At 64.0% G+C, this 113,642-nt stretch carries 110 protein-coding genes and 1 riboswitch (2 of these 111 running past the window's edge); of the genes, 40 read left to right on the top strand and 70 right to left on the bottom strand.

Going from position 1 to position 113,642, the window contains the following annotated elements; all coding sequences use genetic code 11:
* The 4 genes from BFN03_RS15445 to ald all read right to left on the bottom strand — a co-directional run.
* Positions 1-1,481: the 5' portion of a thiamine pyrophosphate-dependent enzyme gene (locus BFN03_RS15445; protein ID WP_070379753.1), read on the bottom strand. Its footprint begins 220 nt before the window's first position; only the first 1,481 of its 1,701 coding nucleotides appear in the window; it begins with the start codon at positions 1,479-1,481; the stop codon falls past the left edge of the window.
* A gap of 220 nt (positions 1,482-1,701) precedes the next feature.
* Positions 1,702-3,351, bottom strand: coding sequence for a phosphomethylpyrimidine synthase ThiC (gene thiC / locus BFN03_RS15440; protein WP_070379752.1), 1,650 nt, complete (start codon positions 3,349-3,351; stop codon positions 1,702-1,704).
* A riboswitch (TPP riboswitch) is annotated at positions 3,344-3,451 on the bottom strand. (Overlaps the previous gene by 8 nt.)
* A gap of 320 nt (positions 3,452-3,771) precedes the next feature.
* On the bottom strand, positions 3,772-4,641 hold the full coding sequence (locus BFN03_RS15435; RefSeq protein ID WP_070380967.1) for a biotin-dependent carboxyltransferase family protein: 870 nt from the start codon (positions 4,639-4,641) through the stop codon (positions 3,772-3,774).
* An 88-nt stretch (positions 4,642-4,729) separates the two neighbouring features.
* Complete coding sequence (gene ald, locus BFN03_RS15430; RefSeq protein ID WP_070380966.1) at positions 4,730-5,830, bottom strand: alanine dehydrogenase; 1,101 nt, start codon at positions 5,828-5,830, stop codon at positions 4,730-4,732.
* Between the two features lie 138 nt (positions 5,831-5,968).
* On the opposite strand from ald, the gene BFN03_RS15425 reads away from it, so the two are divergent.
* Complete coding sequence (locus BFN03_RS15425) at positions 5,969-6,493, top strand: Lrp/AsnC family transcriptional regulator (RefSeq protein ID WP_070379751.1); 525 nt, start codon at positions 5,969-5,971, stop codon at positions 6,491-6,493.
* Positions 6,494-6,512: 19 nt separating this feature from the next.
* Here BFN03_RS15425 and BFN03_RS15420 read toward each other — a convergent pair whose 3' ends face one another.
* The 5 genes from BFN03_RS15420 to BFN03_RS15400 all read right to left on the bottom strand — a co-directional run bounded on the left by BFN03_RS15420 (position 6,513) and on the right by BFN03_RS15400 (position 10,787).
* Positions 6,513-7,136, bottom strand: a complete 624-nt coding sequence (locus tag BFN03_RS15420; RefSeq protein WP_070379750.1) for a 5-oxoprolinase subunit B family protein — start codon at positions 7,134-7,136, stop codon at positions 6,513-6,515.
* Positions 7,136-7,894 carry a LamB/YcsF family protein gene (locus BFN03_RS15415; RefSeq protein ID WP_070379749.1) on the bottom strand — a complete coding sequence of 253 codons (759 nt, stop codon included), beginning with the start codon at positions 7,892-7,894 and terminating at the stop codon, positions 7,136-7,138. Before BFN03_RS15415 ends, BFN03_RS15420 begins: the two co-directional genes overlap by 1 nt.
* A 66-nt stretch (positions 7,895-7,960) precedes the next feature.
* Positions 7,961-8,848 (bottom strand): metal ABC transporter permease, encoded by an 888-nt coding sequence (locus BFN03_RS15410; protein ID WP_070379748.1) that lies wholly within the window; start codon positions 8,846-8,848, stop codon positions 7,961-7,963.
* Positions 8,845-9,723 carry a metal ABC transporter ATP-binding protein gene (locus BFN03_RS15405; protein WP_070379747.1) on the bottom strand — a complete coding sequence of 293 codons (879 nt, stop codon included), beginning with the start codon at positions 9,721-9,723 and terminating at the stop codon, positions 8,845-8,847. The genes BFN03_RS15410 and BFN03_RS15405 overlap by 4 nt, the downstream gene beginning before the upstream one ends.
* Before the next feature lie 8 nt (positions 9,724-9,731).
* Positions 9,732-10,787, bottom strand: a complete 1,056-nt coding sequence (locus BFN03_RS15400; RefSeq protein ID WP_070379746.1) for a metal ABC transporter solute-binding protein, Zn/Mn family — start codon at positions 10,785-10,787, stop codon at positions 9,732-9,734.
* A 117-nt stretch (positions 10,788-10,904) separates the two neighbouring features.
* Here BFN03_RS15400 and BFN03_RS15395 point away from each other — a divergent pair, with 117 nt between their 5' ends.
* A complete protein-coding gene (locus BFN03_RS15395) occupies positions 10,905-12,017 on the top strand; it encodes a LacI family DNA-binding transcriptional regulator (RefSeq protein WP_070379745.1) in 1,113 nt (370 codons plus the stop codon).
* Here BFN03_RS15395 and otsB read toward each other — a convergent pair.
* Both otsB and kstR read right to left on the bottom strand, forming a co-directional pair.
* Complete coding sequence (gene otsB, locus BFN03_RS15390; RefSeq protein ID WP_070379744.1) at positions 12,006-14,546, bottom strand: trehalose-phosphatase; 2,541 nt, start codon at positions 14,544-14,546, stop codon at positions 12,006-12,008. The two genes, BFN03_RS15395 and otsB, sit on opposite strands and share 12 nt — an antisense overlap.
* 67 nt (positions 14,547-14,613) lie before the next feature.
* On the bottom strand, positions 14,614-15,252 hold the full coding sequence (gene kstR, locus BFN03_RS15385; RefSeq protein WP_070379743.1) for a cholesterol catabolism transcriptional regulator KstR: 639 nt from the start codon (positions 15,250-15,252) through the stop codon (positions 14,614-14,616).
* A 93-nt stretch (positions 15,253-15,345) separates the two neighbouring features.
* On the opposite strand from kstR, the gene BFN03_RS15380 reads away from it, so the two are divergent.
* From BFN03_RS15380 to BFN03_RS15355, 6 genes are all read left to right on the top strand, one after another.
* Positions 15,346-17,508 carry an acyl-CoA dehydrogenase gene (locus BFN03_RS15380; protein ID WP_070379742.1) on the top strand — a complete coding sequence of 721 codons (2,163 nt, stop codon included), beginning with the start codon at positions 15,346-15,348 and terminating at the stop codon, positions 17,506-17,508.
* An 83-nt stretch (positions 17,509-17,591) separates the two neighbouring features.
* The gene (locus BFN03_RS15375; protein WP_070379741.1) at positions 17,592-18,632 is read left to right on the top strand and encodes an acyl-CoA dehydrogenase family protein; all 1,041 of its coding nucleotides are present in this window, start codon (positions 17,592-17,594) and stop codon (positions 18,630-18,632) included.
* On the top strand, positions 18,617-19,768 hold the full coding sequence (locus BFN03_RS15370) for an acyl-CoA dehydrogenase family protein (protein ID WP_070379740.1): 1,152 nt from the start codon (positions 18,617-18,619) through the stop codon (positions 19,766-19,768). The genes BFN03_RS15375 and BFN03_RS15370 overlap by 16 nt, the downstream gene beginning before the upstream one ends.
* Before the next feature lie 14 nt (positions 19,769-19,782).
* A complete protein-coding gene (locus BFN03_RS15365; protein WP_070379739.1) occupies positions 19,783-20,829 on the top strand; it encodes a bifunctional MaoC family dehydratase N-terminal/OB-fold nucleic acid binding domain-containing protein in 1,047 nt (348 codons plus the stop codon).
* Positions 20,826-21,251: a MaoC family dehydratase gene (locus tag BFN03_RS15360; protein WP_070379738.1), complete on the top strand. Its 426-nt coding sequence runs from the start codon at positions 20,826-20,828 to the stop codon at positions 21,249-21,251. The genes BFN03_RS15365 and BFN03_RS15360 overlap by 4 nt, the downstream gene beginning before the upstream one ends.
* Positions 21,248-22,417 (top strand): lipid-transfer protein, encoded by a 1,170-nt coding sequence (locus tag BFN03_RS15355; RefSeq protein WP_070379737.1) that lies wholly within the window; start codon positions 21,248-21,250, stop codon positions 22,415-22,417. Before BFN03_RS15360 ends, BFN03_RS15355 begins: the two co-directional genes overlap by 4 nt.
* A gap of 32 nt (positions 22,418-22,449) precedes the next feature.
* Here BFN03_RS15355 and BFN03_RS15350 read toward each other — a convergent pair whose 3' ends face one another.
* From BFN03_RS15350 to BFN03_RS15305, 10 genes are all read right to left on the bottom strand, one after another.
* On the bottom strand, positions 22,450-22,890 hold the full coding sequence (locus tag BFN03_RS15350; protein WP_084385798.1) for a nitroreductase/quinone reductase family protein: 441 nt from the start codon (positions 22,888-22,890) through the stop codon (positions 22,450-22,452).
* A 173-nt stretch (positions 22,891-23,063) separates the two neighbouring features.
* Complete coding sequence (locus BFN03_RS15345; protein WP_070379736.1) at positions 23,064-24,545, bottom strand: aldehyde dehydrogenase (NADP(+)); 1,482 nt, start codon at positions 24,543-24,545, stop codon at positions 23,064-23,066.
* A gap of 10 nt (positions 24,546-24,555) precedes the next feature.
* Positions 24,556-25,509 (bottom strand): proline racemase family protein, encoded by a 954-nt coding sequence (locus BFN03_RS15340; RefSeq protein ID WP_232320288.1) that lies wholly within the window; start codon positions 25,507-25,509, stop codon positions 24,556-24,558.
* Positions 25,510-25,584: 75 nt separating this feature from the next.
* A complete protein-coding gene (locus BFN03_RS15335; protein WP_070379734.1) occupies positions 25,585-26,502 on the bottom strand; it encodes a dihydrodipicolinate synthase family protein in 918 nt (305 codons plus the stop codon).
* Between the two features lie 33 nt (positions 26,503-26,535).
* Complete coding sequence (locus BFN03_RS15330; protein WP_070379733.1) at positions 26,536-27,984, bottom strand: FAD-dependent oxidoreductase; 1,449 nt, start codon at positions 27,982-27,984, stop codon at positions 26,536-26,538.
* A complete protein-coding gene (locus BFN03_RS15325) occupies positions 27,981-28,319 on the bottom strand; it encodes a (2Fe-2S)-binding protein (protein WP_070379732.1) in 339 nt (112 codons plus the stop codon). Before BFN03_RS15325 ends, BFN03_RS15330 begins: the two co-directional genes overlap by 4 nt.
* Positions 28,316-29,497, bottom strand: coding sequence for an NAD(P)/FAD-dependent oxidoreductase (locus BFN03_RS15320; protein ID WP_070379731.1), 1,182 nt, complete (start codon positions 29,495-29,497; stop codon positions 28,316-28,318). Before BFN03_RS15320 ends, BFN03_RS15325 begins: the two co-directional genes overlap by 4 nt.
* 81 nt (positions 29,498-29,578) lie before the next feature.
* Positions 29,579-30,259, bottom strand: a complete 681-nt coding sequence (locus BFN03_RS15315; RefSeq protein WP_070379730.1) for a GntR family transcriptional regulator — start codon at positions 30,257-30,259, stop codon at positions 29,579-29,581.
* Positions 30,260-30,334: 75 nt separating this feature from the next.
* A complete protein-coding gene (locus BFN03_RS15310) occupies positions 30,335-31,822 on the bottom strand; it encodes an alanine/glycine:cation symporter family protein (protein WP_070379729.1) in 1,488 nt (495 codons plus the stop codon).
* A 172-nt stretch (positions 31,823-31,994) separates the two neighbouring features.
* Positions 31,995-32,609: a hypothetical protein gene (locus BFN03_RS15305; RefSeq protein ID WP_198163277.1), complete on the bottom strand. Its 615-nt coding sequence runs from the start codon at positions 32,607-32,609 to the stop codon at positions 31,995-31,997.
* Positions 32,610-33,199: 590 nt separating this feature from the next.
* On the opposite strand from BFN03_RS15305, the gene BFN03_RS15300 reads away from it, so the two are divergent.
* Entirely contained in the window at positions 33,200-34,156 is a 957-nt protein-coding gene (locus BFN03_RS15300) for an ATP-binding cassette domain-containing protein (RefSeq protein WP_070379728.1), read from the top strand.
* Positions 34,153-34,971 carry an ABC transporter permease gene (locus BFN03_RS15295; RefSeq protein WP_070379727.1) on the top strand — a complete coding sequence of 273 codons (819 nt, stop codon included), beginning with the start codon at positions 34,153-34,155 and terminating at the stop codon, positions 34,969-34,971. The genes BFN03_RS15300 and BFN03_RS15295 overlap by 4 nt, the downstream gene beginning before the upstream one ends.
* Here BFN03_RS15295 and BFN03_RS15290 read toward each other — a convergent pair.
* Positions 34,870-35,565 carry a nucleotidyltransferase family protein gene (locus tag BFN03_RS15290; protein WP_442971852.1) on the bottom strand — a complete coding sequence of 232 codons (696 nt, stop codon included), beginning with the start codon at positions 35,563-35,565 and terminating at the stop codon, positions 34,870-34,872. The genes BFN03_RS15295 and BFN03_RS15290 overlap by 102 nt on opposite strands.
* Positions 35,566-35,647: 82 nt before the next feature.
* On the opposite strand from BFN03_RS15290, the gene BFN03_RS15285 reads away from it, so the two are divergent.
* On the top strand, positions 35,648-36,628 hold the full coding sequence (locus tag BFN03_RS15285; protein WP_442971851.1) for an alpha/beta fold hydrolase: 981 nt from the start codon (positions 35,648-35,650) through the stop codon (positions 36,626-36,628).
* A gap of 43 nt (positions 36,629-36,671) precedes the next feature.
* On the opposite strand, the gene BFN03_RS15280 is transcribed toward BFN03_RS15285, so the two are convergent.
* Positions 36,672-37,616, bottom strand: a complete 945-nt coding sequence (locus tag BFN03_RS15280) for a LysR family transcriptional regulator (RefSeq protein WP_070379725.1) — start codon at positions 37,614-37,616, stop codon at positions 36,672-36,674.
* A gap of 167 nt (positions 37,617-37,783) precedes the next feature.
* Here BFN03_RS15280 and BFN03_RS15275 point away from each other — a divergent pair, with 167 nt between their 5' ends.
* Positions 37,784-39,088: an NAD(P)/FAD-dependent oxidoreductase gene (locus BFN03_RS15275; RefSeq protein ID WP_070379724.1), complete on the top strand. Its 1,305-nt coding sequence runs from the start codon at positions 37,784-37,786 to the stop codon at positions 39,086-39,088.
* Between the two features lie 8 nt (positions 39,089-39,096).
* On the top strand, positions 39,097-39,612 hold the full coding sequence (locus BFN03_RS15270; protein ID WP_070379723.1) for an NUDIX domain-containing protein: 516 nt from the start codon (positions 39,097-39,099) through the stop codon (positions 39,610-39,612).
* A 7-nt stretch (positions 39,613-39,619) separates the two neighbouring features.
* On the opposite strand, the gene BFN03_RS15265 is transcribed toward BFN03_RS15270, so the two are convergent.
* The 5 genes from BFN03_RS15265 to kstD form a co-directional block, all read right to left on the bottom strand.
* Entirely contained in the window at positions 39,620-42,334 is a 2,715-nt protein-coding gene (locus BFN03_RS15265; RefSeq protein ID WP_070379722.1) for a molybdopterin-dependent oxidoreductase, read from the bottom strand.
* Positions 42,331-43,140, bottom strand: coding sequence for an FAD binding domain-containing protein (locus BFN03_RS15260; RefSeq protein ID WP_070379721.1), 810 nt, complete (start codon positions 43,138-43,140; stop codon positions 42,331-42,333). Before BFN03_RS15260 ends, BFN03_RS15265 begins: the two co-directional genes overlap by 4 nt.
* 271 nt (positions 43,141-43,411) lie before the next feature.
* Positions 43,412-43,942 carry a C40 family peptidase gene (locus BFN03_RS15255; protein ID WP_070379720.1) on the bottom strand — a complete coding sequence of 177 codons (531 nt, stop codon included), beginning with the start codon at positions 43,940-43,942 and terminating at the stop codon, positions 43,412-43,414.
* A gap of 169 nt (positions 43,943-44,111) precedes the next feature.
* Positions 44,112-44,972 carry a MaoC/PaaZ C-terminal domain-containing protein gene (locus BFN03_RS15250; protein ID WP_070379719.1) on the bottom strand — a complete coding sequence of 287 codons (861 nt, stop codon included), beginning with the start codon at positions 44,970-44,972 and terminating at the stop codon, positions 44,112-44,114.
* Positions 44,962-46,680, bottom strand: a complete 1,719-nt coding sequence (gene kstD, locus BFN03_RS15245) for a 3-oxosteroid 1-dehydrogenase (RefSeq protein ID WP_084385796.1) — start codon at positions 46,678-46,680, stop codon at positions 44,962-44,964. Before kstD ends, BFN03_RS15250 begins: the two co-directional genes overlap by 11 nt.
* A gap of 136 nt (positions 46,681-46,816) precedes the next feature.
* Between kstD and BFN03_RS15240 the strand changes: the two genes are divergently transcribed.
* The 3 genes from BFN03_RS15240 to dmpG are packed head-to-tail and all read left to right on the top strand — an operon-like array spanning position 46,817 to position 49,558.
* The gene (locus BFN03_RS15240; protein WP_070379717.1) at positions 46,817-47,602 is read left to right on the top strand and encodes a 2-keto-4-pentenoate hydratase; all 786 of its coding nucleotides are present in this window, start codon (positions 46,817-46,819) and stop codon (positions 47,600-47,602) included.
* A 10-nt stretch (positions 47,603-47,612) separates the two neighbouring features.
* Positions 47,613-48,515, top strand: coding sequence for an acetaldehyde dehydrogenase (acetylating) (locus BFN03_RS15235; protein ID WP_070379716.1), 903 nt, complete (start codon positions 47,613-47,615; stop codon positions 48,513-48,515).
* Entirely contained in the window at positions 48,512-49,558 is a 1,047-nt protein-coding gene (gene dmpG / locus BFN03_RS15230; RefSeq protein WP_070379715.1) for a 4-hydroxy-2-oxovalerate aldolase, read from the top strand. The genes BFN03_RS15235 and dmpG overlap by 4 nt, the downstream gene beginning before the upstream one ends.
* A gap of 58 nt (positions 49,559-49,616) precedes the next feature.
* Here the strand turns inward: dmpG and BFN03_RS15225 are convergent, their stop codons facing one another.
* Positions 49,617-49,994 carry a VOC family protein gene (locus BFN03_RS15225; RefSeq protein ID WP_070379714.1) on the bottom strand — a complete coding sequence of 126 codons (378 nt, stop codon included), beginning with the start codon at positions 49,992-49,994 and terminating at the stop codon, positions 49,617-49,619.
* 191 nt (positions 49,995-50,185) lie between these two features.
* Between BFN03_RS15225 and BFN03_RS15220 the strand changes: the two genes are divergently transcribed.
* Positions 50,186-51,709 carry a hypothetical protein gene (locus BFN03_RS15220; protein WP_070379713.1) on the top strand — a complete coding sequence of 508 codons (1,524 nt, stop codon included), beginning with the start codon at positions 50,186-50,188 and terminating at the stop codon, positions 51,707-51,709.
* Between the two features lie 85 nt (positions 51,710-51,794).
* Here BFN03_RS15220 and BFN03_RS15215 read toward each other — a convergent pair whose 3' ends face one another.
* Together BFN03_RS15215 and BFN03_RS15210 are read right to left on the bottom strand one after the other, a co-directional pair.
* Positions 51,795-52,142 carry a hypothetical protein gene (locus BFN03_RS15215; RefSeq protein ID WP_070379712.1) on the bottom strand — a complete coding sequence of 116 codons (348 nt, stop codon included), beginning with the start codon at positions 52,140-52,142 and terminating at the stop codon, positions 51,795-51,797.
* A 2-nt stretch (positions 52,143-52,144) separates the two neighbouring features.
* Positions 52,145-53,317 carry a Rieske 2Fe-2S domain-containing protein gene (locus tag BFN03_RS15210; protein ID WP_070379711.1) on the bottom strand — a complete coding sequence of 391 codons (1,173 nt, stop codon included), beginning with the start codon at positions 53,315-53,317 and terminating at the stop codon, positions 52,145-52,147.
* A gap of 216 nt (positions 53,318-53,533) precedes the next feature.
* On the opposite strand from BFN03_RS15210, the gene hsaA reads away from it, so the two are divergent.
* The 4 genes from hsaA to hsaB are packed head-to-tail and all read left to right on the top strand — an operon-like array spanning position 53,534 to position 57,064.
* A complete protein-coding gene (hsaA, locus tag BFN03_RS15205; RefSeq protein WP_198163499.1) occupies positions 53,534-54,682 on the top strand; it encodes a 3-hydroxy-9,10-secoandrosta-1,3,5(10)-triene-9,17-dione monooxygenase oxygenase subunit in 1,149 nt (382 codons plus the stop codon).
* An 8-nt stretch (positions 54,683-54,690) separates the two neighbouring features.
* On the top strand, positions 54,691-55,578 hold the full coding sequence (gene hsaD / locus BFN03_RS15200; protein ID WP_070379709.1) for a 4,5:9,10-diseco-3-hydroxy-5,9,17-trioxoandrosta-1(10),2-diene-4-oate hydrolase: 888 nt from the start codon (positions 54,691-54,693) through the stop codon (positions 55,576-55,578).
* The gene (gene hsaC, locus BFN03_RS15195) at positions 55,578-56,480 is read left to right on the top strand and encodes an iron-dependent extradiol dioxygenase HsaC (protein ID WP_070379708.1); all 903 of its coding nucleotides are present in this window, start codon (positions 55,578-55,580) and stop codon (positions 56,478-56,480) included. The genes hsaD and hsaC overlap by 1 nt, the downstream gene beginning before the upstream one ends.
* Complete coding sequence (gene hsaB / locus BFN03_RS15190) at positions 56,477-57,064, top strand: 3-hydroxy-9,10-secoandrosta-1,3,5(10)-triene-9,17-dione monooxygenase reductase subunit (RefSeq protein ID WP_070379707.1); 588 nt, start codon at positions 56,477-56,479, stop codon at positions 57,062-57,064. Before hsaC ends, hsaB begins: the two co-directional genes overlap by 4 nt.
* A gap of 55 nt (positions 57,065-57,119) precedes the next feature.
* Here hsaB and BFN03_RS15185 read toward each other — a convergent pair whose 3' ends face one another.
* Entirely contained in the window at positions 57,120-58,568 is a 1,449-nt protein-coding gene (locus tag BFN03_RS15185; RefSeq protein WP_070379706.1) for an NAD-dependent succinate-semialdehyde dehydrogenase, read from the bottom strand.
* 115 nt (positions 58,569-58,683) lie between these two features.
* On the opposite strand from BFN03_RS15185, the gene BFN03_RS15180 reads away from it, so the two are divergent.
* The 3 genes from BFN03_RS15180 to BFN03_RS15170 all read left to right on the top strand — a co-directional run bounded on the left by BFN03_RS15180 (position 58,684) and on the right by BFN03_RS15170 (position 61,345).
* The gene (locus BFN03_RS15180; RefSeq protein WP_070379705.1) at positions 58,684-59,925 is read left to right on the top strand and encodes an aspartate aminotransferase family protein; all 1,242 of its coding nucleotides are present in this window, start codon (positions 58,684-58,686) and stop codon (positions 59,923-59,925) included.
* A 31-nt stretch (positions 59,926-59,956) separates the two neighbouring features.
* Positions 59,957-60,451, top strand: a complete 495-nt coding sequence (locus BFN03_RS15175) for a DUF3830 family protein (RefSeq protein WP_070379704.1) — start codon at positions 59,957-59,959, stop codon at positions 60,449-60,451.
* A 72-nt stretch (positions 60,452-60,523) separates the two neighbouring features.
* Entirely contained in the window at positions 60,524-61,345 is an 822-nt protein-coding gene (locus BFN03_RS15170; protein ID WP_070379703.1) for a PhzF family phenazine biosynthesis protein, read from the top strand.
* An 8-nt stretch (positions 61,346-61,353) separates the two neighbouring features.
* Here the strand turns inward: BFN03_RS15170 and BFN03_RS15165 are convergent, their stop codons facing one another.
* On the bottom strand, positions 61,354-62,724 hold the full coding sequence (locus BFN03_RS15165) for an amidase (RefSeq protein WP_070379702.1): 1,371 nt from the start codon (positions 62,722-62,724) through the stop codon (positions 61,354-61,356).
* A 29-nt stretch (positions 62,725-62,753) separates the two neighbouring features.
* On the bottom strand, positions 62,754-63,728 hold the full coding sequence (locus BFN03_RS15160; protein ID WP_070379701.1) for a D-2-hydroxyacid dehydrogenase: 975 nt from the start codon (positions 63,726-63,728) through the stop codon (positions 62,754-62,756).
* Between the two features lie 82 nt (positions 63,729-63,810).
* On the opposite strand from BFN03_RS15160, the gene BFN03_RS15155 reads away from it, so the two are divergent.
* From BFN03_RS15155 to BFN03_RS15145, 3 genes are read left to right on the top strand one after another with little or no spacing between them, the layout of a single operon-like run.
* A complete protein-coding gene (locus BFN03_RS15155; protein WP_070379700.1) occupies positions 63,811-64,566 on the top strand; it encodes a maleate cis-trans isomerase family protein in 756 nt (251 codons plus the stop codon).
* Positions 64,567-64,622: 56 nt separating this feature from the next.
* Positions 64,623-65,357, top strand: a complete 735-nt coding sequence (locus BFN03_RS15150) for a maleate cis-trans isomerase family protein (protein WP_070380962.1) — start codon at positions 64,623-64,625, stop codon at positions 65,355-65,357.
* Positions 65,344-66,030, top strand: a complete 687-nt coding sequence (locus BFN03_RS15145) for a GntR family transcriptional regulator (RefSeq protein ID WP_070379699.1) — start codon at positions 65,344-65,346, stop codon at positions 66,028-66,030. Before BFN03_RS15150 ends, BFN03_RS15145 begins: the two co-directional genes overlap by 14 nt.
* Before the next feature lie 56 nt (positions 66,031-66,086).
* Here BFN03_RS15145 and BFN03_RS15140 read toward each other — a convergent pair whose 3' ends face one another.
* A complete protein-coding gene (locus BFN03_RS15140) occupies positions 66,087-67,352 on the bottom strand; it encodes a M20 family metallo-hydrolase (protein WP_070379698.1) in 1,266 nt (421 codons plus the stop codon).
* 76 nt (positions 67,353-67,428) lie between these two features.
* Entirely contained in the window at positions 67,429-68,751 is a 1,323-nt protein-coding gene (locus tag BFN03_RS15135) for an MFS transporter (protein ID WP_070380961.1), read from the bottom strand.
* 246 nt (positions 68,752-68,997) lie between these two features.
* Between BFN03_RS15135 and BFN03_RS15130 the strand changes: the two genes are divergently transcribed.
* Positions 68,998-70,158, top strand: coding sequence for a PucR family transcriptional regulator (locus BFN03_RS15130; protein WP_070379697.1), 1,161 nt, complete (start codon positions 68,998-69,000; stop codon positions 70,156-70,158).
* 33 nt (positions 70,159-70,191) lie between these two features.
* On the opposite strand, the gene BFN03_RS15125 is transcribed toward BFN03_RS15130, so the two are convergent.
* The 4 genes from BFN03_RS15125 to BFN03_RS15110 all read right to left on the bottom strand — a co-directional run bounded on the left by BFN03_RS15125 (position 70,192) and on the right by BFN03_RS15110 (position 73,823).
* Positions 70,192-70,836, bottom strand: coding sequence for a LuxR C-terminal-related transcriptional regulator (locus BFN03_RS15125; protein WP_070379696.1), 645 nt, complete (start codon positions 70,834-70,836; stop codon positions 70,192-70,194).
* The gene (locus BFN03_RS15120) at positions 70,836-72,131 is read right to left on the bottom strand and encodes a sensor histidine kinase (RefSeq protein ID WP_070379695.1); all 1,296 of its coding nucleotides are present in this window, start codon (positions 72,129-72,131) and stop codon (positions 70,836-70,838) included. The genes BFN03_RS15125 and BFN03_RS15120 overlap by 1 nt, the downstream gene beginning before the upstream one ends.
* A 124-nt stretch (positions 72,132-72,255) precedes the next feature.
* The gene (locus BFN03_RS15115) at positions 72,256-72,984 is read right to left on the bottom strand and encodes an acetoacetate decarboxylase family protein (RefSeq protein ID WP_070379694.1); all 729 of its coding nucleotides are present in this window, start codon (positions 72,982-72,984) and stop codon (positions 72,256-72,258) included.
* On the bottom strand, positions 72,981-73,823 hold the full coding sequence (locus tag BFN03_RS15110) for an SDR family oxidoreductase (protein WP_084385795.1): 843 nt from the start codon (positions 73,821-73,823) through the stop codon (positions 72,981-72,983). The genes BFN03_RS15115 and BFN03_RS15110 overlap by 4 nt, the downstream gene beginning before the upstream one ends.
* Positions 73,824-73,954: 131 nt before the next feature.
* Between BFN03_RS15110 and BFN03_RS15105 the strand changes: the two genes are divergently transcribed.
* Complete coding sequence (locus BFN03_RS15105) at positions 73,955-75,142, top strand: cytochrome P450 (RefSeq protein WP_070379692.1); 1,188 nt, start codon at positions 73,955-73,957, stop codon at positions 75,140-75,142.
* 16 nt (positions 75,143-75,158) lie between these two features.
* On the opposite strand, the gene BFN03_RS15100 is transcribed toward BFN03_RS15105, so the two are convergent.
* The gene (locus BFN03_RS15100) at positions 75,159-76,037 is read right to left on the bottom strand and encodes an aldo/keto reductase (RefSeq protein ID WP_070379691.1); all 879 of its coding nucleotides are present in this window, start codon (positions 76,035-76,037) and stop codon (positions 75,159-75,161) included.
* Positions 76,038-76,103: 66 nt separating this feature from the next.
* Here BFN03_RS15100 and BFN03_RS15095 point away from each other — a divergent pair, with 66 nt between their 5' ends.
* Both BFN03_RS15095 and BFN03_RS15090 read left to right on the top strand, forming a co-directional pair.
* Positions 76,104-76,928: an HAD family hydrolase gene (locus BFN03_RS15095; RefSeq protein WP_070379690.1), complete on the top strand. Its 825-nt coding sequence runs from the start codon at positions 76,104-76,106 to the stop codon at positions 76,926-76,928.
* A 1,068-nt stretch (positions 76,929-77,996) separates the two neighbouring features.
* Entirely contained in the window at positions 77,997-78,686 is a 690-nt protein-coding gene (locus BFN03_RS15090; RefSeq protein WP_084385634.1) for an AMIN-like domain-containing (lipo)protein, read from the top strand.
* A 72-nt stretch (positions 78,687-78,758) separates the two neighbouring features.
* On the opposite strand, the gene BFN03_RS15085 is transcribed toward BFN03_RS15090, so the two are convergent.
* Genes BFN03_RS15085 through fadD3 form a run of 5 tightly spaced genes read right to left on the bottom strand, consistent with a single transcriptional unit; the run spans position 78,759 to position 84,368 of the window.
* Positions 78,759-79,808, bottom strand: a complete 1,050-nt coding sequence (locus BFN03_RS15085; RefSeq protein WP_070379689.1) for an acyl-CoA dehydrogenase family protein — start codon at positions 79,806-79,808, stop codon at positions 78,759-78,761.
* Positions 79,805-80,773 (bottom strand): acyl-CoA dehydrogenase, encoded by a 969-nt coding sequence (locus BFN03_RS15080; RefSeq protein ID WP_070379688.1) that lies wholly within the window; start codon positions 80,771-80,773, stop codon positions 79,805-79,807. Before BFN03_RS15080 ends, BFN03_RS15085 begins: the two co-directional genes overlap by 4 nt.
* Entirely contained in the window at positions 80,770-81,930 is a 1,161-nt protein-coding gene (locus BFN03_RS15075; protein ID WP_070379687.1) for an acyl-CoA dehydrogenase family protein, read from the bottom strand. The genes BFN03_RS15080 and BFN03_RS15075 overlap by 4 nt, the downstream gene beginning before the upstream one ends.
* A complete protein-coding gene (locus tag BFN03_RS15070) occupies positions 81,931-82,803 on the bottom strand; it encodes an enoyl-CoA hydratase (RefSeq protein ID WP_070379686.1) in 873 nt (290 codons plus the stop codon).
* Complete coding sequence (gene fadD3 / locus BFN03_RS15065) at positions 82,800-84,368, bottom strand: 3-[(3aS,4S,7aS)-7a-methyl-1,5-dioxo-octahydro-1H-inden-4-yl]propanoyl:CoA ligase (RefSeq protein ID WP_070379685.1); 1,569 nt, start codon at positions 84,366-84,368, stop codon at positions 82,800-82,802. The genes BFN03_RS15070 and fadD3 overlap by 4 nt, the downstream gene beginning before the upstream one ends.
* A 78-nt stretch (positions 84,369-84,446) precedes the next feature.
* Between fadD3 and BFN03_RS15060 the strand changes: the two genes are divergently transcribed.
* The 4 genes from BFN03_RS15060 to BFN03_RS15045 all read left to right on the top strand — a co-directional run bounded on the left by BFN03_RS15060 (position 84,447) and on the right by BFN03_RS15045 (position 88,358).
* Entirely contained in the window at positions 84,447-85,694 is a 1,248-nt protein-coding gene (locus BFN03_RS15060; protein WP_070379684.1) for an acyl-CoA dehydrogenase family protein, read from the top strand.
* On the top strand, positions 85,691-86,503 hold the full coding sequence (locus tag BFN03_RS15055; protein ID WP_070379683.1) for an SDR family oxidoreductase: 813 nt from the start codon (positions 85,691-85,693) through the stop codon (positions 86,501-86,503). The genes BFN03_RS15060 and BFN03_RS15055 overlap by 4 nt, the downstream gene beginning before the upstream one ends.
* A 78-nt stretch (positions 86,504-86,581) precedes the next feature.
* Positions 86,582-87,199: a TetR/AcrR family transcriptional regulator gene (locus BFN03_RS15050; RefSeq protein WP_070379682.1), complete on the top strand. Its 618-nt coding sequence runs from the start codon at positions 86,582-86,584 to the stop codon at positions 87,197-87,199.
* Between the two features lie 10 nt (positions 87,200-87,209).
* Entirely contained in the window at positions 87,210-88,358 is a 1,149-nt protein-coding gene (locus BFN03_RS15045) for an acetyl-CoA C-acetyltransferase (RefSeq protein ID WP_070379681.1), read from the top strand.
* 40 nt (positions 88,359-88,398) lie between these two features.
* On the opposite strand, the gene BFN03_RS15040 is transcribed toward BFN03_RS15045, so the two are convergent.
* The 6 genes from BFN03_RS15040 to BFN03_RS15015 form a co-directional block, all read right to left on the bottom strand.
* Entirely contained in the window at positions 88,399-89,247 is an 849-nt protein-coding gene (locus BFN03_RS15040) for an alpha/beta fold hydrolase (RefSeq protein WP_070379680.1), read from the bottom strand.
* Positions 89,248-89,257: 10 nt separating this feature from the next.
* Complete coding sequence (locus tag BFN03_RS15035) at positions 89,258-89,818, bottom strand: TetR/AcrR family transcriptional regulator (protein WP_070379679.1); 561 nt, start codon at positions 89,816-89,818, stop codon at positions 89,258-89,260.
* A 24-nt stretch (positions 89,819-89,842) separates the two neighbouring features.
* The gene (locus BFN03_RS15030) at positions 89,843-90,634 is read right to left on the bottom strand and encodes a nuclear transport factor 2 family protein (protein ID WP_070379678.1); all 792 of its coding nucleotides are present in this window, start codon (positions 90,632-90,634) and stop codon (positions 89,843-89,845) included.
* 172 nt (positions 90,635-90,806) lie between these two features.
* Complete coding sequence (locus tag BFN03_RS15025) at positions 90,807-91,205, bottom strand: RNHCP domain-containing protein (protein WP_232320548.1); 399 nt, start codon at positions 91,203-91,205, stop codon at positions 90,807-90,809.
* A 56-nt stretch (positions 91,206-91,261) separates the two neighbouring features.
* Positions 91,262-91,642 (bottom strand): RNHCP domain-containing protein, encoded by a 381-nt coding sequence (locus BFN03_RS15020; protein WP_070379676.1) that lies wholly within the window; start codon positions 91,640-91,642, stop codon positions 91,262-91,264.
* A 392-nt stretch (positions 91,643-92,034) separates the two neighbouring features.
* Entirely contained in the window at positions 92,035-92,556 is a 522-nt protein-coding gene (locus BFN03_RS15015; protein ID WP_070379675.1) for a hypothetical protein, read from the bottom strand.
* A gap of 170 nt (positions 92,557-92,726) precedes the next feature.
* On the opposite strand from BFN03_RS15015, the gene BFN03_RS15010 reads away from it, so the two are divergent.
* Entirely contained in the window at positions 92,727-93,101 is a 375-nt protein-coding gene (locus BFN03_RS15010) for a hypothetical protein (protein WP_157109630.1), read from the top strand.
* 185 nt (positions 93,102-93,286) lie between these two features.
* On the opposite strand, the gene BFN03_RS15005 is transcribed toward BFN03_RS15010, so the two are convergent.
* The 3 genes from BFN03_RS15005 to BFN03_RS14995 form a co-directional block, all read right to left on the bottom strand.
* Positions 93,287-93,637: a hypothetical protein gene (locus BFN03_RS15005; RefSeq protein ID WP_157109628.1), complete on the bottom strand. Its 351-nt coding sequence runs from the start codon at positions 93,635-93,637 to the stop codon at positions 93,287-93,289.
* Between the two features lie 29 nt (positions 93,638-93,666).
* Positions 93,667-94,659 (bottom strand): hypothetical protein, encoded by a 993-nt coding sequence (locus BFN03_RS15000; RefSeq protein WP_157109627.1) that lies wholly within the window; start codon positions 94,657-94,659, stop codon positions 93,667-93,669.
* Between the two features lie 283 nt (positions 94,660-94,942).
* Entirely contained in the window at positions 94,943-96,205 is a 1,263-nt protein-coding gene (locus BFN03_RS14995; RefSeq protein ID WP_070379671.1) for an ATP-binding protein, read from the bottom strand.
* 136 nt (positions 96,206-96,341) lie between these two features.
* Here BFN03_RS14995 and BFN03_RS14990 point away from each other — a divergent pair, with 136 nt between their 5' ends.
* Together BFN03_RS14990 and hypB are read left to right on the top strand one after the other, a co-directional pair.
* A complete protein-coding gene (locus tag BFN03_RS14990; RefSeq protein ID WP_070379670.1) occupies positions 96,342-96,671 on the top strand; it encodes a hydrogenase maturation nickel metallochaperone HypA/HybF in 330 nt (109 codons plus the stop codon).
* Positions 96,672-96,676: 5 nt separating this feature from the next.
* Positions 96,677-97,432: a hydrogenase nickel incorporation protein HypB gene (gene hypB / locus BFN03_RS14985; protein ID WP_070379669.1), complete on the top strand. Its 756-nt coding sequence runs from the start codon at positions 96,677-96,679 to the stop codon at positions 97,430-97,432.
* Between the two features lie 61 nt (positions 97,433-97,493).
* Here hypB and hypD read toward each other — a convergent pair whose 3' ends face one another.
* From hypD to hypF, 6 genes are read right to left on the bottom strand one after another with little or no spacing between them, the layout of a single operon-like run.
* Positions 97,494-98,621 (bottom strand): hydrogenase formation protein HypD, encoded by a 1,128-nt coding sequence (gene hypD, locus BFN03_RS14980; RefSeq protein WP_070379668.1) that lies wholly within the window; start codon positions 98,619-98,621, stop codon positions 97,494-97,496.
* A 24-nt stretch (positions 98,622-98,645) separates the two neighbouring features.
* The gene (locus BFN03_RS14975) at positions 98,646-98,918 is read right to left on the bottom strand and encodes a HypC/HybG/HupF family hydrogenase formation chaperone (protein WP_070379667.1); all 273 of its coding nucleotides are present in this window, start codon (positions 98,916-98,918) and stop codon (positions 98,646-98,648) included.
* Positions 98,919-98,931: 13 nt separating this feature from the next.
* Positions 98,932-100,032, bottom strand: a complete 1,101-nt coding sequence (gene hypE / locus BFN03_RS14970) for a hydrogenase expression/formation protein HypE (protein ID WP_070379666.1) — start codon at positions 100,030-100,032, stop codon at positions 98,932-98,934.
* The gene (locus tag BFN03_RS14965) at positions 100,029-100,730 is read right to left on the bottom strand and encodes a D-sedoheptulose-7-phosphate isomerase (protein WP_070379665.1); all 702 of its coding nucleotides are present in this window, start codon (positions 100,728-100,730) and stop codon (positions 100,029-100,031) included. The genes hypE and BFN03_RS14965 overlap by 4 nt, the downstream gene beginning before the upstream one ends.
* Before the next feature lie 8 nt (positions 100,731-100,738).
* Positions 100,739-101,473: a hydrogenase assembly protein HupF gene (locus BFN03_RS14960; protein WP_070379664.1), complete on the bottom strand. Its 735-nt coding sequence runs from the start codon at positions 101,471-101,473 to the stop codon at positions 100,739-100,741.
* Positions 101,474-103,825 carry a carbamoyltransferase HypF gene (gene hypF, locus BFN03_RS14955; RefSeq protein ID WP_070379663.1) on the bottom strand — a complete coding sequence of 784 codons (2,352 nt, stop codon included), beginning with the start codon at positions 103,823-103,825 and terminating at the stop codon, positions 101,474-101,476.
* A gap of 363 nt (positions 103,826-104,188) precedes the next feature.
* Between hypF and gntH the strand changes: the two genes are divergently transcribed.
* The gene (gntH, locus tag BFN03_RS14950) at positions 104,189-105,496 is read left to right on the top strand and encodes a guanitoxin biosynthesis MBL fold metallo-hydrolase GntH (RefSeq protein WP_198163276.1); all 1,308 of its coding nucleotides are present in this window, start codon (positions 104,189-104,191) and stop codon (positions 105,494-105,496) included.
* Positions 105,486-106,487, top strand: coding sequence for a CobW family GTP-binding protein (locus BFN03_RS14945; RefSeq protein WP_070379662.1), 1,002 nt, complete (start codon positions 105,486-105,488; stop codon positions 106,485-106,487). Before gntH ends, BFN03_RS14945 begins: the two co-directional genes overlap by 11 nt.
* A 54-nt stretch (positions 106,488-106,541) precedes the next feature.
* On the opposite strand, the gene BFN03_RS14940 is transcribed toward BFN03_RS14945, so the two are convergent.
* The 9 genes from BFN03_RS14940 to BFN03_RS14900 all read right to left on the bottom strand — a co-directional run.
* A complete protein-coding gene (locus BFN03_RS14940) occupies positions 106,542-107,279 on the bottom strand; it encodes an SDR family NAD(P)-dependent oxidoreductase (protein WP_070379661.1) in 738 nt (245 codons plus the stop codon).
* A gap of 10 nt (positions 107,280-107,289) precedes the next feature.
* Positions 107,290-108,072 carry an SDR family NAD(P)-dependent oxidoreductase gene (locus BFN03_RS14935; RefSeq protein ID WP_070379660.1) on the bottom strand — a complete coding sequence of 261 codons (783 nt, stop codon included), beginning with the start codon at positions 108,070-108,072 and terminating at the stop codon, positions 107,290-107,292.
* A gap of 10 nt (positions 108,073-108,082) precedes the next feature.
* Entirely contained in the window at positions 108,083-109,102 is a 1,020-nt protein-coding gene (locus BFN03_RS14930; RefSeq protein ID WP_070379659.1) for an asparaginase, read from the bottom strand.
* A gap of 125 nt (positions 109,103-109,227) precedes the next feature.
* The gene (locus BFN03_RS14925) at positions 109,228-109,914 is read right to left on the bottom strand and encodes a cation transporter (RefSeq protein ID WP_070380959.1); all 687 of its coding nucleotides are present in this window, start codon (positions 109,912-109,914) and stop codon (positions 109,228-109,230) included.
* The gene (locus tag BFN03_RS14920; protein WP_070379658.1) at positions 109,914-110,243 is read right to left on the bottom strand and encodes an ArsR/SmtB family transcription factor; all 330 of its coding nucleotides are present in this window, start codon (positions 110,241-110,243) and stop codon (positions 109,914-109,916) included. The genes BFN03_RS14925 and BFN03_RS14920 overlap by 1 nt, the downstream gene beginning before the upstream one ends.
* 36 nt (positions 110,244-110,279) lie before the next feature.
* On the bottom strand, positions 110,280-110,903 hold the full coding sequence (locus BFN03_RS14915; RefSeq protein ID WP_070379657.1) for a TetR/AcrR family transcriptional regulator: 624 nt from the start codon (positions 110,901-110,903) through the stop codon (positions 110,280-110,282).
* Positions 110,903-111,778: an ABC transporter ATP-binding protein gene (locus BFN03_RS14910; protein WP_070379656.1), complete on the bottom strand. Its 876-nt coding sequence runs from the start codon at positions 111,776-111,778 to the stop codon at positions 110,903-110,905. Before BFN03_RS14910 ends, BFN03_RS14915 begins: the two co-directional genes overlap by 1 nt.
* Complete coding sequence (locus BFN03_RS14905) at positions 111,771-112,568, bottom strand: ABC transporter ATP-binding protein (protein WP_070380957.1); 798 nt, start codon at positions 112,566-112,568, stop codon at positions 111,771-111,773. Before BFN03_RS14905 ends, BFN03_RS14910 begins: the two co-directional genes overlap by 8 nt.
* A 28-nt stretch (positions 112,569-112,596) precedes the next feature.
* A protein-coding gene (locus tag BFN03_RS14900) for an ABC transporter permease (RefSeq protein ID WP_232320287.1) crosses the window boundary here: on the bottom strand, positions 112,597-113,642 show its 3' portion. It continues 7 nt past the right edge of the window; only the last 1,046 of its 1,053 coding nucleotides appear in the window; the start codon falls outside the window, past its right edge; its stop codon occupies positions 112,597-112,599.

The following is a 113,642-nucleotide window of genomic DNA, read 5'->3' as shown; positions in this document are numbered from 1 at the left end:
CTCGCCGTTTGGGACGCGTACTGCCGATTGTTGCAGAGCACGATCAACAGCGGGACCGAATACTCCTGGGAGAACCCGAGCGCGGCAGGTACCGGGTTGTAGTGCCACGCCCCGTCGCCCAGGATCGAGACGACGATCTGGTGCGGTCGGGCGAGCGCAACACCCAATGCGGTACCCAGACTCGTACCGAGAGCTCCAGCTGCGCCGCGATACTGAAGGAACGGCTTGCGCTCGAAGAGGTGCTGCAGCATCTGTGGCATTTGCGCGATGATCTCGTTGACACAGATCGCGTCGTCGGGCAGCGCGTTGTGAAGTTCACGGAACAGATTGGCGGCGGGCACGAAATCAGTTGCCTGCGCGGATGCTTGCTGGGCATCCTCGAGGCCTTTGGCGCGAATGCTCTCGCTGTAGCGGGCCCAACGCCCGGCGGCCTCCGGCCGGCCTGTCGACCGTTTGCCCACACTGGCGGCGAGTGCTTCGAGATTCGGAGCGAGGCTTCCCGGGATGGTGTGGGTGGTCGGGTATCCCCAGTACGCGGCGCGTGGCCGCAAGGGATCTTCTTCGACGTGGATGACGGCACATCGGGGACGCAACGGGAGTTGCGGTGGATGCCACGGCGCGTTGCAGCCTGCCAGCAAAATGGCGTCGGCCTCGCCCAGAACCGGTTCGACCGGCCCGGCGACGTAGAGCGGGTGCGACCGCGGGAAGTTGTGATACCCCGGCGACATGGTCTCGAACACCGGTGCGGAGAGCGCTTCGGCGAGACGCACCAGGGTGTCGCGTTCGCGGGCGGTGCGCCCGCCGTGCTCGGTGATGATCAGCGGGTTTGCTGCGTCGGCGAGAACTTGGGCCACTCGCTCGATCTGTTCTTCCGTGGCGACGACGGGTGTCGGCGGAACCCAAGCCGGGATGTCGCTGTGCCCTTCACCGACCAGCAGGTCGAACGGGATCTCCAGAACCGTCGGGCCGAGCGGCACCGATTCGGCTATATAGCGGGCACGGTGGAGTTCGTGAACCAACTCCGATGGTGTCCGTGCGCGCTTGACCCATTTGGAGACCGCTTCAGCGTTGCGGGCCGGTCCGACGAGATCAACCAGCAGGGAGGGCCATTCCGGGCCGGGGTCGGTGTTCGGGTCTTCGCCGTAGGACAGGGTATCGGGGGAGAGCACGGTCATCGGTACGCGTTCCTGCAGTGCAGTGTGCAACCCCATGGATCCGTTCTGGACTCCGATCGACGTCGGCAGGAAGACTATCTGGCTTCTGCCCGTGGCTTTGTAGTACCCAGCGGCCAGGCCGATCGCCAAGAGTTCGTGACGGCAACGGAAGTAGCGCAGTCTCAGGTCGCTTCCGCGACGGGCAAGCACTTCCCAGATCGGCGCCATAACTGCGATCGGCGAGGCGAAAACGCAGTCGACCTCTTGGGAATCGAGTTGCTCCAGAAGAACCTCGGCGCCGTTCTTGGCGGAGTTCGTGTCGGGCATGAGCGGTACCACCTCGATGGAGAAGGTTTGGCTCGATCGTAGGCCGCACCCAGATGTCTCGCCATCCGTGTTTCGCTTTCGTCGCGGGGACGTTGATCAAGCGGCTGCCGTGAACGCTTGTACAGATGGCAGAGCGCAGGGAGATCGTGCGGCGTGATCTTGCGCGACCCCCCTGCGCCGGGTCAGCTTCCGAGGTGTCCTGAAGCTGCGGACGGCACTCTCACCTATCGCCCGCGCCAGGCAGGGAATCGATCGGGAGATACACCCGCGATCCGGACTCGGCGAACTCGACCGCCTTGTCTGCCATTCCTGCCTCGATTGCTTCCACGGAGTCGAGACCACGCTCGGTGGCGTACTTTCGCACATCGGCGGAGATTCGCATCGAGCAGAATTTCGGGCCACACATCGAGCAGAAATGAGCCGACTTGGCAGGTTCCGCGGGCAGAGTCTCGTCGTGGAATTCCCGCGCGGTATCAGGGTCGAGGGAAAGCGCGAACTGGTCGTGCCAGCGGAACTCGAACCGCGCCCGCGAGAGTGCATCGTCACGTTCCTGCGCACGTGGATGCCCCTTCGCGAGATCGGCGGCATGGGCGGCGATCTTGTAGGTAATGACACCTGTCTTGACGTCGTCGCGGTTCGGCAGGCCCAGGTGTTCCTTCGGGGTTACGTAGCAGAGCATCGCGGTCCCCGCCTGAGCGATCATCGCTGCACCGATCGCGGACGTGATGTGGTCGTACGCGGGGGCGATGTCGGTGGCGAGCGGGCCCAGGGTGTAGAACGGGGCCTCCTCGCACAGCTCTTCCTCGAGTCGCACGTTCTCGACGATCTTGTGCATGGGCACGTGCCCTGGGCCCTCGATCATGACCTGCACTCCATGCGATTTTGCGATCCGAGTGAGCTCGCCGAGGGTGCGCAGTTCGGCAAACTGGGCCTCGTCGTTCGCGTCCGCGATCGATCCCGGCCGCAGCCCGTCACCCAACGAGAACGTGACGTCGTAGCGATGGAGAATCTCGCACAGCTCCTCGAAGTGCGTGTAGAGGAACGACTCCTGATGGTGGGCAAGACACCAAGCGGCCATGATGGACCCGCCGCGCGAGACGATTCCCGTGACTCGATTCGCGGTCAGCGGAACGTAACGCAGCAGAACGCCGGCGTGCACGGTCATGTAGTCCACACCCTGCTCGCATTGTTCGATCACGGTGTCGCGATAGATCTCCCACGTCAATGCGGTCGGGTCGCCGTTGACCTTCTCTAGTGCCTGATAGATCGGCACCGTTCCGACCGGCACCGGGGAGTTGCGCAGAATCCACTCACGAGTTTCGTGGATGTTCTTGCCGGTGGACAGATCCATGATCGTGTCGGCGCCCCAACGGGTGGCCCACACCATCTTTTCGACTTCTTCAGCGATCGAGGAGGTGACGGCGCTGTTGCCGATATTCGCGTTGATTTTCACCGCGAACGCCTTGCCGATGATCATCGGCTCGAGCTCCGGGTGACGTCGGTTGGCCGGGATCACTGCCCTGCCAGCGGCGACCTCGTCGCGAACGAGCTCTGGTGAAACACCTTCGCGAACAGCGCAGTACCGCATCTCTGGGGTGATGATCCCGGCCCTGGCTGCGTCGAGTTGTGTACCGTCCCGGTCGGCCACCCACGGTGCGCGAATAGGCGGCAGACCGGACTCGAGGTCGATATCGGCACTCGGGTCCGTGTACGGCCCCGATGTGTCGTACAGGTCGAGATGCTCGCCGTTGGTGAGGTGGACGCGCCGCACCGGGACACCGATCCCGGCGCCGAGCTCGACATACGCTTTGGTGCTGCCCTCGATCGGGCCCACAGTGACAGATGCAGGATTGGATCCAGCTTTGCTCACGGAAAGTACTCCCTACGCCGGCATTACCCGGACAGGTTCGACGGTCGACGGCCCTAGCCGTCCTCTCAGCCCACTGGTGCGGGCCCCCGTGTGTGCATTCGGTCGGTGCCACAGGTTGCCCTGTGCACTGCGTGAGGCTACCCCGTGATCAAGCCGCAGCCACGCAAGGTTGGGGTACCGAAGGGGCTGTCCCGGGTTTCGTAGAAGTTGAGATGGCGGTCCCCCGCTCGAAACCCGCCGTGTGGTGGGTGTCGCGATCCCCTAGATCGCGAAAGCGCGCACAGGATCAGCAACGTGAAAGATCTTCTACCACCGAAACTCCGGACGGCGGATGAGTGCTTCGAGATCGGTGCCTCCACCGCGATCGGGGGGCGAGAATCAGATGCTTCGCCATCCGAGCCGGCACGCCACTGACGCCGACTATCGTTCCACTTTTCGGTGGAATCGCACGCGGTGACCGGGCCGCAACTGTGCGGCCGCGGGGAGATCGGCCTCGGCGACAACAGCGATCACCGGGTAGCCGCCCGTCACCGGATGGTCGGCGAGAAACAGGATCGGCCGGCCGTCGGGCGGAACCTGCAGCGCCCCCGCCACCATGGCTTCGCTCGGTAACTCGTCCGTGATGGAGTGGTGCAGTGGTCCCGGGCCGTGGAGTCTTGCTCCGACGCGGTTCGTGTCGGAGCTGACGGTCCACGTTTCGCGGAAGAGAGCAGCGACCGATGCGGGGGTGAACCAGTCGTCTCGTGGGCCTGGGCTGGCCTGCATCATCAGCGGATTCTCGGGAGTAGCCGGCGGTGGAACGAATTCGTCTGCCGGCCAGTCCCCCGCCTCGGTGCCGACCGGTAGCCGGTCACCCTCGGCGACGGGATCGGGTCCGATCCACGAGAGTGTGTCGGTGGAGCGGCTACCCATCACTGCCGGTACATCGAAGCCTCCCCGAACGGAGATATAGCTGCGAAGGCCCTCGGATGCGTACGCGAGTTCGAGTAAGTCCCCGGATTTGAGATGCAGCATGGTGTAGTCGGAACACGGTTCGGAATTCACCGTAACGGGAGTGCGAGCGCCGGTGACCGCGATCGAAACCGCTCCGGACGCGCGGACCGCGAGCCCGCCGAGCGTGACCTCGAGGGTGGCGGCATCGGAGTGGTTGCCCACCAACCGGTTCGCGCAGTCGTGGGCGAACCGGTCGGCGGCACCCGATTCGCCGACCCCGATGGACGCATACCCGGGCCGACCGCGATCCTGCACCGTGGTCAGTGGTCCGGTGCGTACGATCTCGAGCCATGCCATTGTTGGATTGTCTCGCATCGCCCACTCGTGGAAAAGGTCTCGGGAGCCGATGCGGGAGTCGGCACGGAACCCGCGTACGCGACCGGACTCAGAGCGCCTCGACCGAGTATCCGTGAGCGGCAGCAACCTCGGAGGAGAGCAGTTTTCCGTCGTGGGTACTGAGGCCCTCGGCAAATCCGGGAACGGTCGCGGTGGCCTGTTCCCAGCCCTTGTCGGCGAGCTCGACGACGTAGGGGAGTGTGGCGTTGGTGAGCGCGTAGGTCGAAGTCCGCGGGACCGCGCCGGGCATGTTCGCGACGCAGTAGAAGACGGAGTCGTGAACCATGTACGTGGGATCCGCGTGCGTCGTGGGGTGGGAATCCTCGAAGCAACCACCCTGGTCGATGGCGATGTCGACGAGCACCGAGCCCGGCTTCATTCGCTGCACCAGGCTGTTCGACACCAGCTTCGGGGCCTTCGCACCCGGGACGAGCACCGCACCGATGACGAGGTCGGCCTCGAGTACAGCCTCTTCGAGTTCGAGCCTGTTGGAAGTGATGGTCTTGACCTGGCCGTGGTAGCGGTCGTCGATCTCCCGCAGGCGGGCGACGGACAGGTCGAGAACGGTGACGTCGGCCTGCATGCCGTGTGCAACCGCGATGGCGTTCTTGCCGGCGACCCCTGCGCCGATGACCACGACCTTCGCCGGGCGCACACCGGGGACTCCTCCCATGAGCACACCGCGGCCGCCGCCCTGGCGCATGAGATGGTAGGCGCCGGCCTGAGTTGCCAGTCGCCCGGCGACCTCACTCATCGGGGCGAGCAGGGGCAGGGAACCGTCTCTTCCGACGACGGTTTCGTAGGCGATCGCGGTGGTTTTGGACTCGAGGAGGGCATCGGTGCACTCCTTGGACGCTGCGAGGTGAAGGTAGGTGAAGAGCACCTGGTCCTGGCGCAGTCGCGAGTATTCCTCGGCGATCGGTTCCTTGACCTTGAGGAGCAGGTCCGCGGTCTCCCACACCTGATCGGCCGTCGACAGCATGATTGCCCCAGCGGATTTGAAGTCGTCGTCCGAGAACGAGGAGCCGGCGCCTGCACCCGATTCGATGAACACCTCGTGCCCGTGCTCGAACAGTTCGTGGACCCCGGCAGGGGTGATGGCCACCCGGTATTCGTGGTTCTTGATCTCGCGGGGGATTCCGATTTTCATCAGTAGCTCCGTCACATGGTGTAAGAGTCGGCGTGGGGCACAAAGCCCGATGAGTTCGATCAGGCCTGCTACTATCAATGGTGAATAAAGTGCGCTTGAATGCCAATATCTATGAAGATAATTCTTTAGGTTCTAGCCATGCCTTCCAAATATTCATCCAAAGGTGCCTCGCAGTCACCCACGCCGAAGGATCTTCGGCCTGCGCCGCCCCTCGACGACATCGACCGCATCCTGCTCGATCACCTCGCGCGTGATGCCCGCATCCCGAACAATGCTCTTGCCGCCGCTGCCGGTATCGCGCCGTCAACCTGTCTTGGCCGGGTGCGATCCCTCGTCGAGCGCGGTGTGATTCGCGGTTTCCACGCGGACGTCGACCCCGCCGCGCTGGGCCGGGACCTGCAGGCGATGATTGCGGCTCGCGTCCAGGCAGGTGCGAGGAAGCACCTGGGGTCACTCTCGAAGCAACTCGTAGCCTTGGACGAGGTGCTCGATGTCTATTTCATAGCCGGTGCTGACGATTACTTGATTCACGTTGCCACGCGTAACAGCGAGGAACTGCGCAACTTCGTCCTCGAGCACCTGAGTGCACACCCGGCGGTCGCATCGACCGAGACCATCCTCATCTTCGAGCATGTGCGCCCTCGCTGGGGCACCGTGCTGTGAGCACTCCGGCGAGTGCGCTCTACTCCTGTACGAAGCGGACGACCACGCCCGGGCGTAGCAGAGCGGGGGGTGTACGTGCGGGTTCCCAGATCGGCTCGTCCGTGGTCCCGATGAGTTGCCATCCGCCCGGTGAACTGCGCGGGTAGATGCCGGTGAATCCGCCCGCGAGTCCCACCGCCCCCGCGGGTACACCGGTGCGGGGTGAGTCGCGGCGGGGCACTTGCAGTTCGGGAGGGCCGCCCGTCAGATATCCGAAACCGGGGACGAAGCCACAGAAGGCAACCGTCCAAGGAGTTCCAATGTGAGCGGCGATAACCTCGTCCACGTTCAGGCCGGTGTAACCGGCCACCTCCTCGAGGTCGGGGCCGTCGTAGCGAACCGCGATTCGGATCTCCTCGGTTCCAGTCCCGCGTTCGGAGGTGTGCGCCTGTCGCTGTGGCTGCGTCGTGCGCACCCACTTGACCACGCGATCTTTCCGGGTCTCATGGCAGTCGAATCGGACGGCAATGGTGCGGGCAGCTGGAATTACCTCCCGAATCCCAGGTGGGCGAGACTTGTCGAGCGCGCGGAAGTGTGCGAGCACGGTGTCGAGATCCGCGAACTCGGCGAGGATTGCCGACTCTCCTGCGTCGAGGATGCGCATCAGGCGAAAGGCCTCACTGTGATGCCCTCTGAATCAAGCAAAGACCGTATAGCAGTCGCCATTTCGACTGCCATGGGAGTATCGCCGTGCACGCAGACGGATTCGGCGGTAGTCGGCAGTACAGTGCCGTCGATTGCATCGAGAGTGTGATCGACGACGAGTCTGCGAACTCGGTGCGCCACCACCGTCGGATCGTGCAAGAGCGCCCCCTCGGTCCTTCGGGGAACCAGCGTTGCTTCGGGTGTGTAGGCGCGGTCGGCGAACGCCTCGGCGACGGTGCGAAGCCCGGCCGACTCGGCCTCCTCGAGGAACATCGAGCCCGGTAAACCCAGGACGGGGAGGGTCTCGTCGTAGGCTCGGATCGCCGCGACCACCGCGCGCGCCTGCCCCCGATGATGCACGATCGCGTTGTACAGAGCACCGTGTGGCTTCACGTACGACACCGAGGATCCGGAAACGCGCGCAAGGCCGTCGAGCGCGCCGATCTGATAGATGACATCGGCCGTGAGGTCGCGTGGCGTGATGTCGATGAACCTGCGCCCGAATCCGGCCAGGTCTCGGTAGCCCACCTGCGCTCCGATCCGAACCGAGAGGTCGGCCGCCGCAGTACATGTGGACAACAGCGTCGCGGGATCACCGGCATGGAAGCCGCAGGCCACGTTGGCGCTGGTGACCAGTTTCAGCATCGCCGTGTCGTCGCCGAGGGTCCAGGCGCCGAAACTCTCGCCGAGGTCGCTGTTCAGATCGATGGCCGACACATATTCGATATTAGGGCGCCAGAACTTCGTCAGTCGCGTTTGCGCGAGCACGTATCGAGTCGGTCATCAGTGTGCGTGCGCGGGAGCGATTCGTCCCGCGTTCTTGCGCCGGGAAGATCCGGTGAGTCGGCACACGACATAGATGACGAAGGCGATTGCGGTGACGAAGCTCGACACCGGGACGCCGGGCGCCAACGAGAGCAGGATTCCGCCGACGGCAGCGAGTTCCGCGAACACGATCGACAGAATTGTGGCCTTGACCGGGCTTGCAGTCACGTAGGCGGCGGCTGCCGCGGGGGTGATGAGTAGTGCCATCACGAGCAGCGCTCCGACGATCTGGACGCCGAGCGCGGCGGTGATACCGACGAGCACAGCGAACACGATCGACAGCGCGCGTACCGGGACGCCGCGAGCCTCGGCGACGTCGGGGTCGGTGCTCGCGAACAGTAGCGGCCGGTAGATGTACCCGAGGACACCTATCACGAGCGCAGCGCAGAACAGCAGCAGTTGTATTCCGTGGTTGCCCGGGGCCACGATCTGGCCGATCAGCAGCGAGAAGCTGGTGCCGGTGCGGCCCTCGTACGACCATATGAACAGCACCGACAGGCCGAGGCCGAACGCCATGATCACACCGATCACCGAGTCACGGTCACGAGCCTTCGTGCCGAGCAGCCCGAACAGGACCGCCGCGACCACGGAACCGGCGATGGCACCGGCGCCGACACCGATGCCGACGAGGAGCGCTGCGGATGCACCGGTCAGTGACAGCTCGCTCGTCCCGTGCACGGCAAACGACATCTGTCGGCTGACGATGAGAGGGCCGATGACTCCCGCCAGCAGGCCCAGGATTGCACCGGCGAGCAAAGCCTGCTGAACGAAGTCGTACTGCAACAGATCGAGGGTGGTCGAGATGTCGAACATGCGCGACATCGCGTCGATGAACTTGTTGCTCAAGCGTAGTTCCCGTCCATGTGGTGCACGCCCTCCCCGGGCCGCAGTCCGCCGGCGCTACCGAGTGCATCGATCGAGTCGCCTGTGCCGATCACAACGAGACGTCCGCGCACGCGCAACACCTCGACATCGGTGCGATACAACTCCGAGAGCACCTCCGAGGTCATCACTTCTGCAGGTGTGCCGATACGGAACTGTCCGTCCACCAGGTAGAGCACACGGTCGACGAGCGGAAGGATCGGGTTGATTTCGTGGGTGACGAACAGGACTGCGGTGTCGTGGGTGCGGCGACGGCGGTCGATGAGTCCGGACACCAGATTCTGGTTGGCCAGGTCCAAGCTGAGCAGAGGTTCGTCGCACAGCAGGATCTGCGGATCACCGACGAGGGCCTGTGCGATGCGTAAGCGTTGCTGTTCACCGCCGGACATCGAGCCGATCGGCGCGTCGGCGTAATCCTGCGCACCGACTTCGGCGATGGCAGCGTCCACAATTGCGTTTCGATACCCGCGCCGGCGTAGTCCGAGGCCCCACCGGTGTCCGTCGACGCCCAGCCCGACGAGGTCACGTCCACGTAGCGGCAGTCCGTCGTCCAACGACTTTTGTTGGGGGACGTACCCCACATGCGAGTTTCCGGCTCGCGCAGGGGATCCGACAATCCTCGCCGTGCCGGCGCTGAGTGCCAGTTGGCCGAGTAGCACTTTGAGAAGCGACGTCTTGCCCGATCCGTTGGGCCCGAGAACCGCGACGAATTCACCGGGCTGGACGGTGAGGTCGAGGTCTTCCCACAGTGCGCGTTCGCCGAAGGATAGTCGTGCCCCTGTCAGCTCCACTGCAGGGGCACGGCCGCCAGCGACGGTTCTCCAAGAAGGTCCTGTCACGTGTTTCGTCAGTTCGGTTGCAGAGCCGCCGAGAGATCGTCGGCGGTTTTGGTCAACCACTGAATGTAGTCGAGCCCCTCGGGCAGGGTCTCGGTGACCTCGACGACGGGCACTCCCGCCGACTCCGCCGTGGCCCGTACGTCCTGGGTGACGTTGTCTTGCGTCTGGACGTTGAAGATGAGTGCGTCTACCTCGCGGTCGGTAAGTAGTTGGCGTATCGCGGCGATGGCCGCTGGGGCGGGGTCGTTGCCGTTTTCGATGGCACTCGAGAAGTCGGGCGGGGTGAGATCAACCAGGTCCGCCGAGTCCAGGAGATAGGTGGCGACCGGTTCGGTTTGCGCGACGGGCGCGTCCGGGTGGGCGACTGCGATCGCGGTGGTTACGCCCGAGACTTGTTCGAGCTGGTTGTGGAAATCGTCTGCGTTGGCCTGGTAGGTGCCGGCGTTGTCGGGGTCCAGTTCGCCGAGTTTGTCGGCGATGGACTTCGCCGTGGCGTCGACCGTGTCGATGTCGAACCAGACGTGCTCGTTCACCCCTCCGTGGCCGTGATCATGGCCATCGTGCGAATCGGCATCATCTTCGTGCGAATCGGTGCTGTGGTCGTCGTGCGAATCGGCATCGTCTTCGTGCGAATCGGTGCTGTGGTCGTCGTGCGAATCGGCATTGTCCTCGTGCGAACCGTTCTGATGAAGGTCGAATGCGTTGACCGTGAGTTTGTTGCTGTCGTCGGAGGCGAGCACGTCGTCGACGAACTGGTCGTACCCGCCACCGTTGTAGACGATCAGCGATGCGTCCGTGAGCCTGGCGACGTCGGACGGGGTCGCCTCGAACGAGTGCGGATCGGCGAAAGGTTCGTTGACAATCGAGGTGACGACGATGTTGTCACCCGCAACGGCCTGCGCGACGCTGCCCCAGACGTTCGTCGACGCAACGACGGAAAGGGGGCGGTCGGCAGCCGACGTGTCGGAAGCGCCGCCGGAGGAGCAAGCGGCGAGCGCAAGAGCGGTGGCGAACGAGAGTCCTGCCACCGCTCTAGCCGACCGTGAACCTGGAAAACCGTGCACAGAAAACTCCTCACCAAACCCGAGCGTTAAACGCTATTGGAAACCATTACCGTTATACCCTAGCTGATAGTGCAGCCTCGATGAGCGTGGGCGCGGGCGAGGTACTAACGTCCCCATATGCGCAGATCTCGACAGCCTCGTCGCCAAGCCACGCTGGCGTCGCTCGCGGCCGAGCTGAATATTTCGCGAACGACGGTGTCCAACGCCTACAACAGGCCGGATCAGCTTTCCCCCGAACTTCGTGACCGTGTACTCGAGGCCGCGAAACGGCGCGGCTATCCAGGGCCCGACCCGGTGGCCCGGTCTCTGCGAACCCGTAAGGCCGGCGCTGTGGGACTGCTGCTCACCGAAGCGCTCAGCTACTCCTTCCGGGACCCCGCTGCGATGCGCTTTCTGTCCGGACTCGCCGAGTCCTGCGAGACGGCGGGGCAGGGACTGCTCCTGATTCCGGCCGGCCCAGGCCGCCGCGAGGAGGACGCCGCCACCGTCGTCCAGCAGGCCGGTGTCGATGGTTTCGTCGTGTACTCGGTAGCCGACGACGACCCGTACCTCGCCGCAGTATGTGACCGGCACCTGCCGATGGTTGTCTGCGATCAGCCCAGGGAAGTTCCGGGAGCATCGCTTGTGGGAATCGACGACCGTGGTGCTATGCGCGACCTCACCGAGTATCTGATCGGTCTCGGTCATCGAGACATCGGTGTGCTGAGCATGCGATTGGGTCGTGACCGGTCGGATGGGATCGCCGACGCCGAGCGCTTGCGGTCACCGAACTTCCATGTGCAGCGTGAGCGTATCGCGGGGGTGCGCGACGCACTGTTCGCCGCGGGCCGCGACCTTCAGGCGCTCACGGTTGTCGAGCGATTCGAGCACACCGAAAAGTCCGGCTATTTCGCGGCGGCCGAAGCGCTCGAAGTCAACCCACGAATCACTGCATTGGTGTGCACCACCGACGTCCTCGCTCTCGGCGCGCTGGACTGGGCGCGTCGGCAGGGTATCGACGTGCCCGGCCGGTTGTCGATCACCGGCTTCGACGGTATCGAGGACGCTCTTCGCGAGGGCCTGACCACCGTTCGGCAACCGCAGGAGGAAAAGGGCCGCCGTGCCGGTGCCCTGCTGATGAAGCCTTCACGCGGGGGTGTTGCGACCGTCGAGATGCTCGGGACCGAATTGCTGCACGGCAAGACAGCGGCACGACCGTCGGCTACCGACCTGCCGACCTCAGGCCAGTAGCTGGGCGCAACGCAGCAGGCCGAGGTGGCTGTACGCCTGGGGATGGTTACCCAGCGAGCGTTCGGCGATGGGGTCGTACTCCTCGCTGAGGAGTCCGGTCGGCCCGGCGGCAGCGACAAGTTGCGCGAACAGAGCCTCCGCGTCGGCTCGTTGACCGATCAGCAGGTATGCCTCGACCAGCCAGGCCGCGCAGAGGTGGAAGCCGCCCTCGGTGCCGGGTAGTCCGTCGTCGTGGTGGTATCGGTACACCGTCGAACCACTGCGCAGTTCGGCCTCGGTCGCAGTGACGGTCGCGGTGAATCGCTCATCCGATGGATCGATCAGCCCCGACAGTCCGATGTGCAAGGTGGCGGCGTCGAGATCGGTGCCGTCGTAGGCGGCGGTATATGAGCGGACCTCTTCGTTCCAGCCCTTCTCGCGCACCTCCTCGGCGATCGTGTCGCGCAAGGGGGCCCACCCGGGTGCGATGGTTCGGCCGAAGTGCTTGGCCAGGGTGATTGCGCGGTCCACGGTGACCCAGCCCATCACCTTGGAATACACGTGGTGTCGCGGGTTGTCGCGGATCTCCCAGATTCCGTGATCGGGCTCGAACCAACGACGCTCCACCGCCTCGACCATCGCGCACAACAGTTCCCAGTCCCGGTCGCTCAGCGGGTTCTCGACACCCTGCTTTTCGCGGGCGTGGGACAGATCGGAGATCAGCTCGACGATGGGACCGAACACGTCGAGCTGCACCTGCTGATTGGCCGCGTTGCCGATGCGCACCGGTCGCGAACCGGCGTATCCGGGCAGTGAGTCGATCACGGCCTCAGGAGCCAGACCGGCACCGTAGATCGTGTAGAGGGGGTGCAAGCGTTCGGGGCCGGGCAGCGTCTCGAGCACGTCGTGCACCCAGGCGAGATAGCCCTCGGCCTCCCCGAGTGAACCGAGGCTGACGAGTGCGGACGCGGTGAGAGCGGCGTCGCGGAGCCAGCAGTAGCGGTAGTCCCAGTTGCGGACGCCGCCGATCTCCTCCGGCAGGGAGGTGGTGGCCGATGCCAGGATCGATCCGGAGTCGACGTGCACCAGACCGCGCAGGGTCAGCGCCGAGCGCTTCATCAGGTCGGGCTTGAGAGTTGGCAAGGTAAGTGTCTTGGTCCAGTCGGACCAGTACGCCTCTGCTCGCGCGCGCCGATCAGCTTCTGGCACTTCAGAGGGGCCGAGGTAGTCTGTACCGCAACGCAATTCCAGGACGACATCGCCTTGTGACGGATCGACGACGGCATGTGCGGTCTCCTGGTTTCCATCGGAGATGACATTCCACTGGACACCGGGCGAGCGGAGCACGAAGGGTTCGTTGGTGCCATGGACACGGAGGCCGTCTTCGAGAGCCTCCAGGACCACCTGGACCTGTCCGAACTCGGGCCTGGGCGCGAATGTCACGACGGCGGCGGCCTGTCCACTGATGACGCGGGTGAGGTCGGTGCGGCCGGGCCCGACGTCGTGCGGCAGGTAGTCCGTTACGGCCAGGCTTGCCCAGCGTGTCCGCACGGTCATGGTGCTGTCGATGTAACGCTGGCTGAGCGGCAGGGCGCTGCGGTGCGGGCCGATGCTGAAGTGGCCGGCCTCGGTGCCGCCGAGGAGATGAGCGAAGACCGCGGCCGAGTCGGGTTCGGGATGGCATAGCCACGTCACTGTCGCGTCCGGGGTGACGAGGGCGACGGATCGGGGGCTCGCGAGCATTGTCAGGCGTTCGATCGGCGGGGCGTGCGCCCCCGACAGCCAGGTGCGGCGCTCGTCGAGAAGGAATGCGAGGGCCGCCGCAACGTCTTCGGTGGAGTCGACACGGAACTCCGCGAGGCTGTCTCCGGGCCCGACCTTTACGCCGATGTCCGGACCCTGCAGTCGCTGGAAGGCATCTTCGTCGGTGACGTCGTCGCCCAGGAATACGGCTGCGGTGGCGCCTTCCTGGTGGCGGATCAGGTCGAGAGCGTGTCCCTTGTCGGTGGCAACCACCGCCAGTTCGACGACGGACTTGCCCTCGGTGACCTGCACGCCCACCCGCTGTGCGGCATCGGCGTGCACCGCGGCCAGAGCCTTGGCGCCTTCCTCCGGGTCGGCGTTGCGGACGTGGAGGGCGACGCTCGCCGGTTTGGTTTCCACTGACGTGCCGGGATACAACGCCGAGATCAGCTGGATCTCCTCGGTGATCTCACGGAGCAGCCGTTTCGCGTTGGCATCGATCGCATGGATGAAACCGATGTCGAATTCCGAGCCGTGGCTTCCGACGAGTTGAACCTCGGCGGGCAGTCGTGACAGGGCGGCCAGATCCTTCAGTGCGCGTCCGGAGATAACGGCAGCGGTGGTACCTGCGAGCCCGGCCAGTGCCCGTAGCGCACGCACCGATTCGGCATGGGGAAACGCCTTTTCGGGGTCGGAGACGATGGGAGCCATTGTGCCGTCGTAATCGGAAGCGACGAGCAGGCGAGGGGTCCTCGCCACCGTGGAGAGGGCGCGGCGAAGTTCAATGGGCAGATCTTGGGCACTCACATGTTCAAATCTAGGTGATTCGACGCCTGCGAGTGCGCCGGCGGATTGTGTTGTGCTCCGACCACGCCTACTCGGGTCTGCGGCTGCCGTCGCCCAACAGCAGTTCCACCGTGAGTTCCAGCCGGTTCGCGACATCGGTCGCCGAAGATCGTCGTGTGAGCCAGGCGACCAGATTCGACAGCCATACGTCGGAGATGACACGAGCGATCGACAACTCTTCGGCGGTGGGCTCGGTGTCCGTCATGGCACGCGCGAAGAGACGATCCATCAGCCTGCCCACCTGATCCACCTCGGCGGCCGCGGAGGCGTCGGCGAACATGAAGGCTCTCGTCATCGCTTCGGCCAACAGTGGGTCGCGCTGCATGGCCCGCGTGATCTGGCTGAGGATCAGCTGCATCCGCTCGAGCGGGTTGCGGCCGGGAGGGTTCTTGCCTCGCGAATCGATCCGCTCGAACTCGCGGGCGAGCGCCGATACCAGCAGGTGCACCTTGGAGGGGAAATAGCGGTACAGCGTGCCCACCGCGACATCGGCCCGCTCGGCGACCGCCCGCATCTGTACGGCTTCGTATCCACCCTTGGATGCGAGAGCCAGGGTGGCGTCGAGGATGCGCTTGCGCCGCTCCTTCTGCGCGTTGGAACCGAGGTCGTCCTCGCCCAGCGTCGCAGCAGCGACCGTCGAGGACTGTGATCGAGAGCTGATCGTCATAACCTGTTTTCCTTCGTGCCTTGACTCATAGCCCGTGTCATATTAGAACACGTTCTAGATGAATGTGTCACCTATGAGAGGCGGATACTCGTTGTGACAGTCGCCACCACCGAGGAGCAGAGGGCGGCAGCGGACTCGGTCCGCTCCTGGGCGCGGGCCGAAGATCCACTGGCCACGGTACGCCTTGGGCCAGCAGATTCATGGCGAGCCACCTGGTTGTCCTTCGCCTCACTCGGAACTTTCTCGGTCGCTGTACCCGACGAGGTCGGTGGTGCGGGAGCCGACATCGCCGATCTAGCCGCCATGCTCGAGCAGGCCGCGACCGAACTCGTGCCAGGACCTGTTCTCTCCACCGCTCTAGCCGCGCTCGTGGTCGGGCGCAGCTCGGGTGCCGCATCGAAACGGTGGTCCGCGGACCTCGCGGAGGGCGCTGTGCCGTGCGCCGTGGCTCTTGGCAACCCTCCGGTTACCGCAACGCCGGGCGCTGACGGCGCACTGTTGCTCACGGGCGACGCAGGTTTCGCGATCGGCGGCGATGTGGGGGTGTCGGTGCTGCTGCCGGCCACAGTGGGCGACGAATCGGTGTGGTGCCTGGTAGACGGCGAGTCTGCAGGTCTGGAGATCACCAGTGCCGATCCGATCGACTGGAGTCGTCCACTCGCGCGGGTGCGTTGCGAGGAGGTGACGGTCGCGCCTGACCGTGTGATCACGTCTCTTCCGGATGAATTGGTCTCCGATCTCGCTGCGACGTTGGCCGCAGCGGAGGCATCGGGCATCGCGGGCTGGTGCCTGCGAACGGCGGTGGAGTACGCCAAGATTCGAGAACAGTTCGGGAAGCCGATCGGATCGTTCCAGGCGATCAAACACCTTTGCGCCGAGATGTTGTGCCGGGTGGAACAGGCCAGCGCCGCGGCCTGGGACGCCGCCGTGGCGGCGGAAGACGCGTGGGACGGCAGCGGCGGTGAATTGCCGATCGCTGCAGCGGTAGCCGCGTCCATCACGCTCGATGCTGCCGTCGACACGGCGAAGGACTGCATTCAGGTACTCGGCGGCATCGGCTTCACCTGGGAACACGACGCCCACTTCTACCTTCGCCGTGCGGTATCGCTGCGGCAGCTGCTCGGCGGCTCCAGTCGCTGGCGGGCGCGGGTGGCCGAGCTGACTCGCGGCGGTGCGCGCAGGCACTTGTCGATCGATCTCGGCGCCCTCGACGATGAGCGTGAACGCATACGTGCGGATGTTGCCGAACTTATGGCGCGGCCGGAATCGGAGCGCCGGGCCGCACTCGCGGATTCCGGCTATCTGGCACCGCACTGGCCGAAGCCATACGGCAGGGGTGCGCGTGCAGCCGAGCAGATTCTGATCGAGGAGGAGCTGGCAGATGCCGGCGTCGGCAGGCCTGATCTGGTGATCGGCTGGTGGGCCGTGCCCACCATTCTCGAGCACGGTAGCCCCGAACAGATCGAACGGTTCGCGACACCCACCCTGCGCGGCGAGATCGTCTGGTGCCAGCTGTTCAGCGAACCGGGTGCGGGTTCCGACCTCGCGTCATTGCGGACGGCTGCGCAAAAGGTCGACGGCGGGTGGAGGCTGAACGGCCAGAAGGTCTGGACATCGCTGGCGAAAGAGGCGGATTGGGCGATCTGCCTTGCACGCACCGACCGCGATGCACCTAAACACAAGGGCATCAGCTATTTCCTCGTGGACATGTCCAGCCCGGGGATCATGGTCTCACCGCTCCGCGAGATCACCGGCGACGCCCTGTTCAACGAGGTGCGCCTCGAGGATGTGTTCGTACCCGACGAGTTGGTGGTGGGCAATCTCGGTGACGGCTGGAAGCTGGCCCGCACCACGCTGGCGAACGAGCGCGTCGCAATGGGCGGGGGATCGTCGCTCGGCGACGAGGTGGAGGAACTGCTTCGACTTGCGGGCGACGGTGATCCGGTGACCGACGACCGGTTGGGCCAACTGATCAGCAATGCCCTTGTCGGGTCCCAACTCGAACTGCGCACCACGCTGCGGCAACTCGGCGGTCAGGACCCAGGACCCGAATCGAGTGTGCGCAAGCTCGTGGGTGTTCGTCAGCGTCAGGCGGTCGCCGAATTCGCCATGGAACTCGGTGGTGTCGAGGGTTGGGTGGAAGGCCCGCTGGCGCGCGAATTTCTCAATACCCGCTGCCTGTCGATTGCGGGAGGAACTACGCAAATCCTGTTGACGGTTGCGGCCGAGCGCATCCTCGGCCTGCCCCGCGGCTGAACCGGACCGCGATGGGGCTTTTGCGAGTTCGCGGATGGTGATACAACTAGAACACGTTCTAAATCGAAAGTGGGATTCTCAGCGTGGACTTCACTCGAGATGAAACTCAGGAGGCCGTGAGGCAAGTCGCGGCTGGATTACTGGCCCGCGACGTCGATGGCGACGCCCTGTGGGCCGCGTTCGCCGAAGCCGATCTGCTCACGCTGGCCTTGCCGGAACGGCTCGGCGGCGAGGGGCTTTCGGTCAGCGATGTCGGGGCGTTGCTCACCGAAGTAGGGAAGAAGGCGGCGCAGATCCCCGCGCTCGCGACCCTCGGCTTCGGGGTGCTGCCGATCGTGGCCCTAGGTGACGATGCACAGCAGGATGCACTGCTTGCCGGTCTTGCCGACGGGCGCACGTTCACCGCCGCTCTTGCCGAGCCCGGTGCGCAGTTCGCGGCTAGCCCCTCGGTGACCGCGGTCCCCGACGAGGATGGGTACCGCGTGACCGGACGTGTGCTGGCGGTTCCGTTCGCGGAGGAGGCCTACCGGATCCTGGTTCCGAGTACCGCGGGTGTGGTGCTGGTCGAACCTGGTGCTGAGGGTGTCACGCTCACCCCTACACCGTCGGCGTCCGGCAGTCCGGAATTCGCGATCGGATTCGATGCCGCCCGCGCCGAACTCCTCGCGCCCGGCGAGGACGCCGTGCAAACCCTCTATCGCATCGCATTGGCGTCGATCGGAGCCGTTGCGGACGGACTTCTGTCAGGGGCAACGGCTCTCACCGGCGAACATCTCGCCTCGAGGCATCAGTTCGGTAGACCGCTCGCTACATTTCAGGCGGTCTCCCAGCAGATCGCGGACGTCTACGTCACGGCACGCACGCTGCACGTGTCCGCGCTCGCGGCGTTGTGGCGGGTGTCCGAAGGCCTTGACGCCCAGGACGACCTGGACGTCATGGCGTACTGGATCGCCGCCGAGGTGCCTGCCGCGATGCAGGTGCTGCACCACCTTCACGGCGGAATCGGCGTGGACGTCACCTATCCGCTGCATCGGTACTACTCGACCGCCAAAGACCTGGCCCGCCTCGTAGGTGGCGCCTCGTATCGACTCGACCTCGTGGGGGCCCGGTGTTCATCGATCTGACAGACGAACAGCGCGAACTGCAGGCGGAACTGCGACGCTACTTCTCCGGATTGATCACTCCGGCAGAGGCGACACGGATGCGCACGGAGCGGCACGGATCCACCTACCGCGAGGTCATCCGCCGGATGGGCAAAGACGGTTGGCTCGGCGTCGGCTGGCCGGTGGAGTTCGGGGGTCGTGGTTTCGGAGAGATCGAGCAGCAGATCTTCGTCAATGAGGCCACGCGAGCGGATGTACCGCTGCCCGCAGTGACCCTGCAGACGGTCGGCCCCACGCTGCAGGAGTACGGGACGGCGGAGCAGAAACGCAAGTTCCTCCCGGCGATCCTGGCCGGTGAGGTGCACTTCGCGATCGGCTACACCGAGCCCGATGCGGGCACGGATCTCGCCGCACTGCGAACTACCGCGGTACGGGTGGGCGACGAGTACGTAGTCAACGGTCAGAAGATCTTCACTACCGGCGGCCACGATGCCGACTACCTGTGGCTCGCTGTGCGGACGGGTCCTGCGGATTCGCGTCATCGCGGTATCTCGATACTCATCGTCGATACCCGGGACCCGGGCTACAGCTGGACTCCGATCATCACGTGCGACGGTGCCCATCATGTCAATGCCACCTACTACTCCGACGTCCGAGTTCCCGCAGACATGCTGGTTGGAGAAGAGAATCAGGGTTGGAAGCTGATCACCACTCAGCTCAACCACGAGCGCGTCATGCTGGGTCCCGCCGGCCGGGTCGGCGGTCTCTACGACCGAATCCGCAACTGGGCCGCGGCACAGGATCTGCTCGACGAGCCGAACGTCCGGCGTGCGCTCGGGGAGATACACGCGACGTACCGGCTCAACGAGCTACTCAACTGGCAGGTTGCGTCGAGCGACTCGGGAGCCGTCGACATCGCCGACGCGTCTGCGACGAAAGTATTTGCTACCGAACGTATTCAGCGGATCGGCAGGCTCGCCGAGGAGATTGTCGGGCGGTACGGTGACCCATCGGAGCCCGAGACTGCGGACCTGATGACGTGGCTCGACATGCAGGTCAAGCGAAACCTGGTGATCACCTTCGGTGGCGGCGTCAACGAGGTGATGCGCGAGTTGATCGCTACCGCCGGCCTGAAGCTACCCCGAGTCCCGCGATAGGAGTAACTCCTCACATGAGATCCGAACAGATTCTCGCTGCCGCAGAAGAGATTCGGGCCGCAGGTCCGAGCGCCCCGCGCGCTGGGCGCGACCCGATCAATCTGCCGATGATCCGCAACTGGGTGGAGGCGATCGGCGACAAGAACCCGATCTACGTCGATGAATCTGCCGCGCGGGCCGCCGGACACGACGGTATCGTCGCACCGCCCGCGATGGCGCAGGTGTGGACGATGCAGGGCCTGAATGCCGTTCGGCAGCCCGATGATCCTCTGGGGCTGATGACGAACATCCTCGATGAGGCCGGGTTCACGTCGGTGGTGGCGACCAACTCCGATCAGATCTACCACCGCTATCTGAAAGTCGGCGAAGAGGTCACCATCTCCACCACGCTCGGGGACGTCGTCGGACCCAAGAAGACAGCACTGGGTGAGGGCTGGTTCTACACAACCCACGCCGTGTGGACCGTAGCGGCGGAGGACGGCACCGACGAGGTCGTGGCCGAATCGCTGTTTCGCATCCTGAAGTTCGCTCCGCCACCCAAACCCACTGAACCAATGTCACATTCGGATGGTCAGACTGTACCGATGTCACATTCGGCGAACGGCCAGGGCGCGTCGATCGGCGATCTGGACCCCACGAAGATGATGCGGCCCGGTGCGTCGCCGGACACGCAGTTCTTCTGGGATGGTGTGGCCGCGCACGAGTTGCGGATCCAGAAGCGTGACGACGGATCTCTGCAGCACCCGCCGGTGCCCGCGCTGTGGAAGGACAAGTCCGAGAAGACCGATTACGTGGTGTCGTCGGGGCGCGGCACCGTATTCAGTTTCGTGGTCCATCACGCACCGAAGGTTCCCGGGCGTTCTGTGCCGTTCGTGGTGGCCCTCGTCGAATTGGAGGAAGGCGTTCGCATGCTCGGCGAGCTACGCGGGGTAGCTCCCGAGAGTGTGCACGTCGGGATGCCGGTCGAGGCGATCTACCTCGACTTTCCCGGAGACGACGACACCGGCGGCGAGCCGTGGACGCTGTATGCGTGGCAGCGCAGAAAAGAGGAGCAGTCATGACCTCCACCCTCGAGGTCGCAGTGGGAACGAAACTTCCCGAGCTGTCGATCAAAGCCGACCCGACATTCGTGGTGTCCGCTGCGATCGCGACCCGCGACTTTCAGGATGTCCACCACGACCGCGACCGTGCGCAGGAAGGTGGTTCGAAAGACATCTTCGCCAACATCTTGACCGATACCGGACTGGTTCAGCGGTTCGTCACCGACTGGGCGGGCCCGAGGGCAGTACTCAAGTCGATCGCTTTACGCCTTGGGGTGCCCTGGTACGCCTACGACATCCTGACGATCAGTGGAACGGTGGCATCGGTGGACGATGACGGCATCATCACACTCGATATCGTCGGCCGCAACGGTCTCGGCAACCACATCACGTCGACGGTGACCCTGGTCCTGAACGACCAGACGAACGGAGCGAGCGCATGAGCGGTCTGTCGGGCAAGGCTGTTGTCGCCGGCATCGGCGCCACCGACTTCTCGAAGAACTCCGGTCGCAGTGAACTACGGCTTGCCGCGGAGGCTGTCACGGCCGCACTCGAGGACGCCGGTCTGACCCCCGCCGATGTCGACGGGCTGACGTCGTTCACGATGGACACCAATACCGAAGCGGCAGTTGCTCGATCGGTGGGAATCCCGGACCTCACGTTCTTCAGCCGCATCCACTACGGTGGCGGCGCCGCGTGCGCGACGGTGCAGCAGGCGGCAATGGCCGTTGCGACCGGTGTGGCCGAGGTGGTGGTGGCCTATCGTGCGTTCAACGAACGGTCGGGGATGCGTTTCGGTCAGGTGAACTCGGGCTTGGTGGGGCAGGTGAGCTCGTCCAGCACGGATAACGCGTTCTCCTACCCTCACGGCCTGTCGACACCGGCGGCGTTCGTCGCCATGGTCGCCCAGCGGTACATGCACGAATACGGCGCCACGAGTGAGGACTTCGGACGCATTGCCGTCACCGACCGCAAGCACGCGGCCAACAACCCCGATGCGTTCTTCTACGGAAAACCGATCTCGCTCGACGACCATCAGAACTCGCGCTTCATCGCGGAACCACTGCATCTGCTCGATTGCTGCCAGGAGTCCGACGGCGGTGTGGCGATCGTGGTGACCTCGCCTGAGCGGGCGAAGGACCTGAGGCAGAAGCCGGCGGTGATCGCGGCTGCGGCGCAGGGAAGCGGCAACGACCAGTACATTATGACCAGCTACTACCGGCCCGAACTAGCGGGGTTGCCCGAGATGGAACTTGTGGGCGCGCAATTGTGGCGGCAGGCCGGCCTCGGACCGCAGGACATGGACGTTGCCGTGCTGTACGACCACTTCACACCATACGTATTGATGCAACTCGAAGAACTCGGCTTCTGTGGTCGCGGTGAGGCCAAGGACTTCATCGCCGGCGGTGCGCTCGAACTCGACGGAGTGCTACCGCTCAACACCCACGGTGGTCAGCTCGGTGAGGCCTACATCCACGGCATGAACGGTATTGCCGAGGCTGTGCGCCAAATTCGTGGAACATCCGTGAACCAGGCCTCGAACGTGCAGAACGTCCTCGTCACCGCCGGGACCGGTGTTCCGACGTCGGGGCTGGTGCTCACGGCATAGGTGCTGGTCGACGACGGCGCGTGCGAGTCGAGTCATTCCCGTATTCGGGTGAGTGCCAGAACGGGAATCGTGCGGACACCCGCTGTCCGCTGTGCGTACACAGCGAATCCTGGATAGCGGCGGGCTTGTTCGTCGAAGACGGTGTCTCGTTCGTCGCCGGTGACCTCACTGACGGATACGCGATAGGTTTCGGTGCCGCGCTCGACTTCTGCATTGCCGGCGGCGAGGAGGTTGTAGTACCAGGCGGGGTTCGTGGGGGCGCCCGCCTTCGAGGCGATTACATAGATTCTGTCCGGAGCGGTCTCGTCCGGCAGGTACATCGTGGGGGACACCATGGCGCGCCCCGACTTTCGGCCGACGTGGTGCAACAGCACCAGCGGCGCCCCTTCGAATTGCCCCCCGACACGGCCTTCGTTGGCGCGAAATTCGGCGATTATGTCTGCGTTCCAGTCATGTGGGTTCGATGTGCTCAACTGGTCTCTCCTGGTCTTGTGGATCGCGGCGTCCCACAATATCCAGGTTCTCGAGAAAATTCGGCTGATAGACCGCAATAGCTCTCAGATAGGTCCCAACGAGTGCCGGTGATCGTGTCGACACCCACAAGCGAGCAGATCCCCGAGCCACGTTGACCCGATGAGCTTCGGTCTCAGTACCTTCCGGTCAGCGTGCCCCAACCGCTCGACAGTCCGGCAGGGCTGCGTCGCTGTGGCACCCTCCATGGGTTGTCGTCGCGCAGCGCGGGCGGAAGGATCGACCGGGGCGCATTCTGGTAGCAGACCCCACGGAGAAATCGCCCGATGGCGGCCGTGCCGACCGCGGTCGCGTCGCGCGTCGTTGATGGGTACGGACCGCCGTGTTGCATGGCCGCGGTGACGGAGACCCCGGTGGGCCACCCGCCGAAGAGCACGCGTCCGCTGGTGCGGGACAGAGCGTCCACGAGTTCGCTCCACGCTGTCGTGTCTTCGTCCGGGCCGAGATGCAGCGTCGCGGTCAGATTGCCGGGAAACAGTCGCTCGGCGACCGACGGGAGGATGTCCGGGTCGTCGCCATATTCGATGATCACCGACAATGGTCCGAAACTCTCGTCCAAGACCGCGCTCATTGCGGCCTCGACGGCCTTCAGGGGAAGGATAACCAACGTCGGTGTGGCCCATCCGAGGCCCGCCTCGTCCACCTCGACGCCGCCCTCGACGAGCACCTCTGCTCCGGGTGCGGCGAGCACCGTATCGCGGCGATCGCTGTAGCCGGCGGTGGTACCTGTGGTGAGCATGCGGTGCGCCGCGATGTCCTTCGCTGTGGCGAGCGATTCGCGCAACGGCCCGACGTTCGGGACGAGAAGGAATCCCGGCTTCGTGCACAACTGTCCGCAAGACCCGGCAACGCTCGCCACGAAACCTTGGGCGAGACCCTCCGGATCATTCTTCAACGCAGCCGGCGAAACGAACACGGGGTTGACGCTCCCGAGCTCGCCGTAGAAGGGAATCGGCACAGAACGATCCGCTGCGATGTCCGCGAGCATCCGGCCAACCGAGGTCGAGCCGGTGAAACAGGCGGCACGGATACGCTCGTCCTTCAATGCGGCGATGCCCTCCTCGCGGCCGTACAGAACCCCGAACGTGCCATCGGGCATTCCGGCATCCCGTAGCGCGTGCAGCACGATCCGTCCGGTGAGTTCACTGAGTCGCGGATGGCCCTCGTGTGCCTTCACGACCACGGGGTTGCCCCCGGCGAGGGCGGCCGCGGTGTCGCCGCCCGCAACAGAGAACGCCAAGGGGAAGTTCGATGCGGCGTAGTTCAGTACCGGTCCCAGAGGAACATTGACCCTGCGAAGGTCGGGCCTGGGACCGAGGACGTACTCGGTATCGGATTCGTCGATACGCGCATCGAGGTACGCACCCTCGACCACGACCTCAGCGAACAACCGCAACTGCTGGGTGGTCCGGTTCAGTTCGCCGCGCAACCGCGCCTCCGTCAGACCGGTCTCCTGTTGTGCGAGAGCGATGAGTTCGTCGTCCGCGGCGTCGAGCGCATCGGCTACCACGACGAGGGCCGCGCCGCGTTCATGCGGTGTGGTGGCGGCGAAGAGCGGGAACGCGGTAGCCGCATCCCGGAGCACATCGTCAGGCATGTCGTTACTCCTAGAATTCGAACCCGGCAGGGAACGGGTCGTGGGGATCGAGCAGGTATTGAGCCGTGCCGGTGATCCAGGCGCGACCTGTGATCTCAGGTAGGACGGCGTTGTACTCGCCGACCCGGGTGGTGTCGACGAGACGTCCGGTGAATTCCGAACCGATGAAGGACTCGTTCACGAAGTCCGTGTGCAGGGGCAGTTCGCCGCGCGTGTACAGCTCGGCCATGCGCGCGCACGTCCCTGTACCGCAGGGAGATCGGTCGAACCAGCCGGGATGAATGACCATCGCATGACGAGAGCGGACGGCATCGGACCCCGGAGCGATGAACTCGACATGGTGTACGTGGTCGATGCCGTCGATGGTCGGGTGCGTCGGTGGCGCGGTGGTGTTGATCGTGTCCATGATGGACAGCCCGGCAGCGAGGATGTCCTGCTGCCGGGCTCGATCGAACGGCAATCCGACCGAGTCCAGATTCACCATCGCGTAGTAGTTGCCGCCGAATGCGAGGGAGTAGGGGATCGGACCGTAACCGGGAACGTCCACGGTCTGGTCGAGGCGCTCGGTGAAGCTCGCCACGTTCGCGAGCGTCACGTGCACCGCGCGCCCTTCCTCGACCCGAACCCTCGCGACTACGACTCCCGCCGGTGTGTCGAGCCGGATTGTCGTTACGGGTTCGGTGACCTCGACCATGCCCGCTTCCACCAGAACGGTGGCCACGCCGATCGTGCCGTGACCGCACATCGGCAGGCAGCCGCTCGCCTCGATGAAGACGATGCCGTGGTCGCAGTCGCTCCGGGTCGGTGGTTGCAGGATGGCACCGGACATCGAGGCATGACCGCGTGGTTCGTTCATGAGCAGGCGTCTGATGTGGTCGAGGTGTTTGATGAAGTGCAGGCGGCGCTCGTTCATCGTTTCACCCGGAATCACGCCTACGCCACCGGTTATGACACGGGTGGGCATGCCTTCGGTATGGGAATCGACGGCGTGGAATATCCGTGACGACCGCATATCGCTACTGCCTCCGGCGTTCCGGTGTCAGCGCCGCGCGATGGCGGCGAGGGCACGTTCGGTGTCGGCCTTCACCTGGTCAGCCTGGGCATCGCTGAGCGGTCCACGCGGAGGACGAGTACGACCGCCGAAGGAGTTGCCGCAGATATCCATCGACAGCTTGATCGCTTGGACGAACTCTGTTCGTGAGTCCCAGCGGAAGACGGCGACGAGTTCCTGATACAGCGCCTTCGCCTCGAGCCACTTTCCGGTGGAGCACAGCTCGTACAATTCGACTGCTTCCTTGGGGAAGGCATTCGGGTATCCGGCGAACCACCCGACCGCGCCGTTGACCATGAGTTCGAAGAGAACATCGTCGGCGCCGGCGATGATGTCGATATCGCAGAGTTCGGAGATCTCGTAGACGCGACGTACGTCGCCGGAAAATTCCTTCAGGGCCACCACTTCGGGGATTTCGGCAATCTGCGCTACGAGTGCAGGCGTGATGTCGACTTTGGTGTCGAAAGGATTGTTATAGGCCATGATCGGTATTCCGACCTCGGCAACTTTGCGGAAGTGCTCGACCACCTCGTTGTCGTTGGCTCGGTAAATGGTGGGCGGCAGAACCAGGACGCCGTCTGCACCGTCGTCGGCCGCGTGACGTGCCCACGTCTGTGACTGGTGCCAACCGACCCCGTGAGCTCCGGCGACGACGACGCCGCGTCCGTCGACCGCATCGACCGCGACCTGCACAACCTTGCGGCGTTCTTCGTCGGTGAGCGAGGAATATTCTCCCAGTGAGCCGTTGGGGCCGACGCCGCGACACCCATTGCTCATGAGGAAATCGACGTGTTCGCCGAACTTGTCGTAGTCGACCGCGAGGCCTGCGGGAGCGGAAGCGTCCTCTTTGAAGGCCAGCGCGGTGGCGACGATGACGCCCCCGAGGTCGATGGTGGGTTCGGGCATGGGTACTCCTTCGGATTGGTTTCGTATATCGGATTATTGAGAACGGGGTCGGTTCAGGACGGAATCGGTGGGGTGCTCGGGCGCTCGTGCGAGATCGGCGATTCGTATCGGCGTCGCGATAGGTCGCCGATCGGTGGTGGTGGCGTCGGCGAACTCCTCACACCCGTGTGTGGCCAGAAGGATCTGCTCCACATTGCGCCCGCAGACCCGTCCCTGGCACAAGCCGAGACCCGCTCGCGTGTTGAGCTTGAGTGGGCGCAGGCCAGTCGAGTTGGTCGCCGCGGCGACCCGCTTCAGGGTGCCGGCGTCGACGTCCTCGCATCGGCAGACGATGGTGTCGTCGCCCAGCCAGTCGGACCAGCAATCGCCGATCGCATGCGCTCTGTCCATACGATCGGCGAATTGTTCTGCGCGGGTTCGAGATCTGATAGCGCGCCTGATGTCGCGGTCATCGAGCGAGCCGCCCGCGGCCACCCATCCGGCGATCTCGCCTTGGGCGAGCGCCAGATCGGCACCACCGATCGCGGTGAGTTCACCCACCGCGAAGACGCGGTCGGCACTCGTGCGCTGGCAGGCATCTACGTGCACGAAGCGCCGCTCGGTGATGTGGCATCCGGCAGCAATCGGCAGTTCGAGTCGTGGAACGAATCCGTGTCCGAAACAGACTGCATCGCAATCGATCCTGCGCTCAGTTCCGGTGACGACCCGCCAGTGCTCGTCGAGGACCGCCACAGTCACCGCCTCTACCCGGTCCGTGCCGTGGACAGCGACCACTCCGTGACCAGTACGGTACGGAACACGACCTCGAATGTGATGAACGGCGTACTCGGCCAGTTCACCGATCTTGTGTGCGGCGCCGGCCAGTTCCCACGGCCGGGCCAGCCAGTGCCGAGCGAGGGCACGCGAGCGGGACGCTTCGTAGACCCCGACGACGCGCGCACCCGCCTGGCCGAGGGAAGCGGTCACGGAAAGCAGGAACGGCCCGGATCCGGCGACCACGACACGCTCACCGATTGCGATGCGCTCGCCTTTGGCCATCGCTTGGGCAGCGCCCGCGGTGAAGACGCCGGGAAGCGTCCACCCAGGCACCGGAAGAGCACGGTCGTGTGCTCCGGTGGCGAGGATCAACTGCTCGGGGGCAAGGGCCTCGGTCAACCGTCCGGTGCCATCGGCCTCACCGCGCGCGAGGTTGACGCGCAGCCGATTGTCAGCCGTCTGCTCGATCGCCCAGACCTCGGTCTGCATGCTGACGACGATGTCGGGATCCTGACAGACCTCGTCGCGGAGCGACCCGAAGGTGTCCCAGCCGTGGTGGAGGAGTTCCTCCCGCTCGGACGGTCGTGAGGAGGGTAGGTGCCGCCAGTACTGACCGCCGAGCCCCTCTGCGGCGTCGATGATCCGCACGGCAGCTCCGCGCCGCCTCGCAGCCACTGCCGCGGCCAGGCCCGCTGGACCGGCGCCGACCACCAGGACGTCCGTCACCGTGCATCCACCTCCTCGATCGGGCGCGGGAGCAGGTCGTGCTGGCGTTCGACGCGCTCGCCGCCATGAACCTTTCGCTGGCACGCGCGAACGTTGCGATAACCGTCTACGGTCACGACGCAGTCGAAGCACACACCGATCCCACAGAACAGCCCCCTGTCCTCGCCGCGACTTGACGTCGTGCGCCAGTCGAGCACGTTGTTGGCCAGCAGCACCCCTGCGATCGATTGGCCGCGGATGCCGTCGTAGTCGGTGCCCTCGAATGAGATCGTCACGCCATCCGCTTGGGCGGGCCGAATCGGATCCCGATTCTGGTCCACCGCACGCGGGGTCATCGAGCCATCTCCCGTAGATGCGGTACGAGGGTCGGGCGATCGACGGTGAACGGGGCGGCGTCGACGGGCGAATCCTCGCCGAGGATCCTTGCGCGAAGAATGTCCGCTGACGCGACCGACAGACCGATGCCGGCGCCCTCGTGGCCGGTCACGTGATAGAGACCAGGTACACGGGGGTCCTCTCCGATGACCGGGAGGTGATCAGGCATGTAGGGCCGAAAGCCGCCGTAGGTGCGCAGGATCTGCATCTCGGCGAGAAAGGGGAACAGGCGCATGGATTTCGCGGCGATCTCACGCACTACGCCGAGGTCGAGACGGTCGTCGAACCCTATCCGCTGCCTGGACGAACCGATCAGAACGTTTCCAGCGGCGGTGGATTCGACGACGGTCGACGTCTGCAGGTCGGCGTCGCCCGACTGCGTGGCTCCGACGTAGTCGGCGTCGTAGACCTTGCGGAAGATCCTGTGTGGCATCCGGGTGGTGACGAGCACCATTCCACGACGGGGCAAGACCGGAAGAGAAACTCCCAAACTGGAGGCGACAGCACCGGCCCAGGGCCCTGCGGCGTTGATGACGATGTCCGCACCGTGGCGCCCGTTCATGGTAGATACGCCGTTGATCCGGCCGTCGATGCCGCGCATCGCACCTGTCACCTCCACCCCGGTCAGGACTTCGGTTCCGGCGCGTCGCGCGGATGCGAGTAGCGCCTCGGCCGTGGCGGCAGGCTGGACCTGCGCATCTTGCGGGTAGTGCACGGCGGCCGTGATGTCCCGGGTTAGGAACGGCTCGAGCTTGCCGGCGTCATCGACGGACAATTCTCGCGCTTCGACTCCGGCCGCGCGCTGGGTTCCCGAGAAGGTTTTCAGCGCCCTGGCGCCGGTGTGGGTGGTCGCTACTACGAGGCCGCTTTTTCTCTCGTATTCGATGGATGGGAAGTCCGGTCCCAGCTCGTCCCGCAATTCATCACGCAGGGCGTACCACCGATCGGCGGCGTGCAGGGCGAGCGCGAGTTCGGGGCCGGGCGCCTTGTCAGAGACGAGAAGGTTTCCTTCGCACATCGCCGAGGTGCCACCGACGGCCGCACCTCGCTCGAGGACCGCAACTGCGAAACCTGCTCGCGCAAGTGCACGTGCACATGCGGCGCCGGTGATGCCAGCCCCGATGATGACAGCGCGCACGCGACCTCCTCGCAGGTAATATATCACACATTACCGATGCGGATAGGTTGAGATCGCCAGAGTGCGTTTGGTTTCGGCTGGTCAGCTCGACTGTGCCGGGCTGCCCAGTTTCTCTTCCGTACCGCTCCACCACCCGAGGACGTGCCCTACATGCCGTTCCATCAGGGCTGCGGCTGCTGGTCCGTTGCCGTCCTCGAGCAAGTCGAGCAGTTCCGCATGTTCCTCGATCGATGCGGACAGTTGCTCGGGGGTGATTTTGGAGGCGATACCGACCGTACGGGTCCGGTCCCGCAACATGCCCACAACGTCGAGCAGTACAGGATTTCCGAGGAGGCCGAGTAGCCCGAGGTGAAATTCGCGGTCCGTCCGGACATAGGTCGCGAAGTCTCGTTTGCGGGCCGATTCCCGAATCGTCTCGACCAGTGCATCGAATCGAGGCCGATGACTCGCGCCGAATACGGACGCGACCTCGATCATGGTCGGGCACTCGAGCAGCGAACGAGCCTGCACGAGGTGACGGAGCTCGTCGCGCCCGACTTCACGCACCCGAAAGCCCTTGTTCCGGACCGGAACCACGAAGCCGCGACGCGCGAGCTCGAGCATCGCCTCACGCACCGGCGTCGCCGACACCTCATACTGTTGTGCCAGGACCGGAACGGTGAGCAGCGACTGCGGCATGATCTGCCCGGCGATGATCGCGGCAGAAAGTGAGTCCTCGATTTGCTCCCGCAGACTCTGCCCCGGCTCGATCCGGGTCGTCATCCAACTCGTCACTCTGCCTCCCTCAGATCGATGTGTGACACCTTACTCGGCCCTGAGGCCGCGCAGCGGTGCGCGCTATCGGTCCGGGGACTCGGGAACGGTAGAGTCCGAGCCCGACAACGCGCCGTTGTCTGCGTCTTTCGTGCGTCTCCCGCTGACCCAGAAGTCGGCACCGGAGATGCCTAGTCGTGTGGGGTCGAAACTCGGATCGAGGCCTTGCTTGCGTTGCGCGTCGTAGTCGCGCAGGACCTTCCACACCACCGGAGCCAGCAGCACGATGGCGATCATGTTGAGCCAGCCGAGGGATCCGTAGCCGATGTCCCCGACCGCCCAGATGACATCGGCGGATTCCACACATCCGTAGAACGTGATCGCCAGCATCCCGATCTTCAGGAACATCTTCTGCGCGCCGTGGTCCTTTTTGAACAGATAGGTCAGGTTGGTGTTCGCGATGTAGTAGAACGCCACCAGGGTGGTGAAGGCGAAGAAGAAGAGAGCGATGGCGATGAACCCAGGACCGAATCCGGCGGTGATGGAGTCGACTGCCGCCTGTACGTAGGCCGGACCTGCCTCGAGGTCGTTGTTCGACAACAGGATCTCCCCGCCTGGTGCAACGACATTGTATGAACCGGTGATCAGGATCATGATGCCGGTTGCGTTGCAGACGACCACTGTGTCGATGAATACCGAGAACGATTGAACGAAGCCCTGTTTGGCCGGGTGGGTCACCGAAGCGGCCGCAGCCCCGAACGTGCCTTCACCGACGCCCGCCACGCTGGAGAAGACCGCGCGCCTAACTCCCCAGGCCAGTGCGGCACCGGCGATACCGCCGAAGATCTGATGAGTGCCGAAGGCGCTGCTCAGAATAAGTTGCATGGTCGGCAGTACAAGATCCGCGTTCAGCGCGATGATGATCGCTGACGCGAGCACGTAGCCGAGCGCCATGAAGGGAATCGCGACCTCCGCGGTGCGCACGATGCGGCGGGTTCCACCGATGATCACGAACGCGAACAGTGCGGTCACCACAATTGCGGTCAGCCAGACGGGAACGTTGAACGCACCTTCGAAGGCTGACGCGATGTTGTTCGACTGCACACCGGGAAAGACGAAGCCATAGCCCACCAGAGTTATCGTCGCGACGATCACCGCCAGCCACTTGAGCCGAAGGCCGTGCTCTATGTAGAACGGGATTCCGCCGCGCTGTTCGCCGTCGATCTTGCGCTTGTATACCTGCGCCAGAAGAGATTCGGCGAAGGCGGCTGCGGACCCGACAAAGCCCACGACGACCATCCAAAAGAGCGCACCTGGCCCGCCCGCGGCGAGGGCGGTTCCGACGCCGGCCAGGTTGCCGACGCCGACGCGACTCGACAGTGTCAAGAGCAGGGCCTGCGCCGGCGCGATACCGGCTGCATCGGTTTTTTTCTCGCGCATGACACGGAACATGTCCGGGATTCGTCGAAACTGGACGCCCGCAGTCAGAGCGGTGAAGAACAGTCCTACGCCCAGAGCCAAGTAGGCCATGGGGTTCCAGATGAGGTCATTGATCGCCGTGAGAATTTCCATGAAGAACTTCTTTCTTCGGCGGTGTCCGTCGACGGGACCGTTGTCACCGTTCGCGAGCTTCGAGTGGGTTCAGGACGCCGTTCGTGCCGTGTGACATATTACATATCGCACGGCGTCAACGGCAGACGTGATCGTCAGATATTCGGAAATGGAGGCTTCGAGAGAATTGATCTCAACTGCTGGCGAGAATGTCCAGGGAACTTGCGCCGAGGACTCCTTTGGTGATCAGCGAGATCCGTTGAGCTGATTCGTCCCAAGACGTATTGCTAGGTTCCAGGGTGAGGACTACGACGATCGTGTCGTTGTCCTCACCCAAGGTGCCGGTCGTGTGCATTGCCGCTTTGTTCACGTCGATATCTGGTCCGGCCGACTCTGTCGAGTCTCGAGCCGAGACGGACGGAATTCCATCCTGTGAAACATCGGCAAGAACATCCGGAGTCGCGGCGTTGTCTGCTTGGACCGGGGCTTCATCGAACGGATCGGGTGGAAGGGGATTGGCGGGGGTGCACGGTATAGATGGTGCGTCACCGAATCCCGACCAACCTTGTTTGATTGCCCAGGGTGGCGGTGCCGCTCGAGCGATACCGAAGTACTGATCGAAGCCGTCGTTTCCGCATTTGGTCGATTGACGAAGATTGTCCATGATTATGGAACGAACCTGTGGTGAGGCGTCGTCCAGGATGTATCGGTAAATCTTCACTACATCGGAAGCGCTGATGGCGGTGTAGCCCCACTGTCCTCGGTCAGCGGGTGGTGCAGTGTCGGTGAGGTCAAGCTTGGCGACCATCCTCTCGACTATTTCCTCCCACCCGTTCTTCACCCAAAAGTACGATGCGGCAGTGTCATCACTTGACCTCAGCATCGGTTGCAACTGCGCCAAGTCCTCGGGCGGAACACGGAAATCCTCCCCGAGCCCTTCAAGGTAGTCCAACGCAATCAGCAGTTTCACTACCGACGCAGATCTGTACTGTTTGTGAGAATCGAACGCCACTGTCGTTTCGCCAGTAGTCCGATCGAAAACTTCGAAGCTGGTCTCGATCCCGATTGGAAGAACCGAAGATCCAATTCCAGCAGAGCTAGTCGATTCCGCCGCTATGGCTGGTGTCGCGGGCACGAGAGTTGTAGCAGCGGCCGCCAAACAGGTCAGGCCTATCGTCAAAGTTGATCGAGACATTGCTCTGATATCAGACGTCTTGGAAATAGCGGATCAATGGAATTTCCTAGCAGCAGGGGATCACTCGTTGCAGGCTACATGAGATGGCATGCTCGTCAGGTCGGCCCGGATAGAAGGGCAAGGTTGCACTGTCTCGAACCGTATGCAACCTGTCGGGGCCTCGAGTCACACTGTGTCCATATGCCGACGGAGGAGAACTGCTGATGGTCGATGCAATTACCGCAGAGGGCTTGGTCAAGCGGTACGGCGACGTTACAGCACTCGGAGGGATTGATCTTACGGTTGCGGCGGGAACCGTGACGGCGTTGCTCGGGCCGAACGGGGCGGGTAAGACGACGGCGGTGCGGGTCTTCACCACGCTTCTGGTCCCAGACGGGGGTCATGCTGAGGTCGCAGGTCTGGACGTGGTCCGCGACGCCCGAGTGCTGCGATCGCGGATCGGCGCATCGGGGCAGTACGCAGCAGTCGACGAGTATCTCACCGGTTTCGAGAACCTGGAAATGGTTGGTCGGCTCTACCACCTCGGGGCCAAACGAAGTAAGGCCCGCGCACGTGAGCTGCTCGAACAATTCGATCTGGTCGAGGCGGGTGACCGCCCGGTCAAGGGCTACTCGGGTGGGATGCGTCGACGCCTCGACCTTGCGGGGGCGCTCGTGGCGGAGCCCGAGGTGCTGTTCCTGGACGAACCGACCACCGGACTCGATCCCCGAGCTCGGCTGGCGCTGTGGGACGTCATCGACGACCTTGTCGCGAAAGGCGCCACCTTGCTGCTCACGACGCAGTACATGGAGGAAGCGGAACGTCTCGCCGACCAGATCGCGGTCATCGACCACGGTTCTGTGATCGCCCGCGGGACCGCCGACGAACTGAAGAACCGAGTGGGCGGCGAGCGTATCGAACTGAGTGTCCGCGAGGGGATCGACCTTTCGGTTGTGCGTGAGGAATTGGTATCGCTGGCGGTCGGTGACATCCACATCGACGACAACATCCGGCGGGTGACGGTGCCGGTGTCCGGGGGATCGGACACCCTCGTCGAGGCACTTGGCCGACTGACGAATCGAGGAGTGAAAGTGTTCGACGTGGGCCTGCGCCGCCCAACGCTAGACGATGTCTTTCTCACCCTGACCGGGCACGAGGCAGAAGAGGAGCACGTTCGATGACTGCGCAGCAGACTGCTTCCGCGCACACCGCGATCGCCGATGGGCTCACCATCGCCAAGCGCAACATGATCAAGATCAAGCGCGTGCCCGATCTCATCGTCTTCACGACGCTGTCGCCGATCATGTTCGTACTGCTGTTCGCGTACGTGTTCGGTAGTGCCATCCAGGTACCGGGCATGTCGTATCGAGAGTTCTTGATCGCCGGAATCTTTACTCAGACAGTTATTTTCGGTTCCACTTGGACGGGCCTCGGCATGGTCGAGGATCTGCAGAAGGGGATCATCGACAGGTTCCGGTCGTTGCCGATGGCTCCGTCCGCGGTTCTGATCGGCCGCACGTCAACCGACGTGCTCATCAACGTCGTCAGTCTCGTGGTGATGTCATTGACAGGGCTGATCATCGGTTGGCGTACCCATTCGAGTATCGGCGAGGTTGCTCTCGGCTATCTGCTCCTGCTGCTGTTCGCATACGCGTTGTCCTGGGTAATGGCGGTGGTAGGAATGTGGATTCGAACTCCGGAGGTTTTCAATAACGCGAGTTTCATCGTGATCTTCCCGCTCTCGTTCATCGCGAACACGTTCGTCCAGACGACGGACCTGCCCGGTCCGTTGAAGGTGATCGCGGAATGGAATCCGGTGTCCGCCGTGACACAGGCCGTGCGGGAGCTATTCGGAAACACCAACCCCGCCATGGTGGTTCCCGACGCGTGGCCGCTACAGAACCCCGTCATCGCCTCGCTGGCGTGGTCGGCGGCCCTGCTGGTGATCTTCGTTCCCTTCGCGGTTCGGCGCTACAACAAGGCGGTCAGTCGGTGAGTCGACGTCGCGCCCAGATCCTAGATCGGAGCAATCGACCATCTCGACGTCGTGTGCGATCAGATACTTCCGTGCCCCGGAGTCGCCGGTGAGGCTGCGCTGCAACGGTGCCCAGTGATCCCGGCCGATCAGAACGGGATGGCCCGGTGCGCCGCCGTAGCGGGCCTGGCGCAGTGCTGACCGGGCGTCGAGTGGTGGCACGGTCGCCAGCCGTTCGACGGCGTCGGCCTCGAGGTCGGGGAGGTCTACGAGTGTGACGATGACAGCGTCGAGGTGCTCGAAGGTCGTGGCGACCACCAGGCCCCGGCCTAGGGATGCGGACAAACCTGACTGCCAGTCTTCCGCGATCCCGACTGTGACCGGGATGTCGTCGGGAAGTAGGCTCTGCGCCTCCTCTGCGCGGGCGCCGAGCACCACGACGACGGGGTCGCATCCCGCTTCCGCCAGCACCCGGACGCCGCGTGCAAGCCACGGCTGTCGGTCTTCGCCGATGACGAGGGCCTTGGGCATGCCCATGCGCTTACCGGCGCCGGCCGCAAGCAGGACACCACCAACCTGCACCCTTATCGGGGGTGACCCTGGGTCACATGGCATATGTCCACACTACTGGTCCTGATGCGTCGTACACTGGCCAGTGTTTTCGACCCAAAGGTTTCGACCGAATGGTTTCGACCGAATGGTTTCGACACGGCGCAAGCCGGGATGGGACGGACACATGCGTGATCCCGAGAGGGTTGGAGAACTTCCGACGTTCACCGAGCGGTGGGGTGGCTCCGGCAGCGTAATCGATATCGACGGACCTATTCACTGGGTGGAGTACGGCGATAGCGACAACGAGTCTCCTCCCGTGGTCATGGTTCACGGGCTCGGTGGTTCACACCTCAATTGGGTCCGTGTCGCACCGATTCTGGCGCGACATGCACGGGTACTGACGGTAGATCTCCCGGGTTTCGGTCTCAGCGCCGCTGGTGGGCGCCAGGCGGGGATCGATGCGAACGCAAAAGTGCTGCACCGCTTCCTGCATGATGTGGTCGGCGCCCCGGTGATCCTGATGGGGAATTCGATGGGCGGAATGATCTCGGCCTTCGAAGCGGCAGCGAACCCGGGGGTGATCTCCGGCCTGGTTCTCGTCAATCCTGCACTGCCGGTTGGGCAGCGGTTGCCAGACCCTCAGGTCGCGTTGCAGTTCGCGTTGCAGTTCATACCCTTCGTGGGAGAGGGATACCTGCGATTCGCGAGTAGGAATTTGACGGACCGGCAGTTGGTCGAGCGAATGGTCGATTTGTGCTTCGCCGATCCAAGTAGGGCCTCGGAGGAGGTACTCGAGGTGGCTACCGACTTCTCCCACTACCGGCGAGGACTGCCGTCTCAGGATGCGGCGTTCCTCCAGGCCAGTCGATCGCTGATGCTCGCCCTGGCCCGTCCGGGACGCTATCAGGATGCTATGCGGTCCATCGAGAAGCCGGTCCTTCTCATCCACGGCGACAAGGACAGGTTGGTGCCGGTCGCGGCGGCCAGGAAGGTCGCGGCGGCCAACGAGCGGTGGGACAGCGTGATCCTCAGCGACGTCGGGCACACGCCGCAACTCGAGGTCCCCGACACGATGCTCGACCACGTGATGACGTGGGTCGGAAAGCACGGTCTGATGGGCGCCTGACGCGGGCGGAAGCATGTGGCGCCAACTGCTGACGGGCGCGACATCACTGGGCAGGGCCGAATTGTTCAGTTGAGTCGAGCGGACGGTACGTGGTCTCGGTAGCTGCTCCCCGTCCCGCGATCGACTGCGAGAGGGCACGAAACAGGTGGGTGAGTTCGTGCCTGGTCACCGCCCCGCTTCGGATGACTGCGCAGACGGGAATTCGCAACCGGTCGTGCGCCTCTCGCATGACGCTCAGTCCCCTCCGAGGAGTTGCGTCAGCGGTATCGGCGTAGACGACGGTCCATGATCGTGGTGTGGTGAGCACATCGAGGGTAGCCGTGTGGTCGCTCGGAATGGACGGACCGAGCTTCACCTTCTGCCCGACCTGCCCAAACGCATCCTCCATCACCGTGTGGAGCAAGATCTGACTGCTGCGCGGCGGTAGGAGCAGGGGATACGGTGCCAGGTCGCTCAATTCCACGGTCGGGTTTCCCGAGAGTGGATGTTTGTTCGAGGTCACGATCACCAGATCCTCGAGCCCGAGTTCCACGGTCTCGAGTCCGGACCGATCGACGCCACCCCGGATCAGCGCCAGATCGACATCGCCGGACGCGACCGCGGCCATCCGCTCGGTGAAGTCCTTGATGATGAACTCTATGTCCAATTGCGGAAATTCTTCGCGGACAAGTGATATCGCCTCCAGAATCTGCGTGGCGAAGCTCATGCTCGCGCTGATGCGCATCCGGTTGCGCGGGTCGAGACCCACCGACAGTGCCTTCGTCTCGAGCCCGATCATCTCGGCGGCGATAGGCATCAATCGCTCGCCTGCTGCGGTCAGTCGTGTGGCGCGGGTCGACCGTTCGAGCAAGTCGGTGCCCAACTCGCGTTCGAGTTTCGCGATCTGGTGGCTGATCGCGGACTGCGAGATGAAACAGCGTTGGGCCGCTCGTGAGAAGCTTTCCTCCTCGCCGACCGCGAGGAAGTAGCGAAGCTGTCGGAGTTCCATGACTCGAGGTTACGACCCTTCCCTAGGATTTATGACAATTCGAGATAACACAATTTCGATTTACCCAGCTTATTCGCGCCTGACTACGTCCGGAACCTACGATGGGTCATACGCAACGCTAAGCAGAAGTGGCTGCTCAGACGTAATGGGAGAGGGAGGGATTCTCGATGGATCGCACTCAGGTCGTCATTGTCGGATCGGGATTCGGCGCCCTCGCGGCGGCGAAGAAGCTCGGCAAGGCCGGCACACCGTTCGTGCTGATCTCCGAGACCACCGAGCACCTGTTTCAGCCGTTGCTCTACCAGGTCGCGACCGGTGTGATCTCACCCGGGGAGATCGCCCCGTCGATCCGTGAGATTCTTGCCAAGTATCCCAGCGGGGACGTCCGCCTGGGTCGGGTCGTCGACGTCGACCCCGACGAGAAGAACGTCGTCTACGAGGCGGGTGGGGTGCGTCACACGCTCGGCTACGACACGTTGATCGCCGCGACCGGTGCGCGGCAGGCGTACTTCGGCCAGGACCAGTTCGCTGAGGTGACGTATGCCCTCAAGACGGTCGCCGACGCCGACCGATTGCGCAGGCAAATTGTTCGCTGCTTCGAGGAGGCGCACACTGCCGCCGACCCGGAACGTCGCCGCGACCTGTTGCACTTCATCGTGATCGGTGCGGGACCGACGGGCGTCGAATTGGCCGGGCAGATCAAGGAACTGGCGGGGCGCTACTTCGAGAAGTCCCTTGGCCACATCAGCTCCGAAGAGGTTACCGTCACCCTCGTGGAGGGTGCGGAGGAAACGCTGCCTGCGTTCGGCGGCAAGCTCAGTCGCTACACCCAGGACTCGTTGGAACGTGCAGGTGTCGAGGTGGTGCTGGGCACCATGGTGACCGATATCGACGAGACCGGCGCGACGCTGTCCTCACCGGGCAACGGCTTCGAAAAGCGCCTCACCGGTGAAACGATCATCTGGTCGGCGGGAATCCAAGCCAACGATTTCGCTGCAGTGCTCGCGGAGCGGACGGGCTGCGAGACCGGTCGCGGAGGGCGCCTGCTGGTCGACGAAGACCTCACAGTGGGCAAGTACGACGATATCTACGCGATCGGCGATATGGCATCGCTGAACGACCTACCGGCCCAGTCGCCGTTTGCGATGCAGGGCGGCCGCCACGTCGCGGCGGTGATCACCGGAAAGCGTCCTGCCGGAACGCCCTTCAGTTATCGCGACAAGGGGAGTATGGCGATCATCAATCGCTTCCGGGCTATTACCCGTGTCGGCAAGATCGAGTTGACCGGTGTGCTCGCCTGGTTCCTGTGGCTCGCCGTGCATCTTGTCTACCTCGTCGGCTTCCGCAACCGCTACGTCGCGGTGCTGTCGTGGTGCGGATCGTTCCTGGGCCGTCGGCGCCCGCATTTCCACTATGCCCAGGAGATCGAACCGGTCGAAGAGAGCGAGCGAACAGAGATCGCTGCGGCTTAGAGCGGGCCATGACGGTCACCAGCGCCGGGGTCCTGCTGTATCGGATCGACATCGCAGGTGTACTTCAGGTGTGGATCGCGCACATGGGAGGTCCTTTCTGGGCGGGAAAGGACGAGGCGGCATGGTCGATCCCGAAGGGGGAGTATGCCGCTGGTGAGGATCCCCACGACACCGCGCTACGTGAGTTCGAGGAAGAAATCGGTGCAGCGGCACCGGCTGCGGAGTACGAGCTACTCGGAGACTTTCGACAACCTTCACGCAAGGTGATCACTGTCTATGCGGCGGAAGTGAACGAAGGCGTCAGCTTCGTCGAGAGCAACCTGTTCGAATTGGAATGGCCGCCCCGGTCGGGCAAGCGGCAGCTGTTCCCCGAGGTCGACGACGCCCGTTGGGTCCCGGCAAGTGTCGCGGAGGCGAAACTGGTCAAGGGGCAGCGTCCGATCGTGCGGGAACTGTGTGACCGTCTCGACGGTCGCGGGCGGTCGTTCCTGACCGGTCCGCCTCCCGGTCCGCCTTCGACGTGAGCCGGGGCTACTCGTTGCGCGGCAGTGCCTGCCAGACGGCAGCCGTGGTCATCGGCAGGCGGCGAAGCCGGGCTCCGGTTGCGTCGGCGATGGCGTTGGCCAGGGCAGGGGCCACCGGGTTATAGGGGGATTCGCTCATCGATTTGGCGCCTCGAGGGCCTAGCTCATCGTATGTGTCCGCGAAGTACACCTCGGTGTCCGGTACGTCGACAAGTTGCGGGACATGGTAGTTCCGCAGTTGTGGGTTGAGCACGATTCCGTCACTGTCGATCAGGATTTCCTCGAACAGTGCGGTTCCGATCGCCTGGGCGACACCCCCCTCGACCTGCCCGCGGCATTGCTGCGGGTGCAGCACCCTGCCTGCATCGGCTGCCTGGATCGACTGCAGGATGCGGACTTCGCCCGTGACGATGTCGACTGCTACCCGGAACGCGTGGACGTTGAACGCAACCGAACGGGGTGTTCCCTCGTGCCGGCCCTCGGCTCTGACGGGGCCGTCGGCTAGAAGCTTGTCGAGTTCGACAACTCTGCCGCAGACCCGCACACCGTCCGACGCCAGTTCGCAGTGGCTGTCGGCGGCGACACCCGACACGCGGCGTGCGACTTCGAACAACTGCTCCCGCAACCTGGTTCCGGCGAGTTCTACAGCCGCACCGGCTACCGTGATTCCTGTTGACCCGAACGCCCCGGTGTCGTGGCCGACGGCGTCCGTGTCGGACGGAATCACTGTGATCCGATCTACGGTGGTGTTCAGCGCCGAAGCGGCGAGCTGGGCGTGGACCGTGGTGCTACCGTTCCCGAACTCGGCGGTGCCCACTCGCAGTTCGTAGCGGCCGCCCTCGACAAGGGTGCAGGAGACGTCGGCGAAGTGTCCTCCTGGAGGAATCGTGGCGATCATGGCCGCCGCCATCCCCTCGCCGACCCGCCACTGCGGGCCGTCGGGCGGGCGTATGCCGTTGCCACGGCGCAGCGCCGTCTCGGCCAGGTCGAGGCACTGGTCGAGTCCGTAACTGCCGAAGGTGAGGTCTCCGTTCTCAACCTTGGCTGCGACGAAGTCGTCGCCCGGAACGATGACGTTGCGCCTGCGCAGCTCGAACGGATCAATGTCCAGCCGTGCTGCCAGTTGATCGAGCGCAGACTCCACGGCGAAGATGACTTGGCCCAGTCCGTAGCCGCGGAAAGCGCCGGACGGCACGTTGTTGGTGTAGACGGCCTGAGCGTCCACCCGCTTGTTGGGACTTCGGTACAGTGCCACGGATTCGTTGCAGCTGTGGAGCATCACAGTCGCCGAATGATTACCGTACGCACCGGTATCCGAGAGTACGTCGACGGCGAGGGCAGTCAGTGTCCCTTCCCCGTCGGCGCCGACCTTCACCGAGACACGCATGGGGTGTCGGCATGGGGCGATCGTGAACTGGTCGGAGCGGGTGAACTCGTACTGCACAGGTTTGCCGGTGCGCAAGACGGCCAGTGCCACGAGATCCTCGACCTGCATCTCCTGCTTGGCACCGAACCCGCCGCCCACACGGGTTGCGAAGACTCGGACCTGCGAGTGATCGAGATCGAACAGGTGCGCGAGCTCGCTTCGGACGAGGAACGGCACCTGGGTGCTGCTGCGGAGAGTCAGCCGACCCTCGGAATCCAGCCAGCCCACGGCTGCGTGGGTCTCGAGATGCACGTGCTGTACACGTTGGGTTTGCCACGTGCCCTCGACCACGGCGCCCGACTTCCGCGCCAGTGCGAGTCCTGCACCGATATCTCCGACCTCGCCGTGCAGTTCCGCGGCGAGGTTGCGCGCGGGGTTCGCGATCCGAGAGCCTTCGCCCTTGTCGCCGTGTAACAGGGATGCGCCGGCGCCGCGGGCCTGTTCGGGGTCGAAGACGGGCTCGAGAAGTTCATACTCGACGTCGATCAACTGTATTGCACGCCTGGCGATGTCGACGGAATCCGCCACAACGGCCGCGACGCGCTGTCCTCGGAAGCGAAGGACGGGGTCGAAGATGTAGGTGTCGTCCGGGTTACTGATGCGGAATTCGGTACGCCCCGTGGAGAACACGACGTCGGGACTGTCTCGGTGAGTGAGCACGGCGTGGACGCCGGGTAGTCGCTCGGCGGAGGACGTGTCGAGACCGACGATCTTCGCATGTGCGTGCGGGCTGCCGAGTATCTGGATGTGTAGCAGATCTTCGACTTCCAGGTCGAGTGTGTACGGTTCGGCGCCGCACACCACTCGGGTGGCTGCAGGCGAAGGAACCGACCGCCCGAACGATTCACCGGCACTGTCCGACTCGGTATTGCACACTCCGCCGACGGCGTCGCGAATTGCGCGATAGCCGGTGCAGCGGCAGAGGTTTCCTTTCAGGGAGTGGGGTAGATCGGCTCGCTGATCGTTGTCGAGCACGGATGCGGTCACCACCATGCCGGGTGTGCAGAATCCGCATTGAAACCCGGCCGCGTCGATGAACTGCTGCTGCACCGGGTGTAGCCGGCCGGGCCCACCGAGACCGGCGGCGGTGGTCACCTCACGATCCTGGGCGCGGTGAGCGGGCACGACGCACGAATGCACGGCACTGCCGTCGAGGAGCACGGTGCAGGCACCGCAGTCGCCGGTTCCGCAACCCTTCTTGACGGCGAATCGGTGCTGCTCATGCAGCAGGCTCTGCAGGCACTGACCGGGCCGTGGCTCGGCGTCGACAGGCTGTCCGTCGACTGTGAATTTCATGCCAGTTCCCTCCTGATCTCCTCGGCCAGAACTCCGGTGACGTGACGACGCCAGTCCGCGGTGCCGTGTGCGTCCGTCAGGTAGTCGCCGGGAGGGATCTGCTCCGACAGCGCCGCACTCAGTGGCTGAGGGTCAGGTGTTTCGGGGAAGCGCAAGATGAACGGACGGACAGTGGATGCGGTGACGGTCAGCGTGAATCCGGTATCGCCGAGGTGCCCGGCCAGCAGCGCGCCGGAACGACCGAGGGGCGAGTACGCGATTTTTCGCAGCGCCGTGCGCCCGCGCAGGGCGGTGTCGGAGAAGTGGACGCTTCGTATGAGGTCTCCGGCATCGAGGCAGGTGCGGCCGTTTCCGGTGACCAACTCGGCAACGGGAATCCGGCGCTGGCCGCCGTCGGCACTCCAGACCAGAACACTGGCGTCGAGTGTGCAGCACAGGGTGATCATGGCGCCGGCGGGGAGGGCCAGTGCAAGATTGCCGCCGATTGTCGCCGTGTGCCAGATCTTCCACGACGCGACCAGCGACTCTGCGCACGGACGGAACAGGCTGGTCGCCCGCCACTGCGCTGGAAATGTTGTGGTGCAAAGTGTTTCGATGGTACAGCTTGCGGCGACTTCCAGCCCGTCGTTCCGCGCGGTGAGCGAGGGCCACTCGAGCGTGGCCAGGTCTATCAGACGGGTGATCGAGGGTTGCGGCTCGGAGTACAGCCAGGTACCGCCGGCGAGGTAGGCGTCACCCGCTTCCGGAGCAGGCAGTTCGTCTCTGGTTCGGGGTGTCGAGATCTCCGCGACAAACGACAGATCCATCGCGTCACCCTCGAGCCGGGTACTCGTCGCGCCACTGGTGGGCGATGTCCATCCGTCGCGCGCGGCCCGGCCACAGAGGGTCAGGCGGATGCGGCCGGTATTCCACTTGATCAGGTGGGAAACCTGGGCCCGAGTTGCGGGTCATGAAACCAACCATGCCGGGCCGAGGCTGGTGCGGCAACCTCCTGGCCGCGCAATGTTGGTGCCCCGACCGAACGCGATGAAGGCGTACCCACGGCTTGGAGCATCACGCCCACGACCCTTGCGCGCCTCAGAACCTCTTGATGCTGTGGATGTTGCGGAAATGCGACAGTGGGGTCAGGCCTATCGGTACCCCGCTGGCGTATGCGTTGAATACCTGACCGAAGCCCGCGTAGATCCCGACATGTGACGCGTCGTTGAGCAGGATGACGTCGCCGGGAGCCAGCGCCCACCGAGGAATGTTTGCACCGACGTTGGCCTGATCCCAGGTGACGCGGGGGAGGTCCACCCCTACCTGACGGAACGCCCACTGCACCAGACCCGAGCAGTCCCATGCGTGTGGGCCGGTACCACCCCACAGGTAGGGCTTACCGGTTTGTGTTGCCGCGACAGCGAGTGCGGCCAATCCGGACGGGCTGGGAACGGGTGTCGGGATGACGGAGGACCCCATGGAGAGGGATCCGGTAATGCCACCACCACTACCGGTACTTCCGGCCGGTGCCGCGGTGGCGGGAAGTGCTACCAGGGCTGTCGCGCAGAGTGCGAGACCCCCGGTGACAACGGCACGTCGAACGGGGCGGAGATAGTTGCGCTGGGACACGGGGTCCCCCCTTTGTTCGCTACTGCTCGTGGAGAGAAGTGGAACCGGCCCCGACCATCGGTAACACGTCTCGATGAGGTCACAGAAATCGTACAAAGGGTTGCAGCATCGTGTCTGCGGATTGGGTAAATCCGCTTTAGCTGCGAGAAAGAGGGTTGCGTTTCGGTAACTAGGCTAGGGAGAGAATCACATCCTCCAAGGCAGGGGCATTATCGCGCTCGAGAACCGTGGCCGAGATCAACAGTCTGCCGTCGTCCTTCCAGATTCGGGTGTGCAGCGTTTCGCCAGGAAACACCACCCCTGCGAACCTTGCACGGAATCCTTGGACGGCGCTCGCGTCTGCGTCCAGCACCGCGTCCACCGCTGCCTTGCACACCATTCCGTAGGTGCACAGGCCGTGCAGAATCGGCGCGGGAAACCCTGCGGCTGCGGCAAACTTCGGGTCGGAATGGAGTGGGTTACGGTCGCCGCACATCCGGTACATCAGCGCCTGCTGGGGCAGTACAGGGGTGTCGACCACAGCATCGGCGGGCCGGTCGGGTAGTTCGACCGACTGGGACGGTCCACGTTCGCCGCCGAAACCGCCTTCGCCGCGCGCAAAGATTGATGACCGACCCGTCCACAGGGGAGTGCCGTCGAGGTCGGTGGTAGTGGACTCCTGGACGATCACGGCGGCCTTGCCCTTGTCCCACACCTCCGCAATTCGGGTGGTGGTGCGCGCTTTGCCCGCAGACGGGATGGGTTTGTGCACGGTCACTTCCTGGGTGCCGTGCACGACCTTGGCCAGGTCGATCTCGATGCCGGGAAATGACACACGCGGTGCTTCGGTGGCGTGAAAGTTGGAGGCCACGGTCGCGAAGGTTGGGAGAACCTGGGGCGTCTGGTCGGTGAGATATCGCAACTCGTTCTCATCGAGGGGGCGAGAACCGGCGCCGAGTGCCAGGTGATAGTGCTGCACGTCAGAACTGGTCCAGGAAAACTCCTGGGTTGGTAGTTCGGCACCGATTGCAACGTGTGGATCAATGGGCATTCGTGGTGTCTCCGGTGAGTGAGGTGGGCGAATCGGAGTCGTTCGACTTCGCGAGGATGTCCAAGACCGCAAGGTAGCCAAAAGTCATCGCCGGGCCAATCGTCGCTCCGGGCCCGGCGTAGGTATGTCCCATGACCGGACCACTCGCGTTGCCTACGGCATAGAGGTTCTCGATGATGCTGCCGTCCTGTCGGAGCACACGCGCGTTCTGGTCGGTGCGGAGTCCGCCCTTCGTGCCGAGGTCGCCCGGGACCATCTTGACCGCGTAGAAGGGTGCCTTCTCGAGCGCGCCGAGGCTTGGATTCGGTTTGTTGCGGGGATCACCGTAGTAGTGGTCGTAGCCGCTTTCGCCTCGCCCGAAGTCCTCGTCCTTGCCTTTGCGCGCGAAGGTGTTGAAGCGCGAGACCGTCTCGGTGAGAGAGTCCACAGGCACATCGATCTTCTCGGCCAACTCGGCGACGCTCTTCGCCTCGACGATGATGCCGGCCTTCCGCCAGCGACGGGGGAACGGGGAGCGAGGGGTGGTTCCGGCGAACGTGTACCGGTCGCGGTATCGCTGGTCGAGGATGAGCCAGCACGGAATGTTCTCACCAGGCCCGTCGCCCTGGCCGTGCTTGCCTCCGTACATGGCGTGCGTCGCCTCCACGTACGGCGCGGATTCGTTGACGAAGCGTTTGCCGGACCGGTTGATCATGATGCAACCCGGAAGACTGCGCTCGGAGAGTGCGAACCAGGGTCCTCCGGTGAGCGGGATGGACGGACCCCACCAGGCGTCTTCCATCAGATCGAGTGCGGCGCCGAGTTTCTCGCCAGCCCAGATGCCGTCGCCGGTGTTGGCCTTGGCGCCGACGGTCCATTCGGTGCCGATCGGGGCGCGCTGGTATTTCTTGCGGGCCTCGTCGTTGTGTTCGAATCCGCCCGAGGCGATCACCACTGCGCGGCGTGCGCGAAAGACTTGCGATCGCCCGTCGACCTCGGCCGTTACACCCTTCACAACCCCGTCCTCGACATAGAGGTCGGTGAGTGGGGTTTCGAGCAGAACCGGGACACCGGCGGCTTTCAGTCCCCCATACAGTCCCGCGACCAGTGCCTGGCCCAGGACGAGCAATCGCTTGCCCGTGATCTTGGCTCCGAGGAATCGGAGTCCGACTCGGGCCGCCCGCAGTGGCCCGCGAGGGTGGCGCATGAGCAGGTTGAGCCAGCGGTAGTCGGCCTGAGTGACGACGAAGTTCGGCGGGGCCTTCACATAGGCCGGTTCGAGTTTCGCGAGGTCTTCACCGAGTTTGCGGCCGTCGAACGGCACCGGCTCGACGGATCGTCCCCTGAGCCGTCCGCCGGGAGCCTCGGGATAGTAGTCGGAGTACTCGGGTACCCACTGCAGCTTCAGCGGGCTGTTCTTCAGCACAAAGGACAGCATCTCGGGTCCGCGATCGAGGTACGTATCGATGCGATCCTTGGGTACGACATCGCCGATGATGCTGTGCAGGTAGGTCCGTGCGGCTTCGGCCGTGTCGTCGACTCCAGCCGCTTTGAGGATCTCGTTGTTCGGGATCCATACGCCACCACCCGAGCGGGCGGTGGAACCGCCGAAGTGCGCTGCCTTTTCGAGGATGACCACGCTGAGTCCCTTGCGGGCTGCGGTCAGTGCCGCGGTCATTCCCCCGGCGCCGCTACCGACGACCACGATGTCGTATTCGTGCTTGCTCATGTAGAACACGTTATAGAATGATGTGGTTGTCAGTCCATCGTTTCTGCCAGTAAGTATTACCGATACCGACAAACAAGAACGAAACACGTTGCAGTGAATTCGGCGGGCGTGTGCAACTCGAGGAAGGTCAGTATCCATGCTCTCGTCGCAACTACGCACCGAGTTGGCGAATCGGCTCGACGCCGCGGAGCGCGGTCGTGCTCCAATCGATCCGCTGACGACAGCCCATCCGGACATCGACGTCGTCGATGCTTACGAGATCCAATTGATCAACATCCGTCGAAGGCTGCAGGACGGGGCGAGGGTCGTCGGCCACAAGGTAGGCCTGTCCTCGCACGCGATGCAGCAGATGATGGGCGTCGACGAACCCGATTACGGGCACCTGCTCGCCGACATGGAAGTGTTCGAGGATCAACCCGTGGACACCTCACGGTTCTGCTATCCGCGTGTGGAGGTCGAAGTCGCTTTCATACTCGGCGCCGATCTACCCGGAGCCGGCTGCACCGAGCAAGACGTCCTGTCCGCGACCGAGGCGTTCGCCCCGTCCATCGAGTTGATCGACAGTCGCATCAAAGACTGGAAGATCACGCTGCCGGACACGATTGCGGACAACGCTTCGTCCGCCGGGTTCGTGCTCGGCAAGAACAGGGTTGCGCCGGCAGATATCGACATCAAGGCCATCGACGCCGTTCTGACGTGCAACGACGAGGCCATCGCCGAGGGGCGCAGCGACGCGGTGCTCGGTAATCCTGTGACAGCCGTTGCCTGGCTTGCGCAGAAGGTCGAGAGCTTCGGTGTCAGGCTTAAGGCCGGCGACATAGTGCTGCCCGGTTCATGCACCCGTGCCATCGACGCTCACCCGGGCGATCACTTTCGCGCCGACTTCAGTGGGCTCGGATCCGTATCCCTGAAGTTCAAGTAGGAGTTTGTTCATGACCAAGGCAAGTGTGGCGATCGTCGGTTCGGGCAACATCAGCACGGACCTGCTCTACAAGCTTCAACGGTCACAGTGGCTCGAGCCTCGTTGGATGATCGGGATCGACCCCGCGAGTGAGGGCCTCGCCCGCGCTCGTGGGATGGGCCTGGAGACGTCCGCCGAGGGCATCGAGTGGCTGCTGAATCAGTCGGAGAGGCCCGATCTGGTGTTCGAGGCCACGTCGGCGTACGTGCACCGTGCGGCCGCACCGCAGTACGAGGCGGCAGGAATCCGCGCTGTCGACCTGACACCCGCTGCCGTCGGACCCGCGGTGGTTCCGCCCGCGAACCTGCACGAACATCTCGACGCCCCCAACGTGAACATGATTACGTGCGGGGGTCAGGCCACCATTCCCATCGTCTATGCGGTCTCGCGTGTCGTCGATGTGGCCTACGCCGAGATCGTCGCATCGGTTGCCTCGGTGTCGGCCGGGCCCGGTACCCGCGCGAACATCGACGAGTTCACCAAAACCACCAGTCGCGGCATCGAGACCATCGGTGGGGCTCGGCGCGGCAAGGCCATCATCATCCTGAACCCCGCGGATCCGCCGATGATTATGCGCGACACCATCTTCTGTGCAATCCCGGAGGATGCTGACCGCGCCGCCATCGCCGACTCGATACACCGTGTGGTCGCCGATATCCAGCAGTACGTTCCCGGCTATCGGCTGCTGAACGAGCCCCAGTTCGATGACCCGAGTGTCGTGTCGGGCGGGCACGCCACGGTCACGACCTTCGTAGAGGTCGAGGGCGCCGGTGACTTCCTGCCCCCCTATGCGGGCAACCTCGACATCATGACCGCAGCGGCAACCAAAGTGGGCGAGGAGATCGCCCAGAAACTCCTGAGTGTGGAGGCATGAGCACTATGGTCCACTTCGATGCGGGCTGGGACATCAGAATCACCGACACCTCTCTGCGCGACGGTTCACACCACAAACGCCATCAGTTCACCCGCGACGAGGTCCGCGGAATCGTCGGCGCTCTCGATAGCGCCGGGGTACCGGTCATCGAGGTGACACACGGTGACGGCCTGGGTGGGTCGTCGTTCAACTACGGCTTCTCGAAGGTGCCTGAGCAGGAATTGATCTCGATCGCCGTCGACACGGCCGAGAACGCGAAGATCGCATTCTTGATGCTGCCCGGGCTCGGAGTCAAGGACGACATCATCGCGGCCCAGGGTAATGGAGCCTCGATCTGCCGGATCGCAACGCACTGCACAGAGGCGGACGTGTCCATCCAGCACTTCGGGCTGGCGCGCGACCGTGGTCTCGAGACCGTCGGATTCCTGATGATGGCGCACTCCATCGCACCCGAGAAGCTCGCCAAACAGGCGCGGATCATGGCCGACGCGGGTTGTCAGTGCGTCTACGTCGTCGACTCTGCCGGCGCATTGGTGCTCGAGCAGGTGTCCGAGCGGATCGAGGCGCTCGTGCAGGAACTCGGCTCGGATGCGCAGGTGGGTTTTCACGGGCACGAGAATCTCGGTCTCGGTGTGGCCAACTCGATCGCCGCGGTCCGGGCAGGTGCCAAGCAGATCGACGGCAGCACAAGGCGGTTCGGTGCCGGAGCCGGTAACGCGCCGGTAGAGGCGCTGGTGGGGGTGTGCGACAAGATCGGCGTCAAGACCGGTATCGACTTCTTCGCGATCGCCGACGCAGCAGAAGATGTGGTGCGACCGGCGATGCCTGCCGAATGTCTGCTCGACCGCCAAGCTCTGATGATGGGCTACGCCGGCGTCTATTCGAGCTTCCTCAAGCACGCCGAACGCCAGGCGCAGCGGTACGGAGTGTCGTCGGCCGAACTCCTGGTCCGCGCAGGCAAGCGCAAACTGGTCGGCGGCCAGGAGGATCAGCTCATCGACATCGCCCTCGAACTCCAAAAGGAAGCGAACACGGCTGGGTAAGAGGTGAGTGCTTCCTGATCGGAGGGAGTCGCCTGGCATTCACATTGCACTCGAGTGGTCAGCCGGCGGACTCCCACAATCCGACGACGTTGCCTTCGGAATCGGTGAAATAGGCTGCAAAACCCATGTTCCCGACGGGTGTTCGTGGTGAAACGGTCTTTCCGCCGAGGGACTCGATCTTCGCCAATGCGTCGTCGATGCTGTCGACGTCCACGGTGACGACGGGGGAGGTCACCTCGCCGCGCTGCATCATCCCGCCATTGATGAACCCCGGCTGATCGGGCATCCCGCTCTCGCTGACGGGTCCGGTGCTGACCATGGTGTAGTCCATTTGGGGGATTTCGGCCATGTTCCACCCGAACGCATCCCGATAGAACCCTCGGGCGCGATCACCATCGTCGAAAGGGATTTCGAAATGTACGATTCGGCCTGCCATAGCGCGCCTCCCGTTCGGCTGATGCCGCCGTATCCGACGGCATATTCCAGACTATGTGCCCGTTTCCGCACACGGAACCCACGACACGCACACCCAATGTGACATTCGTGCGGTCAGACTGAACGAATGTCACATCAGGCGAGGATCATGGAAGCTGATTCGACATTCCGCGGCTCGAAGGACATGACCCGGTGAACGGACGCCAGTGGCAATGGACTCGATGGTCGCCCTTCGCGGCCGTCGCCCTGGCCGTCGTCATTCTGGCCGCGACGGGGGTCATACCGACCTGGCCGGGGCTGGTGCACCTTGTGGCACTACCGCCGGTGGACCAGTTCGCGGATCTGCGGATTCTGCTGTTGCACACAGACTCCTGGCTGCAATTCATCGTTCTGACGGCAATCGTCTCGGTCGTACGGATCGTGGTACTGGCCTGCTTGATGGGTGGACTCGATCGGCATCGATTGAGGTTCGCCGCACTGTTCTACGCAACGACGTTGGGTCCGGTGTTCATCGCAACCTTCCTCGACGCAACCGCCTTCGCGATGCTGTACTCACGGGTGTTCTGGCCTGCGGTAGCGCTCATCGGGGTGCTGGTCCTCACCCTCGGTGCGGTTCCGTGGCAGGGGAGCACGAGACTGCGTATCGCGATCGCGGCGGCCTGGCGTCGCGGCCTTCGGGTGGAGGTGATCGTGCCGTACTGCCTGGCGCTCCTCATGCTGGGTGCTCTGGCGGACACCGCGCCTTCACTGACCCTGCCCCTCGTGCCCGTGTCCGCCGCGGCGACGGGGTTCGCGATCTGGGGGATGAGCCGCGCCCCGCTCACCCGACCGGTTGCCGCTCTCGCGGTTACCGTTGCGGTCCTCGTCGCCGGTTCCGTCGTATTCGTGCAGACGCGAACCTACGGAGAGCCAAATCCTTCTCCGCACCAACAGGGTTCACTGTTCCTCGTGGCCGGAATCGATTCGGAGTCCGGGACCAGTGGGGTGCATCGCACCGATGTGCACCTGCTCGGCTACGACTGCAACCAGGTCTACTACTTCTCCTATGCCGGGTCCGGAGACGGGCAACCGCAACGCGACGCCACCTGCCCCCTCCGCACCGGTGCCCCGTACGGGCCCGCCGACACACAGCGTCCCGTCGAAGAGCAGGTTGCGCTCTTCGCCGAGCAGACCCAGGCGCTGCCCCGACCGCTGGTCGTGATCGCTCATTCGCAAGCCGCCTGGATTGCCTGGGAGGCCGTCGCGACAGGACGAGCTCGCGTGGACGTTCTGGTACTCGCGGGTGCCTTCCCCGACGCTCTGATCGGATACCTTGCCAAGGGCGAAGGTGGGCAGGGCGTAGTGTTCAGCGATCTGCTGTACGCAGCGGTACCGGTTGCGAATCTGGTCTCGTTCGAATTCGATCCCGATGCCCCGGTCTCGCGGCAGCTACTCGGGACAGTGGGCATTGTGCGAGCCATTCTCGACAGACCACTACCGCCACAGGTTCGAGTTCTCGACGTCTCCTCGACCGCTGATCTTCCGTTGATGCCGAACGGGGAGCGACTGCCGGGGGCAGAATGTCCCGTCCGAGCACCGCACTCGCAGTTGCCCCGATCTCCCGGCTTCTACGATGCAGTGATCCGCTTCCTGAACCACCGAGACCCGCCGCCCTGCCCACCGTGGCGAGAGATGGGAGCTGTGCTGACGCGCGCGTTCGGTGTGCCAACCCGATGAGTTCCGCACCCAATGTGACATTCGTGCAGTCCAATCGAACGAATGTCACATTGGGTGCGGTATCCGCAAGCGCGGACGTGTCGGACTATTCGGCGCCGTTCCTGACTTCGATCAGCCCTTCCATCACCGCGTGTTTGATGCTCTCCTGCAGCCGCGGACATCCGTCCCGTAGTCCGATCGAGTGTTCTTCGGCGACATCTCCCCGGAATGTCGGACAATTTGTTGCCGGATCGGTGATCCACTGGATGCTCGTGTGCGCGAGGCTGTTCTTGCGCACCAGCACACAGGTGCCGCACGTTTGGCATTCGACGTCACTCAATCCGTCGTCGAGATAGTTCGCCTTGTCTGCGACCGTCTGCGCATGAATGGCCTCGAGTCGGGCCGGCTGTCCGGCGAAGTCGGGAGCTTTGGCCCAATCGCCCGAGGCGTGCACGATCAGACCTGTGCTTCCGTATTCTCGGACGCCGGCTTCTCGGACTGCTTGGCCTCGCGCTCTGCCTTTTGACGGGCCAGGTTCTCCTCGACCTCTTGCTGCCAGGCCTCGTTGGCCTTGGTGGTATCCACCTCGAACTCGAAACGCTGAGTCATCTTGTCAGTGACGTCGGCGACGTCGACGTAGAACTGCTCGTACCAGCGGCGTAGCTGATACACCGGGCCGTCTTCGTCACAGAGCAGCGGGTTCTCGATCTTGGTCTTGTTCTTCCAGATCTCGACGTCCTGCAGGAAACCCTCGGCAATGCCTTCCGTGAACTTCGCGGCGAGTCTGTCCGCTGCTTGGTCGTCGATGCCACTCGGCTTCTTGACGGTCACTCCGTATTGGAGGACGAACGAATTGTTCGTCACCGGGTAGTGGCAATTGATGAGAACACTCTCGACCTCGTAGCCGCCATAGCTGTTCAAGAGGGGATTGATCATGTAGGAGGGCCCGTAGTACGCGGCCTCGGAGCGCAGCATGGTGTCCATGCCGTACTGGGTCGCCATTCCGATGTCCGGCCTGCCCTTGGTGTTGAGGTACTGGGCAGCGATGTGGCCTTCGAAGACGTTCTTGAAGTACGTAGGGAACGCGTAGTGAATGTAGTAGAAGTGTGCCATGTCCACGACGTTGTCGATGATCTCGCGACAGTTGGAGCCCTCGATGAGCATCGAGTTCCAGGTCCAGTCGGTCCAGTCGTCGCTGTACGCGGCCTCGATTCGGGGAATGGTCACATCGTCGGGTGGGGGGTTGCCCTCCGGGTCGTTCCATACGAACAGTTGGCCGTTTCGCTCGAGTGTGATCCACGCCCGGGTCCGAGCGATCGGGGGGACACGACGTGCGTAGGGAATGCTTGTGCACTTCCCGTTGCCGCCCCAGCGCCAATCGTGGAACGGGCACGCCACGGAGTCGCCCTTGATCGTGCCCTGCGACAGATCACCGCCCATGTGCCGGCAATAGGCGTCCAGGACTTGCAGTTCACCCTTGCTGTCTGCAAAAACGACGAGTTTGGTGCCGAATGCCTCGATCGAATGCGGCTTGCCGTCGGTGAACGACTTGGTCAGCCCGAGGCAGTGCCAACCGCGCGCGAAGCGGGTCTGGACCGTGCCCACATCGATCTCGCGAATCTGCGCCATTGTGCCGTCACATCCCTTCTTGGTGTTACTAGAACACGTTATAGAATTTGACTCAAATCTGCTAGATCTTTCGCGCCTTTAGTCCAGACGCAGGCCTACAAGCAGCACTTTTGAGAGCACCTCGACATAAATGGGAACGTGTTCTAGTCTCAGAGGTAACTGAACAATCTAGCGAGACAGGAGCGTCTTGTGGGTGACCATGACAGTCACGAGGTGATGCAGCGACTCGACGCGCTACTGCCGACGCTGCGTGAGCGTGCGCAGGAGGCCGAGGATCTACGTCGTATCCCCGACGATTCCATCAAGGCGCTTCAGGAGATCGGCTTCTTCCGCCTCTTACAGCCCGAGCAGTGGGGCGGCTACCAGGCCGATCCGGTGCTGTTCTACTCGGCCGTGCGAAAGATCGCGAGTGCCTGCGGCTCCACCGGTTGGGTCTCGTCGATCATCGGCGTCCACAACTGGCACCTCGCGCTATTCGAGCAGCAGGCGCAGGAAGACGTGTGGGGAGAGGACACCGACATTCGCATCTCTTCCTCCTATGCACCGATGGGGGCCGGTCAGGTCGTCGAGGGTGGCTACCTGGTCAACGGCGCATGGGCCTGGTCTTCCGGTTGTGATCACGCAACCTGGGCTGTGCTCGGCGGTCCGGTGATCAAGGACGGGCGTCCGGTGGACTTCGTCAGCTTCCTGATTCCGCGTGAAGACTATCGGATCGACGACGTCTGGAACGTGGTGGGACTGAGGGGAACCGGAAGCAACACCGTGGTGGTCAAGGACGTATTCGTCCCGAGGCACCGTGCACTCAGCTTCAAGGCGATGAGCGACCTCACCGCCCCGGGTCTCGTGCAGAACACCGCGCCTGTCTACAAAATGCCTTGGGGAACAATCCATCCCACAACCATTTCGGCACCGATCGTGGGAATGGCCTACGGCGCATACGAAGCGCATGTCGAGCACCAGGGCAAGCGTGTCCGCGCGGCGTTCGCCGGCGAGAAGGCGAAGGACGATCCGTTCGCCAAGGTCCGGATCGCCGAGGCATCGAGCGACATCGACGCGGCATGGCGGCAGCTGTCCGGCAATGTTGCCGACGAGTACGCGCTCCTGTGCAAGGGCGAGGAGGTCCCGTTCGAGCTCCGGCTTCGAGCCCGCCGCGACCAGGTGCGCGCGACCGGTAGGGCCATTTCGTCCATCGACAAGCTCTTCGAGAGCTCGGGTGCCACTGCGTTGGCGAACGGCACTCCACTGCAGCGTTTCTGGCGAGATGCTCATGCCGGGCGCGTTCACGCTGCCAACGATCCCGAACGCGCGTATGTCATGTACGGCACCGGAGAATTCGGATTGCCGGTCGCGGACACGATGGTCTAGGAGCGCAGGTGACGACTACCGAAGAAACCATGACGTTCGAATCCACGTCGAAGTTCGCTCAGGTCAGGCCTGACCTGAAACTGCACTACCACGAGGCCGGAGTCGGCAACGACACGACGATCGTGCTGCTGCACGGCGGCGGACCGGGGGCTTCGTCGTGGTCGAACTTCGCGAAGAACATTCCGGTCCTCGCCGAGAAGTTCCACGTCCTCGCTGTCGACCAGCCCGGTTACGGGCTGTCCGACAAGCCGACCGAGCACCCGCAGTACTTCGTGCACAGCGCATCCGCGTTGAAGGATCTGCTCGATGCCTTGGGCATCGGCGGACGGGTTCATCTGCTCGGCAATTCGCTCGGTGGCGGCGCCGCAGTGCGTTTCGCGCTCGACTATCCGGACCGCGCGGGACGGCTCGTTCTGATGGGTCCGGGCGGACTGAGCGTCAACCTGTTCTCGCCGGATCCCACCGAGGGCGTGAAGAACCTCGGCAAGTTCAGTGCGCCGCCGGAGGGGCCAACCAGGGAGAAGCTCGAGGCGTTCTTGCGGGTCATGGTCTACGACCAGTCTCTGATCACCCCGGAACTCATCGAGGAGCGCTTCGCGGCGGCGAGCACTCCAGAGTCGCTCGAGGCGGCGAAGGCAATGGGGAAGTCCTTCGCATCGGCCGACTTCGAAAAGGGAATGCTCTGGCGTGAGGCATACAAGTTGCGCCAGCGTGTACTGCTGATCTGGGGCCGCGAAGACCGGGTCAACCCGCTCGACGGAGCCCTCGTGGCGCTCAAGATGATCCCGCGGGCGCAGTTGCACGTCTTCGGTGGCTGCGGACACTGGGCGCAGCTCGAGAAGTTCGACGAGTTCAACAGGCTCGCAACGGACTTCTTGCTGGATGGAGGTAAGTGATGGGTATCCGCTCACTGGCGTACCTGCGTATCGAGGCAACGGACATGGCCGCGTGGCGTGAGTACGGACTCAAGGTGCTCGGCATGGTGGAGGGCAAGGGCACCAATCCCGACGCCCTGTATCTGCGGATGGATGATTTCCCGGCTCGGTTGGTGATCGTCCCCGGCGAGAAGGACCGGCTCTCCGTCTCGGGTTGGGAGACGGCCAATGCTCAGGAGTTGCAGGAGGTCCGGGCCAGCCTCGCGGCAGCGGGCGTCGTGTTCAAAGAGGCCGACGCCGAGCAGCTCGCGGATCGCCGGGTCGACGAGCTGATCACATTCGAGGACCCGTCGGGCAATACTCTCGAGGCGTTTCACGGTGCGGCACTGGAGCATAGACGTGTCGTCAGTCCATACGGTCACAGGTTCGTCACCGGCGAGCAGGGTTTGGGGCACGTCGTTCTCTCGACCTCCGACGACGACGCGTCGCTGAGTTTCTATCGCGACGTGCTGGGCTTCCGGCTGCGTGATTCGATGAGGTTGCCTCCACAGATGGTCGGGCGACCCGAAGACGGTCCGCCCGCATGGTTGCGCTTCTTCGGCTGCAATCCGCGGCATCACAGCCTCGCATTCCTGCCGATGCCCACGCCGAGTGGCATCGTGCACCTCATGATCGAGGTCGAGAATTCTGATGATGTCGGGCTGTGCCTCGACCGCGCGCTTCGCAAGAAGGTCAAGATGTCTGCGACGCTCGGTCGTCACGTCAACGACCTGATGCTGTCGTTCTACATGAAGACACCGGGCGGCTTCGACGTGGAATTCGGTTGTGAAGGAAGGCAGGTGGAGGACGAGAGCTGGATTGCCCGCGAGAGTACCGCCGTCAGCCTGTGGGGACACGACTTCAGTGTCGGTATGCAGCCGTGAACGAGGCATCGGGGGACGGAGCCGTCGCTGAGGGGGCGATCGATCCGCGACGGTTTCGCACGGTGCTGGGCCAATTCTGTACTGGCGTCACCATCATCACCACCCTTGACGACGGGAAGCCGGCCGGGTTCGCGTGCCAGTCGTTCGCAGCGCTGTCGCTCGAACCCCCGCTCGTCCTGTTCTGCCCAACCAAGGCGTCGCGGTCGTGGGCCGCGATCGAGAGCAGTGGCGTGTTCTGCGTGAATGTGCTTGCGGAGGAGCAGCAGTCGACGTGCGCCCGTTTCGGGTCGCGGGAACCGGACAAGTTCGCCGGGGTCGATTGGACGCTTTCGCCGCTGGGGTCACCGATTCTGACCGGTTCACTCGCCCACATCGACTGCACGCTCGAGGGCGTCCACGACGGGGGTGACCACTGGGTGGTGTTCGGCCGAGTCTCCTCCCTGAGTGAGGTCAAGGAGGAGCGACCGTTGCTCTTCTATCGGGGGCAGTACACCGGAATCGAACCGGACAAGACCGTGCCGGCCCCGTGGCGCGACGACCTCGAAGCGTTCCTCACGACATCGTCGGAAGACACCTGGTTGTAGCCTCGAGGCACCTGGCTCTGGTGGTTCCTCACATGGTGATGGCTGTGGCAGGGCATCACACGGTGATGCCTATGTATTTGGTCTCGAGGAACTCGTCGATGCCGGTGGGCCCGCCCTCACGCCCGAGTCCGGATTCCTTCACGCCACCGAAGGGTGCCGCCGGGTTCGACACGACGCCCTGGTTGAGCCCGACCATTCCGGACTCCAGTGCTTCGCACACCCGAATTCCCCGAGTGAGGCTCTCGGTGTAGACGAAGGCCACCAGGCCGTACGGCGTGTCGTTGGCTCGCTTGACCGCTTCCGCTTCGGTGTCGAACGTGCTGATCGCGGCTACCGGTCCGAAGATCTCGTCGTGGCACATCTCGGCGTCCTCGGGTACGCCGGTCAGGACAGTTGCGGGGTAGAAGCTGCCCGGGCGGTCGAGGCGTGTACCGCCCGTCGTCACGGTGGCTCCGCGTTCGACCGCATCCGTGACGAGTCGATCGATCTTCTCGACGGCTGCATCGTCGATCAACGGTCCGACCACCACGCCGTCCTCGGTGCCTCGCCCGAGGGGAAGAGCAGCCATCTGTTCGGTCATCCTGCGGGTGAACTCGTCCACGACCGAGCTGTGCACGAGAATCCGGTTGGCGGCCGTACAGGATTGCCCGATGTTGCGCATCTTCGCAGCCATTGCACCGGTGACGGCATCGTCGAGGTTTGCATCGTCGAAGACGAGAAATGGCGCATTGCCGCCGAGTTCCATGGACGTGCGCATGACAGTACGGGCGCAGAGTTCCAGAAGATGTTTCCCGATCTTCGTGGATCCGGTGAACGAGAGTTTGCGGGCGCGGCCGTCGAGGATCAGCGGAGTCATCACCTCATCAGGGGTGGAGGTGGTGACAACGTTGACGACACCGTCGGGCAGTCCTGCTTGCACGAGGATGTCCGCGAGAGCGAGGATCGACAGCGGAGTCTGGGCGGCAGGCTTGATGACGGACGTGCACCCGGCGGCAATCGCGGGTCCGAGCTTGCGGGTACCCATTGCCATCGGGAAGTTCCACGGTGTGATGAGAAGGCTCGGACCAACTGGCTGGCGTGTCAAGAGTAATCGAGATCCGCCACCCGGTGCAGTCATGTACCCGCCGTCGATCCGGACGGCCTCCTCGGCGAACCAGCGAAAGAATTCGGCGGCATAGGCGATTTCGCTGCGCGCCTCGGCAAGCGTCTTACCCATTTCGAGCGTCATGATGAGGGAGAGACGGTCGATGTGTTCGAGGAGCAACCGGTGTGCTTCGGTGAGGATGATGCTGCGCTCGCGAGGTGGCGTGGCCGCCCATGCCGGTTGCGCCTCCGCGGCGGCATCGAGCGCTTCACCGGCCTCCGCGGCATCCGCGTCCGCGACTTCACAGAGGATCTGCCCCGTCGAGGGATCGTGAACCGGCATGGTGCGAGCGCTCTGGCGCCATTTGCCACCGATGAAGAGGCCGGTTGGAACGGATCCGATCGCTTCTTCCTCGAGCATGCTTCATCCCCAATCGCCGTTGCCGAAGTGACTCTGATCATGCTATACAGATTGTCAACAATCTGACAATACGCACTGCCGACGCTCGCCGGTATCTACCCGTGGGAGGTTTCTCGTGACTCGGCTGTCTCCACTGCTCGCGCAGGCCACACCCGTGACGGTTGATCATGGACTCGGCTGCTACCTCTACGGTACCGATGGTCGGCGCTATCTCGATTTCACCGCGGGTATCGGCGTCACCAGTACGGGGCACTGCCATCCGCACGTCGTGGAGGCCGCCCGCCGGCAGGTCGGCTCGCTGATCCACGGCCAGTACACGACGGTCATGCACCAGCCGATGCTCGAGCTGACCGAGCGTCTCGGCTCGGTTCTGCCCGCCGACCTCGATTCCGTGTTCTTCGCGAACTCCGGTAGCGAGGCAGTGGAGGCGTCGCTTCGTCTGTCACGACAGGCGACGGGGCGTCCCAACGTGATCGTCTTCCACGGCGGCTTCCACGGACGCACGGTCGCGGCGGCGACCATGACCACATCGGGAACCCGGTTCTCGGCAGGCTTCAGCCCGTTGATGGGTGGTGTCCATGTTGCGCCGTTCCCGGATGCCTACCGCTATGGATGGACGGAGGAAGAGGCCACCGCCTTTGCGCTCAAAGAACTCGACTACATCTTCTCCACTCTCACCGCGCCGGAGGAGACGGCCGCGTTCGTCGTCGAACCCGTCCTGGGTGAGGGAGGCTATGTGCCGGGCAACACCGCGTTCTTCCAGGGACTCCGCGAGCGAGCCGACCGGTACGGCATCCTGCTCGTCATCGACGAGATCCAGACCGGTTTCGGACGCACCGGCAAGTTCTTCGGACACCAACACTTCGATGTCCGGCCCGACATCATCACGATCGCCAAGGGGCTGGCCAGTGGGTTCCCGCTGTCGGGCATTGCGGCGTCCGAGGAGTTGATGGCCAAGGCCTGGCCGGGTTCGCAGGGCGGAACGTACGGGGGAAACGCGGTGTCCTGCGCGGCCGCGATCGCGACGCTCGAAGTGATCGAGAAGGAAGGCCTCGTGGCCAACGCGGCCACTCGCGGCACGCAACTTATCGAGGGTGCTCGCCGCACGGCTACCTCGGCGGTGGGGGATGTGCGCGGTCTCGGACTGATGGTGGGCAGTGAGTTCACCGCTGCCGACGGTTCCCCGGATCGAGCGAAAGCGGCTGCCGCGCAGCAATTGGCCGCGAAGAAGGGGCTACTGCTGCTGACCTGCGGCGCTCACATGAACGTGGTGCGAATGATTCCGGCGCTCGTCGTGACGGCAGAACAGGTGGAGGATGCGCTGACACTCTGGTCGGAAGTCCTCGAGGAGATCTGATCCGGATCCGACCGTTCTACGAGGAGGAATCGTGGCCCGCTACATCACCATCACCCTCGACAAGCGCGGCGTGACGTGTCGCGCCCGACTCCTCGACGACGAGGCGCCGCTCACCTGCGACGCCGTCTGGAATGCACTCCCGCAGAGCGGAGACGCATACCACGCCAAGTATGCGCGCAACGAGGTATACACGCTGATCCCGCGTATCACGCAGGCGCCACATCGCGAGAACCCCACCGTCACACCGATTCCCGGAGACGTGTGCCTGTTCGACTTCGAGCCGTGGGAGATCGGCAACTCCGCCTACGGCTACGAGCCCGGTTCCGAGGCGCACGCCGCGCAGGGTGCCACGGATCTTGCAATCTTTTACGGCCGCAACAACCTTCTGATCAACGGCGACGTCGGCTGGGTACCGGGCAACGTCTTCGCCGCCATCGAGGAGGGGTTACCGGAACTGGCCGCCGCCTGCAACGATCTGTGGATGCGTGGGGTCGAAGGTGAGACACTGAGTTTCGCTCGGGACTGAGGGGCGGGACCGGTCCAGAGAGTGCGGGATGGCCCTCGACTTCGTTCAGGTCGGCCACCATCATCGGACGCCATGAAGTTGGATATCCATCAGATCGACGCATTCGCCGCCGGACCCTTCGAGGGCAACCCGGCTGCCGTCATGCCGCTGACCGAGTGGCCAGGAGATTCTGTTCTCCAGCAACTGGCGGAAGAGAACAATCTGTCCGAGACGGCGTTCTACACGGCTCGTCTTCCCGCTGACGCTACGTCCCACGACCGGGACACGCCGGCCTATCACCTGCGATGGTTCACACCTGCCGTCGAGGTGGACCTGTGCGGTCACGCCACCCTCGCTACCGCCGCGCAGATTTTCGAGGACCTGCACCCAGACGCCGACCGGATCCAATTCTGGACGCGCAGTGGCTGGCTGAATGTCGATCGGGGGCCGGACACGACACTGGTGATGGATTTTCCGGCCGAGCCGCTGAAGTCGATCACCGCCGACCCGCGGATCGTCGCGGCGCTCGGCATTGGGGTGCGGGAGTGCCTGCAGGCCACCGACCTCGTGTTCGTCGCGGAGTCCGAACACGACATTGCCTCGATGACGCCCGACTTCGGCGTGATCAGTCAGCTGAAGGTGCGCTGCATCGTGGTGACCGCCGCGTCGGACGCGGACGGAGTCGACTTCGTGTCGCGAGTGTTCGGCGCCGAGGCAGGGATTCAGGAAGACCCGGTGACGGGCTCCGCGCACTCGCAGATCGCGCCGTACTGGGCTTCCGTGCTGGGGCGTGCGAGCCTTGTCGGCCGGCAACTGTCGGCGCGTGGCGGAACCGTTCACTGCGACGTGCGCGGCGACCGCGTCCACCTGTCCGGGTCGTACCGGCGGTACCTCAGGGGCATCGTCGAGTTCTAGGGTTTCTCCTAGCCGAGTACGTGTTCGGCATATCGCGAGACGGCGAGGACGAGGTCGTCCGAGTGCCGGGGGCCGATGATCTGCAGACCGACGGGCAGTCCGGCCGCTGTCTTCCCGACCGGGAGGCTCATCGCCGGTTGCTGTGTGAGGTTGAAGGGGTAGGTGAACGGGGTCCACTGTGCCCAACTGGTGAAGGCGCTGCCGGGTGGGACGTCGTGACCGGCGTCGAAGGCGGGTATCGGGACGGTGGGTGTGAGCAGGATGTCGTGCGTTTGGTGGAACTTGCCCATCGTGATACCGACGTCTGCTGCGACGGCGCGGGCTTCGAGGTAGTCGACGGCACTGAGCTTTTCGCCGCGTTCCCAGGCTTTCCCCAGTCCGGGGTCGACCTTGTCGCGCGTGCCATCGGGGAAGCTTCTCAACATGGCGGCGGCTCCGGACGACCACAACACTTCGAAGGCGTCGATCGGGTCGGTGAAGCCGGGATCGGCGGCGGTGACCGGAAGCCCTGCCGCGTCGAGTGCCTGCACTGCCTGGTCGATGATGGCCCGGACCTCCGGGTCGACCGTGGCATAGCCGAGCGTCGGGGAATACGCGACGCCGAGCCCGACCACGTCCCGGCCGATCTCACCGCGGAAGGTCGCGCGCGGCGGGGCGAGCGAGGTGGGGTCACGAGGGTCCGGTAGCGACATGATGTCCATCAGCAGCGCGGCGTCCTCCACCGTCCGGGTGATCGGGCCGGCGTGTGCGAGGGGGCCGAAGGGGCTGGCCGGGTACAGGGGGACGCGCCCATGCGTCGGCTTGAACCCGACGGTGCCGCAGAACGACGCCGGAATGCGTATGCTGCCCCCTCCGTCGGTGCCGACCGAGCACGGACCGAGGCCGGCTGCGACCGCGGCGGCGCTGCCGCCCGACGATCCGCCGGCCGTCTTCGAGAGGTCGGCCGGATTGCGGGTGATACCGCACAAAGCGCTGTCCGTGACTGCTTTCCATGCGATCTCGGGCGTGGTGGTCTTCCCGAGGAACACCATTCCGTCTTCGCGCAGGCGCGCGGTGACCGGGCTGTCGACATTCCAGGGTTGGGATTCGTCGATCGCCTGAGAGCCACGGAGGGTGGGCCAGCCGTCGGTGAGGAAGATGTCTTTGATGGAGATCGGGACTCCGTCGAGAAGTCCCTTCGAATAGCCGGTTGCCCAGCGTTCCTCCGATGCGCGGGCCTGCGCGAGCGCTCTCTCCTCGTCGACGAGGCAGAACGAGTTGATGTCGCGGTCACGGGCGTCGATGGCGTCGAGGACCGCTCGCGTTGCCTCCACAGGCGACAATTCTCCGGACGAATAGGCCGTGACCAGTTCGACCGCGGTCATGTCGGTGGGGTTCATGAAAACTCCTTCAGCCTGAATCGGTCCTGCTATCGGCTCGGTACGTATCCGAGCTCCTTGTCTACGATGTTCTCGAGAGGTCGGCCTGCCGTCCAGCGTTCGAAGTTGTCGGTGAACACGGTAACGATCTCATCACGCCATCCGGTGAAATCACCCGAATTGTGAGGTGTGATAGAGACGTTCGGCATGCTCCACAACGGGTGGTCCGGTGGGAGCGGTTCGGTGTCGAATACGTCGAGCGCCGCGCCGGCGATGGTTCCGGACTCGAGTGCGGCGACGAGGTCGTCAGTGCAGACGAGTTCGCCGCGGCCCACGTTGATGAATCGTGCGCCCGGCTTCATTGCGGCGAATTCCTTGTCGCGGAACATGTGCCGGGTCTGATCGGTGAGTGGTGCCGCCGCGATTACGTAGTCGGCGGCGGCGAGTTGCTCGGGGAGATCTTCCGTGGCCGCGACCGTTCGGAAATCCGGGTCGGTGTCTCGTGCGCGACGTCCCGATCCGTTGACCTCCATGCCGACCGCGCGGAGCAGCCGGGCGGTCGCACGACCGATCGGGCCGGTGCCGACGATCAGCGCGGTCTTCCCGGCCACGCGCTCGGATTCCCGATGCCGCCAGGTGTGGGCCTGTTGCAGACGGAGAGAGCCGGGAAGATCCTTCGCGAAGGAGAAGATCTGAGCGAGCACGTATTCGGCGATGGCTCCGTCGAACACACCCCGTGAGTTGGTGACGGTGACGTCACTGTCGCGAATCTCGGGGAACATGACGGGATCGACTCCGGCGGCCGCGATGTGTAGCCACTGCAGGGAACCCGCAGCGTGCCATGCACCCGGAACGGCATCGGTCAGGAAGTCGTAGAGGAAGAGGACGTCTGCGCCGTCGAGGGCGTCGATGAGTCCCGCCTCATCCGTGTAACGAACCTCGGCACGGTCCTCAACAGGTGCCATGAGTTCGTGGTTCGGCAGGACATGGGCGTGAAGCACGGCAACGATCGGGTTCCGAGTCACGTTGACACCGTATGAGTAAAACGTATGATTGTCAACAATCTTAGAATGCACGGGTGTGGCCGAAACGAAGGTGAGGCCTGGCGTGGAACTGAACATTCCCGAATTCGAAGGGCCTCTCGCGCAACGGGGAATAGGAATCATCGCCCCGTTCGATCTCGCGCTCGAACGAGAATTGTGGCGGTGGGCCCCGCTGGAGGTGAGCCTGCATCTGGCACGCACCCCGTACGAGCCCGTGCCCGTCAGTCTCGAGATGGCCGAACTGGTCTCCGAACGGCGACACATCATGGCGGCAACACGTGACGTCCTGCATGTCGAACCCGAGGTCGTGGCCTACCTGTGCACCTCGGGGAGCTTCATCAAGGGCCTCGATTTCGAGCGAACACTGTGCGAGGCGATGTGCGAGGCCGGCGCCCAGCAAGCCGTGACGACGTCGGGTGCGCTCGTCGAGGCAATCGAGCATCTCGGGCTGAGCAGACTATCGGTGATCACTCCCTACGACGCGCCATTGACCGAACGCTTGCACGCCTTTCTCGACGAGGCAGGCACCGAGGTAGTCCGCTCGGACCACCTCGGGCTCGGTGGCGGCATCTGGAAGGTCAATTACCGCACGATCGCCGAGCACATCATCGAGGCGGACGATCCGAATGCGGAGGCGATCTTCGTCAGCTGCACGAATCTGCCGACCTACGATGTGATCGCCCCCCTCGAGCGCGAACTCGGAAAACCGGTTCTCACCGCCAACCAACTCACGATCTGGGCTTGTCTCGGCCGGATGAAACTTCCGATGTCCGGCCCGGGCCAGTGGCTCCGGGACGTCTTCGGAGATCAGCCCTCGTGATCGGACCCTGTGATCGGACCCTGTGATCGGACCCTGTGACCGGAAAGGAGAACACAATGGCGACCGCACCCACAGTCGGATTCATCTACCCCGATCATGCGGCCGAGGACGACTATCCCCTCGCCGCGCGGATCCTCGGAGTGGATCTGCCGGTCGCGCACATCTACGGCACCGACTTGCATGCCGTACCCGAATTGCTCGACCTCGGCAGTCCCGAGAAGCTCGCGGGTGGGGCGACGCTTCTCGCCGGCGAGAAACCGGACGCCGTGATGTGGGCGTGTACGTCGGGCAGCTTCGTATACGGCCCCGAGGGCGCGAAGCAACAAGTGGACAGCCTCGCCCAGGTAACCGGTGTGCCCACGTCGAGCACCAGTTTCGCGTTCGTGAACGCTCTGCACGTGCTCGGTCTCACTCGGATAGCAGTGGTCGCGAGTTACCCGGAGGACGTAGCGACGCTGTTCGTGGAGTTCCTCGCCGCCGCGGGGGTCGACGTGCTTTCCGTTTCCAGCGCCGGTATCGAAACCGCGGCGGAGGTCGGTCTACTCGGCCGGGAACGAGTCGAGGAGCTGGCAGTGCGCAACGACCACCCACAAGCGCAAGCCCTGCTCATCCCCGATACGGCCATGAGGACGATGGGCGTGCTCGGTACTCTCGAGCAGCGCCTCGGCAAGCCTGTACTCACGGCAAACCAGGTGACCATCTGGGAGGGTCTGCGTCTTGCGGGCCACGCGGCGGTGCAACCGTCGTTCGGAACCTTGTTCGAGAAAGGCAACAGTCATGGCTCTGACTGACCTGGAACCCGCCAGCCGTCAATCAACCGCCGAATTCATCGCGGACCGACTGAGAGCCGCCATCATGAAGGGCGCGCTCGAGCCGGGTGCTCAGTTGGGCGAGGCGGAGCTGGCCGCACACTTCCAGGTCTCGCGTGGACCGCTGCGCGAAGCGATGCAACGACTCGTGTCGGAGGGCATACTGCGCAGCATCCGCCATCGCGGGATCTTCGTGACGGAGTTGTCCCTGGACGACGTCGTGGACGTGTACCGCAGCAGATCGGTGATCGAGCGCGGGGCACTGGACATGATCCTCGCCGACGGGCGGCGGGAAGCTACCTATGCGGCTCTCGAATCCGCTGTGCTCGAGATGCGGGATGCGGCCGAACGTGGCAACGCCGCGGCTGTATCGGATGCCGATCAGAAGTTCCATCAGATTCTGGTGGAGTGTTCGTCGAGCCCACGCCTGGTTCGTGCAGCCAAGACCTTGCTGATCGAGACCCGGATGTGCATGGGTGCGCTACAGACCACCTACCCCGATCTCCGCGAACAAGCGGCCGAACATGCGGCCCTACGCGAGGAGATCCGGACCGGCGCGCCGCCGAAGGTGCGGCGGATGCTTGTCGAACATCTAGACGATGCCGTCCAACGTCTGCAGGCTCAGCAGGAGAACCTGTCGCCACAGCAACCGTGAACTGGAGGCACTCGTGAACTAGGGGCACTGCCGCGTGATAGCGCAGTGCCGGCTGGTCATCGTTGGGGCTTGTCCAGCTCCCCGACCGCGAGACGGCCGACGATTTCGGTCAGCAGATCCACACCGGCGCACACGTCTTCGTCGGCCGTCAACTCGTGCTCGTTGTGCGAGATTCCATCGACACTCGGCACGAAGAGCATCACCGTCGGGGCGACGTCCTTAGTGTTCACCGAGTCGTGCCCGGCGACGGTCATGATCTGGCGATATGTCAGTCCCAGATCGTCCGCGGCGCTCATCGAGAGTTTCACCCCTTCCGGCTGATAGCCGGCCACACCCCAGGAATGGGCGGCGGCCTTTTCGATGCGCACCCGCGCCCGGGATTCGATGTCGGCGAAGCGGGCCGTCAATCGCTCGTCGGCGAGGTCGACGACCGACTCGTTCGGCGAACGTAGGTCGAGATTCATCCGTACTTCCCGGGCAATGACGACTGGGGAGTTGGGCTCGATGGTCATCTGGCTCACCGAGGTGTGCAGCGGCGCGTCCGCGAACTCCTCCGCCAACTCGCGCGCCGCGACCACCAGCAGGGAAGCTCCGAGAAGCGCATCGCGCCGATCGGGCATGGTCGTCGATCCGGTGTGTGACTGCTCCCCGTGGATCACCAGCTCGTATTTCTGGGCCGCCCAGGTGGAATCGACTACACCGATGGTGATTCCGTCGTTCTCGAGATTTCTGCCCTGCTCGATGTGGATCTCGGCGAATGCTGCAGCTTCCGGCCCGGTACCCGATCCCAGACAGCCGATACCCGACAGCGCGTCTGCGACCGAGACACCGTCGTGGTCGGTGGTCGACAAGGCTTGTTCGACATCGAGTTTGCCGGTGAAGACAGCGCTTCCCATCATGCTCGGCTTGAACCGACAGCCTTCTTCGTTGAACCAGTTGACCACTGCGAGGTTGTATTTCGGCGCGATGTCTCCGTCGCGCCATTGCTGGGCGATCCGGTGAGCGGCGTGCGCCGAGGCGAGTACGCCGTACGCCCCGTCGTAGCGTCCGCCGAGCGGCTGACTGTCCAGATGGGAGCCGGTGAGAACGTACGGGGCACCGGGGTTGATCTCGAGTAGCCCGAACTGGTTTCCTACGCGGTCGTATTCGACACGAAATCCGCGGTCGGCGAGCCACTGGGCAAGCCATGCGCGCTGCGCCCCGTCATCGGCGGTGGCAGCCTGCCGATCGACGCCCCCGCCGGTGGTCGCACCGAACTGTGACAGCTTCTCGAAGTCCGCGAGTACGGTCCGGTCCAGATCGTTCTTGCTGACAGTGGTCATCGCGGTGGTGCCTCTCTGGATTTCGATTCTCTGGGTTGCGGTGTTCTGGATTGCGATGTTCGGGGCGCCTGGGTGGTCAGTGCTTGAGCCCCGCTTCGGCCACGCTCCATCGGGGCGTGATGATGGCGCCGACCAAGGCGATCACGCCGATGAGGACGAGGATGACCGCTGCGGGCCAGAGGGTATCGCCGGTCACGGTGAGAACGGCTGTCGCGATCAGCGGTACGAACCCGGCTGCCATTCCCGCGATGTTCGACGAGACGGACACACCGCTGTATCGGACCTTCGCGGGGAACAGGCTGGTCAATACCGCGCCGCTGACTGCGTACGGATACGAGATGGCCGCGACCCCGACGGTCATGGCGATCACGACGAGCACAGGTTGCGCGGTGCTGATCGCCCAGAACAGTGGGAAGGCCAAGACTATCGTTGCGATCGCTCCGCCGAGCACGACGCGGCTCGAACCGAATCGTGTGCCCAGTCTTCCACCGCTGATGATGACGGGCAGCTGGACTACTGCTGCGATAACGGTGGCAAGAAGGAGCATTGTCGCACTGAGATCGAGAGCGCGTTTGCCGTAGCTGATGACGAACGTCGTCATCAGGTAGAACCCGCCGGTTCCGATGAACATGACCGAAGCGCCGACGAGAAGTTGCCGCCATGCCCCGGAGAACACTTGGCGTAGTGGTGCTTCCGAAACCGAGTCTTGTTTCTGCAAGGCTTCGAATTCGGGGGATTCCTCGAGTTGCTTTCGAATCACGACAGAGACTCCCAGCAGCGGCAGAGCCAACAGGAAGGGAATACGCCAGCCCCAGGAATTGAATACATCTTCGGATAACACGGCTGCTGTGATGAAGAATGCTCCCGAGGACATGATCGTCCCCACCGGCGATCCGAGTTGCGGGATCGACGCGTACCTCGCTCGCTGCGAAGGCGAAGCGCACTCGGCCGCGATCGTGACTGCGCCACTCCACTCGCCTCCGACGGCCAAGCCCTGCAATATGCGCAACACGACGAGTGCGATCGGGGCGATGACACCGATCGAGTAGTAGTTGGGCAGCAATCCGATCAGGACGGTGGAAATACCGATGCCGACGATGGTCGTCATCAAAATTTTCTTGCGTCCGACCCGGTCCCCGAGCCAGCCGAAGAGCAGTCCACCCACCGGGCGCGCAACGAACCCGACCGCCAGGGTGCTGAACGACGCCATCGTCGCCGTCAGTGCATTTTCGGAACTGAAGTACTGCACATTGAACACCAGGGCAGCCGCAGTGGTGAACAGAAAGAAGTCGTACCACTCCATCGCCGTTCCCACGAACGCCGCGAAAGCCACTCGCCGCGATGTATCGGGTGGAATTGGCTTCTTTTCGCCAAGCTGTACAGCGGGCGGGGTGCTCATTGTGGTGCTCCGAATGTTGCGCGTATAGGGCAGATCGTTCAAAGGCGTTCCGTTCATGAAACCCCACCCGAATACGGGAGGAAATCGCAATCTGCCTCGAAGAAGAGCCCACATGTTGTGAATATGCATAACGCGCTGCCGATGGAGGGTCCGTGTCGGCGATATGTCGTGCCGCCGCGTTGCCGCGATTCTAGAGTTGAAGATGTGGGTAGGACCTGACTGAGGAGCCGCGCGGAAGGAACTCCTGTGAGAAACCTCGCCAAGCGGAAACGGGAGAGTCTGCCGCGCTGGCGTGAGCTGATCTTGGGCGCAACGCACGAGGTCGATGACCTGGCCACGGTCTTCCTCGACAAGCTCGAGACCGTCGAATCTTATCAATCGGGTCTTGTGACCAGGGATGATCTCGCGAATTCTGCCCGCGAGTCGATTCGGTTGATACTCGAGGCAGTCATCACCGGCCCGGCGACGACTCGACTCGGTTCGCTTTCCCAGGAGCTGGGACGGCAACGTGCCCGACAGGGAATCCCGGTAGAAGATCTGGTGGCGGCGATCCGTCTCGACTTCGGCATCCTGTGGTCGTCACTGCTCGAGCGCGCAAATTCGACGGACATGACGGTTCTCGCACTCCATGTCGACAGCCTCTGGAGTGCGGTCGACGATCATGCCCGCGCGGTGCAACAGAGTTATCTCGAAGAGAAGGCGGCGATGGCCGCTTCCACCCGAGACGAACAGCAGACATACCTGGCAGAGCTGTTCGGGCCCGCACCCCTGGTCTCGAGCAAGGTCGACCAGGTTGCCCGTGCTCTGAAGGTCGACGCCGACGACACGTTCCGCGTCGTCGTTGCAGGCCGCGAATCGTCCCAGATGGTGCACCGGATCGCGAACACGCTCGCCGCCAGGGGCGAAGATCTCTTCGTTCTCAACCAGTCCGGCCGCGTGGTAGTTCTGTGGCCGGCGCCGCGAACACAGACCCGGGGGCCCGAGAGCCAGTACCGGCAACTACAGGAGATTTCCGGCGGCATGGTCCCGGCGGCGCGCGGTCTCGTTTCAGTGGCTTCGGCGGCGAACACAGCGTACGAGATACTTCGAACCATCCGTCCGGGTGAACACGGACTACGGACGCTCACCGACGCGTGGACGCGAGTGACCAAGAGCCGTTTGGATGATCAAACGGAATTCTCGGCATACCTCCTGTCCGGCCTCGACACGATCACGGACGAGGAACGTGACCGGATCGTCGAGACGGTGCGGGTCTATCTCGCGACTGGAAGTGTCACCGACACCGCCGCGCAATTGTTCTGCCATCGGAACACCGTGTTGAACCGGCTCGGCAGATTCGAGAAGCTGACGAGCCTGGACGTAACGGTTCCCCGGCAGGCCGCGTTGGCCTTGCTTGCGCTGGCATGAGGCGTGCGGCACGGGACGAAAACAGGTGAGTCGTCATTGCTCCAGGTATCGGAGTACTGCGAGGACACGCCGGTGGTGTCCATCCGATGTCGGCAGGTCGAGCTTGGTGAAGATGTTGCCGATGTGCTTCTCCACTGCTCGCTCGGTGATATGCAGCGCCTGGGCGAGTGCGGCGTTCGACAGGCCCTGGGCCATCAGCCCGAGCACCTCGCGCTCGCGCGGGGTGAGCCGGTCCAGAGTCTCGGCCTTGCGGCTCGAACCCATCAATTGGGTCACCACCTCCGGGTCGAGTGCTGTTCCTCCCGACGCGACCCGCTCTAGGGCGTCGACGAACTCGCCGACGTCCGCCACGCGGTCCTTGAGGAGGTACCCGACCCCGGCCGCCCTTCCGGCGAGAAGTTCAGAGGCATAACGGGTTTCCACCCATTGTGAGAACACGAGAACGCCGATGTCGGGGAACCTTCTGCGCAGTGCCACGGCCTCCACGAGTCCCTCGTCGGTGAATGTGGGAGGCATCCGAATATCGACCACGGCGACATCCGGTCGGTGCTCGGCGACGGCGGCGCCCAGGGTGGGGGCGTCCATGGCGATTGCCGCGATCTCGTGACCACGTTCGATCAGCAGCTGTGCCAGCCCGTCCCGCAGGATTGCGTTGTCCTCGGCGATCACGATCCGCATCAGAGGGCTCCGTCGACGGGGAGGGAGAGGGTTGCGACGGTCGGGCCGCCGACGGGACTGTCCACGACCAGTGTTCCGTCCACGGTGGCGGCGCGTGTCTGCAACCCGGACAGTCCGCTTCCCGCCCCGACACGAGCGCCACCCGAGCCGTTGTCGCGGACCATTACCGTCAGGGTGTGATCGTCAGAGGTCACCGACACCCACGCGCGGGTTGCGTTCGAGTGACGGGCGACGTTGGCTAGCAGTTCGGCCACTGCGAAGTAGGCAATTGCCTCGGTACCCGGAGAGGGCCGCAAGTAATCGGATACCGCGAGATCCACCGGAATCACACTGCGCGCCGCCAGGGTCTCGAGGGCGGGGGCGAGGCCGAGATCGAGGGCGGGGGGATGTATACCCCGCACCAACTCTCGCAGCTCGACGAGGGTGTCCTTCGCCGCCGCGTGCGCGCTGTGCACGAGATCGGACGGGTCCTGTCCGGCGGCTAGCTGCTCTTCTGCGCGACCCAACGTCATGGCCATCGACACGATGCGGGCTTGGGTGCCGTCGTGCAGGTCACGCTCGACACGTCTCAGCCGAGTCGCCGAGTCTTCCACGGCTGCAGTACGACTGCGCTCGAGTTGCTCGACGCGCGAGTCGCGGCGCGACGGGCCGAGTAGCGAGCGGATCAGGGAGCGGTCAAGTGCGGCGAGTCCTCGTATCGGCCACGGCGCGAGAAGCAGGCAGGCGACCCCTACCGCGGACACCAGCATCATCTGCGGCCAGGTATCGAAGTAGACGTTCCCGATTTCGATGATCGAATGTCGCTCGGTCCCGGTGGAGTCGACACTCTTGACATCGAACAACCACCACGGGATCGGCAAGATCGTCAGATACAGCGCACCTGCAGCAAACGCCAGCGCGACCAAGGCCGGAACGAACATGACGGTCTTGATCAGCATGAACAGGATCGCTCGCCAGCCTGTGCGGTCTGTCAGCCCGGAGCGGACGAATCCGATGACGCCCGGTTCTCGTGTCGGCCGGGGTGGTTCGGCCACCGCCGCACCCATCATTGTCGTTGCCAGGCTCCGGTGAACGTAACCGAAGCCTCTGGCGCCAAGGACGACTGCGGCGAGCAAGGGAAACCCCACGAGGGTGACGGCGAGCAAGAGTCCACTCCCGAACCCGGCAGCGAGGTAGGTGAGGCCGGCGAGAGCCAGCGGGACGGTGACGGCGAGGTATCCGGCCTCACGCCAAGTCTTCGCGGCGATGGGGGCTCGGAGGAACTCGACCAGTGGCGGCGCGGGAGATTCGTTCATGTCAGCAGCCTTTCACCTCCGACGTCGTCATTCGAGGGGGTGGACAGGTGAGTCGGGGGTGTGGCTGTCCACACCCCGCGAGTGACCGCCCCGGTTGCGGTCACGAGAGCAGCCACGCGCTTGCTCATATGGGCTGGGCGTCCCCGAATGTCATCGGTAGGTCGGGAATCGAGGAAGTGACGAGCGCCCGCCTCGGCAACCCCAGGGACCTCAGTTCGTCGGCGATCGGGTGGGAGCCCAGCTTCAACTCCGCCCCACCGGGTCGCGAGCGGACGCCGTTGGGACGCATCTGCCATGTGGTGACCCTTGTGACGCCGTCGAGATTCGAGTAGGCGGCGAGTGCTGTGGCGGTGTCCGGAGCCGGTACCCGGATACCACGTTTCACGCTGAGCTGAGCGATCAGGCGGTCGTCCTGGCTCACCGATGCACGCTCCACCGAACCGCTGTGTTCCACGTCGAAGTCGGCCAAGGTCTTGGGGAAGCCCCAGATACTTCTGCCGGCAGCCATGGTGAACTCGCCGTCGACCGGCAACCGGTGGATCAGTGCGCCGGCCCTGCCCTGCACGAGTGACTTGAGATCTTGTGTGACCGAAGCGGCGGCGGCGCGGTGATCCCGGACGAGGAACACGACCCCGAACTCGTTGTAGGGGCCCAGGTCTCCGTCCACGTAATCGACGAACACAAGCACGCACACGCCGCGACCCGGACGGAATTGGAGGACTTCGAGACCCGTGTGGGCAATCAAATCCTGGGCAGCGGTGGCCGGCACCGAGTACATGGCGGTGATCGCGGATGCCCGCCGAACCTCGACCGGTGTGTCGATCTGTTTGCCCAGCACCTGGTGCGACGTCATGGCGCCACCACCCCTCGCAAACCGTCGGCGCCGTAGACCGGTTCGAGCATCGACCTGAAGTCGGGGCCGCGGCGCAGCATCTGTCCGCCGTCGACATTGATGATCTGACCCGTGATCCAGGTGGAGTCCGGGCCGAGGAGGAACTTCGCGAGCGCCGCGACGTCGGTGACCTCGCCGACTCTCGCGATGGGAGTGTTCGCCAGGTAGTCCTCCAAGATCGGCCCACCGTCGGTGATGAGCGCGACGAGATCGGTGCGGGTGAGTCCTGGGCGGATGCAGTTGACGCGTACGTTGCTTGCGCCGAGTTCGTCGGCGGCGAGTTGCACCAGGTGATCCACTCCCGCTTTCGATGGTCCGTAAGCCCCGAACCAGCGGTGCGTATTGCTGCTCGCGATCGACGAAATTGCGACGATCGACCCTCCGCCCGCATCCACCAGCGCACGGGCCGAATGCTTGATCGTCAGCATGGTGCCGGTGATGTTGAGGTCGACCGTACGACGCCACGCCTCGACGTCCAGTTGGGTGACGGGGGCGATGGTCTCGTTGCCGCCCGCGCAGGCGACGACGCCGTCGAGTCGTCCCGTGTGTTCGCACGCCTGAGACACCGCGCGGATCACATCCGCTTCGACGGTGACGTCGGCGACCACCGTGTCAACGCTGTTGTCGGCGTTGCCGATTTCACGTGCCGCGTTTTCCAGTTTCTGCTCGTTGCGACCGCATATCGTGACGTGGACGCCTTCGGCTGCGAGGGTCTTGGCGACGCCCAAACCGATGCCACTCCCACCGCCGGTGACGAGTACAGAACTCTTCGCGAGTCCGTTGGCGTCGTCGGTAGCCATGCACATCTCCTTCGGGTGGTTGAACGCGGGTCTGTTCGTACCGCTCCGTCAGGATAGGAACACGTTCTATTATCGGGACACGTTTCGTCGGATTTCAATGCCGGGGAACATCTCGGCCGAGGAGCATCGCGATGGCGGACAGGCCGAATTTCGATCTGCTCGACGGACGTTTCTACTCGGGGGAGTTGGGCGACACCCACCAGGCCTACGCCTGGATGCGGGCCCGCGAACCGGTGTATCGCGCGGAGGGCATCGTCGGGGCCGCGTCGTACGAGGCCGTGCTCGCCGCCGAACGTGACCCGCAATTGTTCTCGAGCGCGGGGGGAATACGCCCCGGGGTGGGCCCGCTGCCACAGATGATCGACATGGACGATCCGCAGCACCTGCAGCATCGTCGGCTGGTCAACGTTGGTTTCACTCGCAAGCGCGTGGAGGCCAGGGCCGATCGGATCAGGGAGATCTGCGACCATCTCATCGATTCAGTGTGTGAGAAGGGTGAGGCGGACTTCGTCCGCGACCTGGCTGCGCCGCTGCCCATGGCGGTGATCGGCGACATGCTCGGTGTACGTCCGGAGGAACGCGAGACTTTTCTGCGGTGGTCCGACGATTTGATGAACGCCCTCGGAAGCAACGCCACAGACGAGGAATTGCAGGCGCAGATGGACGCCTACGCAGCATTCAGCGAGTTCACGCTCCGCACGATCGAAGAACGACGGCAGAATCCGACCGACGACCTGACCAGCGTCCTCGTGCACAGCGAGATCGAGGGGGTTCGGCTCAGCGATGAGGAAATCGTCGGCGAAACCCTGCTGATTCTCGTCGGTGGAGACGAGACCACCCGGCACGTCCTGAGCGGCGGTATGGAACAACTCATGCGCCACCCCGATCAGCAGGAGCGCCTGGTGGACGACGCCGGCGCAATCCCCACGGCTGTCGAAGAGATGCTGCGCTGGTCGTCGCCGATCAAGAACATGTGCCGCACGGTCACCCGCGACGTCGAATTCTTCGGAGCAGAACTGCGCCAGGGGGAGAAGATGATGCTGCTGTTCGAATCCGCGAACTTCGACGAGAAGGTATTCGCAGATCCCGAGGTCTTCGACATCAACCGGTCTCCGAACCCGCATGTCGCATTCGGGTTCGGCACTCACTTCTGCCTCGGCAACCAACTGGCCCGGCTCGAAGCGAAGATCATGTTCGAGCAACTGCTGTCGCGCCTGCCCGAAATGACGCTCGCTGACGACGGCCCGCTGCGGCGCCGTCCGGCGAATTTCGTGTCGGGACTCGAGCAGATGCCGGTGAGGTTGGGTGTCGTGCGGTAGCGGTTCGCTCGCCTACTTAGCGCGCGCCTGCCTGGTACTGGTCCGGATGGGCGCCGACACGGATACCGCTGTCCAGCGTGTCGATCTCGCTGAGGTCCTGCTCATCGAGTTCGAAGTCGAAAACGTCTATGTTCTCACGGATTCTCGAATCGTGAACCGACTTGGGGATGACGATCAGGCCGTTCTGAAGATGCCAGCGGATCATTACCTGAGCCGCGGACTTGCCGTGCCGGTCGCCGATGCGCGTGATGATCGGCTCCGTCAGTAGGGTGTTGGGCTTCGATCTCTTGCCCCAGCCCGAGTTGCTGGTGCCGCCCAGCGGACTCCACGATTCGACGGCGACGCCGTGCTCGGCGCAGAAGTTCCGGATGTCGCGCTGGGCGAGATGCGGATGCAGTTCCACCTGGTCGATCGCGGGCAGAGCGCGTCCGTGGTCGATGAGTAGCTGCAGGTGGTGGGGTTCGAAGTTGCACACGCCGATCGCCCTGGCTCGTCCCGACTCGGCAATGGCCCCCAGCGCGTCCCAGGTGTGGAGGAGGCGGTCGTCGCCCTGTAGCGGCCAATGGATCATGTAGAGGTCGATGTAGTCGAGACCGAGGCGGGCCAGGCTGGCGTCGAACGCCTTCAAGGCCGGCTCGTATCCGTGGTCGCTGTTCCACAGCTTCGTGGTGATGAAGATGTCTTCGCGCGGTACCGATGAGGTGGATATGCCTCGGCCGACGCCCTCCTCGTTGCCGTACGCGGCTGCGGTGTCGATGTGGCGGTAGCCTGCCTCGTCCAGGGCGAACCGCACGGCGTGTTCGGTTTCGGCATTGGTGGCCTGCCAGACGCCCAGCCCAAGTTGGGGGATGACGGTTCCGGAATTGAGCACAATGCCGGGTACGAGATGGCGCATGTGATCCAGGTTATCGATACTTCATTTGGCCGCGCGCGGATACGACGAGCCTGGCATTATGCCGGGGTGACTCGAACTCGGCTGGTGGCTACCGACCTCGACGGCACCCTGTTGCGCTCGGACCGCACGATCTCTCCCCGCACTGCGCGGGCGATGGAGGAGGCTCGGCGGGCGGGCGTCGAGATCGTGTGGGCGACGGCCCGTGCCCGTCACTCGGTGCACGAGTTGGCGCAGTCATGCGGGTTTCGCGGCAAGGCGATCTGCGCGAACGGCGCCGTGATCCTCGACCTCACCGACGGATCCCCGAAGATCACCGCGACGACCACGATCGCGATGGAGTCGGCGGCGGCGGCGATGAACCGCGTGCGCGCGGTGATGCCAGGGGTGGCGTTCGCGAACGTCGGCCCCACCGGGTTCGTCGCCGAACCGGCCTACGCGGCATTGTGCGAATTCACCGACCACCAACGGCACCCGCACGAGATGGCACTGTCCGAACTGCTGCCGCTGCCGGACGAGCCGATGGTCAAGATCGTCGCGAGGCATCCGGACGTCTCCGGTGCCGAGCTGTATCGGACCACGGTGGCAGCCGGCGTGGAGGGTATGGAACTGACCCACTCCGGTGCGCCATACGTCGAGATGTCTGCGTCAGGGGTGTCGAAGGCCAGCGCCCTCGCCGAGCTGTGCGCGGCCGAGGGGATCAGCTCGTCCGAGGTCGCTGTGGTCGGTGATGCGACCAACGACGTCCAGATGCTGAAGTGGGCGGGGACGGCGCTGTGCCCGTCCAACGCGATCGATGACATTCTGGCCTTGGCCGACCGCGTCCTGCCCAGCAATGACGAAGACGGAGTCGCGAGCTTTCTCGAATCATTGATACTGCAGCGTGCCGTATGAAAGAGATCTGAGTTAGTGCGAATTGTCGATCACGACACACTCGTGACCCAATCGCAGGTCACGCCGGACCAGCCCTTGCGGGCCGCCTAGTTGTCGGTTCCGTTGCCTTGTTCCCGAAGCTGATCGGGCGTGCGAGATGATGCTTTTTCTTCCTTGGCTATCGGGAGGGCCTTGGCGCAGTTGTCGACGTTGAACTCGCCGCCGACGCCTTCGACAGGATGGCGGGCGGTCCACTCGGTTATCAGGACTGGGGACTATCTGTTTCGGCAGGAGCGGGAACAAACGGTGGTGCTGTGAAGGGGTTGGGGGCCCCGCAACGGCGGTCGCCTTCCGCGCCTTGGGCGTTTCGCCACTGCGGGTCACTGCATTTGCTTTCGAGGTTTTCGGGATCGTCCGGGGCGGGAACGAACGGTGGTGCTGTGAAGGGGTTGGGGCCCCGCAACGGCGGTCGCCTTCCGCGCCTTGGGCGTTTCGCCACTGCGGGTCACTGCACTTGCCCTCGAGGTTTTCGGGATCGTCCGGGGGAGAGGCAGTCTGCAACCTAAGAGTAAGTTCACCGGCTGTTTCGGAGCGACCGTCATCGGCCGGCCTCACGGGGGAAACAGGAACGCCGGCGGCCGTGCTGGTGGCAGCCGGGGCGGTCGAGGATGGAAGGTGCAGGGTGGATTCAGGGCTTTGCTCACTTGGCGCGCCCTCTCCACCGCACCCTGCCATCAGCAATGCCATCATCGAGATGAGCGTTGCACCAACAGCATACGACAATTTCACGGCCATACTCCGATTCGTTCTATGCGATTGGGTCATGAGATAGTTGTCCGACTGGTCCGTTTCGTTACGGAGAGTGGGAGGGGTCGATCTTGGTGCCGGTCGCGCATGCAAAAAATGCCCGATCAACTCGATACGAGAGGTCGCCCGGCGATCCCTTTGCGGAGTGAATTCTGCAACAAGCCTCCCCGATCCGGCCCACAACGAACGTGTGAAGCCGATCTCCTGTTTGGTTGATCGACGTTCTACTGGTGTCGTGCGCGCTGGTCGCGCTACGACAATTCCTACTACGGAAGGTTGCCCTTGCAAACCCGACTCAGCACGATTGCCGCCGGACTGACCTGCGCAACAGTCGTATTCACTGCCACAGGATGTGGGGGTGTTGACGCGGACGCAGCAGAGAGCACCACGACGACGTCAGCCGCCGTGACCACGGCCGGAGCCACCGACGGTGCGATGGCCACATCGGCCGCAGCATCGGAGTCCGCCCCCGCTCGCGTATCGACCGAATCGACTTCCGAGGGCGTAGGTGAACAAGGATCGGATTCGAACTCGACACTCCCTACCGGCACAGGCCCACAGTCGTCGCCTGCCTCGACGTCGGCAGATCTGACGTTGACCGACATACGGGTCGGCAAGCATCCGGGCTTCGATCGGGTGGTCTACGAGTTCACCGGTCCCGGAACACCTGGTTGGCGTGCCCGCTACGTCGACAGCGCCGTTCAGGACAACAGCCTCGAGCCCATCTCCGTGGCGGGAGAGGGGATCATCCAGATCTATATCAACCAAATCACGTTTCCCTCCGACGACTCTGGGGTCAGGTCATTTCCCCCGGTCTCGGGCGCTGGGGGCGTCGTGACCGAAGTCAAGGAAGGGGCCAGTTGGTCCGAGGGTGATATGCAGTCGTTCATCGGGACTACGCGTTCTCAGCGCCCATTCACCGTCTTCACGCTCAGCGGTCCTACCCGGGTAGTGGTCGACATCGCGAATTGAAGCCAGGCCAATTGAAGCCAGGCCAATTGAAGCCAGGCCAATTGAAGCCAGTCTGTGAGGAAAGCGGTGTGATCACAGTCCCGCGAGCTCGGCCAGCCTCGGCAGAAATTCCCTCGGCTGCCCGAACAACTGCGCGGTGCTGTGGGCCCGCTTGAAGTAGAGCTGCGCGTCGTGCTCCCAGGTGATGGCGATGCCGCCGTGAAGCTGGATGGCTTCGGCCGCGACTGTCTCGAACGCCTCCGAGCAGTACACCTTCGCGATGACGGCGTCCTCGTGCGTTCCTGACAGCGCCGCGGCGTACGACATCGATCGAGCCGTCTCCACCAGCGCGTACATGTCGGCCATGCGGTGTTTGATGGCCTGGAAGGATCCGATTGCCCGACCGAACTGCTTGCGGGACTTCGCGTACTCCACCGTTTGTTCGAGCGCAGCGGACGCCGCACCGACCTGTTCCGCTGACAGCGCGATCAGTGCCACCGCGCGTAGTCGTTCGACGAGGTCGGTGGGGGAGGCGAGCTTGCGCGCCGAGGCATTGTCGAAGCGCACCTCGGACAGCGCCCGCGTCGGGTCCATCGTGGGAACGCGGCGCCGGCTCACGCCCTCGGCGGCCGGATCGACCTCGAACAGACCCTCGGAGGTCAGTACCAACAGCACGTCCGCGACGTCGCCGCCCAGAACGTACGACGCTGTCCCTGACAGCGTGCCGTCCGCAGCCGACACGCCGAAACCGCTCCAGCCCGCAGGCTCCGCCCAGCACAGCGCGGCCACCGAGCCGGCCGCTACGCCGGGCAGCAGACGAGCGCAGGCTTCGTCGTCACCCGACAGCACGAGCGCTTGGGCGGCGAGAACGGCGCTGCCGAGCATCGGCGACGGCGTCAGTGTTCTGCCCAGTTCTTCCTGCACCACATGCGTTTCCAGCAGCGACGCGCCGACCCCGTCGTACTTCTCCGGGATCGCGAGCGCGGCGACGCCGATCTGCTCGCACAGCGTGCCCCACAGCGCCTCGTCGTAGCCGTGCTCGGTGGTCATCGCCCGTCGGACGGCGCCAGAGTCCGAACGCTTGGACAACAGGTCCCGGACCGAGGACCTGAGAGCCGCTCGCTCTTCGTTGTCGAACGTCATGACGCACTCACCAGCGAGTCGACCACACGTGCCCGATGGAATGCAGGTGTGCCCCATGCCGTCACGAGCGCTCGAACCTTCACGAGCCACAACGACAGGTCATGTTCCTGGGTGTACCCGATGGCGCCGTGCACCTGCAGCGCGACGCGGGCGGCTCGATAGGCTGCGTCCCCGCACGCCGCCTTGGCGGCCGAAACATCGCGCGTCGTAGCCGCTGAACCGTCGCGGACTGACAGTGCGGCGCCGTAGAGCAGCGGCCTCGACATCTCCAGCCCGACGGCGACCTCCGCCAGGTGATGCTTGATGGCCTGGAACCCTCCGATGACCTTGCCGAACTGCTTGCGCTGCTTCGCGTAGTCGGTAGTGACCTCGAGCAATGTCTCCCCGAGCCCCTGCAGCTGGGCTGCGGTCGCGAGGGCGCCCAGGTCGAATGCGGGAGCGGAGTCGCCCTCGCCGAGCGCCTCCGATCCGGTGAGCGAGAACAGTCGCCGAGACCGGTCCACCGACGCGAGAGCCGAACCCGATTCGCCCAGGTGGATGGTCGAGCCGTCGACCAGCAGGGCGAGATCGGCGGCGTCGGCATCGACGGCGAACGGCACGTGTGGCGGCGCCGCCACGGTGGCCAGCGATCCGGATGCCAACTCCGGCAATTTCTCAGGCGCCACCTGTGCGAGTAGGGCGGGGGCGACGGCGATCGTCTCGGCCACAGGGCCCGGGACGGCGTGACGTCCGAGCTGTTCGACCGCGACCACCAGATCGACGGGATCGGCACCGAGTCCATCGTGTTCCTCAGGGACCAGCAGTGCGTTGACGCCGGTCTCGGCGAGGCGCCCCCACAGTTCGAGGCCAGGTTCGGTGTCGCCGGTGCTCCATGCGCGGATCACCGTCGGCATGTCGGCCTTCGTCAGCAGCGCGTCGATGCTGGACGCGAAGTCGGTGTGAGAGGCATCGAGTGCGAACCTCACCGGTCCCCCTTCGGTAGTCCGAGCAGGCGCTCGGCGATCACGTTCTTCTGGATCTCGTTGGTGCCGGCGTAGATCGGTCCCGATAGTGAGAACAGGTAGCCGTCCATCCAGTTGTCCGCGAGCTCGGCCGAGGCGCCCTGCAGCTCGAGCGCGGTTTCGTGGGTGGCGATGTCCCACTCGGACCAGAACACCTTGTTGATCGACGACTCGGCGCCCAGTTGCCCGCCTTCGGCGAGCCGGGTGACGGTGCCGAACGTGCTGAGCTGATAGGCGCGGGCCCCGATCCAAGCGTCGGCGACCTTGCTGCGAAGGGCGGTGTCATCCATCTGCCCGCTGGACCTCAACAGCTCGACGAGCCGGTCGGTGGTCGCGAGAAACCGGCCCGGGCTGCGCAGCGACAGGCCCCGTTCGTTGGACGCCGTACTCATCGCGACCCGCCATCCCTCGTTCACGCCGCCGATCACCCCGGACTCACCGGGGTCCGCGGGGTCGTCGGGGACGAACACGTCCTCGAGGAAGATCTCCGCGAATCCGGGCTCGCCGTCGAGTTGATCGATCGGCCGGACGGTCACGCCCGGTGAACGTAGGTCGAACATGAAGTATGTAATGCCCCTGTGCCGCTGTGCTTCCGGGTCGGAGCGGAACAGGCCGAAGCCCCAATCGGCAAAGCTCGCCCGGGAACTCCAGGTCTTCTGCCCGCTGAGCACCCAACCTCCGTCGACGCGGCGTGCGGTCGATCTCAGTGATGCGAGATCGCTGCCGGACTCCGGTTCGGACCACGCCTGCGCCCAGATGTCGTCGGCGCGAGCCATGCGCGGCATGATGCGGGCGAGCTGCTCGGCGCAGGCATGCTCGAACAGCGTGGGTGCCAACAGGAAGATGCCGTTCTGGCTGACACGTCCGGGCGCACCGGAACGGTAGTACTCCTCCTCGAAGACCACCCATTCGAGCAGCGACGCATCACGGCCGCCGAGTTCGCGTGGCCAGGACACGACCGAGAGTCGGGCGTCGGCGAGCGTGCGCTCCCACTCGCGGTGCGCTTCGAAACCCTCGGCCGTGTCCATCGAGGGCAATGGTTGTGCTGGAACGTTGTCGCGCAGAAATGTCCGGACCTCGTCACGGAAGGCGAGGGTGGCATCGTCGAAGTCGAGGTCCACCTACTTCGCCCCCTCGCTCGAGTTGCGAGCGCTGGCAGCCATCGACTTCGCGTCCATGCCGCCGAGCGAATCGGTGTCGATCTCGGCGTTGTGTGCGTGCGCGAAGTGATGCAGACCGAAGACGGAGTCCATGCCGTTCCGCATGCCCATCTGGTCTTCGCACTGATTGACGGCCTTCTTGGTCAGCGCCAGTCCGAACCGTGGCATCGCCGAAATGCGCTCGGCAATGGCGAGGGTTTCCTTCTCGAGATCCTCACGAGGGACAACCCGGTTGACCATGCCCACCTCGTAGGCCCGCTGGGCGGTGAAACGGTCACCGGTGTAGAGGATTTCCTTCGCGAATCGCGGCCCCAACATCCACGGGTGCGCGAAGTACTCGACCCCGGGAATGCCCATACGTACGACTGGATCGGAGAAGAACGCATCATCCGACGCCACGATCAGGTCGCAAACCCATGCCAGCATCAGTCCGCCGGCGATGCAGGCGCCGTGGACCATCGCGATAGTCGGCTTCGGGATCTCGCGCCAACGCCGGCACATCCCGAGGTAGACCTCCATCTCGCGGGCAAATCGCTGATCGCCGCCCGGCTTGTCGACGTGGTCCCACCACATGACGGCCTTGTTGTCGTAGTGGACGTGGTGGTCGCGCCCGGGGGTACCGATGTCGTGCCCCGCGCAGAAGTGTTTTCCGTTGCCGGCGAGCACGATTACCTTCACGCCGTCGTCCTCGACGGCCCGTTCGAATGCGGCGTCCAGAGCGTAGGTCATCACCGAGTTCTGGGCGTTTCGGTAGTCGGGGCGGTTGAGCGTCACGAATGCGATGCCGTCGCGCACCTCGTAGGTGACCACGTCACCCTCATCGGGGACCGTCATATCTTCTCCTCACGCAGAATGTTCTTCATTACCTTCCCGGAAGGGTTCCGGGGCAGGGAGTCCACGAACCGCACCGAGCGGGGGACTTTGAAGTTGGCCAAGTGCTCCCGGCAGTAAGCGATCACCTCGTCCTCGGTGATATCGGACCGGCGCACGACGAAGGCGCGCCCTACCTCTCCCATGCGCTGGTCGGGAACTCCGATGACCGCGGATTCGGCGACGCCTTCGAGCCGGGCGAGGGTGTTCTCCACCTCCGTCGGATAGACGTTGAAGCCACCCGAGATGTACATGTCCTTGAGGCGGTCGGTGATGTCTACATAGCCGCGGTCGTCGAGGGTGCCCACGTCGCCGGTGCGCAGCCAGCCGTCCGGGTCTATGGTCTTGGCGGTTGTCTCCGGGTCGTCGAGGTACCCGAGCATCACGCCCTCGCCACGCACGAGGATTTCGCCCTGATCGCCGATGCGCACCTCCATACCGGGGACGGCGCGGCCCGATGTGGTGGAGACGGTTACCGGATCGTCGTCCGTGCGGCACATCGTGATCATCGCCGCCTCGGTCTGACCGTAGGCGGTGAGGACGGCGTCGAAACTGAGTTCGGACTGCATGCGTTCGACAAGCACCACTGGAACCGCGGCAGCCCCCGTCACGGCGATTCGCAGGCTCGACAGTTCGTAGTCCGCGCGGTCTGGGTGATCGAGAATGCACTGGAAGATCGTCGGGGCGCCCGGCAGCACGGTGATCTGCTTCGCCTGCACGGTTGCCATCACCTCGATCACGTCGAACACCGCCATGGGGACGATGGTCGCGCCGCTGAGCAGGCAGACCAGGATGCCGGCCTTGTACCCGAAGGTATGGAAGAACGGGTTGACGATCAGGTAGTTGTCCCGTGATGTGACCTCCGCGCACTCGACCCACACTGCGGCGGCGCCCACCGCCTGCCGATGCGCGCTCATGACGCCCTTGCTCTTGCCCGTGGTGCCCGACGTGAACATCACGTCGGAGACGTCGTCGGGGGAGACGGATTCCGCGCGGGCATCCGCCTCGGCTCGAGTGCCGTCGCCGGCGAGTCCGAGGAAGTCGCCGAAGTCCAGCACGTTGGGGGATCGGGTGTCGCCGTCGCGCTCGTCCCCGTCGATCTCGCTCCCGCCGATCGGTATTCGGATGACGGTGGGGATGTCGAGGGTCGGCGACGCCTCCCGCAGCGACGTGTAGCGGTCGGCGCCGAGGAACTTGTCCACGACTACCAGTACGGATGCCTTGGAACGCTCGAGGATGTCGAGCGCCTCGGTGGCGGTGTAGCGCGTGTTGATCGGCACCAGCGTGGCGCCGGCGTAGTGGGTGCCCAGTGCCGCGATCACCCAGTGATAGGTGTTCGGCGACCACATGGCCACGCGCTCGCCGGGTTGCACTCCGCGGGCACAGAGTGCTGCGGCGAAATCGCGGACACGATCGCGTAGCTGTGTGAAGGTCAATTCGACACCGCCATCTGCCACTGCGGTGAGGTCGCCGAAGTTACGGGCGGCCCTTTTCAGCGCGGACGGGGTGGTTGTCGGGTATTCGATCACTGCGCTCCCTAACTAACAAGGCTCCCTAACTAGCAAGGCTCCCTACCTAGCAAGTGCTTGGTAGGTTATCTTACAGACGTGGACCAGAGCGAGAGCCCGGACGAGCCGATCACCAACGGCAACCTTGACGGCGACTTTGACGCCGATTCTGACGGCGATTTTTCGCGGACCGTCAGGACATGGCTGGCGGACAATCTCACCGGTGACTTCGGCCGACTTCGGGGCAAGGGCGGGCCCGGCAGCGAGCACGAGTGTTTCGAGGAGCGGCTTGCCTGGGACCGACACCTCGCTGCCGCAGGGTGGACCTGCCTCGGCTGGCCGCAGGAGTACGGCGGCCTTGGAGCCACCCTGGCGCAGCAGGTGCAGTTTCATCAGGAATACGCGAAGTCGGGGGCACCGGCGCGGGTCAGCCATATCGGCGAGGAGCTGCTCGGCCCCACGCTCATTGCGTTCGGCACCGAGGAACAGAAGCGCCGCTTCCTTCCCGGTATCAAGACCGTGACGGAGCTGTGGGCGCAGGGCTATTCCGAGCCGGGCGCGGGTTCCGATCTCGCCAACGTGTCGACCACGGCACGACTCGATGGCGACAGGTGGGTGATCAACGGGCAGAAGATATGGACGTCCCTCGCCCATGTCGCGCAATGGGCGTTCGTGCTGTGCCGCACCGAACCGGGCTCGAAACGGCACCGGGGCCTGAGCTTCCTGCTGGTGCCGCTCGATCAGCCGGGCGTGACCGTCCGCCCGATCCAGCAACTTACCGGCACATCCGAGTTCAACGAGGTCTTCTTCGACGACGCGGTGACGGAGGCCGATCTGGTGGTCGGGGAGCCGGGGGACGGCTGGCGGGTCGCGATGGGGCTGTTGACCTTCGAGCGTGGCGTCTCCACACTCGGTCAGCAGATCGGGTTCGCGAGGGAGCTGCAAGGTATCGTCGATCTCGCGAAAGCCAATGGCGCAGATATGGATCCGAACATTCGGGAGAAGATTGCCCGAGCCTGGATAGGGCTGCGCGTGATGCGGGCCCATGCCATGCGCACACTCGAAGCGGGTGCTTCCGGCTCGGAAGCGTCCGTCGCCAAACTGCTTTGGGCCAACTGGCACCGCGATCTCGGACAGTTGGCGATGGAGGTTCGGTCGGCGGATTCGCTGCTCGCCCCGACGGGCCCGACATCGGACGTCACCGACCCCGAACATCTCGAACTCGACGAATGGCAGCGGCTGTTCCTCTTCACCCGTGCCGACACGATCTACGGCGGATCCAACGAGATCCAGCGCAACATCATCTCCGAGCGCGCGCTCGGACTTCCCCGAGAGGTACGACCGTGAACAGACCCACTGTGAGCTCACCCCTTGCGACCGCGCCCGTCGAGACGGAGGGGCACGACCTGTTGAAAGGCAAGAAGGTCGTCGTCACCGCCGCTGCCGGAACCGGAATCGGGTTTGCCTCCGCGCGAAGGGCGTTGCTCGAGGGTGCCGACGTGCTGGTGTCGGACTGGCACGAGCGCAGGCTGGGCGAGACCAGGGAGAAGTTGGCTGCCGAGTTCCCCGGGCAGGTGGTCGAGTCGCGGGCATGCGACGTGTCGAGCACCGAACAGGTGGACGCCCTGATCTCCGGCGCGGCCGAGGACCTGGGCCGGATCGACGTGCTGATCAACAACGCCGGACTGGGCGGTGAGACACCTCTGGTGGACATGACCGACGAGGAGTGGGATCGAGTCCTCGACATCACGCTGAACGGAACGTTCCGCGCCACCCGCGCGGCGCTGCGCTACTTCAAGGGCGTTCCACACACTGGTGTCCTGGTGAACAACGCGTCCGTTCTCGGCTGGCGGGCCCAGCATTCGCAGGCGCACTACGCGGCGGCGAAGGCCGGTGTCATGGCGTTGACCCGCTGCAGCGCGATCGAGGCCGCCGAGTACGGCGTGCGGATCAATGCCGTCGCGCCATCGATTGCCCGGCACGCGTTTCTCGCGAAGGTGACCAGTGAGGAACTTCTCGATGCGCTGGCGTCCCAGGAGGCGTTCGGTCGAGCCGCCGAGGTGTGGGAGATCGCCGCGACCATCGCGATGCTCGCCAGCGACTACACCACCTACCTCACCGGTGAGACCGTCTCTATTTCGTCGCAGCGCGCGTAGGAGATGCGCGCGCAGGCGATGTCGGCATCCCGATCTCGGTTTGATACCTAGCAAGCGCTTGGTTGATAGGATGAGAGGATGACTCCACCCCAGGGCAGCGTCGATTCTGCAAACAAGACCGGACGCAGGGCCGAGTTGCTCGAGATCGCGGCCGGACTGTTCGCTGAGCGCGGCCTGCGCGCTACCACGGTGCGCGACATCGCGGACGCCGCCGGCATTCTGTCGGGCAGCCTCTATCACCACTTCGATTCCAAAGAATCGATGGTCGACGAGATTCTACGGGGCTTCCTTGACGACCTGTTCGGCAAGTACCGGGAGATAGTCGCGTCCGGGCTCGACAATCGCGCGATGCTCGAGGCATTGGTCACCACGTCGTACGAGGCGATCGACGCTTCCCACTCCGCCGTCGCGATCTATCAGGACGAGGTGAAGCATCTCATCACCAACGAGCGCTTCGCGTACCTGTCCGATCTCAAAACCGAATTCCGTGAGCTGTGGATGGGTGTACTGAAGGCCGGGGTGAAGGACGGCAGTTTCCGTCCCGACATCGACATCGAACTTGCCTTCAGGTTCCTGCGAGACACCGCCTGGGTGTCCGTGCGCTGGTATCGGCCCGGTGGTTCGGTCACGGTCGACACCGTGGCCAAGCAGTACCTCTCGATCGTTCTCGACGGGCTCGCGAGTCCCCACAACTGAGGAGCTTCCCATGACCGAGGCATACATCGTCGACGCCGTCCGCACACCGGTCGGCAAGAAGAACGGCGGCTTGGCCGGGGTGCACCCCGCCGACCTTGGCGCACACGTGATCCGAGCGATCGTCGAGCGGACGGGGATCGACCCGTCGGCGGTCGACGACGTCGTCTTCGGGTGCGTCGACGCGATCGGCGGACAGGCCGGCAACATTGCTCGCACGGCCTGGCTCGCCGCCGGCTACCCGGAGGCGGTTCCCGGGGTGACCGTCGATCGGCAGTGTGGATCGAGCCAGCAGGCCGTGCATTTCGGTGCGCAGGCGATCCTCAGCGGCACCGCGGATCTCATCGTCGCGGGCGGCGTGCAGAACATGAGCCAGATCCCGATCGCATCGGCGATGGTCGTCGGACAGCAGTACGGCTTCGACACACCGTTCGGCGGGTCGACCGGCTGGACCGAGCGGTACGGCGACCAGGAGGTATCGCAGTTCCGTGGTGCCGAACTGATCGCCGAGAAGTGGGGCATCAGCCGGGAAGAACTCGAGCGCTGGGCACTGCGGAGCCACGAGAGGGCGCGAACCGCGATCGCGGAGGGGCGTTTCGACCGAGAGATCGTCCCGGTGGGTGCCGTGACGACGGATGAAGGACCGCGCGAGACGAGCCTCGAAAAGATGGCGTCGCTGCAGCCACTCGCCGAGGGTGGTCGCCTCACCGCGGCGGTTGCAAGCCAGATTTCCGACGGAGCAAGCGCGTTGCTGCTGGCGTCGCCGGAGGCTGTCGAGCGGTTCGGCCTGAAGCCCCGCGCCCGCATTCATCACCTCAGCGCCCGTGGCGCCGACCCGATCTTCATGCTCACCGCACCGATCCCGGCAACGCAGTATGCGTTGGAGAAGACGGGTCTGAGCATCGACGACATCGACCTGGTCGAGATCAACGAGGCGTTTGCGCCCGTGGTGCTCGCATGGATCAAGGAGATCGGTGCCGATCCGGCAAAGGTGAACGTCAACGGTGGTGCCATCGCTCTCGGGCACCCCCTGGGCGCCACCGGCACGAAACTGATGGCGACGCTGCTCAACGAACTCGAGCGCACCGGCGGTCGCTACGGGCTGCAGACCGTCTGCGAGGGCGGCGGAACCGCCAACGCCACCATCATCGAACGACTCTGACGGCTCGGGTGAGGGCGGGCTGACGATGCCCGCCCTCCTGCTACGCCGCCAGCTTGTGGGCCTCGACGAATGTGCGGAATCGCTGCAGCCACTCGTCGTCGGCGTCCTCGTGAGAGAAGTGGCCGGCATCGTCGAAGACGGTCAGCTCACTGCCCTGGATGAGTTCATGCAAGCGCTCGGCATTCGAGGGTCGGACGAACTGGTCGTGGGCGCCCCAGGTGATCAGCACGGGAACGGTGATGGACGACAAGCGCTTCTCGAGCTCAGGCAGTTCTGCCGCGTACGACCCGAGGAAGTCGAGCGAGTTGCGGTTCTTCTCGGGGTCGAAGCAGATCGTGCGATACTCCTCGACTGCGGCGGCTGACGGCGTGAAGTGGTGGTACCCCGCCGCGGTCGCCGCACCTAGATTCTGCTTCATCAGTAGTCGTCGCATCGGCGGTCGGGCTCCGAGCCATCGGACCACTCGGGATCGGGTCGCCGCTCTGAGGGCCGGGTCGAAATCGGAGGGCCAGGTGCCCGGGCCGTCGAAGATGTTCAGCCCGAGTAGTCGTTCGGGTCGGTTCGACGCGAGCCACAGCGAGACCGGGACGCCGATGTCGGGCCCGATCAGGAAGACCTGGTCGATTCCGTTGGCATCCATCAGCTTCACCAGGATCTCGGCCTGAGCGGAGGGTCGCATGACCGATCCCGATCCGGTCGACTTGCCGAAGCCCGGCAGGTCGACCGCGAGGAGGTCGAAATTGTCGGCCAATCGCTCCCAGAGAGATTCCCAGCAGCGGATGGACTGCGGGAACGCGTTGGTCATCACGACCGTCGGCCGACCGCCGTTGTGAACCCGGGCGATCCTGAGGTCGTGTCCGTCAACGGTCTGTCGTTCGAATCGCATCATGACGGTGCTCCTAACGGGTGATCTGGGTGGTGACGATGGTTTTGGCATCGTGGTACGGCTGGGTCGTGCGGGTGGCACGCGCCAGGGTGACCGACCCTTCGTAGGCCGCGACGATGAAGCGGCCGAGCATCGTCGCTTGCTCGGAGCCGACCCCTGATGCGCGGAGCGCCGTCGTGTAGGCGTCGGCCCACGCCGTGAAGACCTCGGCCACCGCCTTCTGGATCGGAACCGAGTCTGCCGGTGCCTCGGTGGCCGGAACACCGATCGGGCAGCCGAGCGTGAAGTCGTTGGCCTCCATCTCGTGGGCCGCAGCGTCGAAGATGATGGCGATCGCCTCGGTGAGCTCGTACCGCTCGAGGACGTCGGCGATCTGTGCGGCTGCCGTGAGTCCTGCGCGGCGAACTGCGGATGCGACCAACTCTTCTTTGCCGCCGGGGAAGAAGTGGTACATCGAGCTCGAGGACACGCCGGTGCCCCGCAGAAGATCCTGCATGCTCGTGCCCGCGTAGCCGTGTTCGCGGATCGACAGCAGCGCGGCGTCGGTGAGTCGGTCGGCAGTCTTGGATGGCATTGGTGTTTCTGGCCTTTCGTCGAATCAACCGGGGAATGTGTGGCCGGCCGGACTGGTGAAGTTGGCTTCGAGGACATCCCAGTGCTCGTTGACCTTGCCAGCTGCATCGAAGCGCCAGATGTCGACGCCGACTAGTGGCGGGGTGCCCATCGTCTCGCTGAGGTAGCGGGTGTAGGTCCAGGCGAGGTCGCCCTCAACAATCGTCCACTGGTAGTCGTTGGGATTGCCACCCAGCATGTCCACGAAGCCGGCGATGCCCTCGGCGCCGTTTGGGATGAACGGGTTGTGCTGGGTGTAATCGCTGAGGAGTTCGTCGCGCAACGAGGTGTTGCCTGCGAGGAATTCGGTGACGACCCGCTCAGCGATCTGCCGGTTGCGTTCGAGGTTCTGGGGACCGACCGAGGAATGCAGCCCGGAGAACATGTCGTTGCCCGAGACGGGCTCGGTGGCGACCTCCTGGGTCACCTCCACGGCCTCGACGATCCGGCCGGATTCGATGGTGAAAATGTGCGCGACAGCGACACCCGGTCCGCCGTCGATCACTCGATCGGCGTTCCAGCGGTAGTGGGCGTGAACACCGATCCGGTTACCTTCACTGACGGTGCGGTGCACGGCGATCAGGGGACTGGCCCCGGCAAAGGTCGCTGCGAATTCGGCCCATGCGTCAACGCCATCGCCGATCCGCGACGAGTAGTGGCGCAGGTCCGCAGCTGCAAGAGTTCGGAGCCGACTCGGGTCACCGTGGTTGTACAGGGCTTCCAACATCTCGACGACCTGGTCGGCGGTGACGGTCGTCGATGTGGGCTGTGTAGTCATTGGTAGTGCCTTCCGTGAGAAGGATGCGATACTCGAATCCTAGTTGGATGGATCATTCCAGTCAACAGTACGCCGTGGACAGTCGAACCATCCCCACACGGCTATGGCTCGTTCCGGTCTCGATCGGAACGAGCCATAGTGCTTGCTCACCTGTGTGAGGCCGCGTTCCAGATCACAACGCGATCAGCATGCGATGGACGATGTTGTTGTCTCGCAGCGGTCTTAGCGCCAGTCGCGCTAGAACCAATGCGTTGTCGTCGCCGGCGATGCGGTTGGCGCTGAGCTCACCGCACGACAAGCACTGGTGGATAATCGTCCACTCACCAGCGTCCCGGACAGATATGCTCACCGCCTCCATTCGGCCACGGCAAGAAGCTGCCCGGTCGCCGGGGAGACGACGGTCAACATGCAGGCTGGTCAGGCAGTTCGGACAATGGTTGCGGTGCCTGGTGCCTGGCGCATCCAAGGACACGTCCAGTCGGCAGCCGACGCACCGGAAGTCGTTTGTCCGGTGCCCACCCTGACTGTGCAGGACATCCTTGTGCCGTTGGGGCCGTCGTCTGGCCTGCATACGGACGCGTCGATTCTTGTTGCGTTTGGACATGCGGTCACCTCCTTCCCGATTGATCAGAGGTCGCCGAGCGATTCGAGCGGGAACGGCGGCTGTGCCAACGGGCGCACCGCCGTGCGCATCAAGATGAGCCGATTATCGTCGGCACAGACGTGGTTCGACGTCAGTTCATCGCAACGCACACATCGATGGATAACCATCCACTCACCGGTGCGGTGCACGGCGATGGCGATGGGTGACATACGGCCGTGGCAGTCGCTGACGCCGCCCTCGACGTGGTCGAGAACGTGCTGAGAGTGCAGGCATGACGGACAATGGTTTCGTCGCACGCCATCTCCGTCGACCGTGGACACGGTCAGTCCGCACCATGTGCAGGTGAAGGTGCCGATCTTCAGGACGTTGTTCGGTGTGCTCGAATGAGATTTGTTGCTGGACACCCGAGGTGCTCCTTGCTACGAGGTCTGTGATGACAGCAAGGGCAGGCCGAGTGGCCCCGACGAGACAGTCCACTCCAAAGGCCGCAACAACGCGGCGATGCAGAGGTGTGGCTGGATCAAGGCACCGGATATGGCGCGTCCTAGCACCGTCTCGAGGGAAGACAGTGCTGAATTTCTAGACGGCTGATCAGGCGATGCAGCGAGGCGCACTCGGCGCGGGCTGGGCGGGCTTGGACACAAAGCTCATTTCTCTTGTTGGGGCGCGACAGGCCCGGAGGAGGTCTTTGGCAACCGTGCGAAATTATCAACACCCCGGCTTGTCCTGCAATCGATTAATGGTCTGATCGTCGCCTTCTCGGCTCCCGTTGCCGTCCACCACCTAATGTGGCCGTTCAGTGAGCTCTTGGCGCACGGGTCCGCGCAAAGACATAAACGCAGGAGCCGAGGACCGTCGCCAGGCCAAACACGAGGACCGCCGCCAGAACCCAACCACCCGGCACGATCGTCCCGGTCGCGGTCAGACCGGAAAGAACGACGCCGGTAGCGATCACCATGATCATGGCAGCCCCGGCCGCTTCCAGGCCCGACGCGACAATATCGTTGAATGCCTCGCGCTGCTCCGCGGCTGTCCAGTACGCGTGTGCGGACCGGCTAGGCAGATTGATCGCCGACGCAGGCACTTTCGGTATGTACCAGCGCGCACCACCGAACACCGCGAGGAACAAGGCTGCTATTCCGCACATGCCGCCCAAGAAGTAGGCCGTGCTGTCCCACCGGTGGACCTCACCGCTGGTGTCGAATTGCCCCGGCACCCTTTCTAGTCCGAGAGACAGCATCCACACCACCGCACCACCAAACGCCAAGACAGAGAACCCGAGTGCAATACGAGTCGGCTTGCTTCGACGAATCGACATGTCTCGGACACTACGGCGCTCACCCAGACCGTAAGAATGGGCGCCACCGAATGAGCTGGTTGTCGAGCAGATCGCGAAACCGGGAAAGTGTCGATGTGAGGCTATGTAACGGTCTCCTTGCTAGAGCGGATATACCGGCCGTCCGTTACTTTTGTGGGAGGGGATTCTGAATGAAGCGATCAAGGTTCGTTCGAGCCAGCGCGTTGGCTATCGGACTCCTGATGCTCGGCTCCGGCGTTGCAAGCGCCCAGGATGCGTGGCCGGTCGATCCCGGACAGGGAAACCACATTCGTCCGGTCGAGGTGACGGACTACGTGCTGATGCCCGATCAACTCGACTTTTGGAATCCGGCCGTCGGCAAGACCCGCGTCATTTCCCCCTTCGGGAGAACCAAGATCGTGTGCACGGGCTACCGCGTGGACAGCGAGTGCTGGCAGGCCGATCCGGCAGGAAACCCGCACAAGCTCGAACTCCTATTCGGCATGGGCGTTTTCGGTTCCCTTACTACAACACCCGCGCAGAATGTCTTCGTCTATTCAGGGTGATCTGTTTTACGGCCGGGTGGCGATTGAGCAGACTGCCTACCACGTCCGAAAGTGCAAACAGCGGTGACTGATTGGTGGTGGTGGGGCTGCTGTCCATGCGGACGACAGCCTCGAGATCTTCGGGTTCGAAGTCCCGGACCAACTCCGGTTTCACTGCCCGCTCAGGCGAATCGACCGCTATCGCCCTATTCTGATGGGCCCTGGAGCGTCCATGTTCCACAATCGACGGAACCGAATCTCACGTCGTTGGAATTGATTGTTACCGGTATCGATTGTGTGATGCGAGGGTCCGGGCTCGAGGCTACGCAGGGATTATCTTGTCTGACAAACAGACTCCCATCATCAGCACGTGAGACGATGCTGTAGACGCCGTCGTCGGCGAAACCGGTGGCGGTGTAGACGCCCGGCGCAATATCGGTGCCCACCTCAAACACCCCGTCGGGAAAGGTCGTGAGCGGCTCGGCGCTCGCGACATTACCTCCAAACAGCCCGAACAACGCGGGAATGACAACTATCGTCACGCGCAATTTACGCATCGTGTATCACCCTTCTGGGCATTTACCGGCTATGGTTGGAGAACTTGATCGTTGAGAATGCATTGGTTCAAATCTGCGCCAGTCTTTCCTGTGCAATCCGGCGGCACATCAGTGGAATCCTGCGCTCTTACTACTCTGATCGTCGTCAACGGCTGACCGCCGCTATTGATATCGGAATCCGGGGTGTCCCGGGGTGAACAACGGATACTGTGATATCCGGAATGCGGTTGAATAAGATCGCTGACGTCGTTCTTCGTCAAAAAGGTGAAGAAATTGTCCGGATTATTGTAGACGTTTGCATTGGTGCCAACTCGAACTGTCGGGGTGATCTCGCCAATAACCGACGAGGTGCTTGTACCTCCCGTGTCATCGGGCGCCTTCACTGTCACGCTGATTCCAGGAATAGCCATGGTCCGGTTGGTCGTGCTCCAACCTCCATCGTTGTGTGCTGAAGTATTGGGCCCGTCTTTGGTGACCCCCCCGTTTTCTGTCCGCTGTTCGGTGGCATTGTTGAGTGCCATTCGCAGGTGAGTTCCTGTCGCAGACTCGTTTCCATCGTCTTTGATACGGATAATGTCGGTCGGAAATTTTCCTGACGATGAAGGATCGTTCACGGACGCAGAGACGAAGTCGGTTCCCTTTGGAATGTCGACATCGAGTTTTGTTCGCGTAGCGTACCCCAATTCACCTGCTACGACGGCATTCTCGGGATCATCGAAAGTCTTCGGATTCAGTTCGATGCTGTCGAAGTCGAGGTCGTAGGTAAATTCTTCCCCTGGGCTCACGAATTGTGGGTACTTGACTCGAACCCCGATTTCATTCGGGTTCCCGGTTGTGGAGTCGGTGAAGAGGGTGTCGACTGGGCTGTTAAAAGAAACGAAAGGCCCAGAACCCTCAATGCTGAATGCACCGCAACTTACTTTAAAATTTGTGTCCGCCTCGGCGATTCCATTTTTTCCGACGACAAGATCGTCAGCGGCCGATGCGGCTGTATGCGTGAACGGTATTACCCCAGCCGACACGATTGCTATTGTCGCGAATCTAGAACATCGGGTCAGATTCATATCTTCACCTAGTCAATTCTGATGTTGCAGTGTGTGGACTGGGGTCCGCGCCTGGTACGGCGTGTTTGCAGTCCCTTTAGTGTTGCTTTGGCGAGCGGTGTCGGCTTGGAGAGTACCTCGCATCGGACCAACCCAGTGTCCACCAATCGGTGGATCTTTCGCCCTCGGACGACGATTCAAGGCCGAACGGTCGTATTTGGATGAAGTTCCCGACCATCGTGGGACGCTTCTCTGTAGTGAGTCAGGTGCGTGCGTGGCTGACGATGTCTTCGTCGAACGCCCGAACCATGTCCGGGGTGAGGGTGGGCCGCACCTCGTCGATCACGTTCAAGTAGTCCTGAGTGTCGGCGTGGCAGCGTCCCCCGGAGTCGACGCTGCGTTCGAACGTCGCCTGCGCGACAGTCCGCGCAGCATGAGCAACATCGGCAGGAGTGTAGCCCTCGGTCGCGGCAACGAGAGCCGACACATCCACTTGTTCGTTGCCGAGATAGCGCTCCCACAGAGCGAATCGGGCTTCGGCGTCGGGCGGTCCGATCGGGAGCACGTAGTCGAATCGCCCGTGCCGAAGGAAGGCATCATCGAGTATGCGAACGGAATTGGTCGCGCATACCAGAAGTCTCCCGGCCCGTTCCCGGAAGCCGACGATCGACTTCAGTAGTTCATTGACCACTGCGACCGATGGCGATCCGGGACGTCGACGGGTTGCCACTTCCTCGACCTCGTCGATGAAGACGACGACGTGTTCGAGTTCGTCCATGGACGCGAATGCGTGCCCCAGACCGGCGGCGAGACCGTTCTCGTTCGACGCCAGCCGCGAGGGGAACAGTTCGACGAATGGCCACCCCAGCCGACTGGCGATGGCCCGCGCGAAGGTTGTCTTCCCCGTGCCAGGTGGTCCGAAGAGCACCACTGCGCGTGGCGGCGACACTCCGTGATCGGCCGCCAGCGCAGGCTGCGACAGCGGCAGCACGATCTTGCGCTCGATGAGCGATTTCTCCCGGGACATTCCGGCTACCTGCTTCCACAAACCGGCGGGTGGCACGCCGCCGCCGAGCAGCGCTAGAACCTCAGCGGATTGGGGGGAGACCGTTCCGACCTTCTCGTAGTAGGTGACGCCTGAGCGCGCAGTGAAGCCGGAGTTGGTCAGAGCCGCGGCACCGGTCTCGCCGTCGGGCAGGAGTGCGGTCACCCGTCGCACACCCTTGGCGTGCAGCCGGTGTTCGAGTTGCGACAACAGTGCGCTGCCGAGTCCGCGCCTCCGCCAGCCGGGGTCGAGTGAGATGCGCATGACCCACGCGCGGTCTTCGTCGATACGGCCGACCGCGGTCCCGATGATGCGTCCGTCCGTCACCGCGACCACGGCCGGGTGGCGATTGAGCAGACTGCCGACCACATCCGAGAGTGCGAACAACGGTGACTGGTTGGTGGTGGTGGAGCTGCTGTCCATGCGGACGACAGCCTCGAGATCTTCGGGTTCGAAATCTCGGATGCTCCAGGCGTCCATACAGCGCCTCCCGGTAGTGGCGGCGGAAACTCTCAGGGTACGCGTTGAAGACGTCCGGTCGCCGCGATGGCTCGATACGGCGGGTGTGGAGGACTACGCTCGAACGGATAGGTGACGAGTCCTGAACGGGGCCGCGATGCACGAGTTGGCAATCACCAAGAATGTCGTCGACGTCGTCTGCGAGCATGCTGCAGGCCGGCGGGTCTGCAGTGTGCGCGTGGAGGTGGGTGCGCTCACAGCCGTGGTCGCCGAGTCGATGCAGTTCTGCTTCGAGCTGGTCACGGAGGGGACCGTTGCCGACGGCGCTCGACTGGACATCGACCACAGAGCGGGCGGCGCGCACTGCCGCGAGTGCGGTGGTGACTTCGTACTCACGGACCTGGTGCTGTTGTGCCCGTGTGGAAGTGCGGACGTGGAGGTCACGTCGGGCCGGGAATTACGGATCCTCTCGATGGAAGTGAGTTGACGCATATGTGTGCCACCTGCGGCTGCGGAGAAGACACCGGCACCAGGGTCACCGTGCCCCATGAGCATGAGCATGAGCATGAGCATGAGCATGAGCACGACCACACGCACGAACATCCGCACGAGACAATAACGCTCGAACAGAAGGTGCTGGCGAAGAATGACCTCACGGCCGAGCGAAACCGCGAATGGCTGGCCAGCCGAGAGGTGCTCGCTCTCAACGTGATGAGTTCGCCGGGTTCCGGCAAGACGACGTTGTTGGAACGTACCATCACCGACATCGGTGGGGAACGACGCGTCTCGGTGGTCGAGGGGGACCAGGAGACGCTGCTGGATGCAAATCGGATCAAAGCTACGGGATGTGCTGTAGTACAGGTGAATACGGGAGCCGGATGTCATCTCGACGCGGAGATGATGCGGGATGCACTGGCAGCGCTCGATCCCGTACCGAATTCGTTGTTGTTCATCGAGAATGTAGGCAATCTCGTGTGCCCCGCCCTGTTCGACCTGGGTGAGAATGGCAGGGTCGTGGTGATCTCGGTTACGGAGGGCACCGACAAGCCGCTCAAGTATCCGCACATGTTCGCGGCGGCGAACCTCGTAATTGTGAACAAGGCAGATCTGTTGCCGTACGTGGACTTCGACGTCGACCTCTTCGCGAAGTACGCGCGGTCGGTGAACCCCGGATTGGAAATGATTACCCTGTCCGCGACGACAGGTCAGGGGATTCAGCGGTGGTACGAATGGATTTCGACACGATAGCGACACCATCGGGCGTGCGACCATTGCGCGAACAGGCGATGCCCGGGTAGAAGCATCCGGGTCAGCCTCGTCGGCCCAGCAACTGGGCGGTCTCACGGTGAAGCCGACCGAAGTTGTAGTACGCGGCGCATGCGCCCTCGGGCGACACCATACATGTGCCGATCGGGGTCTCTGGTGTGCAGGCTGTGCCGAACACCTTGCATTCCCAAGGCTTGATGACGCCCTTGAGGACCTCACCGCACTGGCACGCCTTCGGATCCGCCACACGGATGCCGGGCATCGAGAATCTCTCCTCTGCGTCGAATTCTGCGTAGTCCTGGTGAACCCTGAGGGCGCTCTGCGAGATGAATCCGAGCCCACGCCATTCGAAGTGCGGTCGTAGTTCGAACGTCTCGGCCATCAGCTTCAACGCCTGCATGTTGCCTTCTGCGCGCACGACCCTCTTGTACTGGTTCTCGATCTCGCAGCGTCCCTCGCGGATCTGACGGAGGAGCATGTGCACGGATACGAGGATGTCGAGTGGCTCGAAGCCCGCGACCACCATTGGTTTTCCGTACACCTCGGCGACGAAACGATAGGGGCGCAGTCCTACGACGGTGGATACGTGACCGGGGCCGAGGAACCCGGACAATCGAAGGTCGGGGGACTCGAGGATTGCCTTGATCGGGGGCACGATCGTGACATGGTTGCAGAACACACTGAAGTTCTTCACGCCCAGTGCCCTGGCCCGGACCAACGTGACCGCGGTGGACGGTGCCGTGGTCTCGAAGCCGACGGCGAAGAAGACCACCTGTTTGCCGGGATTGTCGAGGGCTACCTTGAGCGCGTCGAGTGGCGAGTACACGAACCGGACGTCCGCTCCTCGGGCCTTGGCTTCGATCAGATTTCCCTGGGACCCGGGCACCCGCATCATGTCGCCGAACGTGGTGAAGATGACGCCGGGCTGCTCGGCCAGCCACATGGCATCGTCGACGCGGCCCATGGGGATGACGCACACCGGACACCCGGGTCCGTGCACGAACTCCACAGTCTCAGGCAGTAGATGCTCGATGCCGTGTCGATAGATGGTATGGGTATGCCCGCCACACACTTCCATGAACTTGAACTCCTCGCCATCGGCGAGCGCGGTGATGGATTCGACCAGGGCGCGAGCCGCCGCGGGGTCCCGGAATTCGTCGACGAACTTCATCCCATTCCCTCGTTCATGCTGTTGTCACGTGATTTCGGACGAGTTGAACGCGTCGATCTCGTTCTCGTAGTCGGCGCCCATCTTCTGCACCTGATCCAGCGTCATCTGCGCCTCGACCTCGTCGATTTTCGCCATCGCGAAGCCGACGTGTACGAGCACCCAGTCACCCACGACGAGACCGTCCTCGGCCAGCAGTCGAACACTGATCGTTCGCTGGACACCGTTCACGTCTACCTTGGCCAGATACTCTTCGGCGTCGACGATGTCGACCACCCGAGCGGGAATCCCCAGACACATCGTGGTCCTCCTCTCAGCAGATACGGGGGAGTGGGTCGCCGACGAGCATGTCGACGATTCGGCTGCCGCCGAACGAAGTTCGCAATGCGACGATGCCCGGCGGTTCGGCCATGATCTCGCCCACCACGGCCGCGTCGGCTCCCCGAGGGTGGGTACGCATCGCAGCAACCGCCGCGTCCGCTTCCTCTGCGGCGACGATCGCGACGAACTTGCCCTCGTTCGCCACATACAGCGGGTCGATGCCGAGCATGTCGCAGGCTCCCAGAACCTGAGGCTCGATGGGCAGAGACTGCTCGTCCACGATCACAGCGAGCTGCGAGGCCCGAGCGAGCTCGTTGCAGACGGTGCCGACACCGCCACGAGTGGCGTCCCGCATCCAACGCGTCGACGGGGCCGCTTCCAGAAGCGTCTCCACAAGCGCATTCACGGGGGCCGTGTCGGTGGCGATGTCGGCCTCGATGGCCAGGTCACCACGGGCGAGCATCACGGCCATGCCGTGGGCGCCGATGGTCCCCGACAGCAGAACCTTGTCGCCGGCCCGAACGAGATCTGCCGACAGTCGCCGTCCCTCCGGGATGACGCCGACGCCGGCGGTGGAGATGTAGACACCGTCGGCGGCGCCCTTTCCCACGACCTTGGTGTCACCGGCCACGATCTGTACACCGGACAGGACGGCTGCCTCGCTCATGTCGGCGACGATCTCCCGCAGCTCGGCAATGGGGAATCCCTCCTCGATGACGAATGCGGCCGACAGCCACCGCGGGCGAGCACCGGACACCGCAAGATCGTTGACCGTGCCATGCACCGCGAGGTGTCCGATGGAGCCGCCGGGAAAGCGCAGCGGCTGAACGACATACGAGTCGGTGGAGAATGCGAGCCGCTCGCCCGAGGGCACGGTGAACGCGGCGGCATCGCCGAGTTGCTCGAGTTCCGGATTACGGAACGCTTCGACGAACACCGCGTCGACAAGGGCCGCCGACGACTTTCCCCCCGCGCCGTGAGCGAGCGTCACCACCTCGTCCAGCAGTCGTGGGCGGCGTTGTCGGAACTTGTCGATCCGTTCCAGGACGCGGCTTTCGTGCTCTGCCGAGGCGGCAGATCGGGTTGTGCTCATGGAGCCTCCACGGAATCGGGGGAAACGTGGGAGTCGGGGGTCGGCTGTGTCATGTGTTCCTGAGCCACCGACCACAGCCGGTATCCGAGCATCGCGTGGCTTTCCTGAATGCGGTGGATGCTCTGTGAGTGCACGGTGAAGCAGAAGTCGAGATAGTCGGCAACCGCCATCCGGCCGCCCTCGTGCCCGGCGAACCCGATGGTCAGCAGTCCCCGCTCCTTGGCCTCCGTCAGGGCCGTCATCAGGTCGTCTGAATTTCCGGACGTCGACAACGCGATGGCGATATCGCGATCTCGGGCGTGAGCGATTATCTGCCGCTTGAAGATCAGGTCGAACCCGACGTCGTTACCCAAGGCGGTCACTACGGCCTGATCGGCGGCGAGTGACCATGCCGCGACCGGACGACCCTGCGCGGGCCGACTGAACAGCGAGGCCAGCGTCGCAGCGTCGGTGGAACTGCCGCCGTTGCCGAACGTGTATAGGCGGCCGCCACGGCGGAACCGGTCGGCCATGTCGATACCGGCCGCGGTGAGTCCTTCTCCGTACTCGTCCAGCGACTCCTGCTGCAGGCGCGCACTCTCGGCGGCCTTACTGCGAGCCGAAGCGGCGAGGTCGTCGAGAAGGCTCTCGGCGTCGGTCTCCTCGGAATCGATGAACGGATAGAGGAAGTTGGTGCTTTCGGAATCGTGAGCCATCATCTGTCGGCCTACTCGCCTGCGTCGTCGAGCCGCGCGATCGCTGTCCCTGCATGCACCAGGACGAGATCGTTGGGCCGGACATCGCCGAGAATGCTGACGTCCACCCACTCCTCACCCGAAGACGTGCGGATCAGCGCCGGTCCGAGGGCGTCGGCAGGCTCGACCACGACCTCGCCGAGTCGCCCCTCGTCGCTGCAGGCAACACAGACCGTGTCGTCACACTCCTCGGTTCGAGGTTTCAGCAGCCCCGGGTGTTCGAAGCAGACGTGGGTGAGTTCCCACAGCAGGTGGTACATCAGAACGAATCGGCCGGTGGCCGGGATCATCGGATCGGCGGAGTCGATCCACAGGATGTGGTTCGCCGCACCGGCCGGCGGGCGCGGCCCTGCCCCGATCCACAGTGTCAGGGCGCCCCAGGCCGGGGCGCGGCGCATCGCCTCGACCACCGCGGGTTCGTCGGCCGACGCCACCGCCAGCAGGATGTCACCTGGCCTGCTCGCCACGCGGGCTTGTGCCACCGGGTCGGGTTCGACGAGGGCAACCGAGGGTAGTGCGCGTTTGCCCATGATGACGGGATGGACGAATTCGACCGCGACGTGATGGGCGTGGGGTTCCCACTGCGGGGAGATCACCCAGAGCGTGGCACCGTCATGGAATCGTCGGGCCAGGGCCAGTGCTGCGCAGGCGAGATCCGCGGACAGGTCCGTGTCGACGAGGTGTTCGCCCGCTTCTGTGGTGGCCATTCACGTCGCTCCCGTCCCGGGCCGACTCGTCGGAGGCTGCCGACGTCGCGGCCCGCGCATGGCTGCCGCGGCACCGATCACCGCCTGGCCGAGCGAGAGTCCTCCGTCGTTGGGAGGCACCCGGTGGTGGGTGAGGACTCGATAACCGCTGTTCTCCCAGTGTGCTCTCAACAGCTCGAGGAATAAACGATTTTGAAAGACTCCTCCGGTGAGGCCGACCGTGGTGACACCGTTCGCCGCGGCGGCCCGCCCGACGATGTCCGCTGTGGCGGCCGCGACGGCGTGGTGAAAGCCCAGCGCAATGTCCGCGGGTGGCGTCCCGTCGCGCACGGCCGCAACCATCCCGGAGACCAGTACAGCCAGCCTGAGCTGGTCATTTTCGACCTCCATCGTGAGGGAAGCGGGCTGTGAAGCGGTACGGGCGAGGGCCTCGAGTTCGATGGCTGCCTGTGCTTCGTAGGTGATTCGGTGACGAACGCCGAGCAGCGAGGCGACACCGTCGAACAGGCGGCCCACGCTGGTCGTCCTGATGCAGCCCAGACCTGAGGACAGCTGCGACTCGACGGACGCACGCTCCGCCGCCGGAATCGCCTCTACGCAGGGCAGCCCTTCGCTGTCGGTGACACCGGCCTCGTGCAGCAGCGCCAGCGCGACGCGCACCGGATTGCGAACAGCGGCGTCGCCACCGGGAAGCGAGAACGCCTGCAGGTGCCCCACGCGTCGCGTGGTGAGGATGTCCGGGCCCACCAGGAGGAACTCGCCTCCCCACACCGTCTTGTCGCAGCCGTATCCCGTTCCGTCGAACGCGACGCCGAGCACCGTAGTGCCGACCAGACCGTGTTCGGCCATCAACGAGGCGACGTGTGCATGGTGGTGTTGGACCGTGTGTAGGGGAGTGCCAGTGCGGTCGCTGTAGCTCTGTGCCCACTGCCGGGTCGAGTAACCGGGATGCTGGTCGGCGACCACGGTCCGCGGCGAGATGCCGTGCAGATGCGTCAACTGCCGCACCGATGTCTCGAATGCCCTCCTACTCTCCAGGCTGCCCATGTCGCCGAGGTGCGCGGAACAGAACGCGTAGTCCTGTCGGGTCAGGCAGAAGGTGTTCTTGATTTCAGCCCCGACCGCGAGCACTTCGGGGCCGCGCGACGGGAGGACGACCGGCAGGGGTGCGAATCCCCGCGAGCGTCGAATCGGCAGCACGGTGTTGTGCTCCGTCGCCAGCACGGAATCCTCACACGGCACGGCAATGTGCCGGTCGTGCATCAGGAACATATCCGCGATGTCCCGCAGTCGCGTGCGAGCGTCGTCGTTGTCGAAGCACAGCGGTTCGCCGCCGAGATTGCCCGACGTCATCACCAGCACCTGCGGCGGTATGACATCGCTACCGGGCGGCGGGGTGAAGAGAAGGTGGTGCAGAGCGGTATAGGGGAGCATCACACCGAGATCGTCTATCCCTGGTGCGATGCCGTCGGCTACCGCAGCGAGATGTTTCTTACGCAACAGCATGATGGGTCTGGCCGGATGCCGCAGCAGTGCGCTCTCGGACTCGGAGATCTCGCACAGTTCGGCGGCCATTGTCGGATCGGGCGCCATCACCGCGAATGGCTTGTCCGGCCGGTGTTTCCGATCCCGCAGAGTCGCAACGGCATCGGCGTCGGCGGCATCGCACACCAGGTGGAATCCGCCGAGACCCTTGACCGCCAGGATCTTTCCGTCCCGCAATGCCTCCTGCGCGGCGGTGAGCACGGTGTCATCGCCGTCGAGTCGGTGCCCGTCGATCTCGGCGAAGAGGCGCGGGCCGCAGTCCGGGCAGCAGACCGGCTGGGCGTGGAACCGGCGATCCGTGGGATCGATGTACTCGGCGAGACACCCCTCGCACATAGGGAACTCGGCCATCGTTGTGTTGTGCCGGTCGTAGGGCAGGTCCGTGATCACGGTGAACCGAGGTCCGCAGTTGGTGCAATTGATGAAAGGGTGACGATATCGGCGATCGGATGGGTCGGCCAGTTCGCGGAGGCAATCGGCGCACGTCGCCATGTCCGGCGACACGAGCGTCCTGGAACCGAGGGCATGGCGGCTGTCGACGATACGGAACGACTCGTCGCGCCGGACCGGCAAAGATTGGACTGCCATGTCGACGATTACGGCCATCGGGGGCGCGTCCGTTCGGAGGCGCCGCGTGAACTCGGACAGTGAAGACGGCTGGCCTTCGACTTCAATGAACACGCTGACGTCGTCGTTGCCGCAATGACCGGGAAGACCGAGGTCGTCTGCGAGTCGAGCGACGAACGGCCGGAAGCCGACACCCTGCACCGCCCCGCGGACCGTAATGCGCGATCGCTCGACCGTCATTTCGAGAATTTTTCTCTTGTTATGGTCCTCAGTGCAAGGATTTCGTTCTTCGTCGATGTGCCCGACCGCTGTCGTGGAGATGCGTCAGTCCGTCACAGTCGGACCGGTGGATCTCGGTATGCCGCAGGGTCGATTCACAGATACCGAAAAGGTAGACGTCTCGTCAGAATTTCGATGCCGTTGACAGACTCACTCACCTTCGGGAAAAGTTGGAGTCCTCCCGATATTTACAGATATTTACAAGGGACTCGGCCCACGTCCACGAATTACGACGAACAACGTGGGATCACTTGAAGCTGCCCCACGCATCTCGGACGTTGGCGATTCTTCATCTACGGCTAGCGATGCGCACCTGGAGGAGCGATGATCCAGCCAGACAACCCGTACGGTGCCCGGCCCGGCGGCGGAATCAGCCTTCCCGACTACTACCGGCCGATGACGTCGATCAACAACCGCAACTTCTACTCCCCAGGCACCGAGATCCTGCCCGAGGGCGAGATGCGCATCAGCATCTTGGGCAGCACGCCGTGGCCGCCGACTCGTAGCCAGGCAGGAACTTGCATTCTCGTCGAGTGCGGTACCGGCCGGCCCCAACCGCGACGGTTCTTCTTCGATCTGGGCAACGGAAGCGTGAAGAACGCATTGGCCATGCAGGTGCCACCGATGTTTATCAACGACATCTTCATCAGTCACCTGCACGGCGACCACTATGCCGATCTGCCGTACATGTACCCGTTCACGGCCTGGGCAGGACGATGGCAGCCGTTGCGCCTCTACGGCCCCTCGGGCGCGACGCCCGAGTTGGGGATCGAGCACATGGCCAAGCACATGCGCGAGATGCTGCGCTGGCATGAGGAGAACTTCCTGCACGCGACGATCTCGGCCGGCTACGAAATGGACGTCACGGAGTTCGATTGGAAAGACGAGAACGGCGTCTGCTACGACCAGGACGGCATCGTGGTACGGCATTGGCCGCGTTCCCACGTCAAGGACGGGGCCTCCGCCTACCGCCTCGACTGGGAGGACGCCGGGCTCTCAGTGGTGTGGACCGGCGACGGTCGTCCCGACGAGAAGACCGAGAAGTATGCCTCCGGGTGCGATGTGTTCATCACCGAGGGCCAGATAGACACCCCGTCGCTGATGTCGCTGAAGTTCGGCGTCCCCGAGCAGCTCGCCAAGTACACGATCGACTCGTGGCACACGATGTACTACGCGGCGGGTTATCTGATGGACAAGGTCCAACCGCGGATGGGGATGATCGTCCACTACGAGGCCGGCGGAGCGGCGCTGGACGCCGAGTCGGTTGCCGAGGTCCGGGCGAACTACAAGGGGCTGTTCCAGTTCGGCGGCCCTGACATCCAGGTTGTCAACGTGACCAAAGACCGGATCTGGTCTCGGGAAGCCGCGATCCCGGACGGCGCCGCGATTGCTCCGCTCGATCCGCGGTGGCTGCTGCCCTCGCCGTTGCCGTCCGAGTTGGAACTGCCGCGTCCGGAACTTCCCCGTGAGCAGCAGCAAGAAGAGTTTCTGCGGGATATGGAGATCGATCCACACGAGTACTACCCGCCTGACGCCGACCGCGAACCCGTGCAGAGTTGGCCGGCTGAAGGCTTCAAGATCGATCCGCGAGAGATGCTACGGGCCAGGGGGATAGACCCCGATGCGTCTTGACACGAACACGGCCCCGGGACGGCGTGCGGTCGCCGGCGTCGATTCCAGCGCGATCCCGCTGACGATAATCACCGGGTTCCTGGGTGCGGGAAAGACCACGCTGTTGAACCGGATTCTGGGCGGCAGTCATGGGCTGCGCGCCGCGGTCTTGGTCAACGACTTCGGATCGATCAACATCGACGCCGACCTCGTCGTCGGCGTCGCGGACGACATGATCAGTTTGGCCAACGGCTGCGTCTGCTGTGAGATCCGAGACGACCTACTCGGCGCGGTCGAGCGTCTGGTCAGCTCTGCGACACCACCGGAGCACATCATCCTGGAAGCGAGCGGCGTGGCCGACCCGGCCAGCATCTGGGCGACATTCGCCGGCTCCCAGCGCCCCGACTGGGTTCGGCTGGACGGCGTCACCTGCGTGGTGGACACGGAGCAGATCTTCGAACACCTCGACGAGGCCCCCGACTTATTGATGCTCAAAGCCCGCCAAATCGGTTTCGCAGATCTGGTCGTGCTCAACAAGGTCGACCTGGCCGGCCCCGCAACCGTGGCCTGGGTGCGGCAGTGGATCGACACGATGATGGATCGCGTTCGCGTCGTGGAGGCAGTCCGTGCCGACATTCCGCTCGAGATCCTGCTCGGGATGCGATGCGACGAGCGGGAGCCACGCCTCTCGCAGCAGGACGGGAAATTCCGCCACCGGGAACAGTTTCATACGTGGACCTTTCGGACCAGTCGCTTGTTCGACCCGCTGTCACTCAAAGAAATGATCCGCCGCGACTTGCCCGGCGAGGTGTACCGGTGCAAGGGTTTTGTGTGCGTTGCCGGTGACACACCGTCACGCATGCTGCTGCAATCGGTGGGGCGGCGTTCAGAGCTCATTCCCGCAGAGACTGGAGCTACCGAGAGACGAAGTGAGATCGTGGCGATAGGCACGTCCTCGCTGGACCCGAAGCGGTTACGAGGGCTGTTCGAACATTGCCTCGTCGCGCGGTGACGCATAGGCGGGTTACCGCATCCAGGCGACAAGCGTCTCAGCGGGAACCCCGCATCAGGGCATCACATCTCCACTGTTCGGGCCCAGGGTCTGGCCCAGGTACAGATTCCCACCCGGGTCGGACGCCAATAACACGGCGGTGGGTGCCACCTCTTCCGGCCGTCCCCATCGGCCCAGTGGAATCTCCGCCATCTTGGCCGCCTTCCACTCCTCGGTCATACCGGCGACCAGCGGAGTCGTGACAGGTCCCGGCGCGATGGCGTTGACCAGCACGTTGTGCCGTGATACCTCGAGCGCGAGCGACTTGGTCAGCGCGATCACCCCGGCTTTCGCGGCCGCGTAGTGCGAGAGTGCCACCGCGCCCTTGATGCCGAGTTGCGAAGAGATGTTGATGATGCGGCCTCCACCCGCCGACACCATGGCAGGAACCGCTGCCCGGCACATCAGAAAGGTGCCGGTCAAGTCGATGTCGATCGTGCGGCGCCACACCTCGAGCGGCATGTCGGACAGTTCCGATTCCTCGGCGATGCCGGCCGAGTTGACGAGGACGTCCACCTGTCCGAGCGCGTCGACAGCTCGTGCGTACGCACTGCGCACCGACTCCTCGTCTGCGACGTCGACCCACACCGCTGCGGCCGCCCCGAGTTCTCCTGCGGCCCGTTCCGCCTGCATCTCGTTGCGGTCGGCGATTACGACTGTCGCACCCTCGGCGACATACGACTCGACAATTGCGCGGCCGATACCGCTGGCCCCACCTGTGACGAGTGCCCGTCGGCCGTCCAGGATCCCCATCCGCGTTCTCCTAGTCCTGCATCTTGACGGTGAGACCACCATCGACGACGAGCGATTGCCCTGTGAAATAACGTGATTCGTCACTGACGAGGAACCGGATGACGGTCGCGATCTCGGTGGGCGTTCCGACTCGTCCCCACGGAATGTTCTTGCCTGCCGCTGCCAAACCGTCGGGGCCGAGCGAATTGACCGGATCAATCGACTGAGGAGTCTCGATTATTCCGGGAATTATTGCATTGGAGCGTATTCCGCGCGGGGCGAGCTCGAGCGCGAGTGCCCGGCTGAGTCCGAGCACACCGGCCTTGGCGGCCGAATAGTGGGCGTGATCGCCCCACCCGTAGACCCCGCCCACAATCGAGGACATCGAGACCAGTGAGCCTGGCCCGTCAATCCGGTTGGAGGCGGCGCGCAGGGTTCGCATGACGCCGCTGAGGTCAACCTCGAGCATCTCGGACCAGGCGTTGTCGTCGAGTTCGCCGATCGCGTTCTTCCGGAGAATACCGGCGTTCGCGACGGCGAAGTCGAGTCGCCCCCATTCGGTCAGTGCGCGTTCGGCGAACGCTTCGACCTCCCTGGTCGAACGCACGTCGACCTCATGGATCACGCCCGTGCCGCCGACGTCCTCGACGCTGCGCAGCGTTTCCTTCGGATCATGAGGATCGCCCGGGAAGGTGCCGATGACCACGCTCACGCCCACTTCGGCCAATGCGACCGCGGTTTCGCGGCCTATGCCGCTCGCCGCGCCGGTCACGATTGCCACCCTGTTCTGCAGATTCTCGTACGAGTTGAACATGAGGTCGCTCCTACTTGCCGGTCTGATTCACCGAGGTGTACGGCACGACGGTGAGGTGGGTGTGCGTGCGGATGATGTCGGCGACCTCAGAGGGGGATGACGCGGCGAGGGCCGCGGCGAGCAGGACCCGTGCCTGTGAGGGCCTGAGAAGACCGGCCGGTAGGGCGCCGACTTCGGCCAGGTCGGCCCCACCTCCGTTTCCGTAGCGGGGCATGATGTCGCCGTTTGCGACGCGAGTCGCGACTATCACCGGGATACCAGCAATGATGCAGTCTCGGGCGGCGTCGACGAACGACATGTTCGCGTTGCCGATCCCGGTCGCCTCCAACACGATTCCCCTGGATCCCGCATCGACGGCGGCATCGAGGAGGGTTCGGTCGGCGCCCGGATAGACGGCGACGATGTCGACCCGGGGGAGCTCTTCCGGTACCGGAAGTGATTGTGGGCGAACCGGTTTGGCGAGAAGGCTGAGAACTCCTGTGTCGACTCGGCCTAGAGGGCCGGTGGCGCCGTTGTCGAACGCATCCAGTGCGGTGGTATGTCTCTTCCGGGTGGCGGCAGCAGCGTAGAGGAGGCCGTCGAACACGATGGTTGTGCCGAGGTCATGGGAACGACGGTCGGCAGCGACGGCGATCGCATCCCTCAGGTTGCGCGGTCCGTCGGACGACGGTTTGCCAGCGGTGTTCTGGGCGCCGGTGAATATCACCGGTCGCGGATCGGCATGGTGCAGATCGCTGAGATAGGCGGTTTCCTCCATCGTGTCCGTGCCGTGGGTGACGACGACACCGGATACGGACGGATCGCAGAAGACGGCCTGGATCGCGCGGACGATGCCGAGTTGATCGGCGGGTGTCAGCAGGTAGCTTCCCACCATCAGGAGGTCGCGACTCTCGATCTCGACTTCGAACGGCGCGGTTGCACACACCGAGTCGAGCAGTGCAGACACGTGGTCGGATGCGACGGCATGCCCTTCCGGGTTGTTTCGGGACGCGATGGTCCCACCTGTACCCAGTACCACGACCTTGCTCATGACTTGCCCTTTACGCTGCGCAAACGTTCGTCTCGAACGTTCGCGTTCACCGAACGCCGTCCGAGACACCCCCGACTGTAACCATGCGGAGGAAGGGTGGGTCAGTTGTGCGTCTGACGTGGGTCTTAGGCGCAGTTGTGATCGGCGTGAGGTTCATTGGTGGTGACCGGACGAGAGCAGCAGGTGTCGCCCTTCCAAGCGTTGACGCCTTCTCTTACGGCGATCACAGCGATGATGAGAGCGGCAATAGGGTCTGCCCAGGACCAGCTCAACAGGCTGTTGAGCAGCAGCCCGGCCAGCAGGACCGCGGACAGGTAGGTGCACAACAGCGTCTGCTTCGAATCGGCTACCGCGGACAGCGAACCTAGTTCGCGTCCGGCTCGGCGTTGCGCCCACGAGAGCACGGGCATGATCGCGAGGCTGGCGGCAGCCAAGGCGATGCCGATGGTCGAGTGCCGAGCCTCGTCGGCACCGAGCAGTGAGCGAACCGCTTCAACGGTGACGTAGAAGGCCAGGGCGAAGAACGACCACGCAATGATTCGCAGGGCGGTTCTCTCGCGGGCTCGGGGATCCTTGCCGGCGAACTGCCATGCCACAGCCGCGGCAGAGGACACCTCGATCACCGAATCGAGGCCGAAGCCGATCAGTGCGGTAGAAGAGACCCGCGCTCCCTCCGTGAGCGCGATGCAGGCCTCGAGCACGTTGTAGCTGATCGTCGCTCCAACGAACCAGCGGATTCGCCGTGACAGCACCCGTCGCCGCTCGGTGGAGACGAGCTGCACTGAGTGCAGGCCGACCGAGTCGGTGGCCATCAACAGCACTCGTCGGTGTCGGCAGATGGGCAGCAGGACGGATCAACCGCCAGCACCAGGCCGATCAAATCGTCGAGCGCTCGGCCGATACGGGGATCGGCGAGTTCGTACCGGGTGTGACGTCCTTCCCTCACCGAGACGACCAGCCCGCATCCGCGCAGACACGCCAAATGATTCGACAGGATCTGCCGCGAGACTCCGATCTGTTCGGCAAGCTCGGACGGATATCCCGGTGCCGAGCGAAGGCTCATCAGGATCTGGGTCCGCGTCGTGTCGGACAAGGCGTAGCCGAAGCGTGTGAGCGCATCGCGATGGACAGTCGTTTCCATAACCCAGATAGTACATGGAAATCTGAATTCAGAAAATCATGTATTGAGTGTGCGGGCTTCAGTGCGTAGTTCGCCAGTGAGGTACCGCTGCAGATTGGGGGCTACAAGTTCGACGACCCGTTCGGGCGTGGCCGAGGCCAGTGGTTCGAGGGCGAGCAGGTACCGCATCGTGACCAACCCGATCAGCTGGGCGCCCACCAGGTTCGCGCGCCATTGGGCCATCTCGGGGTCGGTCTCGACGGACTCCACGATCGGTCGCATCGCCCGCTCGAGCAGGAACTCTCGTAGCAGCCTGGCGCTGCGCTCATGTGCGATCGAACTGCGCACCAGTGCCATTGCCGCCGGGCCTGCAGGGGAATCCCAAACTTCCAGTGCCGTGCGCAATATCCGCTCGGCGAGCCGGTCAACGGGACCATCGACGATTGTGTCCACGTATTGTCGCGGGTCGATCGGGGCGTCCATCATCGCCACGAACAATTTTTCCTTGGTGCCGAAGTAGTGGTACACCAACGCCGCATCCACCCCGGCGGATGCGGCGACGGAGCGAACGGTTGTCCCGCCGTAGCCGTGCTGTGCGAAGGCAAGTCTTGCAGCACTGAGGATCTGGTCTCGGGTGTCCTGTTTTCCCGGCCGCCGCCCGCTCCGCCGCCCCGCCGCCATTACGACTCGACTTTCGTATCGCGGTCGATCAGCACCATGGTCTCCTCCAGGGTGGCGGGCACGTCCGTCACCGCCGCAACGACGCCGGCTGCATCGAGCGCACCGCGGACGACGGTGGCGTCGGCCCCCGCGACCCGCACCTCTCGTCCGGCGAGCGTCACGGGAAGTTGCGCCGCCACCAGGGCGTCGAATGCCTGCGCCCACTCGGTCGTCTGTACGGTGACCGCCCTTTGCCCGCCGATGATGTCGTCGAGTGTTCCGTGCGCCACCAGGCGCCCGCGCGACATGATCACCAACCGGTCACACTGTTGGGCCTCCTGCAGATAGTGCGTGGTCACCAGTACCGCACGCCCGGAGTCGGCCTGGTCGTGAATGGTGTCCCACAGCCGGGTGCGGGCCAGCGGGTCCACACCCGAGGTCGGCTCGTCCAGAATCACCAGATCCGGGCGGTGAGACAACGCGCAGTAGAACGCCAGCCGCCGTTGCAGCCCCAATCCGATCTCTCCGACCTGACGCGTCGCGACCGCCTCGAGTGCCTCCGGTAGGGCTTGCGATGTCATGCCGAACGCCTCGGCGACGAAGTCCACGTTCTGCCGGACCGATAGTTCCTGGTACAGACCGAGTCCCTGCGGCATATAGCCGAGTCTGCGGCGCGTGCTCCGCGACGGCGGTGAGCCGAACACCTCGACGGACCCTCGGTCCACCGGCTCTAGCCCGAGGATCATCCGGATGAGGGTGGTCTTGCCGGCCCCGTTTGCACCGATCAGTCCCACGATCTCGCCGGGGTGAACCTGCAGCGACATGTCCCGGACGGCAGTGACCGGCCCGAAGCTCCGCCACACCCCACGTACATCGATCGTCACCGGCTCAGTCATTCCCCGACCCCCGTTGCTCGTCCCGCTGCAACATCAGCGCGATCACCGCGTCCTCGAGGTCGGTTCGTCCGTCCGAATCGGCCTGCCCGTCCGGATCCCAGACCCGGAAGGTGTTGCCCCGCCGCCAGGTTCGGGCCAAGCCGTCGGGCCGCGTCCCTTCGGTGACGATCGTCCCAGGGACAGAGGAGATCACCTTGTCCGGGGTTCCCCACCCGAGCACCGAACCGGCCTCGAGTACCAGCACTCGGTGTGCCCGCTCGGCCTCATCCAGGTACGTCGTCGACATCAGCACCGCCGTGCCCGACGCTGCCGCTTCCGCCACCATCCGCCACAGCTCCACCCGGCTGACCGGATCCACGCCGGTGCTCGGTTCGTCGAGCAGCAGCACCTGCGGGCGAGGCAGCATCGCGAGGCAAAAGCCCAGTTTGTGCCGCATCCCGCCGGACAGCTGTGCGCCGAGCCGGTCGCCGACGCTACCGAGACCGGCCGGACCCAGCAGGGACTCGCTCCGCTCGGCCAGCTGTTTCGACTTCATTCCGTATGCGCTGCCGACGAATTCGATGTTTTCGTCCACGGTCATGTCCAGCCACACTCCAGAGGCACTCGGCTGGAACCCGACCTCGTCCTTGGGAGGCATCGTGACGGTGCCCTCGGCGATCGGTACGCGGCCAGCCAACGCGCCGAGCAGGCTGGTCTTGCCTGCCCCGTCCCCTCCGACGACCGCGGTGACCTCTCCGCGCGGAATGTCGACGGTCACGTCGTCGAGTGCCGGTCTTCCGCCGTAGCGCACCGTCAATCCGATCGCACCCCAGGTGCTTTCACTCGGCACTACGCACCACCGCCCTGCCTGCCGGCGCGATCGACCGCTTCAGCCGGAACACCGCCGCCCCGAAGATCACCACGGCCATCAACACCAACACGCCGATCGGCAGCCACAAGGTGTTCAACTCTGCCCCACGCAGCATCACGCCCTGAGAGATCTTGGTGAAGTACGTCAGCGGCAACAGGTACCCGATCCAACGAACCCCGGCAGCCATCGCGTCGAGTGGAAAGATCATGCCGGACAGCAGGACCTGCGGCAGCATCACCATCAGCGCCGCCTGGATCGCCTGCCCGGTGGTCTTGGAGATCGTCGAGATGAACACCCCCACCCCGAGTACCACGAACAGGAAGACCGCCGCCCCGAGCGCGAAGATCAGCACGTTGCCGTTGAACGGCACACCGAAGATCCATATGCCGAGCAGGGTCACCGCGATCATGTCGAGGGAAGCCAGCAGGAAGTACGGTGCGATCTTGCCGGCGATCACCTCCGCGGGCGAGAACGGCATCACCGCAAGCTGCTCCAGCGTGCCCGCCTCACGCTCCTTGACCAGGCCGATGCTGGTGATGATGCCGCCGATGAACGTCAGGATCAGTCCGATGATCGCGGGCACCATCACCCAAGATGTCTTCAGGTCCGGGTTGTAGAGCACCTCCGAGTCGACAGCGGGTCCCATCTGCGCGACGGCGATCTTGGCTGCTTGGGCGGCGAAGAGATTCGATCCGTCGATGTACACCATCGGCTTCCCGGCTCCCGTGACGATCGCCAGGTCGGAGACGTCATCGCGCAGCGCGTCGCGCGCGGTCGCGTCGGTGCCGGTGGGATCGACCGCATCGATGCGAAACTCTCCCTCCGTCTGCGGGTTTGCCTGGAGTTGGTCGGCCACGGTCTGGGCGTTCGGACCGGTGATGGTCACCCCGAGCGTCCCGACGGTGAAGTTTGCTGCGAAACCGAAGACGATCAGGAGTAGCACCGGTAACGCAACCAACATGGCGAGGGTGCGGCGATCTCGCCGCAGCTCACGAAATTCCTTGACGATCATCG

Origin of the sequence: Rhodococcus sp. WMMA185 (assembly GCF_001767395.1) — a bacterium.
Classification (GTDB): Bacteria; Actinomycetota; Actinomycetes; order Mycobacteriales; family Mycobacteriaceae; genus Rhodococcus_F.
Note: the sequence above shows the minus strand (reverse complement) of the source record. Positions and strands in the feature narration are given on the sequence as shown.

Excerpts from the sequence above, each read along its gene's own strand:
- BFN03_RS15435 (WP_070380967.1), bottom strand. The coding sequence starts at position 4,641 with ATGGCATGGCTCGAGATCGTACGCACCGGACCACTGACCACGGTGCAG.
- ald (WP_070380966.1), bottom strand. The coding sequence starts at position 5,830 with ATGAAAATCGGAATCCCCCGCGAGATCAAGAACCACGAATACCGGGTG.
- BFN03_RS15425 (WP_070379751.1), top strand. The coding sequence starts at position 5,969 with ATGCCTTCCAAATATTCATCCAAAGGTGCCTCGCAGTCACCCACGCCG.
- BFN03_RS15420 (WP_070379750.1), bottom strand. The coding sequence starts at position 7,136 with ATGCGCATCCTCGACGCAGGAGAGTCGGCAATCCTCGCCGAGTTCGCG.
- BFN03_RS15395 (WP_070379745.1), top strand. The coding sequence starts at position 10,905 with ATGCGCAGATCTCGACAGCCTCGTCGCCAAGCCACGCTGGCGTCGCTC.
- kstR (WP_070379743.1), bottom strand. The coding sequence starts at position 15,252 with ATGACGATCAGCTCTCGATCACAGTCCTCGACGGTCGCTGCTGCGACG.
- BFN03_RS15365 (WP_070379739.1), top strand. The coding sequence starts at position 19,783 with ATGAGATCCGAACAGATTCTCGCTGCCGCAGAAGAGATTCGGGCCGCA.
- BFN03_RS15360 (WP_070379738.1), top strand. The coding sequence starts at position 20,826 with ATGACCTCCACCCTCGAGGTCGCAGTGGGAACGAAACTTCCCGAGCTG.
- BFN03_RS15355 (WP_070379737.1), top strand. The coding sequence starts at position 21,248 with ATGAGCGGTCTGTCGGGCAAGGCTGTTGTCGCCGGCATCGGCGCCACC.
- BFN03_RS15345 (WP_070379736.1), bottom strand. The coding sequence starts at position 24,545 with ATGCCTGACGATGTGCTCCGGGATGCGGCTACCGCGTTCCCGCTCTTC.
- BFN03_RS15340 (WP_232320288.1), bottom strand. The coding sequence starts at position 25,509 with ATGCCCACCCGTGTCATAACCGGTGGCGTAGGCGTGATTCCGGGTGAA.
- BFN03_RS15335 (WP_070379734.1), bottom strand. The coding sequence starts at position 26,502 with ATGCCCGAACCCACCATCGACCTCGGGGGCGTCATCGTCGCCACCGCG.
- BFN03_RS15325 (WP_070379732.1), bottom strand. The coding sequence starts at position 28,319 with ATGACCCCGCGTGCGGTGGACCAGAATCGGGATCCGATTCGGCCCGCC.
- BFN03_RS15315 (WP_070379730.1), bottom strand. The coding sequence starts at position 30,259 with ATGACGACCCGGATCGAGCCGGGGCAGAGTCTGCGGGAGCAAATCGAG.
- BFN03_RS15310 (WP_070379729.1), bottom strand. The coding sequence starts at position 31,822 with ATGGAAATTCTCACGGCGATCAATGACCTCATCTGGAACCCCATGGCC.
- BFN03_RS15305 (WP_198163277.1), bottom strand. The coding sequence starts at position 32,609 with ATGGTCGCCAAGCTTGACCTCACCGACACTGCACCACCCGCTGACCGA.
- BFN03_RS15300 (WP_070379728.1), top strand. The coding sequence starts at position 33,200 with ATGGTCGATGCAATTACCGCAGAGGGCTTGGTCAAGCGGTACGGCGAC.
- BFN03_RS15295 (WP_070379727.1), top strand. The coding sequence starts at position 34,153 with ATGACTGCGCAGCAGACTGCTTCCGCGCACACCGCGATCGCCGATGGG.
- BFN03_RS15290 (WP_442971852.1), bottom strand. The coding sequence starts at position 35,565 with ATGCCATGTGACCCAGGGTCACCCCCGATAAGGGTGCAGGTTGGTGGT.
- BFN03_RS15285 (WP_442971851.1), top strand. The coding sequence starts at position 35,648 with ATGGTTTCGACACGGCGCAAGCCGGGATGGGACGGACACATGCGTGAT.
- BFN03_RS15280 (WP_070379725.1), bottom strand. The coding sequence starts at position 37,616 with ATGGAACTCCGACAGCTTCGCTACTTCCTCGCGGTCGGCGAGGAGGAA.
- BFN03_RS15275 (WP_070379724.1), top strand. The coding sequence starts at position 37,784 with ATGGATCGCACTCAGGTCGTCATTGTCGGATCGGGATTCGGCGCCCTC.
- BFN03_RS15270 (WP_070379723.1), top strand. The coding sequence starts at position 39,097 with ATGACGGTCACCAGCGCCGGGGTCCTGCTGTATCGGATCGACATCGCA.
- BFN03_RS15265 (WP_070379722.1), bottom strand. The coding sequence starts at position 42,334 with ATGAAATTCACAGTCGACGGACAGCCTGTCGACGCCGAGCCACGGCCC.
- BFN03_RS15260 (WP_070379721.1), bottom strand. The coding sequence starts at position 43,140 with ATGGATCTGTCGTTTGTCGCGGAGATCTCGACACCCCGAACCAGAGAC.
- BFN03_RS15250 (WP_070379719.1), bottom strand. The coding sequence starts at position 44,972 with ATGCCCATTGATCCACACGTTGCAATCGGTGCCGAACTACCAACCCAG.
- kstD (WP_084385796.1), bottom strand. The coding sequence starts at position 46,680 with ATGAGCAAGCACGAATACGACATCGTGGTCGTCGGTAGCGGCGCCGGG.
- BFN03_RS15240 (WP_070379717.1), top strand. The coding sequence starts at position 46,817 with ATGCTCTCGTCGCAACTACGCACCGAGTTGGCGAATCGGCTCGACGCC.
- BFN03_RS15235 (WP_070379716.1), top strand. The coding sequence starts at position 47,613 with ATGACCAAGGCAAGTGTGGCGATCGTCGGTTCGGGCAACATCAGCACG.
- dmpG (WP_070379715.1), top strand. The coding sequence starts at position 48,512 with ATGAGCACTATGGTCCACTTCGATGCGGGCTGGGACATCAGAATCACC.
- BFN03_RS15225 (WP_070379714.1), bottom strand. The coding sequence starts at position 49,994 with ATGGCAGGCCGAATCGTACATTTCGAAATCCCTTTCGACGATGGTGAT.
- BFN03_RS15210 (WP_070379711.1), bottom strand. The coding sequence starts at position 53,317 with ATGGCGCAGATTCGCGAGATCGATGTGGGCACGGTCCAGACCCGCTTC.
- hsaA (WP_198163499.1), top strand. The coding sequence starts at position 53,534 with ATGCAGCGACTCGACGCGCTACTGCCGACGCTGCGTGAGCGTGCGCAG.
- hsaC (WP_070379708.1), top strand. The coding sequence starts at position 55,578 with ATGGGTATCCGCTCACTGGCGTACCTGCGTATCGAGGCAACGGACATG.
- BFN03_RS15185 (WP_070379706.1), bottom strand. The coding sequence starts at position 58,568 with ATGCTCGAGGAAGAAGCGATCGGATCCGTTCCAACCGGCCTCTTCATC.
- BFN03_RS15170 (WP_070379703.1), top strand. The coding sequence starts at position 60,524 with ATGAAGTTGGATATCCATCAGATCGACGCATTCGCCGCCGGACCCTTC.
- BFN03_RS15165 (WP_070379702.1), bottom strand. The coding sequence starts at position 62,724 with ATGAACCCCACCGACATGACCGCGGTCGAACTGGTCACGGCCTATTCG.
- BFN03_RS15150 (WP_070380962.1), top strand. The coding sequence starts at position 64,623 with ATGGCGACCGCACCCACAGTCGGATTCATCTACCCCGATCATGCGGCC.
- BFN03_RS15145 (WP_070379699.1), top strand. The coding sequence starts at position 65,344 with ATGGCTCTGACTGACCTGGAACCCGCCAGCCGTCAATCAACCGCCGAA.
- BFN03_RS15140 (WP_070379698.1), bottom strand. The coding sequence starts at position 67,352 with ATGACCACTGTCAGCAAGAACGATCTGGACCGGACCGTACTCGCGGAC.
- BFN03_RS15135 (WP_070380961.1), bottom strand. The coding sequence starts at position 68,751 with ATGAGCACCCCGCCCGCTGTACAGCTTGGCGAAAAGAAGCCAATTCCA.
- BFN03_RS15125 (WP_070379696.1), bottom strand. The coding sequence starts at position 70,836 with ATGCGGATCGTGATCGCCGAGGACAACGCAATCCTGCGGGACGGGCTG.
- BFN03_RS15120 (WP_070379695.1), bottom strand. The coding sequence starts at position 72,131 with ATGAACGAATCTCCCGCGCCGCCACTGGTCGAGTTCCTCCGAGCCCCC.
- BFN03_RS15115 (WP_070379694.1), bottom strand. The coding sequence starts at position 72,984 with ATGACGTCGCACCAGGTGCTGGGCAAACAGATCGACACACCGGTCGAG.
- BFN03_RS15110 (WP_084385795.1), bottom strand. The coding sequence starts at position 73,823 with ATGGCTACCGACGACGCCAACGGACTCGCGAAGAGTTCTGTACTCGTC.
- BFN03_RS15105 (WP_070379692.1), top strand. The coding sequence starts at position 73,955 with ATGGCGGACAGGCCGAATTTCGATCTGCTCGACGGACGTTTCTACTCG.
- BFN03_RS15100 (WP_070379691.1), bottom strand. The coding sequence starts at position 76,037 with ATGCGCCATCTCGTACCCGGCATTGTGCTCAATTCCGGAACCGTCATC.
- BFN03_RS15085 (WP_070379689.1), bottom strand. The coding sequence starts at position 79,808 with ATGACGTTCGACAACGAAGAGCGAGCGGCTCTCAGGTCCTCGGTCCGG.
- BFN03_RS15070 (WP_070379686.1), bottom strand. The coding sequence starts at position 82,803 with ATGACGGTCCCCGATGAGGGTGACGTGGTCACCTACGAGGTGCGCGAC.
- BFN03_RS15050 (WP_070379682.1), top strand. The coding sequence starts at position 86,582 with ATGACTCCACCCCAGGGCAGCGTCGATTCTGCAAACAAGACCGGACGC.
- BFN03_RS15045 (WP_070379681.1), top strand. The coding sequence starts at position 87,210 with ATGACCGAGGCATACATCGTCGACGCCGTCCGCACACCGGTCGGCAAG.
- BFN03_RS15040 (WP_070379680.1), bottom strand. The coding sequence starts at position 89,247 with ATGATGCGATTCGAACGACAGACCGTTGACGGACACGACCTCAGGATC.
- BFN03_RS15035 (WP_070379679.1), bottom strand. The coding sequence starts at position 89,818 with ATGCCATCCAAGACTGCCGACCGACTCACCGACGCCGCGCTGCTGTCG.
- BFN03_RS15030 (WP_070379678.1), bottom strand. The coding sequence starts at position 90,634 with ATGACTACACAGCCCACATCGACGACCGTCACCGCCGACCAGGTCGTC.
- BFN03_RS15025 (WP_232320548.1), bottom strand. The coding sequence starts at position 91,205 with ATGCAGGCCAGACGACGGCCCCAACGGCACAAGGATGTCCTGCACAGT.
- BFN03_RS15015 (WP_070379675.1), bottom strand. The coding sequence starts at position 92,556 with ATGTCGATTCGTCGAAGCAAGCCGACTCGTATTGCACTCGGGTTCTCT.
- BFN03_RS15010 (WP_157109630.1), top strand. The coding sequence starts at position 92,727 with ATGAAGCGATCAAGGTTCGTTCGAGCCAGCGCGTTGGCTATCGGACTC.
- BFN03_RS15005 (WP_157109628.1), bottom strand. The coding sequence starts at position 93,637 with ATGCGTAAATTGCGCGTGACGATAGTTGTCATTCCCGCGTTGTTCGGG.
- BFN03_RS14995 (WP_070379671.1), bottom strand. The coding sequence starts at position 96,205 with ATGGACGCCTGGAGCATCCGAGATTTCGAACCCGAAGATCTCGAGGCT.
- BFN03_RS14990 (WP_070379670.1), top strand. The coding sequence starts at position 96,342 with ATGCACGAGTTGGCAATCACCAAGAATGTCGTCGACGTCGTCTGCGAG.
- hypB (WP_070379669.1), top strand. The coding sequence starts at position 96,677 with ATGTGTGCCACCTGCGGCTGCGGAGAAGACACCGGCACCAGGGTCACC.
- hypD (WP_070379668.1), bottom strand. The coding sequence starts at position 98,621 with ATGAAGTTCGTCGACGAATTCCGGGACCCCGCGGCGGCTCGCGCCCTG.
- BFN03_RS14975 (WP_070379667.1), bottom strand. The coding sequence starts at position 98,918 with ATGTGTCTGGGGATTCCCGCTCGGGTGGTCGACATCGTCGACGCCGAA.
- hypE (WP_070379666.1), bottom strand. The coding sequence starts at position 100,032 with ATGAGCACAACCCGATCTGCCGCCTCGGCAGAGCACGAAAGCCGCGTC.
- BFN03_RS14965 (WP_070379665.1), bottom strand. The coding sequence starts at position 100,730 with ATGATGGCTCACGATTCCGAAAGCACCAACTTCCTCTATCCGTTCATC.
- BFN03_RS14960 (WP_070379664.1), bottom strand. The coding sequence starts at position 101,473 with ATGGCCACCACAGAAGCGGGCGAACACCTCGTCGACACGGACCTGTCC.
- hypF (WP_070379663.1), bottom strand. The coding sequence starts at position 103,825 with ATGACGGTCGAGCGATCGCGCATTACGGTCCGCGGGGCGGTGCAGGGT.
- gntH (WP_198163276.1), top strand. The coding sequence starts at position 104,189 with ATGATCCAGCCAGACAACCCGTACGGTGCCCGGCCCGGCGGCGGAATC.
- BFN03_RS14945 (WP_070379662.1), top strand. The coding sequence starts at position 105,486 with ATGCGTCTTGACACGAACACGGCCCCGGGACGGCGTGCGGTCGCCGGC.
- BFN03_RS14940 (WP_070379661.1), bottom strand. The coding sequence starts at position 107,279 with ATGGGGATCCTGGACGGCCGACGGGCACTCGTCACAGGTGGGGCCAGC.
- BFN03_RS14935 (WP_070379660.1), bottom strand. The coding sequence starts at position 108,072 with ATGTTCAACTCGTACGAGAATCTGCAGAACAGGGTGGCAATCGTGACC.
- BFN03_RS14930 (WP_070379659.1), bottom strand. The coding sequence starts at position 109,102 with ATGAGCAAGGTCGTGGTACTGGGTACAGGTGGGACCATCGCGTCCCGA.
- BFN03_RS14925 (WP_070380959.1), bottom strand. The coding sequence starts at position 109,914 with ATGGCCACCGACTCGGTCGGCCTGCACTCAGTGCAGCTCGTCTCCACC.
- BFN03_RS14920 (WP_070379658.1), bottom strand. The coding sequence starts at position 110,243 with ATGGAAACGACTGTCCATCGCGATGCGCTCACACGCTTCGGCTACGCC.
- BFN03_RS14915 (WP_070379657.1), bottom strand. The coding sequence starts at position 110,903 with ATGGCGGCGGGGCGGCGGAGCGGGCGGCGGCCGGGAAAACAGGACACC.
- BFN03_RS14910 (WP_070379656.1), bottom strand. The coding sequence starts at position 111,778 with ATGACTGAGCCGGTGACGATCGATGTACGTGGGGTGTGGCGGAGCTTC.